This is a genomic window from Agaribacter flavus, assembly GCF_042646125.1.
Taxonomy (GTDB): Bacteria; Pseudomonadota; Gammaproteobacteria; order Enterobacterales; family Alteromonadaceae; genus Glaciecola; species Glaciecola flavus.
Genome location: NZ_JBHRSW010000014.1, coordinates 1 through 105,839, shown reverse-complemented (window position 1 = coordinate 105,839; position 105,839 = coordinate 1). Strand labels below are relative to the sequence as shown.

At 41.6% G+C, this 105,839-nt stretch carries 109 protein-coding genes; 22 read left to right on the top strand and 87 right to left on the bottom strand.

Annotation, left to right across the window (positions count from 1 at the left end; all coding sequences use genetic code 11):
• The 8 genes from ACFOHL_RS08320 to thrS all read right to left on the bottom strand — a co-directional run.
• The coding region (locus tag ACFOHL_RS08320; RefSeq protein ID WP_376919762.1) for a hypothetical protein at window positions 1-501 on the bottom strand (501 nt) is incomplete at its 3' end.
• Window positions 502-560: 59 nt separating this feature from the next.
• Window positions 561-860, bottom strand: coding sequence for an integration host factor subunit alpha (locus tag ACFOHL_RS08315; RefSeq protein ID WP_376919761.1), 300 nt, complete (start codon window positions 858-860; stop codon window positions 561-563).
• 5 nt (window positions 861-865) lie between these two features.
• Window positions 866-3,253 carry a phenylalanine--tRNA ligase subunit beta gene (pheT, locus tag ACFOHL_RS08310; protein ID WP_376919760.1) on the bottom strand — a complete coding sequence of 796 codons (2,388 nt, stop codon included), beginning with the start codon at window positions 3,251-3,253 and terminating at the stop codon, window positions 866-868.
• Between the two features lie 12 nt (window positions 3,254-3,265).
• Entirely contained in the window at window positions 3,266-4,246 is a 981-nt protein-coding gene (pheS, locus tag ACFOHL_RS08305; protein WP_376919759.1) for a phenylalanine--tRNA ligase subunit alpha, read from the bottom strand.
• Between the two features lie 205 nt (window positions 4,247-4,451).
• The gene (gene rplT, locus ACFOHL_RS08300) at window positions 4,452-4,808 is read right to left on the bottom strand and encodes a 50S ribosomal protein L20 (RefSeq protein WP_376919758.1); all 357 of its coding nucleotides are present in this window, start codon (window positions 4,806-4,808) and stop codon (window positions 4,452-4,454) included.
• Window positions 4,809-4,831: 23 nt separating this feature from the next.
• Window positions 4,832-5,029, bottom strand: coding sequence for a 50S ribosomal protein L35 (rpmI, locus tag ACFOHL_RS08295; RefSeq protein WP_376919757.1), 198 nt, complete (start codon window positions 5,027-5,029; stop codon window positions 4,832-4,834).
• A 109-nt stretch (window positions 5,030-5,138) separates the two neighbouring features.
• Window positions 5,139-5,699, bottom strand: coding sequence for a translation initiation factor IF-3 (gene infC, locus ACFOHL_RS08290; protein ID WP_376919756.1), 561 nt, complete (start codon window positions 5,697-5,699; stop codon window positions 5,139-5,141).
• A gap of 82 nt (window positions 5,700-5,781) precedes the next feature.
• Entirely contained in the window at window positions 5,782-7,698 is a 1,917-nt protein-coding gene (thrS, locus tag ACFOHL_RS08285) for a threonine--tRNA ligase (RefSeq protein ID WP_376919755.1), read from the bottom strand.
• 296 nt (window positions 7,699-7,994) lie between these two features.
• On the opposite strand from thrS, the gene ACFOHL_RS08280 reads away from it, so the two are divergent.
• Window positions 7,995-8,942 (top strand): DUF3080 family protein, encoded by a 948-nt coding sequence (locus tag ACFOHL_RS08280; RefSeq protein ID WP_376919754.1) that lies wholly within the window; start codon window positions 7,995-7,997, stop codon window positions 8,940-8,942.
• Window positions 8,943-9,282: 340 nt separating this feature from the next.
• Here ACFOHL_RS08280 and ACFOHL_RS08275 read toward each other — a convergent pair whose 3' ends face one another.
• Window positions 9,283-10,761 carry an aminotransferase-like domain-containing protein gene (locus ACFOHL_RS08275; protein WP_376919753.1) on the bottom strand — a complete coding sequence of 493 codons (1,479 nt, stop codon included), beginning with the start codon at window positions 10,759-10,761 and terminating at the stop codon, window positions 9,283-9,285.
• 82 nt (window positions 10,762-10,843) lie between these two features.
• Between ACFOHL_RS08275 and ACFOHL_RS08270 the strand changes: the two genes are divergently transcribed.
• Window positions 10,844-11,842: a threonine dehydratase gene (locus ACFOHL_RS08270; protein ID WP_376919752.1), complete on the top strand. Its 999-nt coding sequence runs from the start codon at window positions 10,844-10,846 to the stop codon at window positions 11,840-11,842.
• 176 nt (window positions 11,843-12,018) lie between these two features.
• Here ACFOHL_RS08270 and ACFOHL_RS08265 read toward each other — a convergent pair whose 3' ends face one another.
• Window positions 12,019-13,854 carry a ricin-type beta-trefoil lectin domain protein gene (locus ACFOHL_RS08265; RefSeq protein WP_376919751.1) on the bottom strand — a complete coding sequence of 612 codons (1,836 nt, stop codon included), beginning with the start codon at window positions 13,852-13,854 and terminating at the stop codon, window positions 12,019-12,021.
• 819 nt (window positions 13,855-14,673) lie between these two features.
• Between ACFOHL_RS08265 and ACFOHL_RS08260 the strand changes: the two genes are divergently transcribed.
• Both ACFOHL_RS08260 and ACFOHL_RS08255 read left to right on the top strand, forming a co-directional pair.
• Window positions 14,674-15,444, top strand: coding sequence for a class II aldolase/adducin family protein (locus ACFOHL_RS08260; RefSeq protein ID WP_376919750.1), 771 nt, complete (start codon window positions 14,674-14,676; stop codon window positions 15,442-15,444).
• Window positions 15,445-15,457: 13 nt separating this feature from the next.
• The gene (locus ACFOHL_RS08255) at window positions 15,458-16,633 is read left to right on the top strand and encodes a mandelate racemase/muconate lactonizing enzyme family protein (RefSeq protein ID WP_376919749.1); all 1,176 of its coding nucleotides are present in this window, start codon (window positions 15,458-15,460) and stop codon (window positions 16,631-16,633) included.
• Between the two features lie 183 nt (window positions 16,634-16,816).
• On the opposite strand, the gene ACFOHL_RS08250 is transcribed toward ACFOHL_RS08255, so the two are convergent.
• The 4 genes from ACFOHL_RS08250 to ACFOHL_RS08235 all read right to left on the bottom strand — a co-directional run bounded on the left by ACFOHL_RS08250 (window position 16,817) and on the right by ACFOHL_RS08235 (window position 20,241).
• Window positions 16,817-17,701 carry an amidohydrolase family protein gene (locus ACFOHL_RS08250; RefSeq protein ID WP_376919748.1) on the bottom strand — a complete coding sequence of 295 codons (885 nt, stop codon included), beginning with the start codon at window positions 17,699-17,701 and terminating at the stop codon, window positions 16,817-16,819.
• A 3-nt stretch (window positions 17,702-17,704) separates the two neighbouring features.
• Window positions 17,705-18,457 carry an SDR family NAD(P)-dependent oxidoreductase gene (locus tag ACFOHL_RS08245; RefSeq protein ID WP_376919747.1) on the bottom strand — a complete coding sequence of 251 codons (753 nt, stop codon included), beginning with the start codon at window positions 18,455-18,457 and terminating at the stop codon, window positions 17,705-17,707.
• Between the two features lie 276 nt (window positions 18,458-18,733).
• Window positions 18,734-19,075, bottom strand: a complete 342-nt coding sequence (locus tag ACFOHL_RS08240; protein WP_376919746.1) for a hypothetical protein — start codon at window positions 19,073-19,075, stop codon at window positions 18,734-18,736.
• Window positions 19,076-19,482: 407 nt separating this feature from the next.
• Complete coding sequence (locus tag ACFOHL_RS08235; protein ID WP_376919745.1) at window positions 19,483-20,241, bottom strand: DeoR/GlpR family transcriptional regulator; 759 nt, start codon at window positions 20,239-20,241, stop codon at window positions 19,483-19,485.
• Between the two features lie 263 nt (window positions 20,242-20,504).
• Between ACFOHL_RS08235 and ACFOHL_RS08230 the strand changes: the two genes are divergently transcribed.
• Complete coding sequence (locus ACFOHL_RS08230) at window positions 20,505-20,855, top strand: hypothetical protein (RefSeq protein ID WP_376919744.1); 351 nt, start codon at window positions 20,505-20,507, stop codon at window positions 20,853-20,855.
• A 43-nt stretch (window positions 20,856-20,898) separates the two neighbouring features.
• On the opposite strand, the gene ACFOHL_RS08225 is transcribed toward ACFOHL_RS08230, so the two are convergent.
• The 13 genes from ACFOHL_RS08225 to yceD all read right to left on the bottom strand — a co-directional run bounded on the left by ACFOHL_RS08225 (window position 20,899) and on the right by yceD (window position 31,410).
• Window positions 20,899-21,672: a TatD family hydrolase gene (locus ACFOHL_RS08225; protein WP_376919743.1), complete on the bottom strand. Its 774-nt coding sequence runs from the start codon at window positions 21,670-21,672 to the stop codon at window positions 20,899-20,901.
• Window positions 21,673-22,614, bottom strand: coding sequence for a hypothetical protein (locus tag ACFOHL_RS08220; RefSeq protein ID WP_376919973.1), 942 nt, complete (start codon window positions 22,612-22,614; stop codon window positions 21,673-21,675).
• A gap of 1 nt (window position 22,615) precedes the next feature.
• Window positions 22,616-23,236: a dTMP kinase gene (gene tmk, locus ACFOHL_RS08215; protein ID WP_376919742.1), complete on the bottom strand. Its 621-nt coding sequence runs from the start codon at window positions 23,234-23,236 to the stop codon at window positions 22,616-22,618.
• Window positions 23,237-23,369: 133 nt separating this feature from the next.
• On the bottom strand, window positions 23,370-24,416 hold the full coding sequence (gene mltG / locus ACFOHL_RS08210) for an endolytic transglycosylase MltG (RefSeq protein ID WP_376919741.1): 1,047 nt from the start codon (window positions 24,414-24,416) through the stop codon (window positions 23,370-23,372).
• Window positions 24,400-25,257, bottom strand: a complete 858-nt coding sequence (gene pabC / locus ACFOHL_RS08205) for an aminodeoxychorismate lyase (RefSeq protein WP_376919740.1) — start codon at window positions 25,255-25,257, stop codon at window positions 24,400-24,402. Before pabC ends, mltG begins: the two co-directional genes overlap by 17 nt.
• A gap of 32 nt (window positions 25,258-25,289) precedes the next feature.
• On the bottom strand, window positions 25,290-26,528 hold the full coding sequence (fabF, locus tag ACFOHL_RS08200) for a beta-ketoacyl-ACP synthase II (protein WP_376919739.1): 1,239 nt from the start codon (window positions 26,526-26,528) through the stop codon (window positions 25,290-25,292).
• 75 nt (window positions 26,529-26,603) lie between these two features.
• A complete protein-coding gene (gene acpP / locus ACFOHL_RS08195) occupies window positions 26,604-26,843 on the bottom strand; it encodes an acyl carrier protein (RefSeq protein WP_376919738.1) in 240 nt (79 codons plus the stop codon).
• Between the two features lie 179 nt (window positions 26,844-27,022).
• The gene (gene fabG, locus ACFOHL_RS08190; protein WP_376919737.1) at window positions 27,023-27,760 is read right to left on the bottom strand and encodes a 3-oxoacyl-ACP reductase FabG; all 738 of its coding nucleotides are present in this window, start codon (window positions 27,758-27,760) and stop codon (window positions 27,023-27,025) included.
• A 25-nt stretch (window positions 27,761-27,785) separates the two neighbouring features.
• Complete coding sequence (gene fabD, locus ACFOHL_RS08185) at window positions 27,786-28,688, bottom strand: ACP S-malonyltransferase (protein ID WP_376919736.1); 903 nt, start codon at window positions 28,686-28,688, stop codon at window positions 27,786-27,788.
• A 25-nt stretch (window positions 28,689-28,713) separates the two neighbouring features.
• On the bottom strand, window positions 28,714-29,673 hold the full coding sequence (locus tag ACFOHL_RS08180) for a beta-ketoacyl-ACP synthase III (RefSeq protein WP_376919735.1): 960 nt from the start codon (window positions 29,671-29,673) through the stop codon (window positions 28,714-28,716).
• A 3-nt stretch (window positions 29,674-29,676) separates the two neighbouring features.
• Window positions 29,677-30,699 carry a phosphate acyltransferase PlsX gene (gene plsX, locus ACFOHL_RS08175; protein WP_376919734.1) on the bottom strand — a complete coding sequence of 341 codons (1,023 nt, stop codon included), beginning with the start codon at window positions 30,697-30,699 and terminating at the stop codon, window positions 29,677-29,679.
• A 9-nt stretch (window positions 30,700-30,708) separates the two neighbouring features.
• Window positions 30,709-30,879: a 50S ribosomal protein L32 gene (rpmF, locus tag ACFOHL_RS08170; RefSeq protein ID WP_284216211.1), complete on the bottom strand. Its 171-nt coding sequence runs from the start codon at window positions 30,877-30,879 to the stop codon at window positions 30,709-30,711.
• Window positions 30,880-30,888: 9 nt separating this feature from the next.
• Window positions 30,889-31,410 carry a 23S rRNA accumulation protein YceD gene (yceD, locus tag ACFOHL_RS08165; RefSeq protein WP_376919733.1) on the bottom strand — a complete coding sequence of 174 codons (522 nt, stop codon included), beginning with the start codon at window positions 31,408-31,410 and terminating at the stop codon, window positions 30,889-30,891.
• A gap of 50 nt (window positions 31,411-31,460) precedes the next feature.
• On the opposite strand from yceD, the gene ACFOHL_RS08160 reads away from it, so the two are divergent.
• Together ACFOHL_RS08160 and ACFOHL_RS08155 are read left to right on the top strand one after the other, a co-directional pair.
• Entirely contained in the window at window positions 31,461-32,090 is a 630-nt protein-coding gene (locus ACFOHL_RS08160) for a Maf family protein (protein WP_376919732.1), read from the top strand.
• Window positions 32,091-32,252: 162 nt separating this feature from the next.
• Window positions 32,253-33,386, top strand: a complete 1,134-nt coding sequence (locus ACFOHL_RS08155; RefSeq protein ID WP_376919731.1) for an alpha/beta hydrolase — start codon at window positions 32,253-32,255, stop codon at window positions 33,384-33,386.
• A gap of 30 nt (window positions 33,387-33,416) precedes the next feature.
• Here the strand turns inward: ACFOHL_RS08155 and ACFOHL_RS08150 are convergent, their stop codons facing one another.
• The 5 genes from ACFOHL_RS08150 to ACFOHL_RS08130 form a co-directional block, all read right to left on the bottom strand.
• Window positions 33,417-34,646: a nucleoside recognition domain-containing protein gene (locus ACFOHL_RS08150; RefSeq protein ID WP_376919730.1), complete on the bottom strand. Its 1,230-nt coding sequence runs from the start codon at window positions 34,644-34,646 to the stop codon at window positions 33,417-33,419.
• 469 nt (window positions 34,647-35,115) lie between these two features.
• Entirely contained in the window at window positions 35,116-35,985 is an 870-nt protein-coding gene (locus tag ACFOHL_RS08145; protein ID WP_376919729.1) for an acyl-CoA thioesterase, read from the bottom strand.
• Between the two features lie 36 nt (window positions 35,986-36,021).
• Window positions 36,022-36,888 (bottom strand): 23S rRNA (adenine(2030)-N(6))-methyltransferase RlmJ, encoded by an 867-nt coding sequence (locus tag ACFOHL_RS08140; RefSeq protein ID WP_376919728.1) that lies wholly within the window; start codon window positions 36,886-36,888, stop codon window positions 36,022-36,024.
• 170 nt (window positions 36,889-37,058) lie between these two features.
• Window positions 37,059-37,988 carry a sensor histidine kinase gene (locus ACFOHL_RS08135; protein ID WP_376919727.1) on the bottom strand — a complete coding sequence of 310 codons (930 nt, stop codon included), beginning with the start codon at window positions 37,986-37,988 and terminating at the stop codon, window positions 37,059-37,061.
• 3 nt (window positions 37,989-37,991) lie between these two features.
• Window positions 37,992-38,537: a heme NO-binding domain-containing protein gene (locus ACFOHL_RS08130; protein ID WP_376919726.1), complete on the bottom strand. Its 546-nt coding sequence runs from the start codon at window positions 38,535-38,537 to the stop codon at window positions 37,992-37,994.
• Between the two features lie 181 nt (window positions 38,538-38,718).
• Here ACFOHL_RS08130 and ACFOHL_RS08125 point away from each other — a divergent pair, with 181 nt between their 5' ends.
• Entirely contained in the window at window positions 38,719-39,408 is a 690-nt protein-coding gene (locus ACFOHL_RS08125) for a heparan-alpha-glucosaminide N-acetyltransferase (protein ID WP_376919725.1), read from the top strand.
• A 43-nt stretch (window positions 39,409-39,451) separates the two neighbouring features.
• On the opposite strand, the gene ACFOHL_RS08120 is transcribed toward ACFOHL_RS08125, so the two are convergent.
• The 13 genes from ACFOHL_RS08120 to ACFOHL_RS08060 form a co-directional block, all read right to left on the bottom strand.
• Window positions 39,452-39,874 (bottom strand): hypothetical protein, encoded by a 423-nt coding sequence (locus ACFOHL_RS08120; protein ID WP_376919724.1) that lies wholly within the window; start codon window positions 39,872-39,874, stop codon window positions 39,452-39,454.
• A gap of 318 nt (window positions 39,875-40,192) precedes the next feature.
• Window positions 40,193-41,080 (bottom strand): hypothetical protein, encoded by an 888-nt coding sequence (locus tag ACFOHL_RS08115; protein ID WP_376919723.1) that lies wholly within the window; start codon window positions 41,078-41,080, stop codon window positions 40,193-40,195.
• A gap of 12 nt (window positions 41,081-41,092) precedes the next feature.
• The gene (locus tag ACFOHL_RS08110) at window positions 41,093-41,725 is read right to left on the bottom strand and encodes a hypothetical protein (protein WP_376919722.1); all 633 of its coding nucleotides are present in this window, start codon (window positions 41,723-41,725) and stop codon (window positions 41,093-41,095) included.
• A gap of 102 nt (window positions 41,726-41,827) precedes the next feature.
• Window positions 41,828-42,334, bottom strand: a complete 507-nt coding sequence (locus ACFOHL_RS08105) for a hypothetical protein (protein WP_376919721.1) — start codon at window positions 42,332-42,334, stop codon at window positions 41,828-41,830.
• Complete coding sequence (locus ACFOHL_RS08100; RefSeq protein ID WP_376919720.1) at window positions 42,331-42,729, bottom strand: hypothetical protein; 399 nt, start codon at window positions 42,727-42,729, stop codon at window positions 42,331-42,333. The genes ACFOHL_RS08105 and ACFOHL_RS08100 overlap by 4 nt, the downstream gene beginning before the upstream one ends.
• Before the next feature lie 23 nt (window positions 42,730-42,752).
• Window positions 42,753-43,643 carry a hypothetical protein gene (locus tag ACFOHL_RS08095; protein WP_376919719.1) on the bottom strand — a complete coding sequence of 297 codons (891 nt, stop codon included), beginning with the start codon at window positions 43,641-43,643 and terminating at the stop codon, window positions 42,753-42,755.
• Window positions 43,644-43,655: 12 nt separating this feature from the next.
• Complete coding sequence (locus ACFOHL_RS08090) at window positions 43,656-44,168, bottom strand: hypothetical protein (protein ID WP_376919718.1); 513 nt, start codon at window positions 44,166-44,168, stop codon at window positions 43,656-43,658.
• A 147-nt stretch (window positions 44,169-44,315) separates the two neighbouring features.
• Window positions 44,316-45,542 (bottom strand): hypothetical protein, encoded by a 1,227-nt coding sequence (locus tag ACFOHL_RS08085; RefSeq protein ID WP_376919717.1) that lies wholly within the window; start codon window positions 45,540-45,542, stop codon window positions 44,316-44,318.
• Between the two features lie 99 nt (window positions 45,543-45,641).
• Window positions 45,642-46,172: a hypothetical protein gene (locus ACFOHL_RS08080; RefSeq protein ID WP_376919716.1), complete on the bottom strand. Its 531-nt coding sequence runs from the start codon at window positions 46,170-46,172 to the stop codon at window positions 45,642-45,644.
• Window positions 46,169-47,773 (bottom strand): hypothetical protein, encoded by a 1,605-nt coding sequence (locus ACFOHL_RS08075; RefSeq protein ID WP_376919715.1) that lies wholly within the window; start codon window positions 47,771-47,773, stop codon window positions 46,169-46,171. The genes ACFOHL_RS08080 and ACFOHL_RS08075 overlap by 4 nt, the downstream gene beginning before the upstream one ends.
• 3 nt (window positions 47,774-47,776) lie before the next feature.
• On the bottom strand, window positions 47,777-49,861 hold the full coding sequence (locus tag ACFOHL_RS08070) for an FHA domain-containing protein (RefSeq protein ID WP_376919714.1): 2,085 nt from the start codon (window positions 49,859-49,861) through the stop codon (window positions 47,777-47,779).
• A gap of 100 nt (window positions 49,862-49,961) precedes the next feature.
• Window positions 49,962-52,124 (bottom strand): protein kinase domain-containing protein, encoded by a 2,163-nt coding sequence (locus ACFOHL_RS08065; protein WP_376919713.1) that lies wholly within the window; start codon window positions 52,122-52,124, stop codon window positions 49,962-49,964.
• A gap of 68 nt (window positions 52,125-52,192) precedes the next feature.
• The gene (locus tag ACFOHL_RS08060) at window positions 52,193-54,208 is read right to left on the bottom strand and encodes a methyl-accepting chemotaxis protein (protein ID WP_376919712.1); all 2,016 of its coding nucleotides are present in this window, start codon (window positions 54,206-54,208) and stop codon (window positions 52,193-52,195) included.
• Window positions 54,209-54,372: 164 nt separating this feature from the next.
• Between ACFOHL_RS08060 and fur the strand changes: the two genes are divergently transcribed.
• On the top strand, window positions 54,373-54,804 hold the full coding sequence (gene fur, locus ACFOHL_RS08055; RefSeq protein WP_376919711.1) for a ferric iron uptake transcriptional regulator: 432 nt from the start codon (window positions 54,373-54,375) through the stop codon (window positions 54,802-54,804).
• A 57-nt stretch (window positions 54,805-54,861) separates the two neighbouring features.
• On the opposite strand, the gene ACFOHL_RS08050 is transcribed toward fur, so the two are convergent.
• The 4 genes from ACFOHL_RS08050 to ACFOHL_RS08035 form a co-directional block, all read right to left on the bottom strand.
• Complete coding sequence (locus ACFOHL_RS08050) at window positions 54,862-55,716, bottom strand: aminotransferase class IV (protein WP_376919710.1); 855 nt, start codon at window positions 55,714-55,716, stop codon at window positions 54,862-54,864.
• 84 nt (window positions 55,717-55,800) lie between these two features.
• The gene (locus ACFOHL_RS08045) at window positions 55,801-56,793 is read right to left on the bottom strand and encodes a 5-oxoprolinase subunit C family protein (protein WP_376919709.1); all 993 of its coding nucleotides are present in this window, start codon (window positions 56,791-56,793) and stop codon (window positions 55,801-55,803) included.
• A gap of 29 nt (window positions 56,794-56,822) precedes the next feature.
• A complete protein-coding gene (locus ACFOHL_RS08040; protein ID WP_376919708.1) occupies window positions 56,823-57,566 on the bottom strand; it encodes a 5-oxoprolinase subunit B family protein in 744 nt (247 codons plus the stop codon).
• Complete coding sequence (locus tag ACFOHL_RS08035; protein ID WP_376919707.1) at window positions 57,563-58,300, bottom strand: 5-oxoprolinase subunit PxpA; 738 nt, start codon at window positions 58,298-58,300, stop codon at window positions 57,563-57,565. The genes ACFOHL_RS08040 and ACFOHL_RS08035 overlap by 4 nt, the downstream gene beginning before the upstream one ends.
• 57 nt (window positions 58,301-58,357) lie before the next feature.
• Between ACFOHL_RS08035 and ACFOHL_RS08030 the strand changes: the two genes are divergently transcribed.
• On the top strand, window positions 58,358-59,191 hold the full coding sequence (locus tag ACFOHL_RS08030; RefSeq protein WP_376919706.1) for a CvfB family protein: 834 nt from the start codon (window positions 58,358-58,360) through the stop codon (window positions 59,189-59,191).
• A 128-nt stretch (window positions 59,192-59,319) separates the two neighbouring features.
• Here the strand turns inward: ACFOHL_RS08030 and ACFOHL_RS08025 are convergent, their stop codons facing one another.
• Entirely contained in the window at window positions 59,320-60,750 is a 1,431-nt protein-coding gene (locus ACFOHL_RS08025; protein ID WP_376919705.1) for a sulfatase-like hydrolase/transferase, read from the bottom strand.
• A gap of 430 nt (window positions 60,751-61,180) precedes the next feature.
• Between ACFOHL_RS08025 and ACFOHL_RS08020 the strand changes: the two genes are divergently transcribed.
• The 8 genes from ACFOHL_RS08020 (at window position 61,181) to ACFOHL_RS07985 (ending at window position 72,050) form a co-directional block, all read left to right on the top strand.
• Window positions 61,181-62,404 (top strand): amidase, encoded by a 1,224-nt coding sequence (locus ACFOHL_RS08020; protein WP_376919704.1) that lies wholly within the window; start codon window positions 61,181-61,183, stop codon window positions 62,402-62,404.
• Window positions 62,401-64,005 (top strand): gamma-glutamyltransferase family protein, encoded by a 1,605-nt coding sequence (locus tag ACFOHL_RS08015; RefSeq protein WP_376919703.1) that lies wholly within the window; start codon window positions 62,401-62,403, stop codon window positions 64,003-64,005. The genes ACFOHL_RS08020 and ACFOHL_RS08015 overlap by 4 nt, the downstream gene beginning before the upstream one ends.
• The gene (locus ACFOHL_RS08010) at window positions 64,005-64,823 is read left to right on the top strand and encodes a sulfite exporter TauE/SafE family protein (RefSeq protein WP_376919702.1); all 819 of its coding nucleotides are present in this window, start codon (window positions 64,005-64,007) and stop codon (window positions 64,821-64,823) included. The genes ACFOHL_RS08015 and ACFOHL_RS08010 overlap by 1 nt, the downstream gene beginning before the upstream one ends.
• A 10-nt stretch (window positions 64,824-64,833) precedes the next feature.
• Window positions 64,834-66,075: a pyridoxal-phosphate-dependent aminotransferase family protein gene (locus ACFOHL_RS08005; RefSeq protein WP_376919701.1), complete on the top strand. Its 1,242-nt coding sequence runs from the start codon at window positions 64,834-64,836 to the stop codon at window positions 66,073-66,075.
• A 2-nt stretch (window positions 66,076-66,077) separates the two neighbouring features.
• Complete coding sequence (locus ACFOHL_RS08000) at window positions 66,078-67,337, top strand: allantoate amidohydrolase (protein ID WP_376919700.1); 1,260 nt, start codon at window positions 66,078-66,080, stop codon at window positions 67,335-67,337.
• A gap of 10 nt (window positions 67,338-67,347) precedes the next feature.
• The gene (locus ACFOHL_RS07995) at window positions 67,348-67,716 is read left to right on the top strand and encodes a hypothetical protein (RefSeq protein WP_376919972.1); all 369 of its coding nucleotides are present in this window, start codon (window positions 67,348-67,350) and stop codon (window positions 67,714-67,716) included.
• Window positions 67,717-68,003: 287 nt separating this feature from the next.
• Window positions 68,004-70,397, top strand: coding sequence for a TonB-dependent siderophore receptor (locus tag ACFOHL_RS07990; RefSeq protein WP_376919699.1), 2,394 nt, complete (start codon window positions 68,004-68,006; stop codon window positions 70,395-70,397).
• Between the two features lie 132 nt (window positions 70,398-70,529).
• Window positions 70,530-72,050, top strand: a complete 1,521-nt coding sequence (locus tag ACFOHL_RS07985) for a UxaA family hydrolase (protein ID WP_376919698.1) — start codon at window positions 70,530-70,532, stop codon at window positions 72,048-72,050.
• Window positions 72,051-72,091: 41 nt separating this feature from the next.
• Here ACFOHL_RS07985 and ACFOHL_RS07980 read toward each other — a convergent pair whose 3' ends face one another.
• The 5 genes from ACFOHL_RS07980 to ACFOHL_RS07960 all read right to left on the bottom strand — a co-directional run bounded on the left by ACFOHL_RS07980 (window position 72,092) and on the right by ACFOHL_RS07960 (window position 77,739).
• Entirely contained in the window at window positions 72,092-73,027 is a 936-nt protein-coding gene (locus ACFOHL_RS07980) for an aldo/keto reductase (protein WP_376919697.1), read from the bottom strand.
• Between the two features lie 19 nt (window positions 73,028-73,046).
• Window positions 73,047-73,886: an amidohydrolase family protein gene (locus ACFOHL_RS07975; RefSeq protein WP_376919696.1), complete on the bottom strand. Its 840-nt coding sequence runs from the start codon at window positions 73,884-73,886 to the stop codon at window positions 73,047-73,049.
• 87 nt (window positions 73,887-73,973) lie between these two features.
• Window positions 73,974-74,990 (bottom strand): zinc-binding alcohol dehydrogenase family protein, encoded by a 1,017-nt coding sequence (locus ACFOHL_RS07970; RefSeq protein WP_376919695.1) that lies wholly within the window; start codon window positions 74,988-74,990, stop codon window positions 73,974-73,976.
• A 129-nt stretch (window positions 74,991-75,119) separates the two neighbouring features.
• Window positions 75,120-75,896 (bottom strand): IclR family transcriptional regulator, encoded by a 777-nt coding sequence (locus ACFOHL_RS07965; RefSeq protein WP_376919694.1) that lies wholly within the window; start codon window positions 75,894-75,896, stop codon window positions 75,120-75,122.
• Window positions 75,897-76,227: 331 nt separating this feature from the next.
• Window positions 76,228-77,739 carry a mannitol dehydrogenase family protein gene (locus ACFOHL_RS07960; RefSeq protein ID WP_376919693.1) on the bottom strand — a complete coding sequence of 504 codons (1,512 nt, stop codon included), beginning with the start codon at window positions 77,737-77,739 and terminating at the stop codon, window positions 76,228-76,230.
• Between the two features lie 288 nt (window positions 77,740-78,027).
• On the opposite strand from ACFOHL_RS07960, the gene ACFOHL_RS07955 reads away from it, so the two are divergent.
• Entirely contained in the window at window positions 78,028-79,620 is a 1,593-nt protein-coding gene (locus tag ACFOHL_RS07955; RefSeq protein WP_376919692.1) for an alpha-L-fucosidase, read from the top strand.
• An 80-nt stretch (window positions 79,621-79,700) separates the two neighbouring features.
• Here ACFOHL_RS07955 and ACFOHL_RS07950 read toward each other — a convergent pair whose 3' ends face one another.
• The 27 genes from ACFOHL_RS07950 to ACFOHL_RS07820 all read right to left on the bottom strand — a co-directional run bounded on the left by ACFOHL_RS07950 (window position 79,701) and on the right by ACFOHL_RS07820 (window position 101,373).
• Window positions 79,701-81,146: a sulfatase family protein gene (locus ACFOHL_RS07950; protein ID WP_376919691.1), complete on the bottom strand. Its 1,446-nt coding sequence runs from the start codon at window positions 81,144-81,146 to the stop codon at window positions 79,701-79,703.
• Window positions 81,147-81,283: 137 nt separating this feature from the next.
• Window positions 81,284-82,000: a sigma-70 family RNA polymerase sigma factor gene (locus tag ACFOHL_RS07945; RefSeq protein WP_376919690.1), complete on the bottom strand. Its 717-nt coding sequence runs from the start codon at window positions 81,998-82,000 to the stop codon at window positions 81,284-81,286.
• 11 nt (window positions 82,001-82,011) lie between these two features.
• Window positions 82,012-82,749: a flagellar type III secretion system pore protein FliP gene (gene fliP, locus ACFOHL_RS07940; RefSeq protein WP_376919689.1), complete on the bottom strand. Its 738-nt coding sequence runs from the start codon at window positions 82,747-82,749 to the stop codon at window positions 82,012-82,014.
• A gap of 9 nt (window positions 82,750-82,758) precedes the next feature.
• The gene (locus ACFOHL_RS07935) at window positions 82,759-83,055 is read right to left on the bottom strand and encodes a hypothetical protein (RefSeq protein ID WP_376919688.1); all 297 of its coding nucleotides are present in this window, start codon (window positions 83,053-83,055) and stop codon (window positions 82,759-82,761) included.
• Window positions 83,052-83,366 carry a FliM/FliN family flagellar motor switch protein gene (locus ACFOHL_RS07930; protein ID WP_376919687.1) on the bottom strand — a complete coding sequence of 105 codons (315 nt, stop codon included), beginning with the start codon at window positions 83,364-83,366 and terminating at the stop codon, window positions 83,052-83,054. The genes ACFOHL_RS07935 and ACFOHL_RS07930 overlap by 4 nt, the downstream gene beginning before the upstream one ends.
• Window positions 83,363-84,127 (bottom strand): FliM/FliN family flagellar motor switch protein, encoded by a 765-nt coding sequence (locus ACFOHL_RS07925; protein ID WP_376919686.1) that lies wholly within the window; start codon window positions 84,125-84,127, stop codon window positions 83,363-83,365. The genes ACFOHL_RS07930 and ACFOHL_RS07925 overlap by 4 nt, the downstream gene beginning before the upstream one ends.
• Window positions 84,127-85,296, bottom strand: coding sequence for a flagellar basal-body rod protein FlgF (gene flgF / locus ACFOHL_RS07920; protein WP_376919685.1), 1,170 nt, complete (start codon window positions 85,294-85,296; stop codon window positions 84,127-84,129). The genes ACFOHL_RS07925 and flgF overlap by 1 nt, the downstream gene beginning before the upstream one ends.
• Before the next feature lie 9 nt (window positions 85,297-85,305).
• Entirely contained in the window at window positions 85,306-85,716 is a 411-nt protein-coding gene (locus tag ACFOHL_RS07915; protein ID WP_376919684.1) for a flagellar hook assembly protein FlgD, read from the bottom strand.
• Entirely contained in the window at window positions 85,713-86,672 is a 960-nt protein-coding gene (locus tag ACFOHL_RS07910) for a hypothetical protein (protein ID WP_376919683.1), read from the bottom strand. The genes ACFOHL_RS07915 and ACFOHL_RS07910 overlap by 4 nt, the downstream gene beginning before the upstream one ends.
• Window positions 86,669-87,127 (bottom strand): hypothetical protein, encoded by a 459-nt coding sequence (locus ACFOHL_RS07905; RefSeq protein ID WP_376919682.1) that lies wholly within the window; start codon window positions 87,125-87,127, stop codon window positions 86,669-86,671. Before ACFOHL_RS07905 ends, ACFOHL_RS07910 begins: the two co-directional genes overlap by 4 nt.
• Window positions 87,120-88,439, bottom strand: a complete 1,320-nt coding sequence (locus tag ACFOHL_RS07900) for a FliI/YscN family ATPase (protein WP_376919681.1) — start codon at window positions 88,437-88,439, stop codon at window positions 87,120-87,122. Before ACFOHL_RS07900 ends, ACFOHL_RS07905 begins: the two co-directional genes overlap by 8 nt.
• 1 nt (window position 88,440) lies before the next feature.
• Window positions 88,441-89,154, bottom strand: a complete 714-nt coding sequence (locus ACFOHL_RS07895) for a FliH/SctL family protein (protein WP_376919680.1) — start codon at window positions 89,152-89,154, stop codon at window positions 88,441-88,443.
• On the bottom strand, window positions 89,147-89,473 hold the full coding sequence (locus tag ACFOHL_RS07890; RefSeq protein ID WP_376919679.1) for a hypothetical protein: 327 nt from the start codon (window positions 89,471-89,473) through the stop codon (window positions 89,147-89,149). The genes ACFOHL_RS07895 and ACFOHL_RS07890 overlap by 8 nt, the downstream gene beginning before the upstream one ends.
• Window positions 89,466-90,902, bottom strand: a complete 1,437-nt coding sequence (gene fliF, locus ACFOHL_RS07885; RefSeq protein ID WP_376919678.1) for a flagellar basal-body MS-ring/collar protein FliF — start codon at window positions 90,900-90,902, stop codon at window positions 89,466-89,468. The genes ACFOHL_RS07890 and fliF overlap by 8 nt, the downstream gene beginning before the upstream one ends.
• 3 nt (window positions 90,903-90,905) lie before the next feature.
• Window positions 90,906-91,214: a flagellar hook-basal body complex protein FliE gene (gene fliE / locus ACFOHL_RS07880; RefSeq protein ID WP_376919677.1), complete on the bottom strand. Its 309-nt coding sequence runs from the start codon at window positions 91,212-91,214 to the stop codon at window positions 90,906-90,908.
• Window positions 91,215-91,227: 13 nt separating this feature from the next.
• On the bottom strand, window positions 91,228-91,626 hold the full coding sequence (locus ACFOHL_RS07875; protein ID WP_376919676.1) for a flagellar basal body rod protein FlgC: 399 nt from the start codon (window positions 91,624-91,626) through the stop codon (window positions 91,228-91,230).
• Window positions 91,626-91,982 (bottom strand): hypothetical protein, encoded by a 357-nt coding sequence (locus ACFOHL_RS07870; protein WP_376919675.1) that lies wholly within the window; start codon window positions 91,980-91,982, stop codon window positions 91,626-91,628. Before ACFOHL_RS07870 ends, ACFOHL_RS07875 begins: the two co-directional genes overlap by 1 nt.
• A gap of 12 nt (window positions 91,983-91,994) precedes the next feature.
• The gene (locus tag ACFOHL_RS07865) at window positions 91,995-93,107 is read right to left on the bottom strand and encodes a flagellar basal body P-ring protein FlgI (protein WP_376919674.1); all 1,113 of its coding nucleotides are present in this window, start codon (window positions 93,105-93,107) and stop codon (window positions 91,995-91,997) included.
• A 1-nt stretch (window position 93,108) separates the two neighbouring features.
• A complete protein-coding gene (locus ACFOHL_RS07860) occupies window positions 93,109-93,675 on the bottom strand; it encodes a flagellar basal body L-ring protein FlgH (RefSeq protein ID WP_376919673.1) in 567 nt (188 codons plus the stop codon).
• Entirely contained in the window at window positions 93,662-94,579 is a 918-nt protein-coding gene (gene flgA / locus ACFOHL_RS07855; RefSeq protein WP_376919672.1) for a flagellar basal body P-ring formation chaperone FlgA, read from the bottom strand. Before flgA ends, ACFOHL_RS07860 begins: the two co-directional genes overlap by 14 nt.
• Window positions 94,576-95,355, bottom strand: coding sequence for a flagellar basal-body rod protein FlgG (gene flgG, locus ACFOHL_RS07850; protein WP_376919671.1), 780 nt, complete (start codon window positions 95,353-95,355; stop codon window positions 94,576-94,578). The genes flgA and flgG overlap by 4 nt, the downstream gene beginning before the upstream one ends.
• 2 nt (window positions 95,356-95,357) lie before the next feature.
• A complete protein-coding gene (locus ACFOHL_RS07845; protein WP_376919670.1) occupies window positions 95,358-96,041 on the bottom strand; it encodes a flagellar basal body rod C-terminal domain-containing protein in 684 nt (227 codons plus the stop codon).
• Window positions 96,042-96,043: 2 nt separating this feature from the next.
• Window positions 96,044-98,122, bottom strand: a complete 2,079-nt coding sequence (locus ACFOHL_RS07840) for a flagellar biosynthesis protein FlhA (protein WP_376919669.1) — start codon at window positions 98,120-98,122, stop codon at window positions 96,044-96,046.
• A complete protein-coding gene (locus tag ACFOHL_RS07835; RefSeq protein WP_376919668.1) occupies window positions 98,119-99,210 on the bottom strand; it encodes an EscU/YscU/HrcU family type III secretion system export apparatus switch protein in 1,092 nt (363 codons plus the stop codon). The genes ACFOHL_RS07840 and ACFOHL_RS07835 overlap by 4 nt, the downstream gene beginning before the upstream one ends.
• Window positions 99,210-99,965, bottom strand: a complete 756-nt coding sequence (locus tag ACFOHL_RS07830; protein ID WP_376919667.1) for a flagellar biosynthetic protein FliR — start codon at window positions 99,963-99,965, stop codon at window positions 99,210-99,212. Before ACFOHL_RS07830 ends, ACFOHL_RS07835 begins: the two co-directional genes overlap by 1 nt.
• Window positions 99,965-100,228: a flagellar biosynthetic protein FliQ gene (locus tag ACFOHL_RS07825; protein WP_376919666.1), complete on the bottom strand. Its 264-nt coding sequence runs from the start codon at window positions 100,226-100,228 to the stop codon at window positions 99,965-99,967. Before ACFOHL_RS07825 ends, ACFOHL_RS07830 begins: the two co-directional genes overlap by 1 nt.
• An 8-nt stretch (window positions 100,229-100,236) precedes the next feature.
• Window positions 100,237-101,373 carry a tetratricopeptide repeat protein gene (locus tag ACFOHL_RS07820; RefSeq protein ID WP_376919665.1) on the bottom strand — a complete coding sequence of 379 codons (1,137 nt, stop codon included), beginning with the start codon at window positions 101,371-101,373 and terminating at the stop codon, window positions 100,237-100,239.
• Window positions 101,374-101,767: 394 nt separating this feature from the next.
• On the opposite strand from ACFOHL_RS07820, the gene ACFOHL_RS07815 reads away from it, so the two are divergent.
• From ACFOHL_RS07815 to ACFOHL_RS07805, 3 genes are all read left to right on the top strand, one after another.
• Window positions 101,768-102,214 carry a hypothetical protein gene (locus tag ACFOHL_RS07815; RefSeq protein WP_376919664.1) on the top strand — a complete coding sequence of 149 codons (447 nt, stop codon included), beginning with the start codon at window positions 101,768-101,770 and terminating at the stop codon, window positions 102,212-102,214.
• Window positions 102,215-102,360: 146 nt separating this feature from the next.
• On the top strand, window positions 102,361-102,957 hold the full coding sequence (locus ACFOHL_RS07810; RefSeq protein WP_376919663.1) for a tetratricopeptide repeat protein: 597 nt from the start codon (window positions 102,361-102,363) through the stop codon (window positions 102,955-102,957).
• Window positions 102,958-102,959: 2 nt separating this feature from the next.
• A complete protein-coding gene (locus ACFOHL_RS07805; protein ID WP_376919662.1) occupies window positions 102,960-103,262 on the top strand; it encodes a hypothetical protein in 303 nt (100 codons plus the stop codon).
• Window positions 103,263-103,567: 305 nt separating this feature from the next.
• Here ACFOHL_RS07805 and nadS read toward each other — a convergent pair whose 3' ends face one another.
• The 5 genes from nadS to ACFOHL_RS07780 form a co-directional block, all read right to left on the bottom strand.
• Window positions 103,568-103,858, bottom strand: coding sequence for a NadS family protein (gene nadS / locus ACFOHL_RS07800; RefSeq protein ID WP_376919661.1), 291 nt, complete (start codon window positions 103,856-103,858; stop codon window positions 103,568-103,570).
• Window positions 103,855-104,172: a type II toxin-antitoxin system RelE/ParE family toxin gene (locus ACFOHL_RS07795; RefSeq protein ID WP_376919660.1), complete on the bottom strand. Its 318-nt coding sequence runs from the start codon at window positions 104,170-104,172 to the stop codon at window positions 103,855-103,857. The genes nadS and ACFOHL_RS07795 overlap by 4 nt, the downstream gene beginning before the upstream one ends.
• Before the next feature lie 248 nt (window positions 104,173-104,420).
• The gene (locus ACFOHL_RS07790; RefSeq protein WP_376919659.1) at window positions 104,421-105,002 is read right to left on the bottom strand and encodes an ankyrin repeat domain-containing protein; all 582 of its coding nucleotides are present in this window, start codon (window positions 105,000-105,002) and stop codon (window positions 104,421-104,423) included.
• Between the two features lie 96 nt (window positions 105,003-105,098).
• Complete coding sequence (locus tag ACFOHL_RS07785; RefSeq protein ID WP_376919658.1) at window positions 105,099-105,362, bottom strand: hypothetical protein; 264 nt, start codon at window positions 105,360-105,362, stop codon at window positions 105,099-105,101.
• Window positions 105,363-105,376: 14 nt separating this feature from the next.
• Window positions 105,377-105,839: hypothetical protein (locus ACFOHL_RS07780; protein WP_376919657.1), on the bottom strand; the 463-nt coding region annotated here is incomplete at its 5' end.

The following is a 105,839-nucleotide window of genomic DNA, read 5'->3' as shown; positions in this document are numbered from 1 at the left end:
TTGCCACTGAAGCTTGGCTTCAGATAATGCATCACCTTTAAAACCTTTTTTCTTTAATTCTTCTGCAGATTTAGCAATTAATGCGTCACGCTTGCTTATCAACACTCTTCCTTGCTCATGCAAGGATTCAAAGGCTGGATATTGTTTAAATACGGAATTTACATCATCAAAGTTGAAGAAAGCTTTATCAAAATCAAGTTGATAGTTAAATTTCATGCCTTGAAATTCTAAGAATATTAGACCTTGTGGCCCTTCAATCAAGCGCCGTTCTGATGGGAGTAAATTGACTTCGTCCGCAGCAGAGAGTAAACGGCTTTGCCAGATTTTTAAGGCCTCAGTATCCTTAAGTTTGCTAGCTTGCATTAAACTATCGCGTACATCATCGGCTGACAAAAGCTCAGAGAGGCTCAACAACGGCGTCGGTGGTGTCTGTGAAGTTTTGTGAATATCTGCTTCAGAGCTAGGTTTTGAACAAGCACACAAGGTAAAAAAAACGCACATGATACACGTGCGCTTTAGCATTTTTAAGATAAACCAAGTACTACTACATGACATGCGTGCTAGGCATCTTTCCTTGGGATATTTTCCACTCGGGATTTGAGTTTTTGACCAGGCCTAAAAGTGACAACACGCCTTGCTTTTATTGGAATGTCTTCACCTGTTTTAGGGTTGCGCCCTGGGCGCTCATTTTTTGTGCGCAAATCAAAATTTCCGAACCCAGAAAGTTTCACCTGTTCACCAGACTCTAGGCATTCTTTGATTTCTTCAAAGAATATCTCTACCAAGTCCTTCGCGTCTTTTTTATTCACGCCTAATTTATCAAACAGATGTTCTGCCATATCCGCTTTGGTTAATGCCATATTGACTATTCTCTCAATGTTGCACCGAAGTGTTCCTCTAGATGACTAACAACCTTATCGACCGCTTTCTGAATTTCTTCATCTTCGAGAGTGCGTTCTTTGCTTTGTAACCATAAAGATACTGCGAGGCTTTTATGACCCTCTGCAATGCCTTTACCTTGGTACACGTCAAATAAGTTTATGTCAACTAAATTCGATATGCCAATTTTTTTTATACTTTTTAGTAGTTTACCCGTTTCTACCTGCTCTTTAAGTGTAATTGCGATGTCACGCCTATTCATCGGGAACTTTGAAATTCTATCAGCCCACGGTAATTTTCGCTCAGAAATTGCACTTAAGTTTAATTCAAAGGCGAAAACTGCTCCACTTAAGCCTAAAGGCTTATGCAGTTGCGGATGTATAGCGCCACAGTAGCCGACTTTGACATCATCCAAGAGAATATCCGCCCCTTGACCAGGATGAAATGTAGTGCCGCTGGCGCGTTCAAAAGTGAAGTCTTTATCACCACACACTGATGCGAGTATGTTTTCAACAACGCCTTTAACATCAAAAAAGTCAACGGCTTTGTTCGCTATTGACCAATGCTCAGGATGGGTATTACCCGCAACTACACCTGCAATAACTGGATATTGATCAAGGCCAGTTTTTTCGTCTTGATTGGGTATAAAGACTAAGCCAGTTTCAAATAAGCGCAGATTAGCCTGTTGACGTTTTTGATTGTAAGACAAGGCTTGGAGTAAACCAGGCAATATGCTCACACGCATTGCTGACATATCGGCAGAGATTGGATGCGGTAGTTGTTTTGCATCTAACTCAGGATATAGCAGTGTTTGCTTTTTAGGGTCAACAAACGAATAAGTGATTGCTTCATTAAAGCCAGCCTGCAACAAAATACTCTTGATACCTTGTAAAGGCACATTTGACTCCCGCTGGGGTATCATTTTTAAACTGGCAAGCGGAGCTTGTGAGGGAATATTATTGTAACCGTATATACGTGCTACTTCTTCAATCAGGTCTTCTTCAATTGCAATATCAAAGCGGTACGTTGGTGCATTAACTTGCCATACATCTTCTGCAAACACCGGAGAGAGTCCCAATCTGTCTAAAATATCTGTTACTCGCTCCGCGGCTAAAGACGTGCCAATCACTCTGTCCAAACGGGATTTTCGCAGGCTTATTTTTTGTCTGACAGGTAAGTTGTCACTAGATACTGCTTCTACAACATTGTGTACGGTGCCGCCTACAATACTGACTAAAAGAGCAGTGGCACGCGCCATCGCTTCATTTTGTAGCGCAAAATCAACGCCGCGCTCGTAGCGGTGTGAAGCATCAGTATGCAAACCATATTGTCTAGACTTACCTAATATCGCTTCTGGCGCAAAAAAAGCTGATTCTAAAAATATATTTGTTGTACTCGCGCTGACACCAGAGGCTAAACCACCAAATATGCCAGCTAAAGCGAGGGGTTTTTCTTCATCAGCAATGACTAGTGTATCGGTATTGATAGTGACTTCATTCTCATCCAGAAGTACCAGTTTTTCGCCGTCTTCCGCCATACGCACATGTATGTCACCTTTCAAACTATCGTTGTCAAAAGCGTGCATTGGATGCCCAAGCTCTAACAATACATAGTTGGTCACGTCCACAACGGGATCAATACTGCGAATACCACTTCTACGCAGTTTTTCTACCAACCATAGAGGACTTTTTTTACTTAAATCTACACCTTCTATCAAGCGTCCCAAGTAGCGCGGACAAGCTGATGGCACATCCAGCACAACGGCTCTTGTCCCATTGCCTTCATTCGTCACCGTTTCACTTTCGGGTTGATTGACGTCTAGTTGATTTAACACTCCCAATTCTCGGGCAACGCCTTTTATTCCCAAACAATCCGCGCGATTAGGTGTTAAGTCAATTTCTATCATGCTGTCTTCTAAAGACAAATAATTTCGAATATCTTGACCAACTGGCGCATCTGCAGGCAACTCAATGATGCCTGAGTGATCTTCGCCCATGCCCAATTCAGAAAAACTACAAAGCATGCCAAAAGATGCTTGTCCTCGCAGCTTCGCTTTTTTGATTTTAAAGTTACCGGGCAAAACAGCACCAACTTTTGCAACTGCCACTTTGAGGCCTTCTCGGCAATTTGGAGCCCCACAAACGATATCCAATAGTTCATCGTCCCCAACATTGACTTTTGTTACCTGTAATTTATCAGCATCTGGATGTTGCACACACGCTACAACCTCACCGACTACGACACCAGAAAAGTCGCCTGCTACCGCTTCAACACCGTCCACTTCCAGTCCGGCCATACTCAATTGTTCGCACAATGCATTTGTGTCTAGTGCTGGGTTTACCCACTCTCTTAACCAGGATTCACTAAATTTCATCTTTTTCTCTGCTTACTTAAACTGCTTGAGGAATCGAATATCATTTTCGAAAAATGCGCGTAAGTCATTAACACCATATCTAAGCATGGTAAGACGCTCCACTCCCATACCAAAGGCAAAACCAGTGTATTTTTCTGGATCAATGTTGACTGCACGCAATACATTTGGGTGTACCATTCCGCAACCCAATACTTCTAACCATTTACCATTTTTACCCATTACGTCTACCTCGGCAGAGGGCTCGGTAAACGGAAAATAAGAGGGTCTAAAGCGAATGGTTAAATCTTCTTCAAAAAAGTTGTGCAGAAAGTCATGCAAAATCCCCTTTAATTCAGCAAAACTTACCTTGGTGTCAACCATTAAACCTTCGACCTGATGAAACATTGGTGTGTGTGTTTGGTCATAGTCATTACGGTAAACACGTCCAGGAGATATAATACGAAGTGGTGGCTTCTCGACTTCCATTGTACGTATTTGTACACCAGAAGTTTGTGTACGCAGCATCACATCAGGACTAAAATAAAAGGTATCGTGATCCGCTCTCGCAGGGTGATTTTTAGGGATATTCAGGGCATCAAAATTATGAAAGCCATCCTCTACTTCTGGCCCAGATTTTACCTGAAAGCCTAAATCAGAGAAATATGCTTCTATGCGTTCAATAGTGCGACTAACCGGGTGCAAGTTCCCCGCATCTAATCGCCGCCCCGGCAAGGAAATATCAACCGCTTCTTCCGCTAATTTTGCATTGAGTTCTGCTGTTTTTAAAGTAGCTAACTTATCGTTAATTAAGCCTTGTACTGCTTGCTTTACTGCGTTTATTGCTTGACCAGCCTTTGGCCTCTCTTCTGCAGACAGTGCGCCCAGACCTTTCATTTGGTCGGTGATTTTACCTTTTTTACCCATAAAGTTGACACGAACCGCATCAAGTTCTTCAGGAGTGTTGGCTTCCTCAATCGCTAATTGAGCTTCATTTTTTATAGCATCGAGCTCCATATTTTCCTCTTTTATAGGCTCTCTGAAAGATTACAGATAACTTGCATTACTAAGTTCTTAAGGCTTCGATGTAGCAACGCCTTATACAAACCGCTCATTTTACACTTATTTTTAGTATTTTAGTTAATTGTTTTTGCGGGCAAAAAAAAAGCGAACATCCCGTTCGCTTTTTTTAAAGAGCTTAAACTATTAATAATACGTCAGCTTATGCTAACGCGCCTTTTGCAGCCTCTGCCAGTGCAGTGAATGCTGATTTGTCATGTACTGCGATGTCAGCAAGGATCTTACGATCGATTTCAACAGACGCTTTTTTCAAACCGTTGATGAAACGAGAGTAGCTGATACCATTTTGACGCGCAGCCGCGTTAATACGTGCAATCCAAAGTTGGCGGAATTGACGCTTACGCTGACGACGGTCACGATATGCATACTGACCTGCTTTAGTTACTGCTTGCACAGCAACGCGATATACACGACTACGGGCTCCGTAGTAACCTTTAGCTTGTTTTAATACTTTTTTATGACGTGCGCGGGCAATAGTGCCGCGTTTTACTCTAGCCATTGTTTAGTCTCCTTAAGTACAGGTTATACGTACGGCAACATACGTTGGATAAGCGCGGTATCATTATCATGAACCAACTTCTTACCACGTAGGTGGCGTTTACGCTTAGTACTCTTCTTGGTCAAAATGTGACGCAAGTGAGACTGTTTACTCTTGAATCGACCAGAGCCAGTCTTGCGGAAACGCTTTTGCGCTCCACTAACAGATTTCATTTTAGGCATTGCTAAAACTCCGCATTGTTAAAATAACTAATAGTTGCAGACTTATTAGTTGTTAATATTTGCAGCAAGGTGATTTACGTTGTGCAGACGCAAATACTTTAGACCACTACTACTTCTTAGTTGGGGCGAGCACCATGATCATTTGTCGACCTTCTACCCTATTGGGGAACGATTCGACTTGGGCAATATCTTGCAAATCGTCTTTTACACGAGTAAGCAAGTCAATACCGATGTCTTGGTGAGCCATTTCTCGACCACGAAATCTAATCGTGACCTTGGCTTTATCACCGCCTTCAAGAAAGCGACGCAGGTTGCGCAGTTTTACCTGGTAATCGCCTTCATCAGTGCCAGGGCGAAATTTAATCTCCTTGACCTGAATTTGTTTTTGTTTTTTCTTCTGTTCTTTTTGTGCCTTGCTCTTTTCGAACAAGAACTTCCCGTAATCCATAATTTTACAGACTGGGGGATTTGCGTTAGGACTGACTTCTACTAAATCAACCCCGGCAACTTCTGCAGCTTCAAGCGCTTGTCTAATCGATACTACACCGGCCTGTTCACCATCTGCATCAATTAGTCTAACTTCATTAACAGTAATTTCTTCATTAATTCGGGCTTTATCGCCCTGTGCTTTATTAGCCCCGCCTTTAATACGCGAATCCTCCAAGAACATTAAAAAAACAGCCTAGCCAAGCCTAAATTTTGTACAGCTGGCTACACGAACCGCAATATTATACCGATTATATTTAATTGTGCTATTGAATTTTTTTAGAATTTATATCTTCAACAAGTAGTGTTTTAAATTCTTCAACACTCATTACACCCAAGTCTTTACCTTTTCGCGTGCGGACAGCCACCGCGCCGGATTCCTTCTCTTTTTCACCGACAACCAACATGTAGGGTACTTTTTTCAAAGTATGCTCACGTATCTTAAAGCCAATTTTTTCGTTTCTGACATCACGTTTTACTCTAATGCCAGCTGCTCGCAAGCTTGATTCTATGCCCGCTACGTACTCTGCTTGACTATCAGTGATATTCGCGATAACGACTTGTGTTGGAGCTAACCAAGTTGGAAAAGCACCGGCAAACTCTTCAGTCAAAATACCAATAAATCGCTCCAACGATCCCAGAATCGCTCTGTGGATCATAACGGGCACTTTTCTTTCGCCATCTTCATCCACATAGGTCGATCCCAAGCGCCCTGGCATCGAAAAATCTAACTGTATTGTGCCGCACTGCCATGCGCGATCTAAACAGTCGTAGAGCGTAAACTCAATTTTTGGGCCATAAAAAGCGCCTTCTCCCGGTTGGTATTCAAACTCAATATCATTAACTTTGAGGGCTTCCGCTAAGGCTTTTTCTGATTGATCCCAAATCTCATCGCTGCCTACCCGCTTTTCTGGTCGAGTAGATAACTTAACTGCGATTTTTTCAAAGCCAAAAGTGCTGTAAGTATCATAGACCATCTTGATACATGCACTCACCTCATCCAAAATCTGCTCTTCTGTACAAAAAACATGTGCGTCGTCTTGAGTAAAACCGCGTACACGCATCAGTCCATGCAAGGCGCCAGAAGGTTCATTGCGGTGACAACAACCAAACTCCGCCATTTTCAAGGGTAGATCGCGATAAGACTTTAAACCCTGATTAAAAATTTGCACGTGACCTGGGCAATTCATAGGTTTAACGGCGTACTCTCGCTTTTCTGATTCAGTGGTAAACATGTTTTCAGCATATTTGTCCCAGTGACCTGACTTTTCCCACAATGAGCGATCCATCATCAATGGCCCTTTGACCTCGTCATAACCATATTCATGGAGCTTTTCACGCATAAAGCGTTCTAGTTGTGTGTAAATAGTCCAACCGTCATTGTGCCAAAACACCATACCTGGCGCTTCTTCCTGCCAATGGAACAAATCGAGGGTTTTACCAATTTTTCTATGATCGCGTTTTTCGGCTTCTTCTAAACGGTTCAAGTAGGCCTTAAGCTGCTTTTTGTCTGCCCAAGCAGTGCCATAAATACGTTGCAACATTTTATTATCACTGTTACCACGCCAATATGCACCGGCTACTTTCATAAGTTTGAAATGTTGGCAAAACTTCATATTGGGCACATGCGGCCCACGACACATATCAATGTATTCTTCATGGTGATATAGACCAGGCTTATCGGTTTTTTCGATATTCTCGTCTAAAATCTGGATTTTGTATGATTCACCGCGAGACTCAAAGGTATCCCGTGCTTCTTGCCAACTAACGACCTGCTTGACAACCGAGTAACTGGTTTTCGCCAAGTCGAGCATGCGTTTTTCTATGTTGTCTAAATCTTCTTGGTTTAGCGGTTTGTCTAAATCAACATCGTAATAAAAACCGTTGTCAATTACCGGTCCAATTGCCATTTTTACATCTGGGTAAAGTTGCTTTATCGCATGCCCAACTAAATGCGCACAACTGTGTCGTATGATTTCCAATCCTGCGTCATCTTTTGCAGTGATTATTTGCAAATTGGCATCTTGTTCTATTAAATCAACGGCATCAACTAATTCGCCATTTACCTTACCGGCAATTGTTGCTTTTGCTAAGCCTGGGCCGATGTCGGATGCAACATCCAACACACTGACTGCTTTATCGAAACTACGCTGACTACCATCGGGGAGAGTGATTACGGGCATATTATTCCTTTTCAGTGGTGACACCTACCATGCGCCACTTGATATTATGATTTATGATCAACATTGAACTTTTATTAGGGTCTGCACACCAAAGGTCAACAGACCCTAGTATACTAACAGTCGACAAGGTCGCGCAGCCTAAGTAAATAAATACGACTAGCTGGGGCGACTTTCGACCTACTTTTTAAGCGCGAAATTATACAGATATGCTTGAGCGACATGCAAACAAAACCTATCCTCATTTTCTTCTTTGCGCACTACTACGCGTTACGGGTGGGTGTGTTTTACTCTTTTTAGTGAGTAGTTGTGACCAGCACACACAGATTAAATCAGATTTACATGCCTTGCATACCCGCGTAGTGTCATTTATCGGTACTAATGAGATTCCCTTGAATGCTGACTTACACTTGAATCCTCCTCAAAGGTCTTCGATGCGGATCAAAGTGACAGAGTTACAAATAAACTTGAGAGAGTTTTACGCCTTAGAAAAATGCCAACTAAATAAAACCGTTGCAGAACGAAATACGGCATTAGGAAAAACGCAACTGCCATCTACTAGGTATGCATACGAAAAAGCGCTTATTGCTCAACTTCAGTCCTGCCTGAAATTACTTCCTGCAAATCATAAAATGACACCAAAATTATCCGAATGGCTAGAGCTCAAACAAGGAGAACTCCCCTTAGTTTGGGCAAACATGATTACGCAAAGCCAAGAAGTATACAATGCCTTTGCTGTCACTCCTGACTTTATTGCAGGTAACGACAAAGACCAACTTCACGCTGCAAAACAAGCGCTACGATACATTCTAGTTGCTGACGATACATACAAACTAGAAACGCATTTGAAAACATTACAGGACAGTAGAATTTTTGCTCGCATGTGGCGCAGTCAAAAACTGGTCACGCAGTATCTTCAACAAATGAAGCCAAGTTTACAAACTTATTTGGATACGAATCAGTGCAAAACCAGGCAAGATAGAGAAGCCATCAGTATTATGAGAAATATCTTCCGGCACTTTTTTGCGGAAAAAATACAATCAACGCTAAGTCAACTTAACCACTATCACTATCAATTGAACCCTCTACTGACTGAACTGAGCCAAAAACTAGCGAAGCGAGGGGATGAAGCAAGCCTGCTTTCAAACTACATAAATCATCATACTCAATTAAGTCATAATGCGTATAAAGAAGCTGTGAATGAATACATCGCGTTATGGCGGTCTGTGTTTGTGCATTGTGATTAATCTGAATGATCGTTTACTCGGGTCTATTGTATGCGGCAACTTCAATTGTGGACTGACTATTTTCTTCACCTGTCGTTTCATCGACGAAGTTTGATCAATGCTACTCGCAACAAAAAGCGAATACTGTATTGATGAAAAGACAATTAACCTGAACTCGGGATAAGCAATTCTGCAAACTATTGAAGTTATTGTTTATTTGTTTAATACACTATCCAGTAGTGACCTAAAGCTCGATATCAAGGCGCTCAAGTGAAGGAATAACGAGTTATTTCAAGCTTGAGCAACGCAGATAGGGCGCTGCTGGACGGAGTTGCTTATCCCGAGTTCAGGTTAATTAAGCTCATCCACTTTTGATAAAGCCAGATTGCTTGATTATATTGAGTGCTCGCACTAATTCTTCATGACTTTTCGCCGCGGTTAAGCTCACTCGAATAGCATTGGGAAATTTGTGGCTCACTGCGAAAACACTTGCTGGCACAACCCGTACACCTTGTTTCTTCAGTTGATCTGCGACGAAATCAGCGTCTCGGCTCACCTGAAGCCAAACATGTGAGCAAATCGGTATTCCATGCGCTATATTTTCACCTTCTGCGTTTTGAACATTGTCCTTGAACTTGTTCGTATGTAACGGTTCGACATTTACCTTATGAGTTTTTACATGTTTGGGAAAGGCCTTCGCAAATAGCCTAAATCGCATTGCAATCTCTCGCTGCTGTGCCTTAGTTCGATGATACGCTGTACCATCGTCAATCCAAAGTTTTGCAATCGCTGCGGTGAGTGGGCTAAGTTGCCAACTGGTAGCATGGCTTTGTTGACTAATTTGATTGAATACAGCGTGTTTACCAGCAATAACTGCAAATCGAATGCCTGGTGATATCGCTTTTGCAAAACTCGAAATAACAATAGATTGCGACTGAATATCCGCGGAAATAGGCGCCCTGCCAGAAAGCGTACCAATCACATATTCTTCAATAAACAATAGCTTTTCATCTCGAATAATAGCTTTGATATCATTCATACGTCTGTCATTCATCGACGCGGCCGTTGGGTTTTGATAAAGCGGATCAGACACCATCACTTTCGCCCCTGTGCTGCGAATAGCGAGTGCCAGTGCTTCTGGTACTAAGCCTAAATGATCGCTTTTTACACCGTAAAGCTTTATACCCATTTGTTTGGCGAGCGCTTTCATTCCGGGGAATGTTAGCTCGTTTACCAATACTACTTCATCTTTTTGGCAACATGCCATTAGGCTTATCATCAGCGCATTTTGCGCCGTATTGGTGATCAAACAGTGTTGTGAACTAATTTTATAACCTAATCCCGATAGCCACTTTGCCCCAGCAATTTTTAGCTCTGCCACAAAACTTGGGGATTGGTAATTTAGGTACTCGCTTAATCCACTGGTTTGTTCACTTAATTTGGCGATTGCTAGCTCTAATGCATTATCTTTGCCGTCAATGTCGAGCAACTGTGCTGGTTGGTGGGTACTTAAGTCGATCACGTTTTTTTCAGCCGACTGGTTTAATAAAAACAACTCAGCTTCAGCGCTTTGGCCTAGTACATAGGTTCCGCGACCCACTTCACCAGAGATTAATTGCTGTTTTGCAGCTTGGCGAAATGCTTTAGTCACCGTACTTAGATTAATACCTAAATGCCATGCAAGCCTGCGTTGAGGTGGTAACTTTTCGCCAATAGCGAGCTTGCCACTGGCGATATCATGCGCCATAGCATCGACTATTTGCTGGTAAAGAGGTTTTGGTGGAGTACTCGCTAAGAGCACTTCTTCAAGATTAGGTACCCAGATTTTATTGTTCGCCATACAATATAATTGTTGCACCATACAATTTAGGATTATAAGCTTTTTGTCAAGTTTTTAAGCATCCCAAAACAATGAGACTGTTATGTTTAATCTTTCAGATATCAATCACGCTGCTGATGTTATTTATCAAATTATGCCACCAACGCCGCAATACAACTGGCCGCAATTATCAAAGCAGATGGACTGTGATGTTTGGGTAAAACATGAAAACCACACCCCGACTGGTGCTTTTAAAGTGCGTGGTGGTATTTACTTGATGAATCAGTTGGAGCAGCGAGCTGTTAGACCAACAGGTATTTTGTCGGCAACACGCGGGAATCACGGACAAAGCTTGTCTTTTGCTGGTCAAAAAACTGGCATCCCTGTGACAATTGTTGTTCCCGAAGGCAATAGTAATGATCAAAATACGGCCATAAAAGGTTTCGGCGCTAATTTAGTTATCCATGGCAGAGATTTCGAAGCGGCACGCCAGTATAGCGCTACGTTGCTGAAGAGCAGTGGGTATCAGCTTATAGCGCCATTTGCGCCTGAGTTGGTGATTGGTGTAGCGACATACGCGCTTGAATTCTTGCAAGCAGTAAAAGATTTAGATCTTGTTTATGTGCCAATAGGTATGGGATCCGGTATTTGTGGTCTCATAAAAACCCGTGATTTACTAGGAATAAAGACCGAAATTATTGGTGTTGTGGCTGAAGGAGCACCTGCGTTTTCTAAATCATTCAACGCGGGTGAGATTATTCTTGATCAAGAAGCAGACACCTTGGCTGACGGCGTTGCCACTCGCACACCGCTACCTGAAGCGTTTGAGATTATCAAAGGTGGTGCAAGTCGAGTGATAACGGTAACTGAGCAACAAATCACGCAGGCCATGTATTTGTATTTTAAAACGACACACAATTTAAGTGAGGGTGCTGGTGCTGTATCGCTCGCAGGCTTGATTGCAGAACAAGCTAAAATGAAAGGCAAGCGTGTAGGGGTTGTGCTTTCTGGCGGCAATATCGACTTTGCGCGCTTTAGTAAATATATTTCGCCATATCTTTCTGGTGATTTAATGGCAAGCGTTGGCGCTTCTGTAGCCTAGTTGCCAGCTAGGGTCTGTATGTTTGATAACAATAACACTTAATATACAGCTTCGTTACTCAAGAGCACGGAATTTAATTGTTCGCTAAGATTAGATCTTTTGTTTTACACACAAAAAAAATCCCTGACCAAAGATACAGGGATTAAAACTATGCTAAATATACAAACAGTCTATCATTAATTGTGACGTTGGTCAGGTGGTAAATCCGAAGGATCGTCTGTGTTGAAAATTGTTGCTTCAATCAATCCGCTAGCTCCTAAGTTACTCGTCGCGCCAAAATTAGTAAAACCACCGGTTAATGTCGCCCTTTCATTTGCATCAAGTACACCGTTACGGTTGTCGTCTGTATTGAACAAGTTAATTGTGGCCACACCAGGACGAGATCCTGTGAAATTGTTAAAGTTATTTCCATCAATTTCTAGGTTTCTGAATGAAAAACCAAATATGCCGCTTTTACCACTGCCATAAAACGCATTGTTAAGCACCTTAATATTGATAGATCCTTCTTCACTTTCCGCTTGGCTGCCGTGATCTTGATAGGGCAGAATACTAACGCCTTGGTTGTTTTGAGCACCATTCACCACACGATTGACCGCAATCGCATTATCAACAATCGTTACGTCTCTTGACATATGCTCGACGTTAATACCACTTGAAAAATCAAATTGGTCATTTGTTGATCCAACCGTTTCAACGAAGTTATCTTCAATGGTTACACTCGCCACCTTAGCAACCGCAATTGGAAATTCAGACGCTCTAATAGGATCGCGACTCAAGCGACCATGGTTATTCTCGATCATACCATTATTAAATTTGATAATAAGGTTATCGTTGTTTCCACGAGCTGCAAAAGTATTATTAGGAAAACCTGGTGCTTCACTAACATTAGGATTGTACCCGTCGTTACCACCGTCGATTTGTATTCCGACTTGCATGGGTGCTTGACCCGCATCAACATAGAAACTGTTGTTGCGTATTCTCAAACTACCAGCCTGTTGCCAAAATAAACGGTCACCCTTCGCATCAAATAGATTTGTTGATACGCGAGTGAAGTTAGATAGCAAAGCATCTCTAGTTAAGTCAACAGCCTTGTTTAAATTTCTAAAGGTAGAATTTTCTATGACGAGGTTTGATGGAATAATACCTCGGTTACGAATGCCAGCGGTCGCATTTTGTAAAGTTACATTGTAAACAGTAAGATTATTTGAGCGAGTACTGCCCTGATTGTTTAATTCAATCAAAGTGTTAAGGCCGTTGCGGTTGTCCCCTACTACAGATAAATTTCGAATTATTACATTGCTTGCGGCAACAATAAATGCTGGTGTGTACTCAGCAAATGAACCAGTTCTTGGTACTGAGTGGTTTATTGTCTTGCCATTTCCCTCAATTACCACACGCTTATCAACCACGATTGATTGTGAAGCAGAGAAATTAGCAGTTAAGGTGATTGTATCACCCGCATTCGCTCTCGCAATGGCACTGACAAGTTGGGCAGCGTTGGCAGCAACTAAATCACCTGATACGTTGGACACACTGTTATCAGTGGTCGAGCTATTTGGTGTAAACGCTAATCGGGTTTCGTTACAACCGTCCCACATTACCAGTTTTGTGCCATTAGCTGGGTTGGCAGAACCTCCAAATGGATGAACACATTTACCACTCGATTTTTGTTGTAAACTGCCGCCACCAGTGCGGTTAAACCTGACGCGATCAGCAAAATCGCAACCATCCCATAGTACTAGCTCTGTACCATTTGATGGAATGGTTGCTCCCCCTGGATGAATACACTTGTTGGTTGGGACATGTTTAACACTGCCACCGGGTGTCCAAGAAAACTGCGAAGCACCACCAGAACAGTTGTCACTTAAAACAACATTGGTGCCATTTGCTGGAGAGGCAGAATTGTTTGCTGTTCTCAGACATTTCCCAGATGAGTGTTCAACAGTTTGCGCCAAAGCGCCGGTGGTGTACAAAAGTGTGCATAATGTTGCGCTTAGAATGTGATACTTCATGAAAACATACTCGCTTCTAATTTTTAATTGTGTGTGCAATGAGTTAATCAACAAAAAAGCACTTTGTTACACAAAGCACCTATTTGTTAATTAAATATTAACATTTAAATAAAAATGATCAACGAAAATTCATAAATATGTAATAAAATTTATTAATAAGGTGATTTTTTAGAAATTCTTTAATCCAAAGAAGTTTAATAAAACCAGCAAAATCATGATGATGGCTATCAGCCCAACCGACGAACACCAAAAACCTGAATCTTCCCTGTCTTCTAACAGGGTAAATTTTTGTTGTCTGGGATACCGACCGATAGTTAACAATTTACATACAGGCCAGCCTACCCAGTAACAAATAGTAAAGAAGAATAGTTCAGAAAGAATGTAGCCAATTCCTCTTAAAAAAACCTTTACCTATATCACTCAATATATCTTCCATAACACCCAACCTTATTTTTATCCTATTGTTTTCTCTATTTAACCTTAACTATGGATAAGCAATTCTGCAAACTAATGAATTTACAGTTCATTTGTTTATTCCAATATGCAGTGGGGACCACCTAAAGCTCGATATCAAGGCGATCAAGTGAAGGAATAATGAGTTATTTAAAGCTTGAGCAACGCAGATAGCAGGATTTAGGGCGCTGCTTGATGGAGTTACTTATCCAGAGTTCAGGGTAACTATTTACGCGCGATTTTGTATTCGATACAGCCATATACTGACAATTACAATCCAGCACTGTAAACTATTACAAATAATCACATAGCATAATAGAGGCTGTTTTTCTTTGTTTATGCATCTATTTTTTTGGCAAGCGAGTTATGTACGACCTCCCCCAATTAAGTTTGAAAGATAAAGTATCTGAACAAGAGTGGCTAACCAGAGTCGAACTGGCTGCATGTTATCGTTTACTTGTGATGCACGGGTGGGATGATTTGATTCACACTCACGTGTCAGCGCGTATTCCCGGTACGGATGCTTTATTGATTAATGCATTTGGCCTTAGCTTTGAAGAAGTGACTGCGTCAAATTTAGTTAAAATTGACATTGAAGGTAACATATTAGACGAAGCATGCCCGTTTAATATTAACCCTGCTGGTTTTACTATTCACAGTGCTGTACATAAGGCAAGGCATGAAGATCAATGCGCCATGCACTTGCACCATCCGGATACCATTGCTGTCGCTAGCCTAAAAGATGGCTTGCGTCCCTATTCTCAGTACTCTGCTTTTGCTCTAGCGAGCATGGCCTACCATGGCTATGAAGGTCTCGCGGTAGAACACGATGAAATTGCTAGGTTACAAGCTGATTTGGGTAATGCAAACTTTATGCTACTGCGTAATCACGGGGCATTGACAATGGGTTTAACCATAGGTGATGCGTTTATGCATATGTACGATTTGGTTCGGGCTTGCGAGATCCAAGTCAAATTGATGGCGAGCCATGCGCCCATTGTCGAAGTAGACCAATCTATTATTGATGGCATTAAAGCCCAGGCGGCCATTGTGCATACTGGGCAAACCGGCGGCCAAAAAACATGGCCTGCAATGATGAGACGAGTGAAACGCGCCTACCCTAATTTTGATACTTAAAAAAGAAGAAAGAATGAAAATTACACAAGTAGAAATTTTTGATATCCATTGTCCTGATCGCCCACCGTGGAACCCTATATTTGTAAGAATATACACTGATGAAGGTTTGACCGGCGTCGGAGAAGCTGGGCTTGCTTACGATTGGGGGCACAGTGCAGCGGCTGCTATGATAAAGGAAATCGCAGAGGCCGTGCTTATCGGTTTTGATCCGTTTAAAACGGAATTGCTGTGGTCAAGAATGTTAAGAGAGAGTTTTTGGGGGCTGGGCGGAGGGCCTGTTTTATATGCGGCGATGAGCGCAATCGATACCGCGCTATGGGACATAAAAGGTAAAGCTTTAAACGTGCCGGTTTATCAATTGTTAGGCGGTAAAACAAATGATAATTTGCGTACCTATGCCAGCCAGCTTCAGTTTGACTGGAGTCAGGACTGCGTAAAAATGCTTAGCCCTGATGATTATTCGCGCGCGGCCGAAAAGGCAATGGCCGAAGGTTATGATGCCGTGAAAGTGGATCCTATTGTGTATGACGAAAACGGTGATTCGAGTTTTGATCGTACCAAGTTGTTCACCCCTAAACAGATGAAGTTGTTTGGCGATCGCTTGCGTGCAATACGTCAAACCGTGGGCGACGAGGTCGATATTATCTTTGAAGCCCACTCTTTAATGGGCTGTGCCTCTGCAATACAAATGGGTGAAGTGATCGAAGAAGTCAACTGTATGATGTTTGAAGAGCCCGTCAACTATTTGAACGCAGCTGTGCATAAAAAGGTTTCTGAAAACTTACGCGTGCCGATTGCTGGCGGAGAACGGCTTTATCATCGTTGGGATTGCCGCCCTTATTTTGAAGATCAGAGCATTGATGTATTGCAGCCAGATGTCGGTTTGTCAGGCGGTTTTACCGAAGCTAAGAAAGTATGTGACTATGCTGATGTATACGATATTCGCATACAAGCGCATGTTTGTGGTGGTCCGGTAGCCACGGCAGCGGCGCTTCAATTAGAAGCGGCCATCCCTAACTTTTTGATACACGAGCACCATACCTATGCGATAAAATCATGGAATCGTGAACTGTGTATTCAAGATTATCAGCCTGAAAATGGTACTTTCAAAGTACCTGATTTACCGGGAATTGGGATTGAACTCAACGATAAAGTAGTCAACCGTTCACCAAAGGTAATCGTCAAGTAAATTCGGCTGAAATAAGTATGACCGTCGCGGTGGGATTATACTTGGAAGTGCCTCCTTTGTTGTCGAAAAATCAGAGCGCATATTGATGTCTCGCAGCGTTTTTTTTCGACAAAAAAAGAAGTAACTTCTGGGTGTAATCCAGTCGTGGTCTGACCTTAGGATATGCCCTTCCCTCGTCAGAGCCTACATTTTTGCAAAAGCGTAACAGCGCGCGGCATTGTTATACATCAGATCGCTAGTAGATAGCCCCATGGCTCTTAAGTTCTGCAAAATTGCCTGCCAATAAGTATCATAGGGTTTGCTCAATAGCACGAGTGGAAAGTTTGAAGCCATCATTGTTTTATCTTCCCCCACGACATTTAGCGTTTCATCTATGACGCGTTTAACATCATCGTCACTGTATGATCGATTTTGCATCTCAAAACCCGATACTTTGACAAAGCATTGCTTTATATTGGAAACCTCCCGCATATTGTGTCGCCAATTATTTATATGTCGTATATTTTGTTGCCAATTTATCGAACCGGCGTGATTGATGCTGAGGTGAATAGACGGGTAGTCATTGAGCACTTGACTGAGTGCAGAAAAACTCTTTGCATCAGCGAAGTCCATTTGTAACTCAAATATCAAGCCTGTTTCACACAATAGCTTAAAATTTTCACGTGTATTGGGATGGCTCAAAATGCTAGCAGCCTGCTCGTCCAATATATGACGTACCCCAGATATTGCGGATGGTTGCCCTTGGTTTACGACTAATGCTTCAGATATTGTTTTACGAAACCTATCAGGTGGACTATTCAAATTTACAGTTATGATTGTCGATAGGGGTAAACCCGCTTTTTTTAACCAAAATTCAGCCTCAGCCAAGCTGTTTTCGTTGTCAAAACCGGCCTCAACATGCACATATGCAGCGAGTTTTAGCGGCGCGTTTATGCGCAAATCTGCTTCGCCAAAATCCCTACAAATAGTATGTTTGTCAGACCAAAAAGGCGGGTTATTAGGCTGTAGCCAGTTGTACATCCCTTGACTCAAAGCAAAAAAATGAAGATGTGGGTCAATGAAATCCATATATTACTGTGCCGTGTAACCACCATCAATTAACTGTATACTGCCCGTGATAAAGCCACTGCTCTCCTTGGCCAAAAAAAGCGCGTAGTCTGCTACTTCTGACGCTAGACCAATGCGACCAACAGGTTGCATGTTACCCTCTTCTTTATGCACATCAGCAAAGACGCGTCCCGACTTGTCGCAGTATTTTTGAATGGCTTTGCGATACAACGGCGTATCAATAGTTCCCGGACAAATCGCATTCGCCGTAATACCAAACTCGGCATAGTCTAAGGCCGTAGTTTTAGCGATAGAAGCTAATGCATGTTTACTTAAGTTGTAAGCAAAGGAATTGGTTTTACCAATCAATGCTTGATCGGATGCAATCAGAATAATTCTACCAAAGCCTTGTGATTTCATCGACGGTAGGCAAGATTGAATGACCGAAAACGCCCCTTTTACATTCAGGTTGAATAAGTCTATCAATTCTGCCTCACTTGTATTTTCGATATTGGCTGAAAGATGTTTACCCGCATTGCAAATTACCACTGCGATGCTATTTTCTTCACAGATTTTTGCAATGTGTTTTCGAACTGAATCATGTTGACGAATATCGCAAGGTATATGGCAATATCTTTCGGACTCTGAGGCTGCCAACGCCGCGCTGATGGGTGAGATATCCAGATTAAACACCTGATACCCTTGTGCCAAAAATAACTGTACAGTAGCAGCACCAATACCGGAACTACCGCCGGTGATTAGCATGGTCTTGTTCATGATGACTCGGTGTAGTATTAACTAAATCAATATCATACCGAAATCACTCAATCCATGCCTAGGTATTTACCCAAAAGCATGGATCGAGCTCGGAGAAAAACAATTTTTAAGTGTTTGAAGCGTTCATGGTGGGATTATACTTGGCAGCTCCCCTTACTTTAGTCGTAAAAACGCTACGAGTATGTCCATATACGCTTTGATTTTTCATACATGAAAAATAAATTTTACGACTAAAGTAAGGGGAACTGCCAAGTATAATCCCACCGTGTTGAAGTGTTATTGTAAGTAATGATAGAGCTTGGCTTTTTGACAGTCGTTGAGTTTTACACCCACGTTAGTTTGACGCCAAATCAAGTCATCTACACTCATGTTTGGGTTGTCATGAAGTAAATAGTCTATTTCGTTTTGATAAATTTCGTCACCAAAATTGCTGCCCATATCGTTGATGTCGTAGACACCCGCTAAAATTTTATAGGCACCATTGGCATAATCCCTTGCGTAGCGTTTTAGTAGAGATTTATTCAAGAACGGATAATCGTGAACGAGTTGTTCATACAAAGAAGTGGCGTTATCAACGGTATTATTTACCTTAATTGTTTCTACCTGTTCGTATTGCATTTCGATTCCCCTGTGTCGAAAGTTATTTAACCAGTACTTAAGCAAGTAATTAACTGTATATTAACATTCGAATGTGAACTTTCAAGTTGTTTTTCGAACATTTTCGAACATTTTCATTAAAAAATGTTCGAAAGAAAAGCTACAGACCGTTTATTCCTTTCACGAAACATCAGACCTTATCGATATCTGCACACTAAATGTAGTCAAGGAATAACAAATATGCAAAGGTGCGAAATGGCGAATAGTCTTATCTTTGGCCTGTTAGACAGGACAACATGCCTTTATGCTGGAGAATTAGTTTGATTTTGCTTGATTGTTTATGAACGATGAAGGCTGGGGAGGTCAGAGGCTGTTTATCTTTGTGTATTTTTTGGGTTGGCTCTAAAATAAACAAATATAAACAGCCTCTACACAATATGAAGATTTACCTCATTTTTCCTCATTAACTCATTTATTGCTTCGGGGGGCTGAGTATCCGTCACGAAATCGTTAGCTTGACTAATATTGCCAAGTTTAACCATAGCAAAACGACCAAATTTGGAGCCATCCGCGCCAAGAACCACTCGTCTAGAATTACGCATAATAGATTGCGCAACCCTTACTTCACGAAAATCAAAATCGAGTAACGAACCATCTTCATCAATACCGCTGATACCGATGATGCCAAAATCCATTTTAAACTGATTAATAAAATCTTCTGTCGCTTCACCAATAATTCCACCATCTCGATGCCTCACCTCGCCAGCGGCAATTAATACGGTAAAATCGTCTTTGATCGCTAGAATAGAGGCAACATGAAGATTGTTGGTGACTACACGCAAATTCTTGTGATTGAGTAATGCTCTGGCGACGGTTTCAGTTGTTGTGCCAATATTTATAAATAAAGACGAACCATCTGGTATCAAGCTAGCAATACGCGCTGCAATTTTTTCTTTTGCAGCGGCGTCCATTATTTTTCTCTTGGTATACTCAGTATTAGTTACGCTCGAAACTGTGCCGGCACCACCATGATGACGCCGTAGCTTGTTATCATTTGCTAATTGATTTAAATCGCGCCTAATGGTTTGAGGCGTCACATTAAAGTGGGCGACAAGGTCATCTATTGAAACAAAGCTTCGCTCTTTGACCAAAGCGAGTATTTCGTCTTGTCGTTTTTCTTGTGGCATAAAAGTTCTAAAATGTTCGTTTGACTACAAAACGAAAGTGTACACCATTTTCATACACTCGGCTAATTTGTTAATTTTTTATTATTACACTTATCGGACGGAACAGTACTTTGCAATAAACGATCGAATAGCAAACATATACAGCCCAACTAAATCACACTTTGAAGTTATAAATTAAAATTTGTACAAAACACTTGCATGTTTATTTATACAGTATTACTGTATATGAAAACAGTATGTATAAATACACAAGTGAGAAAATTATGGAATCGACCAACTTTTCAAATACAAATCAAGTAGTAGAAAAAAACAATGTGATTCAGTTATCTCGACATGCATTTAAACAGGCAAGTAAAACAGGATGGTGGTGTAATTTAGCGGATAGGCTCAATCTCGCAGTTAAACACCCATATGTGATATCTATAAAAAAAAGGCGTTTTAGCCAATATTCGCTTATCTGTGCTTTATTAAAAGCGGGGACGTGTGAAAAAATATTCTTTGATTGTGACCTCTCCCAAGCACAAGCAGAGTATCTAGGAAAATTACAGCGACATAGTAGAACCGAGCTAATTCATGCTCGATTGGCTGAGCAATTTAGTATGGAAATGGCATAGCTTTCACTATGCCATCACGATAAATGCTTTTCATGTTGAAAGCTTATTTTGGTTTAACCATGCTAAACAAACGATAAAAATTGCACTTACTCGCATGTGCCAGCTCTGCAACAGTGTCCCCTCTTAAATCAGCGATAAACTCAGCTACCCTTACAACATATTTCGGCTCATTTGTTTTACCCCGATGCGGGGTTGGTGCTAACCAAGGGGAATCTGTTTCAATGAGCAATTTATCCAAAGGAAGCTGTTTTACCGTTTCTTGCAACTCGCTTGCGGATTTAAAGGTGACAATGCCAGATATCGAAATATAAATACCCATTTCCATTGCCGCTTGCGCCATCTCTAAAGACTCAGTAAAACAATGCAATACAGCACCCGTATCATGTTCGTAATACTCTTTCAGTATCGCTAAGGTGTCTGCTTGCGCGGCGCGAGTATGAATAATCAAAGGCTTTTTTACGGTGTTTGCCACCTTAATGTGATCAATAAATGATTGGCGCTGCGTGTCTTTAGTTTCTTCACTGTAGTGATAATCTAGGCCAGTTTCCCCCACCGCAACTACATCGTCGCGCTTGGCGTATTCGAGCAAGGTATCATAATCACATGCGTCTTCTTGGTGTAATGGGTGAACCCCACATGACATAGACACATTATCAAACTTAGCAACGGCTTTGTGCATCGCCGCAAACTCTTTCACCGAAACTGCCACACATAACATGTGCTCAACCTTCGCATCTGTCGCTGCCTTAACAATGCTTTCCAAAGCTTCGGGTGATGAATTGATTCTATCTAAATGGCAATGCGAATCTACAAACACTTACTGCTCCACTTTACTATTAAGTTGTTTATAACTTGAAAATAACTGCCCCAACACAACACTGTTGTTTACACCAACTTGTTGTACCTTTCTCTTGGCTTCTGCTAGCTGGCATTGTTGCCAATCTGAAATAGCGATGATGTCAACTTGCGAATTATCGAACTGCTTATTCATTTCTTCAGTAATGATCGCATATAGCCAATCAAGCACGTCTGCCGCTTTTTCTTTATATTTTTCGCTTAACTCAAAAGCACTGATTGACACTTGACTAAGGGGTGAAACAAAACTTTGCCAATCATTTTTAAAGGTATCAAACCTTAAGCCCCCTTCTTCTAAGGTGCTAAGATATAGTAGCGGTGAACCGCCATGCGCTCTTAGCGTAGATTCTTCAGGAACCTCCACGTTTTGCGCCAATAAGAAGGCTGCACTTTGTTCATAAGTTGGCATGTTAAGCTTATGCTTTTCACAGCGGCTTAGTATAGTCGGTAATATGTGGTTGACCTCACAACTAGACAGAACCATGTAAGTATCATCCGTCGGTTCCTCCAAGGTTTTTAAAAAGGCATTACTTGCGGCTGCTGACATTGACTCAATGTTATTTATGAGTATGACTTTATTCCCACCGAGTTGTGCAGTTTTACTCACTTTTTCAATCGCAGATCGAATTGAATCGACACTAATTTGCGTCTTATCCCTCGTAATAAGATGTAGGTCTGGGTGAGATTCTGCTTCAACCAATAAGCAACTTTTGCACTCTCCGCATGCGCCTTGTTTACTGGTACGTTGCTGCGAATCTAAACAAAGTATCGATTTTGCTAGCGCATGGCTCAATACTTCGCTACCCGATCCTTTTTGGCTGTATAGCAGATTTGCATGGTGTAAACGTGCTTTATCCAATAAGGCAATAAAATTTGCTAAAGAGTGTGTTAACCAAGGGTACATATTATTCACTTAACCAGTCATCTAAGGCTGACAAAGCATCGGCGTGTACTTTTTCCATAGTCTGTTCGGCATCTATTGTGCAGGCATTCGGCATACCCTTTATTTGCGACACATACATATTCCTGACACGTTCAAAAAAAGCCGCACCCGCTAACTCAATACGATCCAATTCGCCGCGCCCACGCGCGCGCGCTAAACCTGTCGCAGGCGATACGTCCAAGTACACTGTAAAATCGGGAGAAAACTCTCCCAAAGTGATCTGTTTTAGCTGACTGAGCGAAGACAACGCCACACCTCGCCCCCCGCCTTGATAAGCCACAGTAGATAAATCATGCCGATCGCCCACTACCCAGGTGCCATTAGACAATGCCGGCAGTATCTTATTGGTGACCAGTTGGCTTCTCGATGCATACATCAATAACAGTTCAGTTTGCTCGGTGACTGTTTCATCCCAAGTATGCTTAACACAATCACGAATGGCTTCTGCCATAGGCGTACCACCTGGTTCACGAGTGGTCATCACTTCAAGGCCTTTAGCACGCAAGAAATCAACTATTGCTGAAATAACGCTACTTTTACCCGCGCCTTCTAAACCTTCGATAACAATGAACTTTCCTAGCATCAACTACCTTTTACTTATTATGCAATTATAAATGATTATATTCTTTTGTATGAGCAAGCCAACAATTTCACGCAAACGCATCGCTGCCTTTTAAGTCTTGCTTTTAATATGCACACCTTAGATGAATATAAACTTATTTTTTATTTAGCTGATAACGCCTGACTGCAGCATTGTGTTCATCTAAGGTTTCAGAAAATTGATGACTGCCATCTCCCTTCGATACAAAGTACAAGTATTCTGTAGAAGCGGGCCGCAAGGCTGCCATTATAGAATCTCTAGATGACATAGCAATGGGTGTAATCGGTAAGCCTTTAATTCGGTATGTGTTGTAGGGCGTCATAGCACGTAAATGCTTTCGTGTGATATTACCGTCAAATTCATCGCCAATACCATATATAACGGTGGGATCCGTTTGCAAACGCATATTTTGCAGCAAGCGATTCACAAACACACCTGCAATTAGATCTCGCTCACTTGCTAAACCCGTTTCTTTTTCAACGATAGACGCGAGTATTAAAGCCTCGTACATAGACGGGATTGGCAGGTCTTGGAAGCGCTGCTGCCAACTATCTTCAATGTATATTGACATGGCTCTAAATGCTCTATGAAGAATACTCAGAGCACTATCCTTGTATGAATAGTAATAGGTATCAGGTAACAAACAGCCCTCGATACTGGCATGCTTATTTTCGCAAAACGCGGTATTCTGCTGCCCTTCGGCACCTATCAAAGTGTCGTATAACGCTTGGATGTTGGGTAAATCTTGCTGTAAGGAGTCAAGGCGCTTAATCTGTTGATACCATTGTTTGATGGTTTGCCCTTCAATCAAGGTAATACTGAACTGCTTGGTATTCCCTGATGATACTCGCTCAAAAACATCAACTAAACGCGAAGACTTAGGTATCTCGTAGACACCTTTCTTAATGACTGCTTTTTCACTATTTAAGCGCAACCAAACTTTAAATAACAATGGGTTTGCACCAAGCTCAAAAGTTTCATTCAAGTCGTTGAATAAGCCAAGCGCATTGTCGCCACGCTCGACGTGTAAAAGGTACACGTCTTGATTAGCAACATAATGCATCTGTTTGTTGGCTTGATTAAGCACATAAAATGCGGATGCAAACGCAGCACATGCAAGGATGAATGTTAGAATAAGAAAACGTTTAATCCAAATCGACACGACACAGACTGTCCAATGTGAGGGCAAACACCTTTTGTGTGCTTTTTTTGCACAGCTCAATAACTTGAGACTGCAGTTCTATATGTGAAACCACCTGAATAATTTGCACCGCGTTGCATATAAATGCTGACCTTATTTGTCGTAGCTCATCAGGCTTATGCAATGCAACATGACAAGGTATGCCGGCATCATACATGACAGAAAGTATGTGTTTACGCATAACACCGTCCACCCCTTGAGAGGTCAAATCTGGTGTATACCACTCCCCCTCAAGCTCATAAAATACGTTTGCTGACGTCGCTTCTATTAGATAACCGTCATTGTTTAACAGTAGCAGATCATCAATATGCTCACCGTTTAACTTTCGTTGAACACATTCCTGCTTTGCTATCACCTGTTCTAGGCGGTTATTATGCTTGATGCCACTGAGAGCCGGCTGCGATGACATTCTTACATTCGCGAACGCGAGTCTTTGAGCAGGTTTATCTATTTGTAGGTTTTGCGCAGAACTAGCAAACGTAAATATATAAACTTCAGCTTGTTCGCAAGTTTCCGGAGAGTATCCTCTTCCTCCAATTCCTCTACTCACTACAACTTTCACAACATGCGGAAAATGTAAGCCTAATGCAATTTGCTTAATTTGTTCACTTACATCATGCCAATTGTCAAAGTGAATAAATAGTTTTCGAGCATCCGCTTGTAAACGTTGGATGTGCTGGTCTAAAAGAAATACACGCTGCTCACAAGCGAACATCGTTGTAAAACAGCCGTCACCGTATGCGAAGCTTCGGTCACGACTGTCGATATGTTTGGGGTTGACTTGTATATTCGCATTTACCATGGACAATACGCTCTACAGGTAACCCCTAATGTTTATGGACGTTTAAACAGTAGTGAGCCGTTGGTTCCGCCAAAACCAAAAGAATTACAAAGTGCGTAATCCCCGTCAATAGCGGCCGCCTTGTTTGCAACAAAATCTAAATCGCAGTCTTCACTAGGATTATCTAAATTGATCGTCGGTGGCGCCATTTGGTCACGCAGTGCCAAAATAGTGAATATGGCTTCTACAGAACCTGCAGCACCCAACAGATGCCCAATCATAGATTTAGTTGAGCTAACTTTGAGCTTGTATGCGTGCTCACCAAACACAGACTTAACCGCACTTACCTCTGCTTTATCACCAGCAGGTGTAGAGGTGCCGTGAGCATTAATATACACCACTTTATCTTGGTCAAGCGCTGCGTCATTTAAAGCATTCGCCATTGCATCTGCTGCGCCTTCCCCGTTCTCAGGCGGAGACGTCATATGATAAGCATCGCCACTCATACCAAAGCCTACAAGCTCAGCATAAATTTTTGCTCCTCGCGCCTTGGCCGATTCATACTCTTCCAGCATGACTACACCTGCGCCCTCTCCCATGACAAACCCGTCACGGTCTTTATCCCATGGTCTACTGGCTTGTTGGGGTGAAGCGTTATTTGTCGATAACGCACGAGCAGAGCCAAAACCTGCAATCGCTAAAGGCGTTATACTTGACTCAGAGCCGCCAGCTAGCATGGCATCAGCATCGCCATAAGCTATCGTTCTAGCAGCAATACCAATATTGTGCACGCCGGTAGTACAAGCTGTGACAACGTTCAAATTAGGCCCTTTCAAGCCCCTCATTATGGAGAGGAAACCAGAAATCATATTGGTAATAGTTGATGGTACAAAAAATGGAGAAACGCGTTTTGGCCCACTATTCATTAGCTTTGTATGATTTTCTTCAATCAAGGGCAAACCGCCAATGCCAGAGCCAATTGTCACACCGACACGCTTTGCATTTTGTTCAGTTATTTCTAGACCAGAATCATCTAATGCTTGAATGCCTGCTGCTATACCAAGTTGGATAAATCTATCCATTTTTTTGGTTTCTTTTTTGGAGATGTATTTTTCGACATCAAAGTCTTTTACTTCTCCTGCAAACCTAGTATTGAAATTTTCAGATTCAAATTGTGTGATGGCGTCAATGCCACTCTCACCTTTCAGAATTCGTTGCCAAGTAGTATCTACAGTGTTACCTAGTGGTGACAACATTCCGAGACCTGTTACCACAACGCGACGTTTAGCCACTTAAGCCTCCAGTAAAAAAATCCATTATGTAAACAAAAAAACGGCTCGTATAGAGCCGTCTTCTAGTAATATTGATTACGCGTCTTTGTTAGCGTTGATGTAGTCGATGGCTGACTGAACAGTAGTAATCTTCTCTGCTTCTTCGTCAGGAATTTCAGTATCGAATTCCTCTTCCAAAGCCATTACTAGCTCAACTGTGTCCAAAGAATCAGCACCTAAATCATCAACGAACGAGGCTTCAGCTTTGACTTCGTCTTCTTTAACGCCTAACTGTTCAACAATAATTTTTTTAACGCGTTCTTCGATGTTACTCATAATTACAGGTTTCCTTACATACCTTGTTTTAGATTATCCGGCGTAGTGTATTGCCGAAACGCCAGCCTTGCAAGTCTAACGCTTAATTTAGACCGTGGTCAAACCACAAAATTCGATTAATTGCCGATTAATGCAACAAAATGTACATTTTTCATCAAATATACACTTGTAACATAATTTTAACTCATAAACATGCCACCATTCACATGAATGGTTTCACCAGTGATGTAAGCAGCGGCATCGGACGCCAAAAAGCCAACCGTCGCCGCAATCTCTTTTGGATCACCTAGACGATTAGCTGGGATATCCTGAAAAATAGCGGCTTTTTGATCATCAGTAAGTGCCTTGGTCATATCAGTGTCGATAAAACCAGGTGCCACCACGTTGACCGTAATTCCTCGCGATGCAATTTCTCTTGCCATGGATTTACTAAAACCAATAACCGCAGCTTTTGCAGCTGCGTAGTTCGCCTGCCCTGCATTTCCGGTAGAGCCGACCACTGAACCAATATTGACAATGCGACCATGTTTTTTCTTCATCATGCCACGTAATACCGCTTTAGACAATTTAAAGACAGAAGTCAGATTTGTCTGCAAAATGTCATTCCACTCATCGTCTTTCATACGCATCAAAAGATTGTCACGGGTAATACCAGCGTTGTTGATAAGGATATCAGGATTACCGTAGGATTCTGTGATTTGGCTCAACAATTCGCTAATTGATTCATCACTCGTAACATTGAGTACAAAACCTTTACCGTTTTCGCCAAGATATTCACTAATTGCAGCCGCACCACTTTCTGATGTTGCCGTACCCAGTACGGTCGCTCCCATTGAAAGCAACTGCTCTGCAACTGCTCTACCAATACCACGGCTCGCGCCTGTGACTAGTGCCACTTTTCCAGTTAAATCAAACATATTTTTCCTATTTAATTCAGTTCAATTAATTGAACGACGAAAGTATCAACGTCTTGTCAATTCGCTTGTTAAGCCCTGCCAGTACTTTACCGGGGCCGACTTCAACTACTTCTTCAACGCCTTGACTGGCTAAAAATGTAACCGTTTCTGTCCAGCGAACTGGTTTGTATAATTGCCTAACCAAAGCGGCCTTTATCTCGTCAGCAGAGTGACAAACCGCAACGTCAACGTTATTCACTACTTCAATTTCGGGTGTGTTAAAGTAAATTGTTGACAGATAGTCTTCTAAACGCTCTGCTGCAGGCTTCATTAACTCGCAATGCGACGGCACACTAACGGCGAGAGGAAGTGCTCGTTTTGCCCCTGCAGCCTTTAATTCAGTGCCTGCTTGTTCAACTGCTTCACTATTGCCAGCAATGACCACTTGACCGGGAGAGTTGAAGTTTACTGCTGAAACAACTAAGCCTGTATCGGTTGAAACCTTATTACAAACCTCAATGATCTGCGCATCATCTAAACCAATAATCGCATACATAGCACCTGTACCTGCGGGTACAGCTTGTTGCATAAACTGACCACGCAATTCAACCAATTTTACTGCGTCAGTCAACGACAAGACCCCCGCCGCAACAAGTGCAGTGTACTCACCAAGACTGTGCCCTGCCAGATATCTAGGTTGTCTATCATTTGTTGCAATGTAGACCTGATAGGCGGCAATGCTCGCTGTTAACAAAGCAGGTTGTGTGATATCTGTTTGATTTAGCTTTTCCACCGGACCGTTTTGCACCAAATCCCACAAATTATAGTTCAATGCGTCTGATGCTTCTTCAAAGCAAGTCAATACGCTTTTGTGTTCAGCAGCTAAATCTGCCAACATGCCAAGGGATTGTGAACCTTGACCTGGAAAGACACATGCTAAAGCTGTCATGTAAAAATCCTTATATTTTTTATTTTTAATACTTAACTAGCGCAGACGCCCAAGCAAAACCACCGCCAAATGCTTCTAACAACAAATGTTGCCCTCGCTGTATGCGGCCATCTCGAATCGCCATATCTAGCGCTGTAGGCACAGTAGCCGCAGAGGTATTGCCATATTGCTCTAGGTTAACCACAACTTGATCAAGCGACATATTCAATTTCTTAGCCACCGCTTTGATAATTCTAAAGTTAGCCTGATGCGGCACTAACCAGTCGATATCTGACTTATCTAGTTGATTTGCCTCTAAGGTTTGCGACACGATTTCGCTTAGCTTTGTGACCGCCACTTTAAATACTTCGTTACCCTTCATCACGCCCCAATTCTCATGCACAGAGGCTTCCTCACCTCGGGTGGGGTTACCTACATACAAGAGATCTTTGTAAGACCCCGCCGCGTTAATATGGGTAGATAAAATACCGGGTTCTTCACTTGCTTCAATAATCGTTGCACCGGCACCATCACCAAAGAGTATCACCATACTGCGATCAGCAGGGTCAACTAAACGCGACAAACAATCTGTTCCCACAACCAAAATGCGTTTGACCATGCCAGAACGAATATATTGATCCGCAATACTCAAGGCATAACAATAGCCAGCACACGCCGCGGCAATATCAAAGGCTGGAATATTGTCAATGCCCAATATGGATTGAATTTCACAGGCGGTACTCGGCAAGGCATACCGTCCACTGGTGGTAGCGCACACAATCATATCAATATCTGAAGCCTTGATATTGGCTGCTTCTAAGGCCTTAAGACTGGCTTCCGCTCCCATTGTTGCCGCCGTCTCGTGGGGCGCAATAATTCTTCTTTCTTTGATACCCGTGCGATCGGTAATCCATTCGTCTGAGGTGTCGACCATTAATTCTAGGTCTGCATTTGTACGTACTTCTGAGGGGTGATAACTGCCCGTCCCTATAAAGCGTGAAAACATGGATTAGTGCTCCAACAATTCTTTTTCTATTTTTGTTTTTATCCTATCTGGTACGGATAGGTTAATTTCGGAAATGGCTTGCTTCAAAGCGTAATAACAGGCTTCAGCACTCGCATTACCATGACTTTTAATTACAATTCCGCGCAATCCTATCAGACTCGCCCCATTGTACTGGTCGGGGTTCATTCGCTGATACAGGCGCTTTAATAGCGGCAACATTAATTTGCTGACTAGCCTGGCAAGAAGCGTTTCCCTTGTTAGCACCTGTAATTCTTCAACCACCAGTTTTGCTATACCTTCACTCGCTTTTAGTGCAATGTTGCCAGTAAAGCCATCCGTCACCACGACATCAACCTCACCAGCAAAAATATCATCGCCCTCTACGTAGCCAACATATTGCAGGGCTTTGCACTCTTTTAATAATGCATCAGCGTGTTGAATCACGGAATTCCCTTTGATCTCTTCTTCGCCGACATTAAGCAACGCGACCTTAGGCGCATGTAAACCATCGCATGACTGTTTTAGAACAGAGCCCATTACGGCGTATTGCAACAAGTTTTCTGCATCGCAATTGACCGAAGCACCTAAATCTAGTAACAGTACTTTTTTGTCGCTGCGCGTAGGTAAAGATGACACCAACGCAGGCCGAGATATACCATTGAGAGTCTTCAGCACGTAGTTAGCCATTGCCATCAACGCACCGGTATTACCAGCACTCACACAGCCGTGGGCTAGTTGATTACTCACCAAATCTAGTGCTCTTCGCATTGAAGATTGCTTCATTTTGCGCAATGCAACTGCGGGTTTCATCTGCATGTCGACGACTTGTTCACACGCTTCAATAGACAACTGCGCATGTAAATGCGAAGGAACCTTGCTTAAAATTTCATTGGCTGATAACTGTGTCGCACACAACACAATATGTACGTTAGGGTATTCTGATAGGATTTTGGTGACAGCTGAAGAAAAAACATGGGGGCCTCGATCGCCCCCCATGATATCTAAAGCTATGATGACTTTAGTCAACGCTTTGCCTTACTTGGCAATAACTTTTTTACCTTTGTAAAAACCATCAGCTGTCACGTGGTGACGACGATGAGTTTCGCCAGAGGTTGAGTCAACAGACAAAGTTTCAGCTGTTAACGCGTCGTGAGATCTACGCATACCGCGCTTAGATCTAGTCTTACGATTTTGTTGTACCGCCATAGGTTACTCCTAATCTCGCTTAAGCTCTTTTAAAACCGCAAATGGGTTTTCACGTTCTACGTCCGTATCGATTTTTCCGAACTGCATGTCATCAGCTTTTTGTTTGCAATCTTCTTCTGCATGAAGTGCAACAATCGGTAGTGACAAAATCAACTCATCCTCCACTAACTGGAGTAAATCTATTTCTCCGTGGTCATTGACCTCAATCGGCTCATAGACGTCAGGTAATGCATCGGCTTGCTCTGTCCCCTGCACGGGACTGAAACAAAATTCAGTTGAAATTTCCAACGAAAATGATTCATTACAACGCTGGCAAATAAGTGAAGTTTCAACACGAGACCCTCCTTGGATGTAAGTAAGACTCTGCGCGTCTTTTGCAAACTCAACATCCACAGCAACATCGGTCAAAATATTTTCTACCGCTTCGCTCAATCTTTGCATAACAGAGGCTTGGTATATGCCTTTGTATGAAGCGCGTTTTTGCGCACTTTTGACTGGATCGATTGTTATTGGTAGCTTCACATTTGACATAGCGCGCGCATAATATAGGTTTAGCTGCCACGAGTCAAAGGATTTAACGTTTGAACAATAAGATTTTATTAGCTTCTTCATCCCCTTATCGCAAAACTCTTTTATCACAGCTGGGGCTGGCTTTTGACAGCCACTCGCCAAATATTGACGAATCCCCGAAAGAGCATGAATCAGCCGAACAACTTGCAAAAAGACTTAGCTTCGAAAAAGCGCAAGCCTGCCAAGACAAGTACCCCGATCACTTTATCATCGCCTCAGATCAGGTTTGTTGCTTGCAAGAAAGTGACAAACAAATCTTATTGTCAAAACCAGGTAATGCTGAGCGAGCATATCAACAACTCAGGCTTTGTAACAACAAACGTGTCGATTTTTATACTGGGCTTTGTTTACTACCGCCCGTCAATCTGACCACAAGCATTGATAAACAACTTCATCAACAGAAAAGCGTGTCGCGATTTTCAGTAAAATTCAGAGCGCTCGACGACTCTGAAATTTTGAACTACGTACAATTAGAAAAACCTTTTGACTGCGCAGGCAGCTTCAAAGTAGAAGGCTTAGGCATGCATTTATTCGAATCATTAGAGGGCGAAGATCAAAATAGTTTGATCGGATTGCCATTGCTGAATCTATGCAAAATGCTGCGTGCGGTCAACATCAGCCCATTAGTGGCCAAACCCTGAGTACTTGCGTCTGTTGAAAAGCGCATGGCAACAAATAAGCACATACTTATTTACATTTCATTAATTTACACAAGTAATATCGCTCCCTAAGATTAAGTAACCTGAACTCGGGATAAGTAGCTTTAAATCAAAAGCCACAAACTAATCTACTGAGGAATGAATATGCTCCGTGTATTTTTAGCTGGATGGGTAGCGCTCATGTGTTTTTGCACCAATGCGCAAGATACGGTAGATACGCCTAATACCAATAAAGATAAAATCGTATCCAAGCCCTACGTACTACCTTGGACTCATGAAATATCTTTTCATTCTGACATTCAACAACAGGATTACCACCTAATCGTCCGTTTTCCTTCTGGATACCAAGAATCAGAGACAGGGTTTCCCGTTATATACATATTAGATGGTCAATATCATTTCACCTTAGTGTCAGGTGCGCACGGCAACTATGCGTGGGATGGCACCATTGAGAAAGCGATGACGGTGGGTATTACTTGGGCTGGAGAAAACATCAACGTCGAGCAGATGCGTTTCCAAAATTTTACGCCCTCAGAATCGCCTGCGCATAAGCCCTCGGGTGGCGCCGACACTTTCATTCGTGTACTAAAAAATGAAATTATTCCTTTTATCGAGGGGCACTATAAAACTAACGGCAATCGCACTATCACCGGCAGTTCCTTAAGCGGTTTGTTTGCCTTGTACGTCATGACAAAAGAGCCCGATTTGTTTAACAATATTGTTGCGTTATCTCCCTCCCTTTGGTGGCAAAACCGAGAGGTAGAAACGCTCATCAAAACTCACTTCGCTAAAACGGACGTACCCGCCGTCAGGCTTTACTCGGCCAGAGGTGAATATGAGCTATATGGCATGAAATCAAATGATGCTTTGTTTGAAAGCCTCAATGCACAAGACCATAAAAATTTATCCATTAGATATGATATCGTCAAAGGCGCAGGACATTCAGGTGTTAATCCTATCGGCTTCGCTCAAGGCATGCGATTTGTGTTTGGCAAAAACGATCTTGAGATTCCCAAAGAAAGCAAACAACAAATGGTAGGTGACTATATATCTGAACATCAGTATATGCCCAAAACAACACTTAAAAGTGATGCTATTGGCCTATATCTTGTCGATCCGGCAATGAATAAGATTTATATCCGTTCTCACAGTTCTTCTGAGTACTACATCAACGAATTCAATGCAAACCTACGTTTTTCGGATTTAAAAGACGGTCAGTATCACACCATTACCGTATCGCCTCACAATCAAGACGATATTGTATTTACTCGACAGTAACTCTCGGCATTTGTCGCGAATATAAAATGCTTAGCCAAAAAACCAGTAAGACACCGCTATTGCGGTAAAAATACCGGCCGCATCTGCGGCCAAACAACAACCGACGGCATAGCGACTGTGTTTTATCCCGACTGCCCCTAAATACACCGCCAATACGTAAAACGTTGTTTCGGTTGAGCCTTGTAATACCGAAGCCAAACGACCAGCGAAAGAATCTGCACCGTGATATTGCATCGTTTCTATCATTAGTGCCCGCGCACCCGAACCACTCAAAGGTTTCATTAAGGCGTTTGGCAGTGCATCAACAAAGCGAGAATCAAAGCCAATAGCCGTAACAAGATATGCCACAGCATCGGTGACAAAATCCATCACACCACTTGCTCGCAACATGGCGATAGCCACCAACATCGCTAACAAATAAGGAATGATCGAAATAGCCACCTCGAAGCCCTGTTTTGCCCCCTCAACAAATAGCTCGTAGGTATTTTTCTGTTTTCGATACCCCGCCACTAACACTATAACGATAAATAGAAACAAAGCAGAATTGGCTATCAAACTCGACTGAGCGGCTAGTTTTTCAGCAGCGACATTTGAAAAATATAAAATAATTGCGGCTAAGAAGCTAAAAATAGCCACTAAATAGGTAAGCACCACTTTATTAAACAGATTGACGCGTTGCACCGCACAAGTGACCAGCAAACCCGCTAAGGTAGAGGCACTTGTCGCGAGTATTATCGGGATAAAAACATCTGTAGGCGAAGCCGCACCTTGTTCAGCGCGATACAAAAATACCGCAATAGGAAAAAGCGTCACCGACGAAGTATTGAGTACCAAAAACAATATTTGGGAGTTTGTCAGTGTATCTTTTGTCGTCGTCAAGCTTTGCATATCTTGCATGGCTTTGATACCAAACGGCGTAGCGGCATTGTCTAAGCCCAATACATTCGCAGACATATTCATAGTAATACTGCCAATTGCCGGATGGCCTTTGGGGATATCGGGCATTATACGCCGTAAAAATGGTTCCAGAACTCGAGAAAACTTTGCGACTAAACCTGCATGTTCCGCCACTTTAAAAATACCCAACCAAAACGCTAACAAGCCAATTAATCCGATAGCAATATTGACACTGGTTCGCGCCATGTCGGTTACCGCTGTCATGACTTCTTCAACACTACCTAAGTCTCCGTTTACTAAGACACTCCAACACGTTGCAACAAACGCACTTAAAATAAACGACAACCAAATTTTATGTAACATTTCTTACCCGTTTTTGCATTGAACGCATGCAAGTTAGCCATCAAACACCTCAATACGCAAATAAAAATTACGCCGAACTGTGGATAAGTTGTGAATTAGCTGTGTGAGTCCATGTATTTTTTGTGGAAAATTTGTACTGCTAAATAAATGAATAATATAGTTTTTTGCTTTGTATATAATTTAAACGACAAAATTTGTACTGAAAATCTACACTTTTGTTCAAAAATAACTTTAAAAATTAATTCATTATGAGCTATTATGATTATTCGAATACCTTTCGGTTTTAACACTTCTCCCTGTGTTAAAAGGACGATGTACTGGGCGTGCAGCCCAAATATAGGATGTAAAAGTTAGCGCACGGCTCAGCAATGAGCCAATCCCCTAAGCCTGGAACATTTTGTTCCGGGCCTTTTTCTTTTCAGGCATAGCTTTCTTTGTAAGCACAGTTAAACTAAGGGAATACGCTGATTCACTCGTCTGACTTAATACGGATCAGCCCCTCTTGAGAAGAAGACGCAAGCAAATCGCCATTCGAATCAAACACCTTACCTTGTACCAAGGCTCGGCTATTTCCACTAGACGGACTTTTTAAAGAATAGAGTTTCCAATCATTGAACGAAAAAGGACGATGGAACCACATGGCATGATCAATAGTCGCGATGCGGAGTTTTTTGTCCATCGGTGAAATGCCGTGCGCTTGTAATGCCGTACTCAAAAAGTGGTAGTCAGAAGCATACGCCAAGGAGGCTTGATGCAAGGCAATATTGTCTTGAGCCAGTGCTTCCCTCGCCTTTAGCCAAATTTTTCTGAGCGGCGTTTGCTTGCTGCCAGATAATGACTTAGCAGCATCTACTGTACGAATATCAATGGCTCGATGGTAATCCAAGCGTTTACGTAAATGTACCGGCATATTGGCATTGCTAGCAATGAACAAATCAATATCATTTGGCAGTGTATCGGCAGGTGGAGTTTCGGGCATTTCAGCTAACTGATGTGACAATTCACATTCATCCGGTAGTTGAAATGAAGCTGTCATATAAAAAATCACTCGTCCGTTTTGTATTGCCTTAATCCGACGAGCCGAAAAACTACGCCCATCTCTGACATTCTCCACATCGTAAACGACTGGTAAGGTAGCTTCTCCTGGCAACAAAAAATACGAATGAAACGAGTGTAGGACTCGGTCTTCCGGCACCGTTTTATAGGCCGCAATGACCGACTGTCCCAAAACTTGACCGCCATACAAAGCGCGAAACCCTAGATCCCAACTATTACCGCGATACAAGCCAAGCTCTATGGTTTCTAAGTCAAATAACGAGGTTAATTTTATATCTTTCAATGTACTGTCTATCCCCTTAAATATTTATGCGCGCCACTACTTAGGCTCATTTAACCAATATACACGAGAGCCCTTAGCACCGTTTTCCGAGACTTCACTATCAAGGATCATCAAAATAGTGTTTAGTGTTTCGTCCAATTCATAGGGTGGATTAACGATACAAAGGCCGGAGGCATACATGCCAATATTGCTGTCTTCATTGCAGAAACCAAACTGCGCTACTAATATTGGTTGTTCTAGTCGCTGAGATAGATTGAGCAACATCTTCTCGGCCAACCCTGCCTTAGGCGTTTTTTCTAGTGCTTTGGTTTTTCGGTTCACTCTCGTAGACGAGAGCACAGGGTACCAAATAGCAAAGGTGCCATTGGGCCATTTTTTAAGCGCATCCTCAACAGCGTTTGAGACCTCGTCGTATTCATCTGCATTTTCATACGGAGGATCGATGAGTACCATGCCACGATTTGGTTTAGGTGGCATAAGCCCCTTTAAGACCTCAAAACCATTGCGTTGATGGGTACTGCCAGCACGATGCACAAAATACTTAAGCTCTCGATAAATCTCTGACGCTAGCTCATTAAAATGAAACTTATCCTGCTCTCTAGCCATACTGATGGCTAGCGCTGGTGAACCCGGGTATTTGTTTGCATTCTTATATTGTTCGATTATTGCTTTATAGCCTTGCAAAACTTCAGAGGCGTGTTCAAAGCTGAGTTGGGTAAATGCGTACGTATCTTGATGTTCACCTTGAGAAGACAAAGCATACTGCCCCGCTCCAGCATGCGTATCGAGGTAAAAATACGGTTTAGATTTACGATTAAATTTTGAAAGTAAAGCAATTAAAGCCAGGTGTTTAAATACATCGGCATGATTACCGGCATGATATTTGTGCTGATAACTTAGCAATATAGAGTTCTCACTTTGGTTTTACTCCCCCCAAAAGCACTAAGGCGTATGAGTTTCAGTATCGTCATAGTAATTCATCTGCTCCACTTAGTCGACAGCGCTTTTTAAAGACGATATATTGAAGTCACGGTCAGTAAAACGACTCAGTTCAGTTAGTTGCTTGGTCTGTTTCAGGTACTTAACGGAAATTTTAGGGTAAACCGTGTCCCCTTACCCACAGCGCTTTGAACGGATATTGAACCATTGTGCTTATCCATAATACCGTGAGAAATAGACAAGCCTAAGCCAGTGCCCACACCCACGGGCTTTGAGGTATAAAAAGGATCAAAGATTTTGCTCAAGCTATCATCTGAGATCCCCACACCATTGTCGGCCACCTCGACCACCACAAAGTCTTGCGCTACATAGCTGGTAATTCGCAAAATACCTTTTTGCTCACAAGCTTGACAGGCATTAATAAACAAGTTTATAAAAATTTGGTTAATTTCGCTTGGCATGCCATTAATCATAGGGCATTCACCTAAGACCAACTCTACTTTCATTTTATATTTCAATTCGTTTTCTGTCGCTTTTAAGCAATCATGAATACACTCATTGATATCGCATTTTTCAAACTCGTCTGTGCCTTTGTGAGACAGCTTTCGCAAGTTTGCTACAATGTCGCGCACTCGCTCTAAACCGTGAATCGTGTCATCCAATAACTCTTGTGTGTCTTCTTTAATAAATGCTATATCCTCTGCCCGACGCAATTGTTGATAATCAGACAATCGCGCTTCGGCTGATTTGTCATTGCCCATTAACGCGGAGTCCAAAGACAGAAGCACCTTGCAATACTCGCTAAGCGTGTTGATATTACTGAGACAAAACCCGATTGGATTATTGATTTCGTGCGCCACCCCTGCTGAGAGTATGCCAAGCGACGCCATTTTTTCAGACTGAACCAATTGTGCTTGTGTACTTTTTAACACATCGACTGTTTTTTTCAGCTCGACGACATTTGCGTACAACTCTCGAGATTTATCATCCAACAACTGCTCTGCCATTTCGCGCGCTTTTCTTTCGCGTTCGTAAGCGCGCGCATAGTTTACTGCGTCACCCAAAACTCAATCCTCGATGCTGATGATCAACTTACACCTTTCATCACCTTGATGCATACATTCTGGGTGAGAAATAGTGACCTTTCGTTGAAACTGTTCTGCAGCCCCTAAAATCAATCCCTCCGCAGCGTGGCATAGTTTGCGCTTTGAGGCATAGTACATCACGAGATCACCTTCTGGTGTTTCAGTGTATTCAAACTTGGGTAAATATGCGTCAGGGTGAATACGCTGTACTTCAACGTGAATAACTGAGTCTATGGAAATTAAAAACTCTTTTAAGTCGCTGATATGCTCAATATTTGGTGGCATGTTGCTGTATAATTTTCCGAACAAAAATTTTCCAAATGCTCTGACTAAATCTGTGGCGGGTAAGCCCGTTTTTTCTGCTAAGGCGCCCACCAAAGCAAATAATTCATTGTCGTCATACTGCTGACCTCTAGTGTAAATTCCGCCAGAGGCAGGTTGGACATTGTCTAAAATTTCATCCCAAGCACCCATTCCCTGTTGCTCAATCACAAGATCGGAAAAAGCAGTAAATATTGCACCTTGCATACCATTAACCCTCTTTACGTTGGTGTTTAATTTTGTTGATGTCTTTGTTTAGTGAATTGCAAGCCCTAGAACAGTTATCACCAAAAAAATAATAGGTTAAATATACAATTTAGCAAATTGTAGCGGTAGGATAGTGGAAAAGGTATGAACCTCGCTCGACCTCTAGGAAACACGTATCAATATGAGAATAGTCACGATCGACCTTGCGCGCTCGCTCGCCATTTTATTAATGGTTGTTTTTCATTTTTGTTATGACTTGAAAATGTTTGGCTACGTCAGCTGGGATGTGCCCGATGGTGGCGTTTGGCAGCAGTTTCGCTGGCTTATCGTGAGCCTGTTTTTTTTGTGTCTCGGCGTATCTTTGTCGCTTGCATATTCAGAGCAAATACATTGGCGCAAGTTTATTGTGCGAACAAGTCAAATCGCTGCTGGTGCACTAGTTATATCCGTCGGCAGTTATTATTTCATCAGAGAAAACTGGATATTTTTCGGTGTACTACATTTTTTAGCGCTCTCAAGTGTACTGGCACTGCCCTTTGTAAGGTATCCGCGAGTGAGTGCACTTCTTGGCACCTTGGTTATTGCCGTTGGTGCATTTCAACTGGTTCCTACGCGATGGCCCTTTCATCTACTATTTGACAACTTACCCAGCTACACAAATGATTACGTCGCATTCTTTCCGTGGTTCGGCATGGTGTTACTGGGTGTATGCTTGGGGTACAGTCAATGGTTAAAAAACGATCCTTTAGGATTTATTAAAAACAATAAGAACGCCAAGTACTTTGTGTGGCCGGGGCAACATAGTTTAATGATTTATTTACTCCACCAACCTGTACTAGTAGTGCTTATACTCCTTTACGGTTTGCTCTAGGACATGTATGTCTCTGCGTATCGCCATATTTTCTTGGCGTCCTCTACCATACGCCCTGCGGTATTTTGCCTGCTGTCTCTTTTTCTCGCTGCAAAAGGGTGTAGATCACCTTTTCGTCATTGACAGCACGATGAAAATGAATACGTAAGTTGGCAAGAATCTTAGCCATAAAAAATAGCAAGGTATCTCGGTCCGAGGCAAAGACAACATGTAGCTCACTTTCAGCCGATGAACGCACGAACACTGCATGATGTTGATGTGCACTGTGGTGAACTAAAAATGACTCGATACTTTTGATATCTTGTGCGCTGAACCCCCTCAATATTATACGCACTGGATTAGTCCCCGACATAGCTGATCGCTGGTCTTCACTCAATCGCTCTGAAGCAATAATAGGTAAACTCAAAGCCGAACTAAAAAACAGCAAAAAAGCGATGATGATTGCACGACGAAATCGTTGATCCACTACACTATCCTTTAACTCATTGATTGGCGACAAATGCGCTATACACATCCTAACTCGTATTGACTAGGGTCTGTTGACCTTTGGTGCACAATTTTGGAGCGGTTTGTGCTTCATTTATACAATGCAGAGCGACTGTCGTGTAGTTGTTCTACATCAAGGAGCGATAAAGCAGTAGAAATGAAGCACAAGCCCTGCCCAGAAGGGTTCAATTCTAGTCTATCTGCTCCTTGTTGCAGCCTTTTGACTTAACCCATTAGGCCTGCAAGTCTGCGCCGCGATCAGACAGACTATAATTGAACAAAACTTGTACACCAAAGGTCAACAGGCCCTAGCAAGTGTCCAAATTTGAGCGAGTTTTTTATTGTTCAGCCATATAGCCCGTAACTGTAATAAGCCCTTGTCTAGAATATACTCTGCTGAAAAGGCAGTAAGTGGCTCTCCTGCTAAGTTTTGAGCAATGTGACGGCTAAGTGCCAGATCAAACCAAGCTGGATAGACGCGTACTAAATCTCCTTTGCTTACATAAATTTTGCGTAAGTCTCGTTCATTGTCAAATATATACCCTTGAATTTTACGTAAAACATTACTTGGATTGTGTTGTTGCTCTGCCAAATAAGCAAGACCAGATTGACCATGTGTGCGCTCTATACTGGCGAGCTTAACCCCCACACATTGATATAAAAATTTGCCAATTTTTTTTCGTTCATAGGCTGAATTTGGCATTCTGATTTGAAAACCCTTCTTGCTCAATTTCGAGATTGATGCCATGTAGTTATGTGCTAACGCGTCATTATTTAGGGCTGAAGCCTTCTTTAGTTGCTCAGTTTGAATCGGCGTTTGATCATGCTTTGCAACTACACTTGGGGACAAAATCTCGTTATCAACGGCTTGCTGTCCGGCAATACGGGTAACGACACTTTGGCTGCTTGCAGGCAAAGGGGGCATAGCCACTGCTACCCATTCTGTGTGTAATGCCTGCGGCTCTCTTGTAGAGTCAGTCGCCTTTTCATGTTGCTCTGTATTCTTTAAAGACTGTGTGTTTTCCTCGTGTTCTATCTTGTCTTTATGAATCGGGTCTTCATGAATAGGATGATGTAAGTTTGGCTCGACAAAGAATGAGTCAAGAATAAGCACAACAATAACAACAGCGGTGCTCAGCATCCACCATACCTTGTCATTTTTGCCATCCAGCCTATCAATTAACATCGAGTTTGCGCATTACTGAGACACGATAGAGATTGCCGCTAGTTGACGCTTGGTCGACAAATCTCGAAGCTGCGCCAGTTGTTGCAAACGTTTTGCCCTGTCATCTTCATCTGTATTGTTATTGACTGTAATAGCCGATGCTTCTGGCGCGACAATCGTATTACTGCCGTCCTCTATTTTCGTTTCGGTATTTGTTTTAAGTGCGTCCGTAGCGGTAAGCGCACTATTCTCTGTAAGCTTATGGCTATTCTCTGTAAGCTTATGGCTATTCTCTTTAAGCTCATGACTCAGCTTAGCTAAACTAGGCTGTTCACCGTATACAGCATCTTGTGAATCACTGTTGCTGGGTTTGTATGCTTTGGTTTTTCTGAGCACCGCTAAGCTTGTTTTTAAACTCTCAATGTCTTGCTTTAGCGCCTGATTATCTGTATTCAAGATCTCAAGTTTTGCCTCCACTTGAGTTAACATGAATTTAAGATCTTGGCTATTGTGGCTATCTTGTGACACGTTTTTTTCTACTCGATTGCCCCAAGGGCTTACGTCAGTGAACCTTGCTGTCATCCTCTCTGTAAATAATGACTTGCTCGCTAAGTACAAGCCAGCAGATAGTACCACCACAAAAAATAACACTTTTGCATTCATCATCTTTCTTCTCCTAAATCAAGCTGCGCTTTTAATCGCTTTAAAGCTGAGGTACCTATTAAATTAGCTATAGAGACCTTGCTATGGCATCTATGCAAGCTTTTTTTACGCCATATGTTTCGTGTACCGAATAGCGACCCATGCGCGAATCAATGCGGCGCTGGGTAAACCAACTACGGTTGTCATAAACGCCATCGAAAACTGTGCCGTCAATTCACCAATAATGCCTTGAATACTCTCGGGCGTTAGTGTTTGTTCTGATAAGCTACCAATACCCAAACTGATACCTAATAAGGTAAAAGTTAACGCTAAGGTTGATATACCATTTGCGGCTTGCAGGCCATATTCACGCCAGTATTCTCTATTCACATCGCTATCATTTTTGTGTAAATGAAACAATGCAATCCCCGAAATACTAAGCAAAACTAAATACGCAACAGAAAAGCTTTTGCCGAAATGCTGATTTACCCATAAGAGCATGTCTGCCAAACTCATATCAGCCACAAAACTAATCATTGCACCAACAACAATTAGCCCACCAAATAGCCAATACATAGTCGACAAGCCCTTCGTTACCAGAGGGGCGAAACGCTTGCCTGCAAATGTCATCATTTTCTAAACCCTGGCTGTGCAGTCAAAATAGCTTGGCTAGAAAACCCTACGCTATCCAACCAGTGTTGCATCGGCTGTTTGTTTTTTTCCGCACTCGCATGCACCAAAAATGTCATTTCAAAATCTGAAAACGCACGACGTACCAGTTGCTCATTCTGTTGACTTAATCGCTCATCACGGATCACCATTCGTTCCATATCGATCAACTGTCGCTGCCCTTGTATGAGCCTTTTTTGTTTGGCTTCTGGAGCATGGCGAGTAGATAACATATCCTGGATAAGGTGCGCGCGCTGGCGCTCTAGGTTTTTTAAACTAAGTAGCTTGTCTGCCGCAAAGGTGGTAAAGCTTGAAAATAAACATACAGAACAAAGTAAAACTTGCAGAAAATGTCTCATAGCGTTCTCCAAAAATAGATAGCTTATAAAAATAAATCGACTGAATTTGCTGGCGTTGTCGACTGCTTAACACTGCCTGCCTCGTCTTCATTCTCAAGGTTAATCGCGTATTCCAATGACTGTGCATCAAGAGCGACTAGCCTCGACATATAACTCAACATCAATCCCTCTTGGTCTAGTAAAGACTGCTCTGACGCCGCCTGCATAAGAAGTTGGCGCACGTATTCTTCCGTCGACACTGCTACACCATCGACAGTTGGGGATAAATTTGCTTTGTGTGCATTGATTGCTTCTCGCAGTTGGTCAATTTTTGCCAGATTTTTTGCGAAATCGTCAGCATAAGGAGTACGGTTAGCAAACCCGCTCTGTGCAATGGCAGTATCAACTTGCGCCATCACTTTTTCCATGCGGGCACGCGCAGCATCTTGCTGCTGTTTGATTTTGTACGTCATTGAAGCTTGCTCTGTACTCTCTTGCGAATAGAGTTTTTCCAATACATCTTGATATAAGTCTATTCTTTTCGCCAAAGCGTTTTGTCGTAATTGTTGACCCGATTGCATCGCATCCAAAAAATCAGATTTTAATTTAACAAGTGCAACTTTTTCATCGAACATTTCCTTGTCTTTAGCCCCTGCAATAACATTTTGAAAAGACTTTATCTTTTCTCCTTTTGTTGCCATATCCAGTTCAATTTCATTCAACTCGGAGGCAAGTGGTGACATATTGAAATCTTGTTGAATGCGCTTTTCGATCAAGGTTACTGGCAGTTCGATCAACGATTCGACTGCAACAGGCTCCCAGTCACTAGCCAAAATACTTGATGAATAAGTAACACTTGCGAGCAAGCTCAGAAGGCACAATCTAGCGGTAAACGGTCTCATTTTTTTTAAGCGGGTAAGCTGAATAGTTGTCATTTACTTGTCTCCTTATTTGCGTAACCACATTTTTTGACGCTGAATTTCGGCGCGTAAATTGTCGTTGATGTTTAACATTGCGAGCTGATGTGCGGATAGTCTGTCTTTTTCTAGTAGCGCTGTTGCTGTATCCACAAATGACGTAAAGTCTGAGAAAACCAGATCTTGCATGGGAAACGTCGCTCTAAATGCATCGAAGGCTTCTACAGCAAGGCTAATATCCCCACTTTTTACATAATTTGTGACTGCCAAAGCTTGCAACTGCATGGCTAGCGTATTGTCAGGATGCTTGGGTGAAAAGCGAATACCCTGTATGCACGCTTCAGCATTTTGTGCTATCCCGTAAAAATATCCATTGCTTGATTGCCCTGCACTTTGTTCTTCTCTTGCCAAGACTAAGTCACTACATTGCATATCAATTCTTTGCAGAGCTTGGTGATTACTCTTTATTTGAATGGGAGTTGTTTGTGTCGCGCCACATGCACTTAATAATGCAATTAAACCGATCAATAATGCCTGTTTCATGCCTAAAACCCTTATTAGTTTTCGAATCTGCATTAGCTGAAAACCCCAAGCTACAATAGCGATACCAAGGTTCAACTAACTTACATTCAGGGTTATGAAACACTTTGCCAGTTTTTTATGTCGAGGGATGAAAAAATTTTTTATTTTTTACAAAACAAGGGTGTGCGTAAAATACCTTAACGAGTAGTTCTGCTTAGCAAACCACTGTTGCCCCAATTTTTCCATTGCTTGATCTGATGGCTTACTTGCAACATAGGCACTGAAGCTTTGAAAATCAGCGGCATCTAAATTTTGTTTACTTAGCAACAAAGTATAACGACGAGTACTATTTTGCCAACTTGGCAAGGGAACATTCCAATGACCATTGGACAATTTCGACAGCGAAATCAAAGCGCCTGACTCGGCAAGTAACCATGCACTTTTGTATTGACTGTCGATGCTTAATTGCAGGGCACATAGACCTTTTAGGGGAACAGTAGGCAGCGTAGTGCTGATATCATGCTTTATGTCGTAATGTTTTGCCACCGCATCGCTGCAACCTTGGATGCCAACTCGATACTCAAGTAACTGTGTTGTGCGATGGTTTAACAAGCTAAGGCCAAACAATACGAACAAAACAAACAACAAACTAAACAGTAATACCGGCTTATTGAAGCTCGCTGCCAATCTTATTTTAATTGGCTGGGAATTGTCGTCATATTGATTGTCGACTTCGTAGTATCCCGTTTTTGAGTCTGTATACCCGACAACATTTTCCAGCTTGGCGTTCATAGTTTTGGCCTGAGCATGCAAGGGCTTGGTAAAAACATGCGAGGAGTATTCGGTGTGCCGTAAATCATCAGATAGCAGTGGCGCTTGTAAACCGTATGAATACAAAGCCTCAAATAAGTCCCGAAGCTCGCTCACTGGCGAGAATTCAAAAGGAACATCTGGTAAGGGTTGTCGATAATTAGCATTCGGTACAAAAAACCGGACTTCGCAATGCTTATCCCGCCACTCCGCCAGTGCTCGACTTGCGCGTAATGCTTTTTGTGGCAAAAAGCTAATGGCATTAACGGATAAACTCACCGGATCAACCATCCCCGTGGCGATAAATACGGTATCTCCGTCCTCAACGTCATACTCGCAGAGCCGCCCTTGCTCATAGAGCACATGTGCTAGACAAGCAGCAAGCTGCCAAGACTCCCCTTGATGAATATCCTTTTCGACTACCATTTTATATGACAGCAGAGGGATGTGACCAGCATCTCGCGAAGACACATGCCTTGCTGAAAAGCCATCGATGTATTTGTTAATCAAGCCTGTATCGATATTTACAAAACTCTCGTAGCGAGATGATATACCAGCCTTAGTCGCAGTACCTGTAAGTGTCACTAAAGACGAAGCCGGTGCTTGAATCGGTATGATTTGTTGTATTTTTACCAGACCTTGAGTGGTCGCGATAAATACATGGTAAAGTTGAATAAGCCACTCCTAACAAATAAATATCTCGCAATCATTGTGACTCAAGGCCATAAAAATCGCGTCTCTACTGGATATATTAGTTGCATATTGCAGGCTATCCACTTTTTCAAGCGCAAGTGGAAGGATACTGTCTTGATAAAAGCAGTGGATATTGGCCTCGCTTTTTTCTGCCGTCAAAGGTTTGGATAATGACAAAACAATTTGAATATCTGCACTGTGCAGATCTTCTGACCTCAGCATGGCAAGGCTAAACGCATCTGTTTCCCTTGTCAGGATAGCGTCGTCGCTCGCGGCAGCAGCTAGCCGAGGTGAATACAGACCCTGCATGTGTTCAAGAAACCGTCTGTAGGTACGGCGATAAGTCAAATCGCTATTCACTATAGCCATACGCGTTTTATTTAATTCATTATTGGGCTGCAAAACGATGTCCATAATATGCGACACACTTAGCTTGTTCTCAACCTTTCTCACTTGGCTGTGTTGACTTAAAAAGCGATACTGCTCGGTCGCAGTATATATACCCTCAGCTAAACCTTTCATTTGACATACCTCTGCACTAACTCATTTGTGATTATGAAACGGTCAGCCAAATAATTTTCTTCGGTAAGGGCTTCATCATAAAATTCTTTATTGATATTTTTTTCACAACGACCAATTAATTGATTGAGTTGATTAAGTTTATCAATGGCTTGTATATATACCTCGCCTTCACTAAGAAGGCTATCGGGCGTAAAGCCAAGGCGTTTATTTTTCTTTAAAGCCCTTTCGCATTTCTCTATAAATTCTGGCAACACCTGCTCGATTAAGGCCATTGATATCTTATCTGTATAACATTGACTATCACTCTCGGCGATCGCTCCGTATTCCTTATTAAAGGCTTTGGAAAATTGATTTAACCAATCATTGACTAAACAAAACGCATTGATCGCATCATTTGCAAAATTCAAGCGAATTATCTGCCAACACGCCATCATCGTCTGTTCGTTTAATAAAAACAATGCGCGCAAAAACGAACGGTGTGTTTGATATGTGTCGAGCTGCTCTACTTTATCCAATATATCATTATCACTAACACGTTTAGTTGAATTATTGCGCGAGGCTTGAATTAAGCTTAGTTGAATGGGAGAAAAGGACCAAACCACAAAGAATAATGCGATGCTTTTTACACTTTGTTGAGGGAACTGTCCTAACATCGACAGTTTGTCTACCTGTATTTTACTCAGCAGTTTAGGCGCACAAGCAAAAGATGGTAGATCCAGCTCAGTCTCGGTTAATGAAGACAAAGCCTTAAATACGCTCTCACTAAATTGCGAATCCAAGTCTTCACTTTCAGGCGCATGAACAGCTGCTTGCTCAAAGTGTCCCTCGCTATCACTTGCATGACTTTGTGCAAATTGCCAGTTGAGCAAACTCTCGAATAAGCTACTTAGTTTACCCAGTCCCTCGATTGGTTTTGCTTCAATCCAAAGTTTGATAAAGTCCTCTCGACTCAAATTATTCGCATCGAGATGATGAGACGAAAAAAAGGCATATTTTTTTGCTAAGCGAACCGGAGGTAAATGTTCATTCAAGTAGTGATACAGTCTTTGTTGAATATCACTGCTGACCTGACGTATGGCATTTACCCCTTGCTGCCAGAGCTTGTCTTGCCATTGTTCAATGGTATCAGGTGTAATATTCAGTATAAATTCCACCAGACATGACAAGACATTAATCCGGCTCAATTTGATAGTGAATTGATGTTGCCTGATCTGAATCACCAAAGCTTGATCACGCAGCGTTAAGGCGCTATCGGGTATCTCGATTCTTGCCGTATTTGTCGTAAACCAATCCTGCGCATTTTTAGGGTAAATCGCTTCATTCAACCAAAAAAAATCTATGATGGCCGAAGTCGATTGCCTTGCTCTTGTTTGACATTCGCATTGCACAAGCGCCCAAAGTAAATGAGCCAATTCCCATGAGATATTGTTGTAGTGGCGAGAAACAAGATGTCTCAATATCTCATCTGTCGAACGTTTAGCGTATTTTTTTATGTCTGGATTACGTTGTAAATACACGTCCGACAACAACGAAACGTCATCCAACAAACTTTCGCTAATCGATAAGTGCCTGAGGTAACTTTTGTTATCAAGTGTCAGCATATATTAATACTTTAGTAGCCGAGCGATACTCATGTCCATTTCGGCTGATACCTTAGAAGGGCTAGCCGTAATGGAGATTAGCTGATCAGCTATACGCAGTTCTATTGGCAAAATAAGTGGCATTTTGCCCAACAGCTTGTGGCCATTAACCTCGACAACATCTGCACCATTTTCTGCAACAACCGCATCTGAAAATAAAGGGGAAATAGTGGATGATTCACCTAGCTCAATCCTAGCCAACGCTATACGTTCTGGCATGCCTTTTTTTATCTTTTTGTCGTCAACAACACGATCAGACAGCAATAACTCACCACTTTTTTTATCCAAGTATAGGTAGCTATGCTGACGCATTAAACATATATTCTTGCGAATCGCTTGCACATAGTCAGGCCAAATATTTGCCAGCTCGTTTAGGGGTAATTTGTTTTTTAAGGCGTTATCGCTGTTCAATTGCAGTAAGCCTTGTGTTTTGCCGATATCAACTTGAAAACATACTGCTGCCAATTTTGATTCAGCGCCAAGAGTGAGTTGTTCACCTGAAGACAGTTTATGTGCCAGCCCTTTTTCCAATCGACGATCATCAACATAAATACCATTGGCACTGCCTAAATCCTCGATAAAAAAACCGGCTTGGCTGGCAGAAATTTTCGCATGCCGCCCTACCCTAGATAAGCCTTTGTGATTAATGAGAATGGCACCTGTATCACTATCTGGCGGCACAAAATCGACATTTTCACGCCCAATCATTAAGCATGATTCGCAACCCACACTTAGTTCCTGTGAGCTCGCGGTCTGCACAATACTGATGCGTTCAAGTTCAGGAGACAGTTCATTATTGATTCGGTTAATTAATTTTCGAATCGCTTTGAGTTGTTTTTTCAATTGTTTATCTTGTTTGGCAGATTCTTCTGCTTGATAAGCTTGCCTGAGCGCCTTAAACACCTGATTGTTGCGATAGTTGCTCATGGCCTTCGCCACTTTGTTGCGTATCCATTGTTCTTTGTCAGAGAGTTGCTTGCTATCCTTTTCAAAATTCTCGACTGCAAGCATCAGCTTTGTAGCAACCGGTGCGTTAGTATTGATATTCAAGGCTTTACTAATGAAGAGTTTGGATGAGGTGACATCTCCGGCGTCAAAAAGCGTCTTCGCTTGCTTTTCAAGTTGCGCGGACTCGCGCTTTATCTGTTGCCAATAATTGAGCTGACTTTGCCATTTTTCTCCCAAACGAAGCCAAGGTTTATCTGCTCGCGCGTAGGTGTCTAACCATTCGTCGGCACGCTTTCCATTTGCCAACATTTCCAATTGATGATGAAAGTAGTAACGCCGAATAAACAAATGAAAAATGACTAAAATAACCAACATTCCCAATGTCGTACTCACCACTGAAGGGGTGTAAGGATTGTTAGTGCGCAGCAGTACCAGTTCTGCTTTGACGCGGGAATAAGTCAAATCAACGTCGATTTCCAATAATTGCCAAAACCTGAGTAGTTCATTGTGTAACTGACTCACCGACATGTCAGTGGTAATAGCATATCGCGTGCTAACAACTGGGAACAAACTAGATAATTTACCCGGCACTTGCACTGTTTCAATGAGCTTGACTTGATTTTGCTTACTCAGTGACAGCAGATAAGTAGTAAGTGGTACTAGTTCATCTATTTTGAAGCCTTCCAGTGACAAATTAAGCTGGATAAGCTGCTGATGAGTGACGAGTTTTAGGGCCGCCGCTTGGCCGATATCGTCAGCTAAACTGAGCAAGGGTGTGTAAGGTGTATTTTCTGCAGAGCTTGAGTCTTCATGCAACAAGGGAAGAGATATACTAAAAAGCTTGCTATGTGCATAAGGATCTAAGGCAGAAATAGATAGCTGTTCGGTGTCTTGTTTTGTTAAGGAATATTGAATAACGGCATCCAGACTAGGATAGCGCGACACCAAATCATCGAAAGATAGCGGCTGATCCCTGTTTTCATCACTAAGTGACAATACTTGGTGTAATTGCTTGCGAAATTGATCTTCTATACGCGTTTTTATGCCAAGATCAATCTCATGAGGTAAGCTAATGTCTTTACCATGGTTCGCCTGGACCACAATGTGATGTGGTTTGGCGTAGACTATGCCGAACGCAAACACAAAATAAACAATGCTGAATTTGCCGATAAATTCGAATGCAGTGCGCAAAACCTTATTATTATTTTTCGCTTTCAACTAACCTAAACCCTGTGTTTATTGAGCGAGCTCTTTTTTGCAAGCTATCGATAGAGCCCGTAAGTATATCACTTTCTTTGTGCATCCATGAACCTCCCACTACCAGCGCTTGATAACAAAGTGCTTCCCCTGTCTCTGTTGAAGGGCAATCAGACAGCCACTCCTGCACATTACCCCACACATGTCTCAATTTGTTAGTGGCCATAGGCAATGCATCAACAGGCATTGATCGGCTTTGAAATTGGCGAGACAAAAAACTGTTGCAGTCTTTACAATGCATTTTTTCAAGTCTTGGTGTATCGGATAAACCTTGCGCAGAATTCGAAAATAATTGCCACTGCGCGAGTGACGGCAAGGTGAATTCTGCGCCATACACATGATTGGCGTAAGGAATAAAATCTTCAACAATATCGTGCCAGCTGACTTGCGTGACCGGCAGTTTTTCGAGCACGGCTGGGTCGTCAGAAAGCGTACTAAAGCGCTTGTTTTTGCGGCACTTCCCAGCTTTTACACAGGCCTCATACAAAGTACGAGATACCTCATTTTGCATGACCCATAGCGTTCCTTGTTCGCCATTTATCTTGATCATGTCAATATATAGTGGGCTATTTTTATCGTTATTGGGATACAGACGTTTGCTAAAAATTGTTTGGGTAGCAACTGATTGAGAAGAGTGTGTTGACTCTCCGACTGGTAAGGTTTTAGGCACTATGATTCGGTCAGATTTTGTACTAGACTGCGATTGTGTTGTAGCTTGTCCATTCATGATTTTGTCAGTTGCCAAAGGAACAGCCGTATTATCGATAGGGCTAATCACTGTCTCGCGGGAGTGAGCCTCTGACTCAGACAATGGTAAGCTATCCTGCTTACTTTGCGAAAAGAAATAGAAACTTGCAATGCCGAAAAATAAACAAGCAACCCATAGCCATATTCTTCGCTTCGACTTAGATACATTGATATGTTTTCGCAGATAGGATTCGATAAACACAGGACTGCGCTGCGTTTGCACTACCCCTTCTTGTTGCAAACGCAAAAGTGCTTGCTCGTTTAACTGATACTGCTGTTGCTGCAAGTGTTCATGAAGAACTTTACACCAAATCAACCAATCTCTCGTTGATTCATCTTCTTGCAAGTGGGCATAAGCACAATCGACTAGTGATGTGTATACCTGATGATTTTCTTTGTTTTCTGACGCCGGTAGATGCCGCAAAAGCAAGCGTTTTTCATCCGCAGGAAACAATACCCCCTCAGTCAATAACTGCGCTCGAATAGCTTGATACAAATCCTGGTAAGTCGCAATAAGCCAGTCATTTGATAACACTTGCGTTCGGCTTTGCTGTAAATGTAGAGATACTGTTTCAAGCGCCGACAAAATCTTGTCTGCTTCACGCAATCGAGTGTCTAGGTTTTCGTCAACTAGCCTATTAATAAATTGATGAAACTCAGTAGGAATATTGATTTTTTTAGCATTAACAACGTATTCAGCCGTCTTCCCCATGCTATAAAAATCGTCTTCTTTGGACGGCCATTTTTGGTGAGATAATACCTCTGGGCTACTATATGAAGGCGAGCCATACGCTTTGGTGTCGGCTTTTTTTCCATTAGTATCGCTTTTGCTTGCTGAGCCTAAATCCCCAACAAGTATAGTGCAGTCATCATCCACAAATAAGTTGTCGGGTTTTATATCGCCATGCCGCATCGCCTTTTTATGCAATGTGCTTAGTGCATTGCACAACCCCACTAACCATTTTAGTAACAATTCAGCATCAACCGGCGCGTCTGCCTTTTGCAGATACTGAGTGAGTGTATGTTGATAGAAAGGCATGACAAAAAATGCCACTTGGTTATCATCCCTACCCTCATCGATAAGTTTGATAAAGTGCTTGGAAGCATCCGTGCTTTGCACTTGCTTGAGTGCATCGACCTGTAAAGTCATCGTACTATTGCTATGGGCATCATTTGAAGTCTTGGCTTGCTTAATAGCAACAAACTCATAGTGACCAAATGCCGCACTGCCCGCACAAGGGCGTGCTTTAAATATTCGCTCGCGTTCGCCAATATGAATAAGCTCAATTATTTCGTATTGACCGATGTGTGTTGGCAATGCGCTCAATCTATGCCCTACAGCTAATTGATTTTTAACCACAAATTGAGATTATACTATTTAAGCGACTTACAGGCGAATACTTGTACAAACTTTGTGAAGTTTGTTGATCAGCGCAGTACAAAGCGTGCCACTGCTTTGTTCAAGGCCTCCACTTGCCGGTTCATTTCATGCATTGCCGTGTTAGATTGCTCAGTGCTGTCTGCACTTTGATTGCTCAATGCAACCACTGCGTCTAAACCTTGCCCAATTTCGTCCAGTAAACCATATTGACTTTTGGTGTCTGCAACAACGTTTTGATTGACTAATGCAAGATCATTAATGAGTGCTTTAATACTTTGTATCTGCTCCGTCACTTTGGTTGTGCTTTCCATCCCCGTTTCGGCCTGCCTCGCACCTTCTTCCATGGCGCTAATTGCTGTTGATGCATCGTCTTGTAAATTCAACATCATCGCTTCTATTTCTTTCGTCGAACCTTGCGTCTTAGTTGCCAAGGTACGTACTTCATCTGCAACTACCGCAAAACCTCGTCCTTGCTCTCCGGCTCTAGCCGCCTCTATGGCTGCATTTAAGGCAAGTAAGTTTGTTTGTTCAGCAATGTTTTTAATCACGTCTAATATGCCAGCAATCTTATGCGTGTTCTCCCCCAAACGATTAACTATTTGGGCAGAGGCCCTGCTTTGCTCCACTCGCCGAATAACCTGCTGATTACTTTCATTCACAAGATGTACAGCTTCATCACTTTTAGCAATCACTTCCTCAATTTTCGCGTCGGCATCTAATATTTGATTTAAATTGTGGGTACTGCGCTCACGAATTTCTTGCGTGAGTGTTGCGCTACTTTGAATTTTCTCTTGTTGTGCCGACACTTGCTGCAAAGATTGGTCGCCTATTTCAATACTATTACTCATCATTGCGCGCAGATCTTGCTCTTTTTCATTTATGCCGCTGACCAAATCATGCAGCGAATCAATCAACTGGTTGATGTTCTTGGCAAGCGCAGAAAACTCGTCGGTTCCTTCATCATACAGTGTTTGCGTGAGATCTCCCTGACTCACTAGCCTGAGTTTAGCATTTACCTTTGCTAGCGGTTTTACTATGCTCCTTGTCGCGATATAGGCCAGTAAAACCGTTGCAATGATCCCCGCAAGGGAGGCCACTGCGCTTTTAAGTACATTGTTGCTAACAACATGCAGAATATTCTCTTGTCCTTCGAGTACACCTTGTTCCATATCTTTGGAAAGTGCCGATAAATGCAATATTGCTTCGTTGAGCGCTTCGTCTGCAGCGCTACGAGCCTCAAATGCTTTGCTCTCTGACAAGAGCAGATTTCGCTTGAGAGCGAAGACCCCCTGTTCAGCATTCAAAAGCGTCATCAAGTTTGAAAACTCTGCCTTGTACATCGAAAAAATACCATCATCTTCAATGTTAGCAAGCAAGCGCTCGGCATAATCTGCGTCTACTTTTACATTGCTTAAGTTATATTCAATGTCAGCGATAATTTGTTCTGCACTTTCGCTTTTGTTGGCACCAATGAGCTCCTTGATTAAAGAAAGCATTAAGCCAAGTTTGTTTTCTATGGTCGTGGTCATCCCTATTAGAGTTTCCATTTCAGCTGAATCATCCTCCAGATAACTGATGTCTAGCATCAGCGCACTGGCCTCATCGGCGTGATTTAAAGCTTGTTCACCTGCTGCTTGCAACGCTGCTTTAGTGTTAATTTTGTCTGATACAGCAAGTAACATAGCCTTACTATGCGACTGGTAGCGTGCAGAGGCAGCCAAAATTTGATTGAGACTGTCTAGGTAGATGTCATCAGGTCGATTTTCTAGTTTGTTTAGCGATCCTTGATATGCTTCGTTGTCTTGGACAAATTGTGCTCGAAGCTGAGAAAAACGTATTTCATTGAATTCATAATATGCATTGGTAGTTAAGCTGCCCAAACGCAATATGTCGATGTTCAATTTGGATACGAGTTGTTGAACGGGTAGTTTGTTATAGGCTACCGATTGTGCGGACGTCCTGATGTCTGTTAATCCTCGGTATGACAAGGCGCTCGTTAACACTAATAAAAACGCTAACAATGCAAAACCTATTACCATTTTTTTAACGACGGTCAATTGCATTTGATTCTAGAGATGACTTAAAAATATTGGTTCTAAATAATATTGACGGCAAATGGTGCTAAATCTTTAAATCTTACCTATAATGCGCAGTATTGAATCAAGCAGTGCAAAAGATCTTTCCTGCTAATAGCTATAGATAGCGAGTTAATTGCATTAGGAAGCCCATGGACCAAAATAAAGAATTAAAAAAAGCCGGCCTAAAAGTTACCTTACCTCGATTGAAAATATTGGAAATTCTTCAAGAGCCCGAAAATCAGCATATAAGTGCAGAAGAAGTTTACAAAAAACTCATCGATATGGACGAAGAAATTGGTTTGGCCACAGTCTATCGCGTGCTCAACCAGTTTGATGATGTTGGTATACTCAATCGTCACCATTTTGAGGGTGGAAAATCTGTCTTCGAAATCAGCCAAAAAGCCCACCACGATCATTTGGTGTGCTTAACGTGCGGAAAAGTTATCGAGTTTGAAGACGAAATCATTGAACAGCGTCAAGATGCCATTGCTAGCGCGAATAACATTAAACTAACTAATCACAGCCTATATTTGTACGGGGAGTGCACGAAAGAAGACTGTGATCAAAACCCTGATGATTAGTTGACGATTGATTGTATCAATACAGGTATCTACCCCGAAAATTAATATTCAAAACGCTTACAATTCAAACTTGTAATCATTGTAAGCTTTTTGTGCAAGTAGCCACGCATCTCCGGGTCGCCCGTCACCAATGGTGCGACCATCCACCTCCACCACAGGAGCTAATTCTTTGCTTGAACTGGAAATCCATACTTCATCGGCTTCCAATAGTTCGTTTAAATGAACAATACGCTCTTCAACTGTGAGCACACCTGAAGTCTTTAGCGCATGTAAAAGTATATGTCGGGTAATACCGGGTAAAATTTGCGAGTCCAAGGGCGGCGTAGCGACAACATTGTTTTTTACTAGGTATAAATTACATGCAGCAGCTTCGGTTAACTCTTTGTTTTGGTTGTACAACAGGACTTCATCTACGCCTGCGTCTTGTCCTTGCTGGAAGTGCATTACATTGCCCAACAGCGATGTTGATTTAATATGACAACGTTTCCAGCGCAGATCTTCCAGTGTGTTGACTTTGAACACTTTGGCTGTGTTTTTATCAAGCGCTTGTGAAGGCGCGATAGGGAAAGCATAGGCAAACACTGTCGGTGACACATCCTTGGGATACGCATGAAAGCGCTTGTCATCTGCTCCTCTGGACACATGAAGGTACACACTGGCTTCACCACCAAAAGGCGAAATCAAGGTTTGAATACGAGGCAGCCATTCTGCACTATCCAAGGAATAATTGATTTTCAGTGCTGCTAGACCTTGGCGCATGCGCTCGAAGTGCAGTTGCAAACCCACTGGCTTGCCCTCGTAACAGGGTATAACTTCGTATATTCCGTCTCCAAATAAAAAACCCCTGTCCATGGGCGAAATACTGGCTTCTGATTTAGGAACAAACTTATCGTTTAAAAATACTTTTTGCATGGCTGGTCGTGATCATAAAAATAAATAGTAGCAATGTGATTGTATTTTTATTAGCGCCAAAATACGAGAATTAATACTGTACAATCAATGCCAGAATTGCCCTAACAATTGATGACTCATCAAATACTGCTGTCTACAGCTTTCAATATCTGATGGAATAAAGCTGATTTTATCGCCCGTTTTAAGCTGTCCGAGTCTAGCCAAACCATAGCCACCGGCGACACCAATCTTTGGATACCCCCCAATAGTTTGCCTGTCGGCCATGAGCACCATGGGCATACCATCACCGGCAACTTGAATACTTCCGTTACTTATACCTTCAGACAACAAGGACTTATTTTTGTAATGCAAAGGTGAGCCAGAAAGCCTTATCCCCATTCTTCCATTTTGCGGCGTCACTGTATATTCACTGCCAAAAAACATGCTCTTTTGTGCTACCGAAAACAAGCTATCCTGATAACTCAGTATGCAGGGTATTTCGCGCGAAAATACATTTGTTTGTGCCAAGTATTGATTGACTCTATGCGTCATTTTTTCAAGATGTGCTGAACGCTGCTTTTGCCATTTGTTTGTAATAGCTAGGTCTAATTTGCTTATTAAATCAAAAGCGTCCCCCTTTCTTAAGCCGGCTCCCTGCTCGAATAAGCCACCGGTCTTCTCTTTAGACACATCACAACTACTGCCAAAAAAACGCGGCGCTTTTATTCCACCATAAAACGCTATGTATAGTCTCATGCCCATTTGACTTGGACTAACACGTAAGCGCTGACCTTGTTTGATTACTAAGGGCGTGTTGACCGCATGTTCTGTCTCGTCAACATAGACACTTTCAGCCGCTCCGCAGACAGACAATATAGCCTCATATCCCGCACGTAGTTGTATGCTGCCGATACACTCTAGTGCTACATGGCTCGGTTTGTCGTGGTAGCAATCAAGAGGGTTATCTACTAAGGCATTGGCGAGTGAATAACTCACCCAATCCATAGCGCCTGACTGCGTGTAGCCAGACATTTGGCAAAACCGCCGTCCAGTATCGACCAGTTGAATATGAAAACCCTTGTCTTCAACCTTAAACATCGTGGTTTGTCTTCCTCATACTCAAATTTTTAATTGCTATACTTAGTGCTTGTTGGGGACGCTAAACATGCATATTCTTTAGCTGAAATCGCGTAAAACTCAACGGTATCACCCACATTAAACTTGATAGTTGAGCTTATTTCATTGCCAATACCTCGGTTTTCATTAAGATCCAAGTTTAGAGGTGTATACCCCAGAATATGCCAACCTCCTTGCGAGTCTTGAGGGTATATCGCCGTTTGCCTGTCGGCGATTGCTACTGCGCCCTTCGGCACTTTTGTTCTGGGCGAAGACAAACGCGGGGTGTTGAGTTTTTCTGGCAATTCACCCATATAAGCAAAATTGGGTAGAAAGCCTACAGCAAATACCCGATATGACTGACTAAGATGACGTTTAATGATCTCAGACTGCGGCACACCATGAATTTTTTCAAGCGCAGTTAAATCACAGGGTTGCTCTTCGTGACAACTCGCATACAGTACCGGAATACGAATATGTTGTCTTTCAAAAATACCTTGTTCAAGCTCATTGCTAGCGAGTTGTTCACGAATAAAGTTTTTTACCTGCCATTGATCAACCATCAACAAGTTGTATGTAAATAACAAACTCTCGTACGCCGGACTGAGATCAACAAGCCAATCTGGTGGGTTTTTCATTACTTTGTGAAAAACACGGCTTACATACTGGTTTTTCGCGAGCAGGCTGGTATTGTCTGTAGCAAACACGCGCAGTAGCACCGCGTTTTCAGATACAGCTTCAGTCTCAATATTCATCGCGCTTGGCTGTCAATCAACACACGTATTTCCTTTACTGCATTTAAAGCTTGAGGGTTATCGCCATGCACACAAATACTGTCAGCTTGCAAAGGTATTGGTGTGCCAATATCACTCACGACTATTCCCTTTTCAATTAAGGTTTTAGCCTGTAATACGCTTGCGTCTGCATCTAACACTGCACCTTTTTGTTGCCTAGAAAGCAAACTTCCATCTGCCTTATATTGCCGGTCAGCAAAAGCCTCATACATTAAGCCAATACCATATTTACTGGCTATTGTCTGTTGCAGGCTATTATCTGCTAATGCTTGGATCATCAATGGATATAGCTTGTGGTACTGACTCACAGCAAAAGCAAGATCTTCAAAAATTTCAATATCGCGCATCATATCGTTGTATAACGCGCCATGGGGTTTGACGTAATTAAGCACTAAGCCTTGACACTTTGCCATCCCCTCGAGCGTGGCAATTTGTGCGTGGATCATCGCCATCAATTCGTCTTGTGGAATACGCATACTGCGCCTCCCAAAGCCCTGTAAATCGGGGTATGATGGATGTGCGCCAATCTCAACACCGTGATTTTTTGCCAACGCCAAAGACATTTGCATTGTTCTGGCATCCCCTGCGTGATAACCGCATGCTAGGTTAGCCTGATCGATATATGGCATCACTTCAGCATCAGCCATTTGTTGCCAATGTCCAAAGCTTTCCCCTAAATCAGCATTTAATTTCATTATGGCAGTCGCCCGATCATTGTTATACTGCAAGCATACTAACATGAGACTATACAGATGCTAACTCCTGGCAAATACACGCAATTACAAATTGGCGAAATACTCCCGATGGGCGTCTATGCATTCGACCCCAAAGGCGACATTGAACAAACAGTTTTCATTCCCTATGTCAGTGACAGTTATCAATCTGGGCAAACTATCAATACCTTTGTTTACTACGATGAAGAAGGCAATTTACAAGGTACAACCGAAGATGTGCGCTTGCGCATCGGGCAATTTAGCGCATTAAAAATAAAATCTATCATAGGGGCTGGTGCCTTCGTAGATTGGGGTTTAAAACCTGATTTATTTATACCAAGAGAACATTTGCACAGCCAAGTCCACGAAAACATGCTAAGCGTTTTAACCATGTTTCATGACCCCTATAAAAAGCAACTCTGCGCGAGCACGAAGGTAGAAAAATATTTAAGCGAGGCACCAAATAAGTTAAGCACGACCGAACCTTTTTCACTCTTAATTTACGCTGAGACTCCACTGGGATTTAAGGCAATTATCGACCAAAAATATACCGGTTTATTGTACAAAAACGAACTTTTTACGCCCCTGAGAATTGGTCAGACCATCACGGGCTATGTTAAAGAAGTGCGTGCAGATGGAAAAATTGACTTGCAGCTGCAGCGACAAGACCAAGGTAGTCGCGATGAACTAGCGACACAAATACTTGACGATTTAATCGCACACGATGGACTTTCTAGTTTGACAGACAAGAGTAAACCTGAAGAAATACGCCAGCGCTTTAATGTCAGTAAAAATGCGTATAAAAAGGCGCTGGGGCAATTGTACAAAGAGCGAAAAATAACGATTCATTCTTCGCATATTAGTTTGGTGTAAAGGCAACTACCACCTCTGTACAAGGGGCATTTTTTTAAAAACTATTTTACCGCATAAATTTGACCGCTTATTTGTAAACTGCCAACTGGATTGGGGAATATAGCTGAAACTCAAAGCTGGCAAGCCTACTATTTATTGGGTACCGCTTGTTTATAAAATTCATTCCGAAGTCGATGGTATTCTCTGTATCCATGGATCTTAAGCGGCGCGTTCCTCTCATTCCAATTTAACCAATGACTATGCAGTGCATCAGCTAGATCAGGCTCTTCGCCCACGATATCGTGCGCTTCTTTAATGTCGTCATGGAGCTTATATAAGGTAGGGGCTTGACTACCGACATTAAACAAATGTTTGTTGCCATAGGCATCTCGTACTGACCAGCGACCTTCAACATAAGCACCGCCGCGCCAATATAAATATTTATGAGGTGGCGAAGCATTGTCACCTCTTATGTAAGGTACTAAGTTCACACCCTCTAGCTGAGAGCTGTCCCCTTTTGCCAAGCCAACTGAGGTTGCCGCTATATCGAGTGCGCTGATTGGCAAACTAAAGCGCCTGTTTTTGGCTATCTTCTTTGGCCAGTGCGCTATAAAAGGCACGCGTACTCCACCTTCCGAAAAGCTGCCTTTACCGGCTTTAAATGGTGCATTGGACGAGCCATTTCCTGCGTAAGGGTGTCGTTCAGTCGGAATTGGTCCACCATTATCACTCAGAAAAAACACCAGTGTATTTTCTAGTTGCTGAGTTTCCTTGAGTGTAGACACTATTTCACCTATTCCTCTGTCCATCACATCAACCATCGCCGCGTAAACTCGTCGCTTATTGTTTTCAATATGCGAATGCCGTTGAATGTCTTCAGCGGGTGCTTGCAAAGGTCCGTGAGGTGCATTGTAGGACAAGAATAAAAAAAACGGTTGCGCCTTACTATCATTGACATGTTGCTTAATGAATGAAACTGCGTCTCGACTCAATGCCGTCGTTAAATACCCGTCAAATCCCGCAGGTTGCCCATTTCGCATCAGCCCATCTAGATATCCTTCGTCAACCGGCTCAGTCATATCAATACGAAAATAATCATGCCCGCCCCCTAAAAAACCATAAAAATAATCAAAACCTCGGTTATTAGGATGAAACACTTCTGAGGCACCTAAATGCCACTTGCCAATTAAAGCGGTTTTGTACCCCACGTCCTGCAACCTAGCGGGAAACAGCTTTTCTTTCTGATCGATACCCATTACCGTATTGGCTCGGTCAAATGCGGGATTGGATTCAAAACCAAACCGCGCTTGATGACGTCCAGCCATTATCCCGGCCCTGCTAGGCCCACAAAATGGATGGGTGACATAGGCTTGTTCAAATATCACACCATTAGCAGCCAAGGCATCGAGATTAGGTGTATTAATGTCATTTGACCCTGTAAAACCTGCATCCGCATAGCCCATATCATCAGCCATAATCAAGATTATATTAGGCCGTTCGTCTTCACTTGCAAAGCTAGGAACATTAACGAGGACAAGCAAAACAAGTGAGTAAAAATAGTAAAATCGAGGGGTGTCCATTTGGTTAATTCCTTAAATTTTGTATAGATATGTATGGTAAACCGGTAGTGTGAAACAAAACAAGGCGAACTTTTATAGGCTATGACAAGCCAACAGATACACAATTACTTGACCAATTAGTCAAGTTTAACTTGACATCTTATCGAAACAATTGTTTCATAGATTGACTCAGTGCTACTGGTTAGCAGTGTATATTCAATCTTCTAAAGTGAAGCGACTCCGTTATCACTTTATATTATTCATATTTGAGTCTGTTTATCATTGTTTGCCCTTTGCGCAACAAACAGCTTTTTTGTCAGACATCGCAAACACATGCATTTTTAAGTATTCAAACATGCTTGTTTGCAGAAGTACGACAAAAATGTCGTACCTTGGATACAATTAAACAAAGATAAATAGGCAAAAACTATACTGAGGTTAAGCTAGTAACATGACATCACCTTTTGTCACACAAGCGCTTGCGCATGAAAATCCAGATGACACCCATACTCGTTTGTCAGCGGGCTCAAACATGTCTGTGCAAGCTCTACTGGGTAAACGCTTAGCCGTAAAAGATCTGTTTCACATTGCCGGTCTGCCCACAAGTGCTGGAAACCCTGATTGGCTGAAAAGTCACCCCATCCCCTTGTCGACACACAGCAATATAATGCAATTGCTCGCCTTAGGTGCGAGATATGTTGGCAAGACAATAACAGATGAACTTGCGTACAGCCTAAATGGTCAAAACATTCACTATGGCACCCCAACAAACCCTGTGGTACCCGAACACTTGCCTGGAGGTTCGTCCAGTGGTTCAGCCGTTGCTGTCGCGCTTGATGAAGCAGACATTGGCCTAGGCACGGACACCGGCGGCTCTATTCGCGTGCCTGCCAGTTACAATGGCCTCTTTGGTATGCGTCCATCTCATGGTGCAGTGGCTTGCGACAATATGGTGGCACTCGCTCCCTCTTTCGACACTGTAGGAGTGATGACTCGAGATTTGTCTGCACTAATTACAACAATGACGCACTTATGTAAACACCCTGCCGAGCCTCAAACTACAGAGCACAAGAATATAGACTTGGCGGATATCAAACTTGGCGTCCTGCACGATTTTATTAATTCTGCATCCCACTCGACATATATTCATGCATGGCTAGCCGAACTACGTAAAACGGCAATTGACATTTCTTCGCTAGACTTTCCTCTTGATCCTACGCTGTTGTCTGATGTATTCAAAGTACTGCAAGGTGCAGAAATATGGCAACAGCACGGAGATTGGATAGAGACACATTCACCTCATATCGCCTCTGATATCCAGACTCGATTGGACTGGTGCAGCACCATTTCGGCGGCACAAATTGAGGATGCACTTAACAAACAGCAGCAATTTAAAGTAAAGGTTGCCAATATATTCGATGAGGTCGACTTTGTCGTTTTGCCGACCACGCCGGGAATAGCGCCCTTGCTCAACGCGCCAGAAGAAGAATTGGTCGTCTATCGCAACACCTTGCTGAATTTGACTGCATTTGCGGGTCTAGCTGGATTGCCGCAAATTCATTTACCCAAGTTTAAGATCAACGGGGCGCCTTGTGGCTTGTCGATCGTTGGTCCTAAATATAGCGACCATAAATTAATGCAGTTCGCTAGTTTACTAGATAGGAATGGACTATGAATACGGCTCAAGTGGCCTTTACCGCTCCGCACTTTGCTGCGGCGAATGTCGGTAAACAAATATTGGAAAATGGCGGAACAGCGATAGAAGCAATGGTAGCTGCTGCGGCTTCTATCGCTGTCGAATACCCTCACATGAATGGTTTAGGGGGAGACGGTTTTTGGCTGATTAGCGAGCCAAATAAAGATCCTATCGGGATTGATGCAAGCGGCGTTGCTTCAAAAAATGCGGATCTCGACTATTACCAGCGTCACCAAATTAACGGCGCAATACCCTCAAGAGGTGCGAAAGCAGCACTCACCATGGCTGGTGCAGTTGCGGGCTGGCAACAAGCCTTGGCGATCAGTTCCCAGTGGCAAACTCCCCTACCTTTGAGTAAGTTGCTCGATACCGCGATTAGCCAAGCTAAATGGGGGATTGAAGTCACGCAAAGTTTATCCGATGCAAGTTTTAAAACATATGATGAATTTGCATTGGACCCACATTTTGCGCCCTTTTTAATTAAGGGAAAAGCCCTAAAAAAAGGGAAAATACTGAAGCTGACTGCACTTTCAAATACACTGCAAACACTCGTAAACAATGGATTGGAAGACTTTTATCAGGGTGATATTGCAGAAAAGTTGGCACAAGACTTACAAGAATCTGGTTCACCAATTTGCATAGAAGACTTTCGCAGTTACCAAGCCAAGATTGTCAAACCACTGTCTGTCAATACCAGTAAAGGACGCTTATACAATCTTCCGGCTCCCACGCAGGGAATTGCATCCTTGCTCACTCTGGCTATTTACGACAAGCTAGCAGATAAAGTTGGCAGCGAGGCAGACATGGCGCACCTGCTGATTGAGTCCACAAAACAGGCATTTATACTGCGTGACAAGTATGTGAGCGATGAATCGAGATTAAATATAGACTTAGCAGATTTACTTTCTGAGGAATATATACAAACGCTTGCAAAAAATATTGATCTTCAGCACGCACTCCCGTGGCCTCACGAAGCTAAACAGGGAGATACCATTTGGATGGGCGCGTGTGATAGTGAAGGCAGAATGGTCAGTTACATTCAAAGCTTGTATTGGGAATTTGGTAGTGGTGTGGTTAGTCCCTCTACTGGTATTGTCTGGAACAATCGCGGTACATCATTTTCACTAAACCCCAATAGTCTGCAATTTTTACAACCAGGTCTTAAACCTTTTCACACGCTGAATCCTGCGTTTGCAGATTTGCATGATGGTAGACGCATGGTTTATGGGACTATGGGTGGTGAAGGTCAACCCCAAACCCAAGCCGCTTTGTTTGTCCGCCATGTATACCAAGAGCAGGCGCTAGATCATTCAATTAGTTTGGGTCGCTGGTTACTTGGTAGAACATGGGGTGACGCCTCGCACAACCTAAAAATCGAGCGTGATCTAGCTGAGCAAATTGGAAACAAGCTTGGCGAGCTAGGCCACGATATCGCCATAGTCGAGGCTTGCAATGAACTCATGGGGCATGCCGGTGCAATTGTAAAGAGTGCCGACAACGTCATCGCCGCGAGTGATCCCCGTAGTGACGGTAAAGGGCTTGTCTCTGAACACCACACAACCAATACAAAGGCTGAGTAATGGAATTTTTTATACAACATATCCCCACAATTTTTGCGCTGATGTGCACTGGTGTTTTTGCTGGCCTACTCGCTGGATTACTTGGTGTAGGGGGCGGCATAGTTATCGTGCCGGTACTGTACTTTTTGTTTCAAGCTTTTGGCGTGTCGGCTGAATCTGCCATGGTTGTTGCTACTGCGACTTCGTTAGCGACGATAGTACCTACTTCAATCAGCTCCATCCGTGCTCACAGCTCAAAAGGCAATGTTGATTTTGCCTTATTGAAAATATGGGGGCCATTTATTTTAGCTGGCGTGTTAATAGGTAGCTGGTTGGTAACGCGTATAGACGGTGATTGGCTAACCATGCTGTTTGGTATTATCGCCACATTGTCAGCATTGAATATGCTGTTTGGCAGTAAGAAGCCGATAGCAAAAAACCTTCCAGGCATTGCTGGACAGTCGGTTATGGCAACAAATGTCGGTCTATTTAGCTCACTCGTAGGTATTGGAGGCGGCACCCTGACCGTACCCATTCTCACATTTTGTAATTACCCTGCGCACAAAGCTGTCGGCACGGCCGCAGCGGTGGGTTTACTGATATCGCTACCAGCCGCTTTCACCATGCTCATTGTAGGTACTGCCCCGAGTGATGCCCCCTTTGGCACGGTAGGGTTAGTCAACTTGGTCGGCTTTGTCTGTATTGTACCCTTAACCGTGCTGTTTGCGCCTCTCGGCGCTTCATTAGCCAGCAAACTGGACGCCCAAAAACTAAAAAAAATCTTTGCCGTAGTACTGATGTTTACCGGTGTCCGTATGCTAGGTCAACTCTTTTTGTAGGATGATGTAAATGAAAACCTTATCTCCCCCACCTCGTTTATTAATGGGCCCTGGTCCCATTAATTGTTATCCGCGTGTGTTGAGCGCCATGTCAACGCAACTAGTAGGACAATACGACCCAGTCATGACTGGCTACATGAATGAAGTCATGGCTTTGTATCGCCAAGTATTCATGACCCAGAATGAGCAAACCTTTCTGATTGATGGCACATCAAGAGCCGGTATCGAGGCGGTATTGGTCTCAGCCATTGAACCCGGTGACAAAGTACTCGTGCCTATCTTCGGGCGTTTTGGACATTTGCTAGCAGAAATAGCTGAACGTTGTGATGCCGAGGTTCACACGATTGAAGTGCCTTGGGGTGAGGTTTTCTTACCCGAACAAATCGAACAAGCCATCATCAACGTGCAACCTAAATTATTAGCTGTTGTGCAAGGTGATACATCTACAACCATGCTGCAACCGCTTGAGCATTTAGGTGAAATCTGTCTTCGTCATGATGTGCTATTTTACAGTGATGCCACTGCTTCTATTGGTGGCAATTCTTTTGAAACTGACAAATGGCAACTTGATGCCGTGTCAGTGGGTCTACAAAAATGTTTAGGCGGCCCTTCTGGTAGCGCGCCTGTTACCTTAAGTGAACGCTATGTTGAACTAGTAGGCAAACGGCGTCATGTTGAAGCGGGTATTCGCAGCAGTCACCACAGCGATGGACAGTCTTCGCGCATCCGTTCAAATTATTTTGATTTGCCCATGATCATGGATTACTGGGGCAGTGAGCGCCTAAATCACCACACGGAAGCCGCCTCAATGCTGTATTGCGCAAGAGAGTGCGCCATTAACTTGCTTGAAGAAGGCATAGACAGCACAATTTTTCGCCATAAAGTCGCTGGCGATGCCATGTTAGCTGGGGTAAAAGCGCTAAACCTCGAGCCATTTGGCGATTTGGCGCATAAAATGCACAATGTAGTGGGTGTCTATATTCCTGACACTGTTGACGGCGAAATAATACGCCACCAAATGCTACATGATTTTAATATCGAAATAGGCACGAGCTTTGGCCCGCTTCAAGGCAAAATCTGGCGAATAGGTACCATGGGATACAATGCCCGACAAGATGCTGTTTTTCAGACTTTACAATCGCTGGAAAGCGTATTGCGCAGAAACGGTCATAAGCTACCATTAGGCGAAGCTATCGACGCAGCATATGATGTTTACGCTAAGGTGAATCCCTTACAGAATGAGGATAAATAACAATGGCACCATTTGCTGAACTCGCTCAGCGTGTCATGGACTATTGCGACGAACTTGGCAAAATAAGTCAATCCTTGGATTATTTAGACCGTCGCTATCTTAGCCAAGAACACCGGCAAGCCAATGAACTGGTGAGTCAATGGGCAAGGCTTGGCAACATGCATACTTGGCAAGATGCAGCAGGTAACTTTTGGTGTCGCTCCAGTTGTGAGGATATCAATGCTCCTCGCTTTTTAATAGGCAGCCATTTAGATACGGTTCCCAACGGCGGAAAATATGATGGTATGCTAGGTGTGGTGCTGCCCATTGTGTTTATGCAGTACTGTCATCAACACAATATCACCTTTCCTTTTCATGTCGATATTATTGGTTTTGGCGATGAGGAAGGCACGCGCTTTGGCTCCACTTTGCTAGGTAGCCGTGCTTTGACCGGAAAGTGGCAAAGCGAATGGGCAGAGCTTCGCGATGTACACAACATAAAACTCGCACAAGCCCTGCAAACCTTTGGCTTATCTTTTGACAAAGTTAAGAATGCACAATTGTCTCCTGACAACATCCTTGGCTATTTTGAGGTGCATATTGAGCAAGGTCCAGTACTTGAAGCCAATGACCTACCAGTCGGCATAGTGAGCGCCATTGCCGGCGCAAGGCGTTTTATGTTTTCCTTAGAAGGCTTAGCTGGACATGCTGGCACAGTGCCTATGGCTCTGCGTCAGGATAGTCTAGTTGCAGCGAGTGAAATGATCGTAGCAATCGAAAAGAAGGCACTACAAGCAGGGCTTGTCGCAACCATTGGAAAGATTGAAAACGGCCCTAACGGCGTAAACGTCATATCCGGTAATACGCGTTTTAGCCTCGATATCCGCAGTGACAACGATGAACTGCGTGACCAAACAGTAAGTGACATTTTAGATAGCTGCATGAATATTGCTCAGCGTCGGGGCGTCAATTTAAGTTATGAACAAACTCACAGTGCTCCGGCCGTCAGCTGTGATGAGCGTCTGCAAAAAGAACTGGAACATGCCATTGTTGCACAAAATATTGTACCTATGCGTTTGTTTTCAGGTGCAGGCCATGATGCAATGGCAATGGCTGATTTATGCCCAGTAGCCATGCTGTTTATGCGCTGTGACAAAGGCATTAGTCACAATCCAAAAGAGGCGATTTGTGTTGAAGATGTCAGCGCAACACTGGCTGTTTTCAACGATTTTATGCACAAACTGTCTGCCGACTCTTATTCCAATAACTCAGAGGTAGCTTGATATGAGCGTTATTCGTATTCCCCGCATTTACAACGATACAGAAGGAAAAAGTCATTTTGGTGAAGCCGAGATTGCATTGGCTGACGGTGGCCCAATTGGCCTGTTGTCAGAAAAGTTTGATGCGGGTAAGATAATTTTTCGCGAAACACCCGCTGACTATGACTTTAAATGGCACCCTGCCCCCAATCGACAACTAATGTTCATCCTGAAGGGCAGCGCGGAGTTTACAGTTTCCTCTGGTGAAAAAAGAGTTTTTAGCGGCGGAGACACGGTTTTATTAGAGGATACAGTGGGCGAAGGTCATTGCAGCAAAGCACTGAACAATGAAATCAGGCACTCTATTTTTGTCACCCTCCCCGATACTACTAAGCTGGTATAAATTTAGCGTTGTAGATGCCATTCTTCCACTTCTACAACGCACTAGTTTTTTTGCACCAAAACAAGCATAATCATCACCAAACTAGTGCAACACAAATTTCTTTTTGTATATTTTCATCTATAAAATTTTCAAACATATTATTGATGCTATTTTAATCTATATATTTCAATTACATACAAAAAAACAAATCTTGACCACTTGTACAACTATTTGGCATTTAACCTGCTATCCATTCGTCAGTATCAAAAGCTTAAGTCATTTGCTTACAACACTGACTACACATTTTTATGAGGAAACACGTGAACACATTTAAATTTAAACGCAGTCCTTTGGCACTTGCACTCGCCAGTATTAGTTTAATTTCGACAACTACCTTTGCTCAAGAAGCAGACGATGCTGAATCTGTCGAGCGCATTGAGGTAACGGGTTCACTGGGTAGTCTTCCAGGTCAAGATGTAGAGTCAGTATTTGGCTTTGGCAAATCTATTTTGGAAACGCCTCGTTCAGCTTCAACCATCTCAGAGGCACAACTAGCCCGTTTTAACGTATCTGATATCGATGAATTAGTCGCATTTACACCTGGTACGTTCACCCAATCGTTTTTTGGTGTAGCCGGTTCTTTGGATGTACGTGGAACACCAGGCGAGACATATTTTAGAGGTGTAAGACGACTGGACAATCCAGGTAACTATCCAACGCCTATTGGTGCCTCTAGCCGAGTAGATATTGTACGTGGACCCGCCTCTCCAATTTATGGCCCATCAAAAATAGGTGGGTACCTCAACTTCAACCCTAAGTCGGCTAAAGTCGGTAGAGGTGAATATTTAGAAGAAGCAACCGGTGCATTATCATATACCACAGGTACATGGGATAAGAATGTTATTACTGCCGAAGTTGGCGGGCCTTCAAAAATAGGCGGAAAGGACTTTGGTTATTATTTGTACGGTGAAATAGAAAACTCTGATAGCTTTTACCGCAACAGTGAAACCGACCAAACCGTTATTCAAGCGGCATTTGATATGGACTTAAATGATAATTTAAGTATTGAGTTTGGTGGTATGTATCACAAGTATGACGGTAACCAAAATGCTGGTTGGAACCGAGCCACGCAAGCGCTTATCGACAATGGTACCTATATCACAGGTAATGCTCGTCCTCTAGATGCTAATGGCGATGGTTCGATTTCACACTTCGAATATTTTGAAGGTGGCCTGTTCGTCGGTATAGGTGACCCGCTTACTGAAGACGGCAGTAGTTTCGGTGAATCATTATCTTTAGTAGATGTAGGCACAACGCAATTAGGTAGAGACCAAACACTGATCGCTGCTGATGACGTATTAGAAAACGAAGTGACTACCCTTTACTTTGATGCAATTTATTACGCTGACTCTGGTTGGGAGTTTAAAAACCAAATGTTTTACGAGGCGTATGAAAACCTCAACGAAAACGCTTATGGTTTTTCTCAGTTCCATGATGCCTTTGTGTTTGAAGAGAAGTTCATTGCGTCCTTTGACTTTGAATCTGGGGACTTATATGGACAGGTAAAAATCTCACCTTCATTGCGCTACACAGATTTCAGAAGCGGCGATGACTTCATAAACGAATACTTTGACCGTCGTGACTTAACGGGGCCCTCTACCGCACTCGACAGACGTTTACTTGCAACTCGAATTGGTAATCAGTTTTCTAACTATGATGACGGTAAGTACCTTAACTTAGGCATAGCGGCCATGACTGACCTAACTTGGGAGTGGGGCTTGAATTTTGTACTCGGCGTGCGCTACGACACCGTTGACGTAGAAAGCACGACGCCAGGTGGATTAACATTGTTTGGTGGGGATGATGACGTTTATGCCGAAGACTCAACAAATGGTACGTCTTGGAACGCCAGTGTGTCCTACAAAACGCCTATCGGTCTTATTCCATACATTACCGTTGCTGAGCAATCTACAATCATAGCGGGACAAGGTGCCAATATTGACGTCGAAGATATTCCTGGCGGCTACTTTGATACCTCAGAATTATTCGAGTACGGCGTAAAAGGTTCATTCTTAGACGACAGCTTGTATTTTGCTATTTCTGTATATGAGCAAGAGAGAACGGATATCAATGCACAGTCTACTGTTACCAATAACACCACTAATAACGAAGGTACAGAAGTTGAATTGCGTTGGGTGGTCAATGAGCAGCTAGTCGTAACGGCTGGCTATACTCAGGTAGAAGTTGTCAACTTAACCGTGTTAGACGGTGGTGGCTTCCAGTTTAGCTTCTTTGGTGCAGAAGACTTCCCATTGATCAGTGACCCATCAATATTCTTTGGTGGTACGCCAAATGGTAACGCTGCATACAACAATACCGGTGCGGTAAAAGCAGGGATCCCAGAAAATATCTACTCGCTAACTGCCACTTACGACTTCCAAAATGGTTTTGCAACTAGCCTAAGTGTTGTCGACGTAGACGAAGTCGCTTCTGGTTTTTCTGGTGCGCTGACGCTGCCTGCCTACACGCTTGTAAACGCAGGTCTTTCGTACGAAGCAGAAGATTGGAGCGTCAACTTCACGCTTAAAAACGCAACCAACGAAGACTACTTCCGTTCCAACTTCCCAGACTTGTTTGGTACGCAGATTGTGTTGCCTGAGCTACCACGTCACTGGAACGCAAAGTTTGCCTATAAGTTCTAGGATTGTTCTCCCTTAGAATGGCAAAGGCGCATCAATTGGTGCGCCTTTTTTATTATCTCAATTCCTCATAGCCTAAATTCAGATAATCATGTAATATTTTATATATAATTTTATATTTTTAAATAAAAATCGATGCAGGAAAACAGCAGTACAACACGCAAAGCATTACGAGTTCACCATGACGACAACGTCGCAGTTGCCATTACATCATTGTCCAAAAATAGCGAAATAGAAAACCCCGCGGATACACAAAACACCCTAGCCTTAAAGCAAGATATACCCGCCGGACATAAAATAGCATTAAGCCCTATCAACAAAGGCGATCACATATACAAGTACGGTTTTTCTATCGGGTTGGCGACAAGTGATATTTGCGTGGGTGAGCATGTTCATAGTCACAACTTAAGCACGCAACTAAATGGTAGTGAAACATACTCTTTCAAAAAAACAGATAGCGATAGAACGATAAAGAATCCGTGTCCAACATTTAGTGGATATCTGCGCGAAACTGGAAAGGTAGGTATTCGCAACGAAGTGTGGATTGTGAATACAGTAGGTTGTGTTAACCAAGCGGCGAGAAAAATTGCGGATATATGCAAAAAGCAATACCCCAACAAAGCTGATGACTATATTGCCCAAACCCACCCTTTTGGCTGTTCTCAGCTTGGTGATGACTTGAACAACACGCGAAAAGTACTGCAGAGTCTCGTGCAAAACCCAAACGCCGGAGGCGTATTAATAATCGGCTTGGGTTGCGAAAACAACCAACTATCTACTTTCGTTTCTGGACTGCCAAAAACACAGAGAAAGCGAGTGCGTTACTTTAACTCTCAACAAGTTGAAGACGAAATAGTAACTGGACTACAGCATATAGAAGCCTTGCTCGATCTCATGGCACACGATAAACGAGAATTAGTTCCGGTAAGTGAGCTAAGTATCGGAATGAAATGCGGCGGTTCGGATGGTTTTAGTGGATTAACAGCCAATGCCATCGTAGGCCGCGTATCTGATAAGCTCACTGAATATGGTGGCCGCGTTATTTTAACAGAAACGCCTGAGATGTTTGGCGCAGAACAAGTACTCATGAATCGCTCAGCATCAGAAGCCGTTTATAATGAGATTGTTCATCTAGTCGAAGACTTCAAATCTTATTTTATCAAAAACAATCAACCCATCTATGAAAACCCTTCACCAGGAAACAAAGCCGGTGGCCTCACTACGCTAGAAGAAAAATCGCTAGGTGCCATTCAAAAAGGTGGACAAGCCGTGGTAAATGAGGTGATCGCTTATGGTGAGCGCAGTCAAGGAGGAGCTGGACTAAGCTTATTGCAAGCACCCGGTAACGACGCCGTGTCATCAACAGCGCTAGCTGCAGCTGGCGCAAATATGATCCTATTTACCACAGGCAGAGGCACGCCTCTTGGCTTTCCGGTGCCGACGGTGAAGATAGCCTCCAATTCTGACTTGGCTTCGCGAAAGAAACATTGGATAGATTTTAACGCGGGTGTCATTTTGGACGAAGAAAAAAGCATTGATGCCTGTGCAGACGAGCTGTTTAGCTACATTCTTGATGTCGCTTCTGGCCGCTTGACACGCAATGAAGAAAACGACAACAGGGAAATCGCAATTTGGAAAAGTGGCGTCACATTGTAGCTACGTAGCTACCTGACGCCATTATCTGCTTTATAGGCGGTTTAATCTTGATTTTCTGGATAACCAGACGGCCATGTACAAGTAAGATCGGCGAATAAACTGCGTAATTCATGGGCAAGCGAACTATTCATCTGTTTTTTTGCCCATGCGACATTTTTTTCAATATTAACAGGGCTTGCCGTACCCACAAGAGTCGAGGAAATGTCCTCATGATCCATGGCAAATTGCAAGGAAATTTCTGTGGGATCAACGCCATGCTCTAAACAAAGCGCCACGGCCTGCTTACTTGCATCTTGTAAGCTTGGACTAGCCGGATGCCAGCTTGGCGCGCCACGTTTGGTAAGCAGTCCCATTCCCGTCGGTGAGGCATTTATCACTCCCACTCCCGCTTTTTTCAATGTTGGTAAAATACCTTGTAAAGAAGTATCGTGCAGACCATATCTACAGTAGCTAAGCACACAATCAATATCGAAGGCGGCAACAGTATCAGAGAATATTTTTAAAGGGTAACCAGTTACGCCAATGTATTTAACGATACCATCTTGTTTAAGTGCGTTTAAGCACGGCAAAGCCTCGTCAAAAATTTGTTGCATGCTGGCAAATTCAACATCGTGTAAGAACAAAATATCCACATTGTCCACCCCTAATCGATTGCAACTTTCTTCTAAACTGGATTTAATGCGATCAGCAGAAAAATCAAAATCAGCAAAATCAGGTCCATATCTGCCTGCCTTCGTTGAGAGCACGTATTTTTCTCGCGCGACACCTCGCAAGGCTTTACCTAGGACTTTTTCAGCAAGTGTGGCACCGTAATAAGGCGACACATCAATATAGTTGATACCCAGTTCAAGTGCACGATGAACGGTCTTTATGCCGTCTTCTTCACTAATATTGCGAAATACTCCACCTAACGGCGAGGCACCGTAACCGACACGCGACAATTTTAAAGACGTTTTTCCTAGTTGACGATATTCCAATGTGACTCCAAGATCCAAATTAATTCGTTAAATGATAAAACCGAGTTGCATTGGTGCCCATTACGTCTTCAATAAAGGATGGGTAATGTGTAGCCACATAATCTTCAACTAAATTGATAACGGTTTTGTATTCCGCAGCTAGCAAACATACCGGCCAATCAGAGCCGTACATGATGCGTTCAGGACCAAATGATTTAAAGATAAAATCGATATATGGCAGCAACTGTTCCTCGGTCCATGCATCGTGTTTAGCTTCCGTCACCATACCTGAAAGTTTACACCACACATTATCATAAGCCGCTATTGCGGACATATTATCTTGCCAAGCTGCGATATTTGTCCCTGCCGCAATTTCAGGTTTTGCAATATGGTCAACGACTAAACGCATGTCGGGAGGGAGTTGGGGCAAAAGATCAATACACTGAGGTAACTGATGGGCAAACACTAAAATATCATAAGCGTAGTCATTAGCATGTAGAAGATGAAGACCGTCAATAAACGCGTTTGATAACATAAAGTGAGGATTAGGCTCATCTTGTACAACATGTCGAAAGCCCTTCAACAGAGGCTCAGAAGCAAACTCTTCAAGCATCTTGGCTAAGTCACCAGACTGAATATCAATCCAGCCGACGACCCCTTTAATGAGTGGCGATTGCTTTGCTAGCGACAACAGCCACCTCGTTTCTTCTAGGCTCTGTCGTGCTTGCACGGCAACAGTAGCATTAATACCATGCTTTTCTGTTGCGTCACGAAGATCGCTGGGCAAAAAATGCCGTTTCAAGACATGTTGGCTCTCACTTATCCATCCATAATCTTTACTTTGGTACTGCCATAAATGATGATGAGCATCGACTTTCATAGTGATTCCCTAATGTTGTATCAAGATGATTCAGGATCTTTCTGAGGTGGCGCACACTGTAATTGTTACTCACGAATTGACAGACGTTTACACATCCATTTCGATCACAGCTTTAATAACACCTGAATCTGGATTAGCCCACAATGGGAATACATCTAAAAACTCGCTAAATTTCCCAGTGTGTGTAATCAATGCGCCGCTCTTAACTGTGCCGTCTTTTAAACACTGTACAACATATTCAAAATCTTGAAGGGTAGCATTACGACTGCCTAAAAGGGTTGTTTCTCTCTTGTGAAACTCTGGATCAGAAAAACAGATTTGTTTTTTAATTACGCTCACGAACACAATTTTGCCGCCGTGTGCTAAATGTGTAAACGTTGACTCCATAGCGTGAACATTACCTGTGCAGTCCATGATAATTGTAGGAAATTCGCCATCGGTTAAATCTGACAATTGTTGATGCACATCCTTGGTAGCGTCAACCACACCATCCAACCCATATTCGTCTTTACAAAACTTGAGTTTTTCTTCCAAGATATCAGAAATGAAAACCTTGGCGCCGCTCGCTTTTGCAAACTGAGCTGCACCGATGCCAATTGGTCCAGCCCCTTGCACAAGAACCGTATCTTCTGGCCCCATGTCCGCTCTTCTTACAGCATGTGCGCCAATTGCAAGGCACTCTACAATCGCTAATTGATTAAAATCCAAACCATCCGTAATCACAACTGCATTGCTCGGGACAGTCAAATATTCCGCCATACCTCCATCACGGTGTACACCAAGTACCTCTATATTGCTACAGCAATTAGGTTTACCTTTTCGACATGCTGCGCACTTGCCACAGTGAATGTAGGGAATAACATACACCGACGCACCTATAGGTAATGACACACCCTCACCTACAGCCTCGATAACCCCAGACAACTCATGGCCGAGTACACGAGGGTATTGAAAGTATGGTTGATTGCCGCCAAAAGCATGAATATCTGTTCCGCATACACCGATAGAACGGATTTTGACTAAAACTTCACCTGCATTCGCAGATGGTTTATCCACTACTCGTTGCTCGAGGACACCCGGCTCGACACACACAATCGTTTTCATTATGAGAAATGCTCCTAATGCGAGAACGCATATAATATAAACTTATATACGAATCATAGCATTTACTCACGAAAAATCGACACAAACTTTGTATGTAAAAATTATATTTTATATTTACCTTTAGTAAATTTACAGTTTCCGCACTGCTCCGTATGTCAGTGCTTTAGATATTTCGTTGCTCGCATTTTGAAGTTTTTCCAAGACTTCATCTATTCCCATTAACTCAGGGTCGCGCTGAATATATGGAATGGTTAACGCCGCAACTGCGTGGTCAGTATCAATGATAGGACACGATAAATCCGTTACCCCAACCACAAAGGCACTTGGCGCTTTAAAATAACCTAGTTTACTTACCTTCTTACATTCTTTAATAAAAACTTGAATATCATCATCTGAATGATACTTTGCTAGGGTTTTTGTCATTGATTCTTTTTTCACTGTTGACTGATTGGCAAACAATACCCTACCAGATGCCGCATTGATAATCGGCCTTCTGTAGCCAACACGCACTGAATAAGATAAGTTGCTTGGCGTTTCAACACGAGAAATAACAACAATTTGTTCTTGTGATTCAACCGCAATATGACAAGACATGCTGGTTTGTTCAGCTAGTTCTCTCATGATTGGTTGAGCATACTCTAAAATATCTTTTATTGGTTCATGCTCTGTGCCCAACTGAAGAAGTTTACGAGTAACTTGATATCCATCGGTATCTTCACTTTTTTCGATATACCCGCGTTGCTCTAACACGAGAATCATCCGATAAATTTCTGCATTAGAGCGGCCTAGCTTTTCCGCAATAATTGACGTGCTTTGCGGCGAAGAATCTTTTGACAGTAGCTCTAATATATCTAAACCTTTTTCAAGTGCAGGGGCTGAATATTTTTTTTCGGAAGGGGAACTCATTGTGTATCCTGTAATTTTTGTGTGCCTAGGGATCGTTTACTCTAACGGTGCAGGATAATTCTAGCCGCTTTTAGTGATATGTCGATATTTATCTGTGAAATTGAAGGCATTCGATTGCAGAGGATTTGGTTTCACGCCAGTTTGGATGCCGTTAATACTCACAACAAGAAGGTCAGTAAGAGCAAAGAAAGAACGCGAGCGCCATAAAGAAAAAGCAGTTAGCGGCTTCCTTGCCAGCAAACTACTCATTGCACACACGACAACATTAACATAACTAAATTTATTTTTATAGGTTAATTTTTGTTTTTATATTTAATTTACCAAAATACATTCACGAAGCTTTTGCCAACAATTTTCGATACCATGGATAAGCAGGATCATCCAACACCCCAGATAAACTAGCATATACCCGAGTGAGTACCTGCTGAAACTTTTTAGAGCGTTTCAGCACATCAGAAAATACGGGAGTCATCGAAACAAAAATATTCACATCATGCTCAGCATTGTTATTGCACTGCATGACGATATCCAGCAAGAGCGAATTGTGAGGATCAACAATTTCTCGGTCAGCCAAGTATTGCTTTCTTAAAAAGAGCATCCACGCAGCCACGCAGTGACAAAGCATACAGATAGAGCGATTGTTTTCGAGGTTCTCTTCAATAATCGGCAGTATACGAATCGGCAGTTTTTGTGAACCGTCCCAAGCTATTTGACTTAGCAGGTGCTTAACATTTGGATTGTTAAAACGTTCCAATATGGCTCTACTATAAATGAATGCATCTAATTCTTTCGGCGGCTCAATTGAGGGCATAACTTCGCTGTCGAGCATATCTTTTACAAACCTTACAAGTGGCTCGTATTGCATAGCGTCATAGACAGTCTCTACTTCCATGAGGCTGCCCAAATATGCGATTGTACTGTGCGGGCAATTGAGCAGCCTCAATTTTGCTGCTTCGAAACCTCTAACATTATCTGTAAATATAGCGCCACACTGCTCCCATGCTGGGCGATGCTCTGGTAAGCCATCTTCAATCACCCACTGTAAAAAAGACTCTCGCTTTATGGGCCAGTTGTCTTGTATGGCATACTGATTACTTACCATGCTCTTGAGTTGCTCATCGGTTGCAGGCGTAATGCTGTCTACCATCGTTGATGGGCATATTAAAAACTCGTCAAGCCAATCCGACAGTGCTAAATTGTACTCACCGGTATACTTGACCAAGGCTTTTTTAAGTCGTTTCCCATTGTCAGTAATATTGTCGCAACTAATCACACAAAAAGGCGCGACACTATTCAAAAAGCGGCTTTCTAAAGCCTTTGCAAGTAGGCCGATCGCAGAGACTTTTGACGACGTTTCAATAAGGTCGTGGATAATATCAGGGTGATTTATATCCAAATCTCCATTGGCATTGAGACAATATCCTTTTTCCGTAATTGTTAAAGTCACAAAATATGTTGTTGAAGAGCATAAAGTGTGCATCACTTCGTTGTAATCTTCGCCTAGTACCAACACCTTACTTATTGAACCAATTACCTCATGGGAAATTTTCTTATCCAATTCAACTAGCGTATATAGACCGTCTTGAGGAGACAAGGCTTCTTTCACCTTGCTTGATCGCATTGACACGGCGGTTATCCCCCAATCTCCACCGCACTTCTCCATCGCCTTATGAGTGTACCAAGCTTGATGTCCTCTGAAGAATGCCCCAGGGCCTAAGTGAACAATGCCATTCCCACACTTTTTGTTTTGCCTATACTGCGGTATTGTAGAGCCGTTTTCTTGAATACTTTCAAGGCTCTTTAGATTTAATGGGAAGGAAGATAGCAAACTAGATGTTGTCATAATAAGTTCTCAATAGTCACGGTAACAAGGGTTTAGCCACTAAGATTTCGGCTCGCCTTCGCCACTGAAGAAATGTAGCAAGCACAGACATAAGACTAGAGTCTGTAGTCTTTTCTGCGCCATGCTAAAATGTTTATGTACACATATAAATATATACATTTTATTTACATTTATATATGATTATTTAATTTTATATATATTATTTCATTACTGTATTCTTGTCTACGTCGAATACTTTATTCCAATACGAATATAGCCATTCCAAATTACTGGTAAGAACTTAAAATTATGCTGAATAAACCAATTTTACGACAAACAATACTCACTATGGGCGCGTTGTGTGCACTTGTTGCTTGTAACAAAGCTCCTGACGAAGCAAAACAAGGTACAAACAATAAGAGCACTTTAGCCGAGCAGAGTGAACAGAAACTGGATCAAATTAAAAAGGTCGCTAACGCTGGCCCTTACTCCCCTACTTGGGAGTCATTTACAAATTATCAAATCCCGAGCTGGTATCACGATGCAAAATTTGGCATTTTTATTCATTGGGGGGTGTATTCGGTGCCCGCTCATAACGGTGAGTGGTATCCACGTAAAATGTACATGCAAAACAACGCTGAATTTCAATACCATCGAGATAAATATGGACCTCAGGACGAATTTGGCTACAAAGACTTTATCCCTCAGTTTACAGCAGAAAAATTTAATGCCGATGAGTGGTTGAAAATTGTCAAAAACGCGGGTGCCAAATATATCGTCCCTGTTGCGGAACATCATGACGGTTTTTCGATGTATGACAATAGCTATACTAGATGGGATGCCGTTGAGATGGGTCCTAAACGAGATATTATTGCAGAATTAAAGCGCGCAGCAGAAAAAGCCGACATCTATTTTGGTTTATCGAGTCACCGTGCAGAGAACTGGTGGTTCTTTGAAGGGGGAAGAGAGTTCGCATCAGATGTACAAAATGAAGCATATCGAGATTTATATGGCCCGGCTGTCAGCAGAAAAAGTTCAGAAGCAGGAGAAACGCCGCCGAGCAAAGAGTTTATGGATGATTGGCTCTTGCGCACAGTCGAAATCGTAGACAAATATCAACCTGATCTGATTTGGTTTGATTGGTGGATGGCCTCCGAACCCTTTCACCATCATGTCAAACTGTTCACGAGCTATTACTACAATAAAGGTATCAATTGGGAAAGAATGCCGGCTCTTAATTATAAAGATTTGGGTGATTTTCGTTCATTTAAACCGGGCTCGGCAGTGCTTGATATTGAACGTGGTCAAATGTCTGATACCTATGAGTACTTTTGGCAGACAGATACATCTGTCAGCAAAACTTCATGGGGTTACGTAACTAACCACAAATACCGCGACGCAAACTCGTTGGTAGATGACCTAATTGATATTGTCAGTAAAAATGGCTCCATGCTACTGAATATTGGCCCTAAACCGGATGGCACCATACCGCAGCCAGAAATTGATTTACTGTACGAAATCGGTGCCTGGCTACGCATCAATGGCGAAGCAATTTATAATACGCGCCCATGGATCACCTTCGGTGAAGGACCCACCGAGGTACTGGATGGCACACATTCTAACGATGGCGAAAAACATCGAAAAGATTTCAATGAAAAAGATATCCGGTTTACACAAAATAAGAATGCACTATACGCCATTTTGATGGCTTGGCCGGGCGACAATAAAACTGTGACCATCAGAACAATAAATAGTGAGAATTACGATGACGCGATTTCAACAGTTACGCTATTGGGGCATGACACGCCTCTCGATTTTGAGCAAAAACCAGAAGGTTTAGCCGTAAAGCTGCCTGAGCACTCTCCGTCTGAACACGCGCAAGTCTTAAAAATTAGCAAGTAAGGAAACGGTGCGTTTGGTGCCCATTTTCGACACCAACTTTCAGCGCTATCTAGGGTCTGTTAACCTTTGGTGTACAGACCCTAATATGCGCCCTCACCATACATGTCTTTCTTCATTGGTCGAGGGCGCTGACGAACTGGCAGTTTTGCACCCGTTCTTCTATCGAAATCATCAGGAGTGCGTATACTTGGAATAAAGTCTCCACTCTCAATGATCCAATTATCTAATACTTGTCGGTGCGTCTGTAAAATGGGTAAATATTGTTTATCCCCTGCCAAGTTGGTGAGTTCGTATGGATCATTTTTTAGATCATATAACTCTTCTCTTGGTCTGGGCGCCAAAAATGGCCGAGCTTGATGCTCATTTAACATACCAGCGTCATATAAACGAATCAGCTCTCTCCACGTTTCATGGTAAACCGTATCGCCACTTGGCGTCGCAGGTAAATCATTGTAGTTATTTCGTATATAACGATACCGCGCTGACCTAACGCTCCTTCCGTGGCCTTCAAAATCATGCCAGTTACGCTCAGAAAAGGCATAAGTGCGATGGTTCAGACTAGGGTCAGTAAATAAATGGGCAAAACTTTTGCCTTCAAAGCTTGAAGACGTCTCCGCACCGGCTAATTCAACAAAAGTCGCGGCTAAATCAATCACGCTCACGATACTAGCAGTACTTGTACCTTTATTTTTTATTCCCTTAGGCCAATGCGCGATAAAAGGCGTTTTTATGCCAGAATCGTACAAAGTTGTTTTATCTCTAGCGTAAGGGCGACCGTTATCTGATATAACAATCACTAAAGTGTTATCAGCTACACCTTGCACTTCTAGTAACTTGACAAGCTCACCAACACTCTTATCGAAACGAGAAATTTCGTTGTAATAGTGTACAAAATCATTCATGTATAGCTCTGTCGGCGGATAATACGGCGGTAGCACAACGTCGTCTTGCGAATGTTGGTGAGGTAGATTGGTCTCCTCAGGCACCCAAGGGCGATGCGCATCCCAAGCTGCAAGCCATACAAAAAACGGTTTTTCTTTTGGACGCAATTTCAGTAAGTTTTGCCACTCTTCAGCACCAGTCAACGAACCGTTGCCATAGTAGCTTTCTCTTACCATATCAAACCTTGATTTTATTGCTTCTCCCATGTGCCATTTGCCTGCTGCTCCTGTCCAATATCCAGCATTTTTCAACTTTTCTGAAAATGTCACCTGCGTAGTAGGTAAATCCCAATGTAATTGTTCTGCATCCGTATTGTGAGGATAACGTCCCGTTAAAATGCTAGCCCGACTCGGGCTACATGAACTTGCTGTCAAATAAGCAGCATCAAACCGCATTCCTCGTTTTGCCAAAGCATCTAAATTTGGCGTTGAGATAGTAGGATGACCGTAAGTACCAATATCATCCCAGTTCACGTCATCGGCAATAATCAGCACTATATTTGGCTTAGTATCGTTGGCATGACATAGAGGAAGCAAAAAAAAAAGACTTAACAATGTTACACAGACGTTTCGACGTTTATTCATTGTTGATAACCCTAATCAATAGCATAAATTCAAACATTGTTATAAGGAGCCGAACTATACCCAATATGTCAAGTATAAGGATATAATCACTGACATGTAATTAAAAAGCCTACCGTTATTCAAATTAGAGTCTAATGTTACTCCCATTTCAATTTTTTTCGGATATTATTGATTGCTTGGGCATGCAATTGAGAGATTCGGCCTACCGAACAACTTCGATCCTTCGCTACCTCTGAAAAACTCTTCAATTGATAATAATGTTTTTCCATAACATCTCGTTGGTTGTTAGGTAGATTTTCAACAATTCTTCGAACGTTTTGTTGCAGTACAACTAATTCCTGAGAATCAAAGTAAGCGTCAGTAAGCTGCATTTCTGAAACCATATAACTGTTATTGTCTAAAACAAATCCTATTGTTAACGCAATAATGTTTTCCACGAGCTCAACTTCATCATTCTCAGGATGAGTTTTAGATATCGAGTGCATTCTTTCCTTCATTCTTTTGCGGATCCAATCTGTTGTTTGCGAATGCTCTGAATATTTTACAATACCGTTTAAAATAGAACCTTTAATCCTCTTAAAAGCAAAGTATCTAAATGTAGCGCCGTTGTTAGGCTCATAGCTGTCAATAGACTCCAGTAAACCCATATTTGCAAAATTTACATAGTCATTAACTTCAGCCCCATCGACCTTATACATTCCAAAAATTTTGAGGCCTATTGCTCTCGCCCACTTAGTGTGACTGTTGAACAGGTTAACTCTTGACTCGTTCCAATCTAAAGCGGTTTTATTGGGCCATTTTTCAATATGCCCAATCCAATTTATACTACTGATTGGTATAGAAATCCTTTTCACAATAAATCTCGCTAAGTCAGAAAACTACCTACAAGCGATTGCGTCACCAATGTCCACCCATCTATTAAAACGAACAGCATGATTTTTATTGGTAAAGCAATAGAAATTGGCGGCACCATAATCATACCCAAAGCCATCAAAACACTAGCAACTACTAAATCTATCAACAAGAAGGGTATAAAAATCATAAAAGCTATTTGAAAAGCGGTTTTTAGTTCACTCAGTAAAAAAGCTGGAATTAAATGTTCAATCAAGACATCGTCGGCTGATTTTGGTACTTGCGCCTTAGCCATATCTAAAACAGCTGCAAAATCTTCTTCTTTAGTTTGCTCAATCATAAATGCTCGAAATGGAACCATTCCATCATTTAATGCTTGGGAAAGTGTCTTTTCTCCCAACAAATAGGGAGTAACAGCAGATTCTTCTACTTTTTCAAAAACTGGCTGCATAACAAACCACGTTAAAAAAATAGACAAGGTAATAATCACGACATTAGGCGGAGTTTGCATCAACCCCAATGCTTGTCTTAACAATGAAAGTACGATTACTATTCGAGTAAATGCTGTCACTGCTATCAATAACGCAGGAATCATCGACAAAACCGTCATCGTTATTAACAAGCGTAACTCTGGCGCCATTTGGTCCATTACTTCACTGGATTCGATTAAAGACAGGAACCCTTCGCTTGCAAATAAAAAGGGGCTAAACGCTAAAGAAGCGATAACGAAAATCCATTTACAATAAATCATCAATATTTACTACTTATTCTGTTGCTCTGTTTTATCTAATACAAGAAGGTTGTCACTTGACTTGACGATAAGGTAGCTATGATCGGTAGTAAAAATTCGATATAACTCCATGTTTCGATCAATATTCTGCTTTTCCACAAAGGCAACGCTTTCTTTCTTCTTCGTCAACGGGAACCAGCTTTGGAAGCTATCTCTTTTCTTTTTTAGAATGATTAAAATAGCTAAGCAAGCCGAAATAACAACGAGTAGAACGACTAATTGCCCGATAGAAAATAACGGTTCAGTATGAAAACCAAGATTTTTCACGACTCTCTCATGAGATCAATTATTTCGATGCCAAAATTCCCATCAATTGCTACGAGATTTCCTGTTGCAATAATATCGCCGTTCAACACCAAATCTATTGGTTGATTTACATCTTTATCCATCTCTAAAGTTTCTCCCGCTTTTAACGAGAAAAGACGTTCAATTGACACCTCAATTTTACCCAACTTAACTTCCACATTTACAGGCACAGATTTAACTATGCTGAAGTCCCTTTGACTCAAAGCTAACTTATCCTGAGCCTCAGTTTTTACTTCTGATAATTCAACTCGTTTTGCTGTAGATTCTGTCATAATAGTTCCTTAGAAGTGGCTAACACCGCTTTTTTAGTATTGTTCTTTACAAGATACCCGTTTATTGGGATTGAACGCCCTAATACAGATATATTTATTGATTGCTCTAGTCTATGAGTTAGAGGTAACACTTGACCTTTTTGCAAAGTACTCAACGTGCCAATATCGACTGACATATCATCTAGCGAGGCGTCTAGCTCAAGTTTTTCCGTTTGTATTGCTTCAACAATACTTTTTTCAATTGCTTGTGCCTTAAGAGGTATTTTCAGCAGCCCCATTAATTCAAGTACATTGTTGTCGAAATGAATGGACAACGTAATATCAAAAATACGAATATTAACGACAACACTGCTTTCTATTGATTCCTGCGGTACTTTACTGTCAACGAATGAAAAAGGCATGCTCATTGAAATACTATTAGCTAGGTCATCGAGAATTTCTTTTGTTAGACGATCCAGCACTTGATTGTCCGCCTCAACTGAATCATCAAATGCTCCTTTACTCATTAAAAGAATAAGCTGCTTTAGTGACTCATCAGCTGATTGAATTACAATAGAACCCGTTTTTCCCTGTTTATTTGTCCTAACTAAACTATCACCTTCGCGAAGCTCAATGCGTCTAAAAAGTTGTTGACTGAATTCAATTTCAACCTTTACGGGTATGTCAAACCAACGCTTTTTCCAAGACTCAACCAAGCCAATTAACTTTGTTCTCACAATCTCTTGGCTACTACGCCCGACTACTGATGTGCGAGTTAACATTATCTTCCCCTTGTATTCTCGTATAGTTGCTCTAACAATTGATTGGCTACGTTAAGAATACGAGAACTCGCTTGATACCCTCTCTGAATAATAATCATATCTGCAAATTCTCTAGACAAATCTACATTTGATAGCTCAATACTTTCAGACAGAATACTTCCTAAACCCGACTCGTTTGCACGACCTATAATACGGGTTGTATTATCCCCAGCCTGAAAAATGCTACCTTGGACGACACTTAAAGTGGACAAATTTGTGAAGTTTGCTAAGGCAAGGTATGGTCCATCTACCGCTTCTCCATTTGAGTAGTTTAATGTTAGCTGGCCGTCAGCTGTAAAGTCCACGGTAGTCAATGAAGCGACGCCATAACCGTCAATTACTGAAGCACGTAAAGTAGACGTATCACCACCCGATACTGAAGTTCCTTTTGCAAAACTAGCATTCGTACCAAAGTCAATTTCTACTGTCGTTTCTCCCCCCAAAGAATCCTCGACTTGAAAGTTAATTTTACTAAAGTTATTGACAGGCGTGCCTTGACTATCAAACCTTATTTCTCCCGTGTGAACATCAGCTCCGTTGTCATCAACAATTCGCACGCTCCAACTGCCAGGCTCAGTTGCTGAAGTATTAGTAAATTCAAACCGATATTGTCTTTGTTCACCCAACCCGGTGAAGACATCAACGTCTGCTACCGTAAAACTAGACATATCTGTGGACAAGTTGCCAATGAAATCAATTTTCGAAGTTGCTTGCGGGGCTAAAACTCCAACTTCGTTGATGTTTATTTCTTCAAGCTTGCCATCATCAGTTATTGCCGCAACCCTACCGCCAGAAACTGAGTCAACTAAGATACCGTCATCATTAAATATAAACTGGCCTGCCTTGGTGTAATTAATTTCCCCATTGTTCATCAAAACAAAAAAACCTTGTCCAGAAATAGCCAAATCTCCGGGGTTTCCAGTTTGACGAACTTCACCTTCGGTAAATCTCTGTTGCTGCCCTGAAATTTGTGTTCCAAAAGCATTTTCTCCAGACGTCAAACTAGAATAAAAAGTATCACTACCTTTAAAACCTGGTGTATTCAAATTTGATATATTGTTACTTACGTTATCTAGATTCTGTGAGAACGAAAGCATTCCCGATAAACCAGTAAAAAAAGATTGAAACATAACGTTCTCCTATTCCCTAATTAGTCTGATATCTGACAATGACACATCAGACAAAAATTCATCACCCGTACCTCTCACAGTGAGTGATATTCCGTTTTGGCCAAACTGTAAACCATCTACAGTACCGTTAAACAAGGTATTACCATTTAGTACTTCAACTTGTTTTCCGAGCAAATCTACACCTTGATTTGTGGAATTCATCGCAAGGAGGTTAGCCATGTTTTCATTTAACAGGCGGGTCTGCTCTAGAGAAGTAAATTGAGCCATTTGCGCTAAAAATTGACTGTTGTCTACTGGTTCTAGTGGATCCTGGTTAGTCAACTGAGTCAAAAATAATCGAATAAACTCTTCTTGCCCGATTGAAGAGTTATTGAGTTGTTGGCTTTCAGTGGTGATATTCCCACCAATCGCTTCTATCATTTCAAATCTCCTTTTTCTTCCCATAAAATTTTACCGTTTAAAAAAACACGGTTTACCAATATTTCCTTCGATTTAACAAAGTTAGCGAGACTTGCAGATGTATTAGGACTGGCGTCCAAACTATAATCACGTATCCATAAAGTACGCTGAACACTGTTATCCGTAATAAGTAAAGAACGCTTAGTAAGCTCTGCTAGTTGCGATACCAAAGCGAATGAATATCCATCAACTTGTTTCGCTTGCGAAACTAATAGTTGTCTATTCGCTTTTGTAGCGTCTGTATATAGCCTAAACGAATTCTCAGATACAATGTTTGAAGGGAGGGATTGTCGAGCATTAAACTCTCGCTCTAGACCGCTATTTCCACTTTTCGTTAATGTTCTACTAAGCGGATTGTTTTGCTCTAATCTCGAACCCAAAGTATTAACTTCAGAATTAAAGTAATGAGTCGGTGCAGAATAAGCTAATACGCCATTACCAATAGTACTAAAACGCAATTGACGGGTAAATGATGCTTGATTTTGAGCCTGCGGTAAATTTGTGATTTCCGTAACTCCGTTCGCTGCTGTACTTAAATTTCCGTCAAAAAACTCATCAATAGAAGAAAAAACGACATGATCTTTATCGACTTGCTGTGAGCTCTCCAGCCTTTCACTCAAAAACCTTGCAGTAAAATGTTCGTTGCCAAATAATTCACCAATACCATCTTCTATTTCATTTAATAAATTATTCGTCAATTCAAGTCGTTTTACCGCAGTTAATGACGCTTTCATATGCTCACCTATTTCCATCCATTCCCCTGACATCGGAATAGAGGAAAACTTCTCAGCTAAGATTGGATTATCGGTATCGCTTTGAGCATTGAATAAATTTGCAAAATTTTCGTTGTTACCTGTATTGTTATGTAGCGCCTTCGCTCCTTGCAAAGCAACAGATGGATCTAATTGTAAAATCATGAATTCACCTCGATTCTGCTATAAGTGCATTCAATTAATTTTTCTTCTTCATTTTTATCCACAATTGAAGAAATTTTTTTCATCAACGATTTAATAGTTTTTTCGATAAGTTCTGTTTGTTTTTTTTCTTTTTTGAATAGCTTTCGTTTACTATCTATTAGTTCTTTCAAATTATCATTTTCTGATTCTAGTAATCGAATGTTCCCTTCCAATTGCAAATACCGCGTATTAAAACTAGATAAGCGAATAGGACAAATATTTTGCGCATTCAAATATTGGTCTTTAGCCAGCATGTGATTGTTTACATCCTCTTGTATGAGGTTAATTTTTTGAGCTAACTGTTCCCGATGAGAATTAAGCTTTAAAAGCTCTGTTTTAGACAAAGACAACTGATGATTTCCATATTTTAAGAAGAGCTTTTGCCGTTTAAGCTCTTTTTTTAATTCTCTAAGCATTGAGCAAGCTACCTATGTTGTCTAGTTCACCCATCGTTTGTTCAAAAGGAAAATTTTCTTCCATTCCTTGAGTTAAAAATGCTCTTAGGTTTGACCAGTTTTTTTTGATATCTTCTCTGTTTTTATCATCACCTGATTCAAATAAACCAAGTTCGATTACTTCTTTATTTTGTTGATAATCAAAGAAAAACTTCCTTATTGATTGAGTATTGCGAGCAGTGTTGTTGTCTTGTAGTTTCGTAGCGAGTCTACTAACACTTTTACTGATATCTACGGCAGGGAAATGTGCTTGTTCAGCTAATTCTCTAGTTAATACTATGTGCCCGTCTAACACTGCTCTGACACAGTCAACAATTGGGTCATTAAAATCATCACTTTCAACTAACACTGTTAACAAACTAGAAATGGAGCCACCATTTTTAAATTTACCAAATCGTTCAATATACTCAGGTAAAACAGCAAACACTGAAGGCGTGTAGCCCTTTACCGTAGGTGGCTCACCGACAGCTAACCCAATTTCTCTCAATGCGCTTGCTAGCCTAGTTATTGAATCCATCGTAAAAAACACGCTTCTCCCTTGGTTTGCGAAATACTCAGCGATAGCTAGGGCATTGAAAGCAGCTTTTGCTCGTACTAGCGGGGAATCTTGCGCAGTAGCAGAAACAACAACGGATTTTTTTAAACCTTCTTGCCCTAAAGTAGCGTTTACAAATTCCTCAACTTCTCTACCTCGTTCGCCAATCAAAGCAATAACGTTGATATCAGCATCAACATTTTTACAAATTGAAGATAGCAACACACTCTTCCCTACTCCACTCCCTGACATTAAACCTAAACGTTGCCCTTTGCCTATAGTTGTAAAAGCATCTATAGATTTAATACCTGTAGTAAGTACTTCATTTATAGGGGATCTGTCGAGTGGGTTAGACGATTTCCGCTGCCCTATTTGGATAGTTTGTAAACCTTGAATGTCTCCCTTTCCATCTAAAGGGTTTACAAACGCATCAACTACTCGCCCTAAAAGATTGACACCAACTTTTAGACTGTTCATTTGGTAGTTAAAAACCACTTTGTCTCCACGACTCACACCAACATTTCCAAAATACGGCATAATCAACAACTTGCCTTGTCTAAACCCTACAACCTCAGCTTGAACAACATCCCCTGAGCTAAGATGTATGTCACATAAACTGCCAATACTTGCTTTAGGTCCATCTGCTTCAATAATTAAACCAACGCAATCGCATACAGATCCGTATAGAACGTGTGTTTTTAACATCTTCAGACGATATTCAAAATTTGAAAATTGCATGTTACTCGCCGTCCAACTGAATATTTGTTTCAACAAGTATTGACGTATATTCTGCAAGAGTGTTTTTTAGAGAATACTCAATACCTGACTTTTGTAGTTCAAGCCTGAAACTTCCTTTTTCCAGTGAAGGGTCAGGTTGGATCTCGATCTTATCTGCCATCGCATCAAGTTTATTCAACCGTTCTAAAAGCGTATGCAGACCTGAGGGAATATAGAGTATTTTGGGTTTTTCAGATATGTGAGTTCTCAGAACTCGGTTAAAAATTTCAACATTATTCTCAGGTAAATCAAGCATGTCTGATGTAATGTGCAAAACTGATTTTAACACTACTTCCTTAATCAAATTTTCGTCAGGTATTTCCCATTTATCAGAAGCTTTAATATTGTCAATCACGCTACTGAATGCTTCGATATGTTCATCCAAGGTGTTGAGCTTAGACTCCAGTTTTTTTTCTTGTTTACCTTTTGCCTCTTCAAGCGCATGAGCGTAGGCTTCCTCGTGAGCTTGCTTCTTCAAAACCTCAATATCGTCGAAAAACAGCTCGTCCAATAACGCTGTTCTCTGCATTGAGCTAAGTTCAAAAAGCGCACGTTTTGTTTCTTTTAGTCTATCCACTTCTAGTTTTACTTCAGGTACCAGAGGCTCACTGTTATTCACCAACCCTGGTATAAAAGACTGCACAGAACCTTTAATCGACATAGCACCGTTAGCCATTGTTGATAACCTCTAGCTCTATACCTCGTATCCGTTCAATAGCCTTTGCAGAAAATCCATGTTGGTCTTTCTCCATACTATTAAACCAATTGTTTAAAGCACTACTAAATTTCTCGGGACGCGGAAGTAGCTTATCATCACTATTTGGTTCGACTTTAACTTCATTTGTTAGCGAAACAAATTTTTTGGCCTCTTTTAAGTGTCGTTCAAGGCGGCCGCGTTTGCTACTGCATATTTGCGCTAGCAACCAACTTTGATCAGCTTCCTTCAAGCTTGCTAATTTAATAGCCATCAATTTATCAAGGGACAAACTAGACATACGCTTTATCCTCTTGCTCCAACCACTCATTGATTTCTAACAAAAGCTTTTCACGCTTTTTCTTTTGTAAAGCTCTATGTCTAACAAGACCTAAGGCTGTTAAAATTGATAACACAACAAAGGCAAGTACTAGGAATAGTATTAAGTTAGAATTACTGCTTAACAAATAAACCGGTTTGTTCTGAATTACGGCGCCAGTATCAACTTTTTCAACGTTGGAAGGAGCTGCATGCTCTAATTCCGTGTCAGTTAAGAGTTGACTATCTTCGAATAGCTGACTTTCAACAGGAGGGTTTGCGATATCCAAAACTTCGAGCGCAAAAGTGTCACCTCTAGTTAGATTGATCCCCATACCAGCTGCTAATACTTGCCTTAACTTATTCAATTGAGCTTCATTTAAATCAGCATTTATTGCAATACCAACGCTCAGTGATTCTATTTCACCCGCAGAAAATACTGTTTCTTCAGTTTCTTGCCCATGTCGGTATTCTGTTTCTCGTTCTTGTGATAAAGAAACATCGATACTCTGTTCTTCTTCATCATTGCTTGGTTGAGCAGACACTCTCGACTCTTTCTCTCGAACAACAAGACCTTGACCATCTTGCCCAGTAGCAAAGCCCTGCGTAGTCTTCCTTTTTTGATCAAAGTTCAGCGATGCATCAACTGAAATTGCGATACTGTCAGCAGGTACGAACAAACTTAAAATACGAAAAGCTTTTTCGGTTAGTACACGTTCAACTTGCAGCTTTGCCTCATACTTTTTGTTTAAACTTGCACTTAAGCCTTGCTCATCAGGAGAGTTTAGTTCTGCGCCACTAGTATCGAAAATAGCAACATTGGTAGCTAACATTTTATCAACCGCATTTGCTACAAGCCTTTTAATACCTACAACCTGCTCATCTGTAATACTAAAATTGGTGTGTTGTTCGAGATATACTGAAGCCTTCGCTTCAGAAGCGTTTTCCGAAAATAATCGTTTTGGTGCAAATGTTATATGGACACGTGCGCTTTTTATTCCAGGCATAGATGAAATGGTGCGAGCCAATTCACCTTGTATTGCTCTTTTATATGTTACGTCTTGAGAAAAATCAGTCATGCTATAGTCTGCATTATCAAACAATTCTAGCCCTTGTACATCGGGTAAACCTAGGCTCTCAGATAATGTAACCCTAAGCTTTTCAGCAATTTCTTGATCCACCATGAGAGTCGTTCCGTTAGCCGTTTGAGCCAGACTATAAATGACACCTTGCTCGTCTAATTTCGCTATTGCCGCAGCAGCAGTTTGTTCATCAAGCCCCTCCAAAACAGGGCTATACTTTGGCGAAAGTATCCAAACAACAGCTGCCAAAAACAATACAGCGCCCACACCCATCAATACAAAAAAAGACAACCTTTTCTTACTATCCATCGCATTTAATACTTCGGTCATTTGCTACACCTGCATTCTCATAATTTCTTGATAACCTTCTAGCAATTTGTTGCGTACCTCTACAGCTAAACGTAGTTCGCTCTTAGCTTCTTGCATTGCGATCATTACTTCGTGAGTGCTAATCGATTTATTTAGTGCCATATCAGTAAGTACACTGTCTGCACGTTGTAAACTTATGTTTATGTCATTCAAACTATCTGTGAATATCTGACTAAAATTTGGATTAGAGGTCATATTCAATTGCTGGGGCAGCAATTCTAAAAATTGAGTATTTTCAGTTTTATCAATTGCAGAAATCATTTCAACAGTCATTTTAAACTCCTTTTTACTTGCCTATCTCTAAAGCCTTACTATTAATACTCATTTGAGCATTAAACGCTTTTACATTTGCTTCATATGCCCTCGTTGCTTCTGTAAGGATTACCATTTGTTCTGCAACATCAATATTTGTGTAACGGACAAAACCTTGTATATCAGCCATTGGATGGTCAGGTTGAAATATTTTTCGATCAGGAGTATTCAACTCTTGCATCTTCACTTGTTCTTTATCAAAAGACGAAGAATTAATACTGCTGTCTAACTGAACAGTCAGTGGTTGAAAACCTTTGCCATTTGTAGGTTGGACTATATTTGCATTTGCCAAATTGATAGTAGCTGCGTCAATGCGCATTTTCTGATAGTACATACCATAATCAGATACATTCATTACTTCCGTGACCGCCATTATTTTTGTGCTCCCAACACCAATGACTTAATACTTAAGCGTCGGTTTAGCGCTTCTACTAAGGCCTGAAACTCGAGCATTGCTCTTGTAGATTCAGCATTTTCAGATGCTAGATCTATAGTTCTACCAGTGTCATACTCAAGAGACTCGATATTTTTAGTGTTACTGTTAAACACCTTTAAGTAATCAAGTCTCTGTTCATCATTCATTGCAGCTAAACGACTGAGAGGCTGTTTGTAATCCAATTTCATTTGAGTCTGAAAATCTGCATTGGCAATATTTCTTGCGGCAATCTGTTGTTGTGCAGATTGCATATCTAAGGCAAATTTCACGATTTCTATAGTTACCGGTTCCATTTAATAAATTCCTTATTGAATAATCAGTTCTGCATGCAAAGCACCAGATTGTTTAATAGCTTGTAAAACAGAGATCAAATCTCGCGTTGACAAATTAAGAGCTTTTAAAGCATCGACCAACTCACCAATGCTGGCACCTGGCAAAGCATGTACCTCTCCTTTTTCCCCTTCTGATACTTCAAGTTCAGAATTGGCCACAACTAAAGAGCCTATAGAGTCTCCCGTCTGGCGAAAAAAGCCGTTAGGTTGTGATGCTGAAAACTCTGTTTCAATTCTGAGTTTTAATTCTCCGTGACTGATAACAACATCATCAATCCTAACGCTAGCCCCAGCTACAACAGTGCCATTGCGTTCATTTATGACAACTCGAGCAAAGGCGTCAGGTTGAACTTTGATTGATTCAATGTTTGACATAAGCTGCATTAATGGCAATTGAGAAGAAAGCTGCAACTTGATCTTACCTGGATGGTCTGACGATATGTTACTACTCGGAAATCTAGTGGAAATAGCGTCAATAATACGTTGCGCAGTGGTAAAATCTGGTTCGTTGAGAACTAATGTTAACCCGTTGTTTTCTATATCGAAATTGTATTCAATACTTTTTTCAACATTAGCACCATTCGGAACCACACCCACTGTCGGATGGTTTTTCTGAACCCTGTTACCATTAAAATCGAAACGATAACCCCCAACACTCAAAGGTCCTTGTGCTAGTGCGTAAACCTCTCCGTTTGAGGCTTCAAGAGGGGTCAGTAAAAGTGTTCCACCTTGCAGACTTCTCGCATCACCTATAGATGACACATTTACCTCGAGCGTATCTCCTTGTTGTGCATATGCGGGTAATGATGTTGTGACCATAACCGCTGCAACATTACGACTCTTCACTTGCTTTGCATCGACTATCAAGTTAAAACTTCTCAAAGTATTGCTAAGAGATTGAATCGTCGCTTGATTATTTGACGAATCACCTGAGCCTGACAAACCAACAACCAAACCATAACCAATTAAAGGGTTATCTTGTACACCTTGAATACGAGCTAAATCTTTCAAACGAACATTAGAAGCATTCGCTTGAATGAGAAATAAACCTAATATAGCAATGGAGAATATTTGCTTATACTTCATACTAAAACCCCAACCATTCAATAAACCGAGTAAAAACGTTACCATTTTTACCAGATGTTACTTCGCCTTCGCCTTCAATAAGTATTTCCGCATTTTGAACGCGAAACGAAGGTACAACATTGTCGCTACTGATGTCCTCTAAGCGAACATTTCCTTTTATGGTTATAGTTTGTTGCTCTTCATTCACAGTTATCTTTTGTGTTCCTTCAATAACTAGGGTGTCTTCATCAAACTTCCCTATCACTACTGCGGTCAATTGAGCCCTTACAAATCCATTTCTGTTAGTACCTGCATTCCCTTCATTAGAAGAACCAAGACTCAGCCCTCTGTTCCAGTTTTTTTCATCTACAGAAGCACTGCCTGTAAATCCAAACTGCCCTTCACTAACCTCACCTGCACTAGATGTTGCTTGTAAACTTTGATAAACCAAAATGGTTATTCCATCACCAACGTTCAACGCCTTTTTATCAGCGTAAAGTGTCTTAAATTTTGTTTCATCGTAAAGTGATTGCGCACTTGCAATCGTAGTTAACATAAAAAATACAATAAAAATGCTATACCGAAACATGTACTTCTCCCTTAGCGACCACTACAGCATCGCTCAATGACTTACTCCCGTTAACTTTAACCTTAATCCTTTCACCCTCGTTTGCACTCGCCATTGCCTTGCCTTTCGCCTCTATAACTACTGGTCCATTTACTACCGTAACCTTTATTGTTTGGCCTTGAGTAACCGCGTTTCTTAGCTGAATATCACTTAGCAATATGGTGCTACCTCTATTCAATGACTTTTTGAATACGTAATTGGTGTTCAACGCTTCTACAGCAAGCTCTTTACCTGTCCAATTTCGTTTTTCGATTGAGTAGTCACTGCAATTTAAACTTGCATATTTTTCTGCATCCCTGTTTAGAGACAAACTATTAATTGACCCCATGTAAGTTAACTTAAGTGCTACGTCGACAATCCGTTTTTTACCAGACAATTGGTCTGTTGTAGTAAGCAAAAACTCAGCATTTAGATGTCGCACACCCATGCGCTTTAGAGACTTCAAGGTTATGCTATAATTAGGAGAATCTGCGCAAAACAAACCTTTATGTTCTAAAGCAAGCAACGACACGTGTAACTGCGCCAACTGTGCTGACAATTCAGAAATAACTGCTGGTTTAAATGCGCTATCTTTTATTGGGTAGCAAATTTCCACCCATACTTTCGCTATTCCATCCCAATTGATGTTGTTTATTCTACTTTTTTGAGTAACTAACCAAGACTCAACATCTTTTTGTTCTATCCAACCAACTAGTTGATGTGGCCATTGGAGTTCATTCAAGTCTTCAGAGTCAACGGTCACTACATCAGAGAACAAAACTGGTGCAGTCAGTCTATTTATAGGCTGCTTAAATTGTGCTTCCGAAGCTCTGCACCAATCTGCGAGTAATAGGCAAAAAGCGAGAATAAGAAACGTAGTTTTCATCGTCTTAAATTATTGATTGTGTCTAACAACTGATCCGAAACTTGTATTATTCTCGCATTAAGCTGGTAACCACGTTGTGCTAGCATCAAATTAACCATTTCCTCAGTCATTGATACATTACTCACTTCAGTTGAACCCTGAAGAATCTGACCAGTGCCTAGCTCCCCAGGTTTACTATACATAGCACTTCCTGTTCGATCAGACGCTCCATATAGATTGTTCCCCAAATTGTCCAAGCCCTCATTATTCGTAAATTTAGTTAGCTCAATTTGGCCAATTTCTTGTATTTCTTCACTACCATCTAGCTCAACCATCACCCGCCCATCGCTAGAAATAGTCATATTTTTAGCGTCTGGTGGAAGTTGTATATTTGTTGAAAGCTTGTACCCATGTGCTGTTACCAAGTTACCATCTTCGTCTAAACGCATACGTCCTGCTCGCGTATACGCATAGTCTCCAGATGGCATTTCAACCTCTATAAATCCATCACCTTGAATGGCAAGATCAAAAGGGTTTCCAGTAGGCTTTAAGTCTCCTATTGTGAAATCCTTCATGCCTGTCATGATTTTCACACCGGCACCATTATTAGTGGATGACGATAAACTGCCTAAATCAGTATTTGAATTTGGTGTTGTTTGATAAACAAGGTCAACAAAACTTAGATTTGTTTTCTTAAATCCAGGTGTTGAAGCATTTGCAATATTGTTTGATATTACATCGATGAGACGTTGCTGAGACGTCATCCCAGTTTCTGCTATATAGAGTGATTCAATCATTTTTATCTTTTCCCTAACTCATTTATTCCTGCGTTTGCTACTTGATCAATTGCTAGTATCGCTTTTTGCAAACTTTGCGTATGCCTAGACAATTCAATCATACGAATCATATCTTTGGACACTTCAGCATTCGCGCCATTGATCGCTCCTTGCTGTATATTGTTTTCAATTATTTGGTACCCATCACTAACTTTATAAACAGAATTACCCAAGCGAGTAACTTGTGCACCAGAACTAACTGACACTGTCGTCAGTTTGTCAACCTGTTGACCGTTAACAAATATGTCGCCTTTGCTATCAATTTGAACATCACCCTCAGGTAACTCAATAGCACCCAATTCTCCAATTACTCTGGCACCAGACAAGTGAGTAAGCTGATTATTTGAGTTGATATGGAAACGACCTTGTCGTGTAATGACTGATTCACCATTTAGTTCGAGCAATAAAAAGCCCTCATTGACCATAGCTACATCAAGGGCACGGCCTGAATTAATAATTGCACTGGTTGTTTTAGCAGAAACTGCCTCACGAACCTGATTTTGACCATCAATAGAAAACTCTGAAAAAACCTCCGTAGCCATATACCCCGGAGTGTTAGCATTGGCGATATTGTGACTCACTAAATCAACTTGCTTGACATTGTTTTGAATGCTCTTAAGCACTATGTCTATAGCTTCATTACTCATTTTTACGCCGCCTTGTTTGTTGATGTGCTATCCGAAACAATAGCAAATGACTGCACATTTACCGTTGTTGGAATTTCGTTTAATGACAAGATATGCATTTGAGGTAGTGCCCTCTCGCAAAACAAAAACAAATGTCTACGAAGTATTGGAGTACATAGCACGACAGGTTTAACCCGTTTCCCCATCATTTTTTCTACATTATTTGATAGGGACTTTAACAACGACTCAGTTGTCGCAGAATCAATTGCTAGCGACATACTAGTGTCACCCTCAACAACCCCTGCCACCAGACGTTGTTCAAATCTAGGTTCAAAAGTTAGTACATTTAAAGTGCTATTTTTATCTACTAGCGATTGACAAATTTGATTACGAAGTTTTCTTCTAACAGCCTCTACTAATAAGTTCGTAGATTTATCCGCTCTAGCCACATCAACCAATTCTTCTAAAATCATCGGTAAATTGCGGATTGATACTTTCTCTTGGAGAAGTATTTGAAGAATTTTTTGAATTTCTGAATATGACAATATTGCAGGTACCAATTCATCTATTAAGCCAGATTGAGATTCTGCTACCTTAGATAAAAGTTTTTCAGCTTCTTTACGAGTTATAAACTCTGGGCTGTACCGTTTTAGTGTTTCGGTAATGTGGGTTAACAAAGTTGTTTCTGGGTCGACAACTGTGTACCCTCCATTTCTGGCTAAATCGACGTCTTTGTCCATTATCCAAATCGCAGGCAAACCATAAGTTGGTTCTTTAGTTTTCTTGCCATTCAAATCATTTCTCTTTCCCGTTGGATCTATTGCCAAGTGATGCTCAGCCAAAACATCACCTTTCGCAACAAGTGAACCTTGAATATAGAGATGGTATTCATTTGCCGTGAGTGAGTTATCAACCAGTATTGATTCAGTCGGTAATACCACACCAAAATCAATTGCAAATTGTTTTCTAAAACTATTCAAGCGAGTTTTTAGCGTACTTTTCTCATTTTCCACAAATTCATTTACTTCAAACCCCAATCGTAATTCCAAAGTATTTATTTGAGTGAGTGTATAAAGATCAGAACCGCCGGTTGATGAATGTTCTTGATGCAGCAAATTATCCTGAGATTCAGTTTCATTTATGTCAGACTTACCATTCGAACGTTGAGCTACAAAAGCAATAACACCGAAGACTAGCGACAATAGCAACAAAGGTAAGGTGGGTAATCCTGGCATAAATACCAGCACGCCAAGAGTAATTGCAATAATAACAAGAATTTTAGGCTGTGAAGTAATTTGCTTAGTCAACTCCTTTCCTAGCTGGGAGTCAGATGCAGCGCGAGTAATAATTATTCCGGTAGCAGTCGCTACAATGAGTGATGGAATCTGAGTAACAATACCGTCACCAACAGTAAGTAAAGTGAAGGTATGTAACGCTTCTGCCCACGACATATTATGCTGCGCTACACCGATAGACAGACCACCGATGATATTTATAAGAATAATAATAATACCGGCAATGGCGTCACCTTTAACGAATTTGGTAGAGCCATCCATCGCGCCATAAAAGTTTGCTTCTTTTTCAATTGCTAGACGCCTCTCTTTAGCTTCGACTTCATCAATGATGCCCATGTTTAAATCTGCATCAATACTCATTTGTTTGCCTGGCATACTATCCAATGTGAAGCGAGCAGCTACTTCGGCGACACGTTGAGCTCCGTTAGTAACAACTACATATTGAACAACAATAAGAATAAGGAACACGACCAAGCCAATAACATAATTTCCGTCAACCACTTGTGAACCAATAGCACTTATTACTTGTCCAGCATCTGCATCAGCTAAGATTAGTCGTGTTGAAGATACGTTTAACCCCAAACGAAATAAAGTCGCTATCAATATCAAAGAAGGAAACGTTGAAAAGCTAAGCGGTTTATCGGTATAAAAAGTCAACAACAAAATAACTAAAGCTAAGCTAAAATTCATCAAGAGTAATAGGTCTAAAAAAGCCGCAGGTACAGGAATGAACAACAGCATGAGTATTGCTACAACAGCCAACACCAATGCGAGTTCACTTTTTCCTTGTTTAAACAAACCTATCATGACTGCCTTCCTTGCTGGTGACCTTTATTTGTAACATCATTTAAAACTAATACTTGTTTTAAAATTTCAGCCACGCCTTGATAGCATTTTTCAGGTATAAAACCATCTATAACACTATTATTGTATATAGCTCTGGCGAGTGGCACGTTTCGGAAAATAGGCACATTGTGATGCCGAGCAATCTTGCGAATGACAGCAGCATTTTTATCCGCTCCCATCGACAAAATTTTCGGAGCTAACATTTCTTTCGGCTTATATGATAGAGCTACTGCAATATGCTCAGGATTAGTAATAATCACGTCAGCATCCTTGACACTTTTTAATGATGCTGCTTTTTTCAGTAGTTCTTTTTGAATTTGTTTTTGCTTTTGTTTGACTTGGGGGTCACCCTCACGCTTTTTGTGTTCGTCCTTTATGTCTTGCATACTCATTCGCATTTGCCGACCAAAGTCCCACTTGCTAAACGCAAAATCGATAAGTGCATGAGGTAGTATTAAACCAACAATCATTAGTGATAACACAATAGACATATTTACCCAATGCACAACAAAACTGTTTTCAGTCATGCCATAACTTTGCATTACTTTGTCTAACCAATACTCACCAATGTTTAACCATACCAAAACAATAATGCCCACTTTTAAAATCGCTTTGAGTAACTCAAACAGCGTTTTAATAGCAAATATTTTTTTCATTCCTTTTACAGGGTTCAATCGAGTGAAATCTGGAGTTATCGGATGAGTAGAAAATACAAAGCCGGTTTGAACCACATTAAATAATACTGCCGCTAACATGATCACAAATAACAATGGGGCAAATAACTCGAAAACAGTAAAAGAGGAATGTAAAAAAAGCCCTTTTAAGGTCGTTATATTCAATGTTACCTGACCAGAATAAAGCAGAAGTTCTCGCATTTGCGTTTTTAAACCTTCCCAAATTTGCCCCCCTGTCATAAACAAAACTGCACAAAAAGCTATGAATATGAGTAAGCTAGACACTTCATTGCTTTTAGCTACTTGCCCTTTCTTTTTTGCTTCTTCGAGTTTATAAGGAGTAGCTTTTTCTGACTTGTTAGACTCGTCTGCCATTACAATACCCACCCAAATCGAAACCATTCGACTAGCGATTGTAAAATTTGAGATATCAGCGGTTTCACATATTGCATAGCTACTGACATCAAGAATATTCCCACACCAATTTTTAGCGGTAACATTACGAAATAAACATTCATTTGAGGCATGGTTTTCGCGATGATGCCGTTGAATAAATCAAGCATCCAAAGCGCCATCATCACAGGTCCAAATAGTAAAAATGCGAAAACCAACTGAGAAGAGAGGTATCCCATTATATTTGCAAAGTAGAATTCACCGTTCCAACTGCCAGGAGGAACAAAAGAAAATATTTCAACAATAACGCCCAATATATGGTGATGTGTGTTTGACACTAAAATCAGTAAAGTTACGAATAATGACAAAATTGTGCCAAGTAAGGGGTCATTATTTCTGCTAATCGGATCAATAACACCCGCAGCCGCAAAGCCAATTTGCATGTCTAAGACGCGTCCCATAATTTGCATAGCGGCAAAGACAATTTGAAAACCTAAGGCCATCAACACACCCAAACCAAATTCACCGAGTATTTCATAAACCCAAGTAGATTTTGGCAACGCTTCCCACTGCTGGGTAGTAATCTGCGTAATAGCAATAGTAAAAATTAACAATAATAAAAGACGCACAGTAGCGGGGAATCGTGCGATTGGCGTCATGCTCATACCGATAAACAATGGAGACAGACGGCTAGCAACCAGTGAATAAGGCTGGATATAGGTTACGATTGCATCCATCAGAAACTGCCTGCCTGAGCAATAACATTTTTAGCGAAGCTTACTAAGCTAGACAACATCCAATTTCCAGCAAAGTACAGCACAACAATACAAATGAAGATCTTAGGTACAAATGTAAGGGTCATTTCTTGGATCTGAGTCACAACCTGAAATATGCTAATTGTGACACCAGCCAAAAGAGTCACTATCAAGATTGGGGAGGCAATTTTTAATCCCATACTAAACATTTGACCCATTAACCCTATTGCAAAATCTAAATCCACGACCGAGTTTACCTATTGATAGCGCTGATTAACTGCTTATAACTTAAGCCAGTAAGGTGAGATGGCTGCTCAAGTAGCGTATCGAGCATTTGCTCAGCGTCCTGTTCTTTTCCAAGACGAGAAAGCAACAAACTTTCAACATATTTAGCGGTAACACTATTAGGGTCTAGACGTTGAGCAACAATAAGTATCCGTTTAGCTTCGTCATACTTTTGCTCAGTAAAGGCGACTAGAGCTAAACCAGCATGGCTATCGCCAAAATTGCGATTGATCGCCAACGCAGAATGGAAAGAGGAACTTGCACTCTGAATATCGCCATTAACCAATTCACACCATGCCCTAACATGCCAAGTGCCAATATGGTTTGGCATTAGTTTTGTTGCATTTACGACACAGTTATATGCGGCTTCTCTATCCCCCATGGCAAATAAGGCTTGCGCTAATACTGACCACATACGACCGCTATTAGAGAACTCTGAAACCCCAGTATTAGCTACACTAATGGCTTGTTCTAACTCTTGTTTATACGCGTGAATTGATGCTAGGGCTAATAAGCCATCATGATGTTTAGGTGATGTTTCCAACAACTGCTTTGCATATGCCAAGCTTTCTTCTATGTGAGTGAGGTCAAAATGCAACATTGCAAGTAAACCAAGAAGCTCTGCGTGGCTTGAAGATTGCTTTCCTAGCTGCTGGTGTATTTGTTTTGCTAATGTTAACGCGACTTCTAGTTCGCCAAGGTGATAATTTACCTTGGCATGTAACAACATCAACTGAACAGATGAATATTTTCCAATAGTGGAAACATAATTATCAATGGTGGAATTTGCTTCTATAAATTTAGCCTGTAAAAACAAGCACAAAGCAATACTATATGGTTTTGTTTCAGATCCGTCATCGGGTAACTTAGCGAACTCTTCAGCACCTTCAACAATTTTTCCTAGTTCAACTAAAGATCGACCATATTGCCAAACAATTTGCGGGAGCTTAGAAATTTCTGGATTAAGACTTAAATAAAATTGTCTTAAATAACTTTCATTTTTCTGAACAGCACATTCAGCAATAATGTCAGCACACAGACTAAGATTTGTTGGGTCTTGATCCCAAAACTTTGTTAGACGTTCTAATTTTGAAGCATTGTCCATTGCAATATCCCTAAAAAACTACTCGCAACATCTGCAATTCAGGCATTCCATTACGGTTTGCTACTACTACGAATCGTGTTAGATTCGATAACCATGTATGAAAGTATATACAGTTTTTTAAAATTGAAAACACCCGATAAAAAACTTGTATTGAAGACCTAAGTTAGTCACTTGGACGCTAACTTTAAGATTTTATTGCGATTTATTTAATGTTTATAAATGACGACTCTCGTAAACTTGAGGCTTCGAGGCAGTTAACTAAATATGTGTAATCAAATGTTTTTTAAGTATTTTTTTGTTTTTAACAATTAACAATAAACAAAGTTTGCATATTTTTAATATTATTTTGGAATTAATATATACTTTATCCTTCATTGTGGGTATATGAGAATTTATGTCATTATTAATTAAAGGTTTTTCAAAGCAAGAAGTGATTGAAATAGACGAAATTGCAAGAATAGTAAAACGCATACCTCGTAAACACTTGTTGGGCTTGACGGCCATTGTTTTTGACCCAAGTTACGTATACCAGCGCAGCTATGTAGAGTACAAACCGATAAATTACAGGGCAGCAGGCATCTACGCTAAAAGCCCTTTAGATCATATACTTATACATAAGTTCAAAGATAAATCCGACTTTACACATATTCTCCTACACGAAGTTGGTCATCACGTGTACACGAATATCATAACCCCAAAACAACGAAAACTATGGGTAACGAAAATTTATCCAAGTATTGTCATGCCCAGTGAGTATGCTAAAAAAAATGCTTCCGAAGGGTTTAGCGAATGTTACGCGTTTAAGACAAAAGAAATATCTTTGTTATTAGGAAATTTATAGGCCATGACCTTGGTCAATATGCGAAGAACCAACAGGTTTAACTTGATTTCACTATTCGAATTAAAGAAGTTAATAATTTATTTACTCTGATATATACTTAACTGGTTCGACAAGTAGTATGCAATACAAATAACAAGGAGTTTATTTTGCAAGAACAAGAATACATCGCAAAAATATCCGCGCTAATGACCGACGGTCAGCTAAGCGATGCTCAAGAGCTAATAAGCAAAGCTATATCTATTTTTCCTCAAAATGGTTTTATATGTTTTTTAAAAGCAGCAATTCATGCACAAAATCAGCAATTTGAACAAGCAAAAATTACCTATGCCCAGAGTTTAGAACTAGCGCCAGATTTGCATATTGCTCGATTTCAACTTGGTTTATTGCAAGCTACATTAGAAGACTACGACAACGCTATCAATGTTTTGCATCCGTTACTGCAAATTCAACACGAATACCTGCCGCTTTTTGCAAACGCGCTGATCAGCGTGTTCCAAGGTAACAACACCAACGCCATGATTTCGATAGAAGAAGGACTGAAACGCAATAATGATAACCCTAACCTAAACAAAGACATGCGCGATATGCTCAACAGAATTAAAGCAAGTGAAAACATTGAAGCGAAAGACGAAAGAAATTCCGCCAACCTTGGTAACGAACAAACTAGCTTATCTGAAAAAACAGAGCCAAATATGGAGCAAGATATATCTCACTTACTTGACATATACGACGTTAAGCATTAGCCATGATAGACCCAACAAAATTAAACTCCCAATTATTACAAAATAAAACTGTTAAACGAAAAAATACTCAAGTTAATAAGATTGAAAAAGGTGCAGAACTTCCTAAAACAAGACAACCGAATAGTACACTTGTAGAGACCATACTAGCCAGCATCGAAACAAATGAAGGAATGGGCGACGATGCTAAACGCAGAGAATATATAGTAAAAACACTGCAATCAATTTTGGGAGAAAAAGCATCTGGTAGTCCCGTATTTAAGCAGTTAATATCAAGTATCGAACTTGCTCTTAAGTCGAAGCGTTAGTGGCATGGTCACCCCATGTTAATTCCCAAATTGCCATCGAACGATCTGCTGTTTTTTTCCCAAATTATCATCAACACAAATTTCTTGGCACTTTCAGTAATTCGGTAAACCAAATTTCTCTGGAGAATATTCCGTTTTGTTATTAACAATAGCTGATACCTCAGCAAGAATATAAGTACCGACTGTCTTCTGATAAGCGTCCCGCTGCACTCTCTCATAGTGAGCATTTACAGGAGCACTAACAAACGAATTCTCCAAGGTGTTGCCAAAGCTATCGGTCGAGGCACTCGACTTTTAACGGCTATTCAGTGATTAAGTGCTTCCAGAGCGTACTTAGGGTTAGCATCTAAAATTTTAAGTAAAGCGCGAGCTGGACCAGTTGGATGGCGGCGGCCTTGTTCCCAATTCTCTAACGTGCGTTTGCTCACACCCAAAACATCAGCAAACCGGCTTTGTGTTAATCCCGTTTTGGCGCGAATAGCTTTTACTTGGGGCTCAGCAAATTCAGTTACACGAGAAGGCTTAGCGGTACCGTTGATAATATCATCAGCTTGACTAACGCTTTCTATTAATTGTTCAAACATGTCTTCATTCATTCTGACCACCTCTCTAAAATTTGCTTTAACTTTTTAAGCTGTGAATCTGTCAGGTTCTCCTGCACATTTTTTGGGTAAGCCAACAACATATAAAGCTGATCATTGTCGGTCATCCAGTAATAAATAACCCTTACTCCACCACTCTTGCCCCGTCCTTCTAGAGCCCAACGAACCTTTCTGAGGCCGCCACTGTTTTTGATTATTGCGCCCCTATCCGGCCTGCTAACCAATGCTTCCTGCAAGTCTTTGTATTCGTCATCACTCATCAACTCTGTTATGAGTTTGGTGAATATAGGCGTTTCAATAATTACCATTTCGTGAATATAACATTAAAATTAATCATACGCCAATGGCGTATAAAAGTTATCATTGACAGCAGTTATCTAACTTACTCTCAAAAAGACTATTATCCAGCACATTGCCAAAGCTATCGGTCGATACATCTAGTGTTCTATCCAAACAATGCACATGCACTAAGCCAAGAACTAATCAACACAAGACTTTAAGCATGTTAACTACAGATAATAATTACATATTTTAAGATATCGAAGTCAGAATCTGATTATTCCTTATACGCGTTTTCGTCTGCTATTTCGCTCGCTCTGTTCAACAATTTACTTGCTAAATCATCATTTCCATCTGCGTTCCATAATGCAACAGCTTGCGCACACTGCTCTTCCCCTCGCATCAGTGCAAATGCAATGGCATCCATATTTTTCATTGAGTCACTGTTATAGGAAGTCTTGCTGTCTATTCCTGACTCTAAAAGAAGCTTAACGATATTGAGTGAACGTCCAACTACCGCAGCAAAAAGAGCATTATTAACAGAGCTACTCACATCCAAGTAAGAGTTATTTGCCAATAAAAACCTCACAACCGCTAAATGTCCATTAGCGGCGGCGCTGCAAATAGGTAGAATATTATCTCTTTTATCTCCATTATTAACATCAAAGCCAATGTCAATCAGAGTACGTACCGATTGTAGCTTTCCCAATTGGGAAGCATACCCTAACCAAGTCTGCCCTCCAAAAGGAGTAAAAACCTCAATCTGCTCTGGTTTGGCCTTAAATAAACTCAATATTGCTTTAACATCTTCTTCTTTGATAGCATCAACAATTTGAGCTGGAACACTCTTAACACTCATATTACCTTCTCTAACTATTGCTCGATGCTCTCCAGCTTGACCATTTACCTCAAGTATATGATGCCTATGCGGATAATGAGCTAACCGAGCCTAATTTTATTCGCGAATTAGCAACCACTCTCCACTTTGAGCTTCTTGCTGAGACAACGATACAATATCGTGTGTCTCAAGCGCCATCAGGTCAAAATTAGACTTCTGGTTAAGCATTTTCCTTTCGCCGAAAACTGTTAGAGTTTGTCTCACCTTATCATCAAAAACCAAACTAAGTTTCATACCTATCATGCTTACTTTTGCATCATATCCAGAGCACACCAAAACTGTTACACCACTAGATAGTTCAAATTTTTCTTGTATGTTCATTCTGACACCCATTGTTACAGTCCCTTCTCTTTTAGTATCTGCAATATCTGAACGTCTTCATCACTCAACCCCAACATTTTTTGATGTCTTATCATGAAGTCTTTTACGTGTGTTTCGGCACTTCCTAAACCACTAGTACCCAAACGTTCAGTAATACCCAACCTAGTTTGAGTTCCGTGTAAGAACTCTTCCAGCAATGCTGCTTTGCTAGGATTTTCACGAAGAAGAATATGAGTATTGTTAGTACCACCTACGGATGCCTCAGCCCCAAAGAAGTCCAGCATACGAAGTTCCTCAGAACCAGGTTGGGCAACTACTACATCACGTTTTTTCGATACGGTTGATAGGAGCTCGGGTGATGCAGGTTCAACTCCCAATAAATCATCAACACTTCGCATGTTCACATTATTTAAAACAACCCCCTTCCCAAGCTCCTTCAAACTCTCTAGTTTATTACCGAACACATTCCCTAGTGTT

Coding starts and splice junctions, on each gene's coding strand:
- ACFOHL_RS07900 (WP_376919681.1), bottom strand. CDS start 88,439: ATGCAATTTTCAAATTTTGAATATCGTCTGAAGATGTTAAAAACACAC.
- ACFOHL_RS08130 (WP_376919726.1), bottom strand. CDS start 38,537: ATGCAAGGTGCAATATTTACTGCTTTTTCCGATCTTGTGATTGAGCAA.
- ACFOHL_RS07790 (WP_376919659.1), bottom strand. CDS start 105,002: ATGAGTGTTAAGAGTGTTCCAGCTCAAATTGTTGATGCTATCAAAGAA.
- ACFOHL_RS08015 (WP_376919703.1), top strand. CDS start 62,401: ATGAATACGGCTCAAGTGGCCTTTACCGCTCCGCACTTTGCTGCGGCG.
- fur (WP_376919711.1), top strand. CDS start 54,373: ATGGACCAAAATAAAGAATTAAAAAAAGCCGGCCTAAAAGTTACCTTA.
- ACFOHL_RS08315 (WP_376919761.1), bottom strand. CDS start 860: ATGGCATTAACCAAAGCGGATATGGCAGAACATCTGTTTGATAAATTA.
- ACFOHL_RS08075 (WP_376919715.1), bottom strand. CDS start 47,773: ATGCTGACACTTGATAACAAAAGTTACCTCAGGCACTTATCGATTAGC.
- ACFOHL_RS07795 (WP_376919660.1), bottom strand. CDS start 104,172: ATGGTAATTATTGAAACGCCTATATTCACCAAACTCATAACAGAGTTG.
- ACFOHL_RS08060 (WP_376919712.1), bottom strand. CDS start 54,208: ATGCAATTGACCGTCGTTAAAAAAATGGTAATAGGTTTTGCATTGTTA.
- ACFOHL_RS08150 (WP_376919730.1), bottom strand. CDS start 34,646: ATGTTACATAAAATTTGGTTGTCGTTTATTTTAAGTGCGTTTGTTGCA.
- ACFOHL_RS07840 (WP_376919669.1), bottom strand. CDS start 98,122: ATGATAGGTTTGTTTAAACAAGGAAAAAGTGAACTCGCATTGGTGTTG.
- ACFOHL_RS07905 (WP_376919682.1), bottom strand. CDS start 87,127: ATGCTTAGAGAATTAAAAAAAGAGCTTAAACGGCAAAAGCTCTTCTTA.
- ACFOHL_RS08180 (WP_376919735.1), bottom strand. CDS start 29,673: ATGTTTTCACGCTTTATAGGGACGGGCAGTTATCACCCCTCAGAAGTA.
- ACFOHL_RS08010 (WP_376919702.1), top strand. CDS start 64,005: ATGGAATTTTTTATACAACATATCCCCACAATTTTTGCGCTGATGTGC.
- ACFOHL_RS07910 (WP_376919683.1), bottom strand. CDS start 86,672: ATGATTTTACAATTAGATCCATCTGTTGCTTTGCAAGGAGCGAAGGCG.
- ACFOHL_RS08000 (WP_376919700.1), top strand. CDS start 66,078: ATGGCACCATTTGCTGAACTCGCTCAGCGTGTCATGGACTATTGCGAC.
- ACFOHL_RS08090 (WP_376919718.1), bottom strand. CDS start 44,168: ATGAAACAGGCATTATTGATCGGTTTAATTGCATTATTAAGTGCATGT.
- ACFOHL_RS07955 (WP_376919692.1), top strand. CDS start 78,028: ATGCTGAATAAACCAATTTTACGACAAACAATACTCACTATGGGCGCG.
- ACFOHL_RS08030 (WP_376919706.1), top strand. CDS start 58,358: ATGCTAACTCCTGGCAAATACACGCAATTACAAATTGGCGAAATACTC.
- ACFOHL_RS08105 (WP_376919721.1), bottom strand. CDS start 42,334: ATGATGACATTTGCAGGCAAGCGTTTCGCCCCTCTGGTAACGAAGGGC.
- ACFOHL_RS07965 (WP_376919694.1), bottom strand. CDS start 75,896: ATGAGTTCCCCTTCCGAAAAAAAATATTCAGCCCCTGCACTTGAAAAA.
- fliE (WP_376919677.1), bottom strand. CDS start 91,214: ATGACTGTTGAAATGATTTCTGCAATTGATAAAACTGAAAATACTCAA.
- ACFOHL_RS08155 (WP_376919731.1), top strand. CDS start 32,253: ATGCTCCGTGTATTTTTAGCTGGATGGGTAGCGCTCATGTGTTTTTGC.
- ACFOHL_RS08040 (WP_376919708.1), bottom strand. CDS start 57,566: ATGAATATTGAGACTGAAGCTGTATCTGAAAACGCGGTGCTACTGCGC.
- ACFOHL_RS07820 (WP_376919665.1), bottom strand. CDS start 101,373: ATGGACAATGCTTCAAAATTAGAACGTCTAACAAAGTTTTGGGATCAA.
- fabG (WP_376919737.1), bottom strand. CDS start 27,760: ATGTTTGATTTAACTGGAAAAGTGGCACTAGTCACAGGCGCGAGCCGT.
- ACFOHL_RS07950 (WP_376919691.1), bottom strand. CDS start 81,146: ATGAATAAACGTCGAAACGTCTGTGTAACATTGTTAAGTCTTTTTTTT.
- ACFOHL_RS08260 (WP_376919750.1), top strand. CDS start 14,674: ATGTACGACCTCCCCCAATTAAGTTTGAAAGATAAAGTATCTGAACAA.
- ACFOHL_RS08230 (WP_376919744.1), top strand. CDS start 20,505: ATGGAATCGACCAACTTTTCAAATACAAATCAAGTAGTAGAAAAAAAC.
- ACFOHL_RS08100 (WP_376919720.1), bottom strand. CDS start 42,729: ATGAGACATTTTCTGCAAGTTTTACTTTGTTCTGTATGTTTATTTTCA.
- ACFOHL_RS07805 (WP_376919662.1), top strand. CDS start 102,960: ATGATAGACCCAACAAAATTAAACTCCCAATTATTACAAAATAAAACT.
- ACFOHL_RS08270 (WP_376919752.1), top strand. CDS start 10,844: ATGTTTAATCTTTCAGATATCAATCACGCTGCTGATGTTATTTATCAA.
- ACFOHL_RS07985 (WP_376919698.1), top strand. CDS start 70,530: ATGCAGGAAAACAGCAGTACAACACGCAAAGCATTACGAGTTCACCAT.
- pheT (WP_376919760.1), bottom strand. CDS start 3,253: ATGAAATTTAGTGAATCCTGGTTAAGAGAGTGGGTAAACCCAGCACTA.
- ACFOHL_RS08080 (WP_376919716.1), bottom strand. CDS start 46,172: ATGAAAGGTTTAGCTGAGGGTATATATACTGCGACCGAGCAGTATCGC.
- ACFOHL_RS08240 (WP_376919746.1), bottom strand. CDS start 19,075: ATGCAATACGAACAGGTAGAAACAATTAAGGTAAATAATACCGTTGAT.
- ACFOHL_RS07870 (WP_376919675.1), bottom strand. CDS start 91,982: ATGGAACCGGTAACTATAGAAATCGTGAAATTTGCCTTAGATATGCAA.
- yceD (WP_376919733.1), bottom strand. CDS start 31,410: ATGTCAAATGTGAAGCTACCAATAACAATCGATCCAGTCAAAAGTGCG.
- flgF (WP_376919685.1), bottom strand. CDS start 85,296: ATGTTTCAATCTTTTTTTACTGGTTTATCGGGAATGCTTTCGTTCTCA.
- ACFOHL_RS07970 (WP_376919695.1), bottom strand. CDS start 74,990: ATGAAAACGATTGTGTGTGTCGAGCCGGGTGTCCTCGAGCAACGAGTA.
- rpmF (WP_284216211.1), bottom strand. CDS start 30,879: ATGGCGGTACAACAAAATCGTAAGACTAGATCTAAGCGCGGTATGCGT.
- flgA (WP_376919672.1), bottom strand. CDS start 94,579: ATGAAAACTACGTTTCTTATTCTCGCTTTTTGCCTATTACTCGCAGAT.
- fliF (WP_376919678.1), bottom strand. CDS start 90,902: ATGACCGAAGTATTAAATGCGATGGATAGTAAGAAAAGGTTGTCTTTT.
- ACFOHL_RS08245 (WP_376919747.1), bottom strand. CDS start 18,457: ATGAACAAGACCATGCTAATCACCGGCGGTAGTTCCGGTATTGGTGCT.
- ACFOHL_RS08250 (WP_376919748.1), bottom strand. CDS start 17,701: ATGGATTTCATTGACCCACATCTTCATTTTTTTGCTTTGAGTCAAGGG.
- flgG (WP_376919671.1), bottom strand. CDS start 95,355: ATGATTGAATCACTCTATATAGCAGAAACTGGGATGACGTCTCAGCAA.
- ACFOHL_RS07815 (WP_376919664.1), top strand. CDS start 101,768: ATGTCATTATTAATTAAAGGTTTTTCAAAGCAAGAAGTGATTGAAATA.
- ACFOHL_RS07890 (WP_376919679.1), bottom strand. CDS start 89,473: ATGTCTAGTTTGTCCCTTGATAAATTGATGGCTATTAAATTAGCAAGC.
- ACFOHL_RS07845 (WP_376919670.1), bottom strand. CDS start 96,041: ATGAGTAATGAAGCTATAGACATAGTGCTTAAGAGCATTCAAAACAAT.
- ACFOHL_RS07860 (WP_376919673.1), bottom strand. CDS start 93,675: ATGTTTCGGTATAGCATTTTTATTGTATTTTTTATGTTAACTACGATT.
- ACFOHL_RS07915 (WP_376919684.1), bottom strand. CDS start 85,716: ATGATAGAAGCGATTGGTGGGAATATCACCACTGAAAGCCAACAACTC.
- rpmI (WP_376919757.1), bottom strand. CDS start 5,029: ATGCCTAAAATGAAATCTGTTAGTGGAGCGCAAAAGCGTTTCCGCAAG.
- ACFOHL_RS08115 (WP_376919723.1), bottom strand. CDS start 41,080: ATGTTAATTGATAGGCTGGATGGCAAAAATGACAAGGTATGGTGGATG.
- acpP (WP_376919738.1), bottom strand. CDS start 26,843: ATGAGTAACATCGAAGAACGCGTTAAAAAAATTATTGTTGAACAGTTA.
- ACFOHL_RS07975 (WP_376919696.1), bottom strand. CDS start 73,886: ATGAAAGTCGATGCTCATCATCATTTATGGCAGTACCAAAGTAAAGAT.
- pabC (WP_376919740.1), bottom strand. CDS start 25,257: ATGGTAAATGCGAATATACAAGTCAACCCCAAACATATCGACAGTCGT.
- ACFOHL_RS08005 (WP_376919701.1), top strand. CDS start 64,834: ATGAAAACCTTATCTCCCCCACCTCGTTTATTAATGGGCCCTGGTCCC.
- nadS (WP_376919661.1), bottom strand. CDS start 103,858: ATGAATGAAGACATGTTTGAACAATTAATAGAAAGCGTTAGTCAAGCT.
- ACFOHL_RS07830 (WP_376919667.1), bottom strand. CDS start 99,965: ATGGATGCAATCGTAACCTATATCCAGCCTTATTCACTGGTTGCTAGC.
- ACFOHL_RS07925 (WP_376919686.1), bottom strand. CDS start 84,127: ATGTTAACTCGCACATCAGTAGTCGGGCGTAGTAGCCAAGAGATTGTG.
- ACFOHL_RS07895 (WP_376919680.1), bottom strand. CDS start 89,154: ATGGCTAACGGTGCTATGTCGATTAAAGGTTCTGTGCAGTCTTTTATA.
- ACFOHL_RS08265 (WP_376919751.1), bottom strand. CDS start 13,854: ATGAAGTATCACATTCTAAGCGCAACATTATGCACACTTTTGTACACC.
- ACFOHL_RS07785 (WP_376919658.1), bottom strand. CDS start 105,362: ATGAACATACAAGAAAAATTTGAACTATCTAGTGGTGTAACAGTTTTG.
- ACFOHL_RS08255 (WP_376919749.1), top strand. CDS start 15,458: ATGAAAATTACACAAGTAGAAATTTTTGATATCCATTGTCCTGATCGC.
- pheS (WP_376919759.1), bottom strand. CDS start 4,246: ATGGAGCTCGATGCTATAAAAAATGAAGCTCAATTAGCGATTGAGGAA.
- ACFOHL_RS08045 (WP_376919709.1), bottom strand. CDS start 56,793: ATGTTTAAGGTTGAAGACAAGGGTTTTCATATTCAACTGGTCGATACT.
- ACFOHL_RS08275 (WP_376919753.1), bottom strand. CDS start 10,761: ATGGCGAACAATAAAATCTGGGTACCTAATCTTGAAGAAGTGCTCTTA.
- infC (WP_376919756.1), bottom strand. CDS start 5,699: ATGTTCTTGGAGGATTCGCGTATTAAAGGCGGGGCTAATAAAGCACAG.
- fliP (WP_376919689.1), bottom strand. CDS start 82,749: ATGATTTATTGTAAATGGATTTTCGTTATCGCTTCTTTAGCGTTTAGC.
- ACFOHL_RS07930 (WP_376919687.1), bottom strand. CDS start 83,366: ATGACAGAATCTACAGCAAAACGAGTTGAATTATCAGAAGTAAAAACT.
- ACFOHL_RS08110 (WP_376919722.1), bottom strand. CDS start 41,725: ATGATGAATGCAAAAGTGTTATTTTTTGTGGTGGTACTATCTGCTGGC.
- tmk (WP_376919742.1), bottom strand. CDS start 23,236: ATGCTAGGAAAGTTCATTGTTATCGAAGGTTTAGAAGGCGCGGGTAAA.
- rplT (WP_376919758.1), bottom strand. CDS start 4,808: ATGGCTAGAGTAAAACGCGGCACTATTGCCCGCGCACGTCATAAAAAA.
- ACFOHL_RS07865 (WP_376919674.1), bottom strand. CDS start 93,107: ATGAAGTATAAGCAAATATTCTCCATTGCTATATTAGGTTTATTTCTC.
- ACFOHL_RS07835 (WP_376919668.1), bottom strand. CDS start 99,210: ATGGCAGACGAGTCTAACAAGTCAGAAAAAGCTACTCCTTATAAACTC.
- fabD (WP_376919736.1), bottom strand. CDS start 28,688: ATGACAGCTTTAGCATGTGTCTTTCCAGGTCAAGGTTCACAATCCCTT.
- ACFOHL_RS08095 (WP_376919719.1), bottom strand. CDS start 43,643: ATGACAACTATTCAGCTTACCCGCTTAAAAAAAATGAGACCGTTTACC.
- ACFOHL_RS08025 (WP_376919705.1), bottom strand. CDS start 60,750: ATGGACACCCCTCGATTTTACTATTTTTACTCACTTGTTTTGCTTGTC.
- ACFOHL_RS07960 (WP_376919693.1), bottom strand. CDS start 77,739: ATGACAACATCTAGTTTGCTATCTTCCTTCCCATTAAATCTAAAGAGC.
- ACFOHL_RS07875 (WP_376919676.1), bottom strand. CDS start 91,626: ATGGCGGTCACGGAAGTAATGAATGTATCTGATTATGGTATGTACTAT.
- thrS (WP_376919755.1), bottom strand. CDS start 7,698: ATGCCCGTAATCACTCTCCCCGATGGTAGTCAGCGTAGTTTCGATAAA.
- ACFOHL_RS08035 (WP_376919707.1), bottom strand. CDS start 58,300: ATGAAATTAAATGCTGATTTAGGGGAAAGCTTTGGACATTGGCAACAA.
- ACFOHL_RS08050 (WP_376919710.1), bottom strand. CDS start 55,716: ATGCAAAAAGTATTTTTAAACGATAAGTTTGTTCCTAAATCAGAAGCC.
- ACFOHL_RS07990 (WP_376919699.1), top strand. CDS start 68,004: ATGAGGAAACACGTGAACACATTTAAATTTAAACGCAGTCCTTTGGCA.
- ACFOHL_RS08235 (WP_376919745.1), bottom strand. CDS start 20,241: ATGCCACAAGAAAAACGACAAGACGAAATACTCGCTTTGGTCAAAGAG.
- ACFOHL_RS08220 (WP_376919973.1), bottom strand. CDS start 22,614: ATGTACCCTTGGTTAACACACTCTTTAGCAAATTTTATTGCCTTATTG.
- ACFOHL_RS08020 (WP_376919704.1), top strand. CDS start 61,181: ATGACATCACCTTTTGTCACACAAGCGCTTGCGCATGAAAATCCAGAT.
- ACFOHL_RS08125 (WP_376919725.1), top strand. CDS start 38,719: ATGAGAATAGTCACGATCGACCTTGCGCGCTCGCTCGCCATTTTATTA.